The organism is Nocardia sp. NPDC051030, from assembly GCF_040683015.1.
Classification (GTDB): Bacteria; Actinomycetota; Actinomycetes; order Mycobacteriales; family Mycobacteriaceae; genus Nocardia.
Window position 1 is genome coordinate 1 of record NZ_JBFBCD010000003.1, and the last position, 112,703, is coordinate 112,703.

At 65.9% G+C, this 112,703-nt stretch carries 105 protein-coding genes and 6 pseudogenes (1 of these 111 running past the window's edge); 51 read left to right on the forward strand and 60 right to left on the reverse strand.

What is annotated here, in order from left to right:
- Together AB0N05_RS09025 and AB0N05_RS09030 are read right to left on the reverse strand one after the other, a co-directional pair.
- Positions 1-329, reverse strand: a 329-nt coding sequence (locus AB0N05_RS09025) for a cytochrome P450 (RefSeq protein ID WP_364689690.1), incomplete at its 3' end; no start/stop codon positions are given.
- Positions 330-367: 38 nt separating this feature from the next.
- Entirely contained in the window at positions 368-1,093 is a 726-nt protein-coding gene (locus AB0N05_RS09030) for a hypothetical protein (RefSeq protein WP_364689693.1), read from the reverse strand.
- 155 nt (positions 1,094-1,248) lie between these two features.
- Here AB0N05_RS09030 and AB0N05_RS09035 point away from each other — a divergent pair, with 155 nt between their 5' ends.
- The gene (locus AB0N05_RS09035; protein ID WP_364689695.1) at positions 1,249-1,860 is read left to right on the forward strand and encodes a TetR/AcrR family transcriptional regulator; all 612 of its coding nucleotides are present in this window, start codon (positions 1,249-1,251) and stop codon (positions 1,858-1,860) included.
- A 90-nt stretch (positions 1,861-1,950) separates the two neighbouring features.
- Here AB0N05_RS09035 and AB0N05_RS09040 read toward each other — a convergent pair whose 3' ends face one another.
- On the reverse strand, positions 1,951-3,702 hold the full coding sequence (locus AB0N05_RS09040; RefSeq protein WP_364689698.1) for an FAD-dependent oxidoreductase: 1,752 nt from the start codon (positions 3,700-3,702) through the stop codon (positions 1,951-1,953).
- Entirely contained in the window at positions 3,699-4,430 is a 732-nt protein-coding gene (locus AB0N05_RS09045) for a hypothetical protein (protein WP_364689701.1), read from the reverse strand. The genes AB0N05_RS09040 and AB0N05_RS09045 overlap by 4 nt, the downstream gene beginning before the upstream one ends.
- Positions 4,431-4,718: 288 nt before the next feature.
- Here AB0N05_RS09045 and AB0N05_RS09050 point away from each other — a divergent pair, with 288 nt between their 5' ends.
- From AB0N05_RS09050 to AB0N05_RS09065, 4 genes are all read left to right on the forward strand, one after another.
- Entirely contained in the window at positions 4,719-6,218 is a 1,500-nt protein-coding gene (locus tag AB0N05_RS09050) for an NAD(P)/FAD-dependent oxidoreductase (protein ID WP_364689704.1), read from the forward strand.
- Between the two features lie 127 nt (positions 6,219-6,345).
- A complete protein-coding gene (locus AB0N05_RS09055; protein ID WP_364689707.1) occupies positions 6,346-6,654 on the forward strand; it encodes an EthD family reductase in 309 nt (102 codons plus the stop codon).
- Between the two features lie 109 nt (positions 6,655-6,763).
- Positions 6,764-8,200 carry an aldehyde dehydrogenase gene (locus AB0N05_RS09060; protein ID WP_364692226.1) on the forward strand — a complete coding sequence of 479 codons (1,437 nt, stop codon included), beginning with the start codon at positions 6,764-6,766 and terminating at the stop codon, positions 8,198-8,200.
- Between the two features lie 84 nt (positions 8,201-8,284).
- Positions 8,285-9,832, forward strand: coding sequence for a long-chain-fatty-acid--CoA ligase (locus AB0N05_RS09065; protein ID WP_364689710.1), 1,548 nt, complete (start codon positions 8,285-8,287; stop codon positions 9,830-9,832).
- Positions 9,833-9,945: 113 nt separating this feature from the next.
- Here AB0N05_RS09065 and AB0N05_RS09070 read toward each other — a convergent pair whose 3' ends face one another.
- From AB0N05_RS09070 to AB0N05_RS09090, 5 genes are read right to left on the reverse strand one after another with little or no spacing between them, the layout of a single operon-like run.
- Positions 9,946-10,731 carry an enoyl-CoA hydratase/isomerase family protein gene (locus AB0N05_RS09070; RefSeq protein WP_364689713.1) on the reverse strand — a complete coding sequence of 262 codons (786 nt, stop codon included), beginning with the start codon at positions 10,729-10,731 and terminating at the stop codon, positions 9,946-9,948.
- A complete protein-coding gene (locus AB0N05_RS09075) occupies positions 10,728-11,879 on the reverse strand; it encodes an acyl-CoA dehydrogenase family protein (RefSeq protein ID WP_364689716.1) in 1,152 nt (383 codons plus the stop codon). Before AB0N05_RS09075 ends, AB0N05_RS09070 begins: the two co-directional genes overlap by 4 nt.
- The gene (locus AB0N05_RS09080) at positions 11,876-13,072 is read right to left on the reverse strand and encodes an acyl-CoA dehydrogenase family protein (protein WP_364689719.1); all 1,197 of its coding nucleotides are present in this window, start codon (positions 13,070-13,072) and stop codon (positions 11,876-11,878) included. Before AB0N05_RS09080 ends, AB0N05_RS09075 begins: the two co-directional genes overlap by 4 nt.
- A 55-nt stretch (positions 13,073-13,127) precedes the next feature.
- Complete coding sequence (locus AB0N05_RS09085) at positions 13,128-14,915, reverse strand: long-chain-acyl-CoA synthetase (RefSeq protein WP_364689722.1); 1,788 nt, start codon at positions 14,913-14,915, stop codon at positions 13,128-13,130.
- On the reverse strand, positions 14,912-15,817 hold the full coding sequence (locus AB0N05_RS09090) for an SDR family NAD(P)-dependent oxidoreductase (protein ID WP_364689725.1): 906 nt from the start codon (positions 15,815-15,817) through the stop codon (positions 14,912-14,914). Before AB0N05_RS09090 ends, AB0N05_RS09085 begins: the two co-directional genes overlap by 4 nt.
- A gap of 103 nt (positions 15,818-15,920) precedes the next feature.
- Between AB0N05_RS09090 and AB0N05_RS09095 the strand changes: the two genes are divergently transcribed.
- Positions 15,921-16,709 (forward strand): phosphohydrolase, encoded by a 789-nt coding sequence (locus AB0N05_RS09095; RefSeq protein WP_364689728.1) that lies wholly within the window; start codon positions 15,921-15,923, stop codon positions 16,707-16,709.
- Positions 16,710-16,718: 9 nt separating this feature from the next.
- The gene (locus tag AB0N05_RS09100; protein ID WP_364689731.1) at positions 16,719-17,915 is read left to right on the forward strand and encodes a serine hydrolase domain-containing protein; all 1,197 of its coding nucleotides are present in this window, start codon (positions 16,719-16,721) and stop codon (positions 17,913-17,915) included.
- 12 nt (positions 17,916-17,927) lie between these two features.
- On the opposite strand, the gene AB0N05_RS09105 is transcribed toward AB0N05_RS09100, so the two are convergent.
- Positions 17,928-18,578 (reverse strand): helix-turn-helix domain-containing protein, encoded by a 651-nt coding sequence (locus AB0N05_RS09105; RefSeq protein ID WP_364689734.1) that lies wholly within the window; start codon positions 18,576-18,578, stop codon positions 17,928-17,930.
- A gap of 287 nt (positions 18,579-18,865) precedes the next feature.
- Here AB0N05_RS09105 and AB0N05_RS09110 point away from each other — a divergent pair, with 287 nt between their 5' ends.
- Complete coding sequence (locus tag AB0N05_RS09110; protein ID WP_364689737.1) at positions 18,866-19,507, forward strand: TetR family transcriptional regulator; 642 nt, start codon at positions 18,866-18,868, stop codon at positions 19,505-19,507.
- Positions 19,508-19,603: 96 nt separating this feature from the next.
- On the opposite strand, the gene AB0N05_RS09115 is transcribed toward AB0N05_RS09110, so the two are convergent.
- Positions 19,604-21,157, reverse strand: a complete 1,554-nt coding sequence (locus AB0N05_RS09115; RefSeq protein WP_364689740.1) for an NAD(P)/FAD-dependent oxidoreductase — start codon at positions 21,155-21,157, stop codon at positions 19,604-19,606.
- A gap of 69 nt (positions 21,158-21,226) precedes the next feature.
- Here AB0N05_RS09115 and AB0N05_RS09120 point away from each other — a divergent pair, with 69 nt between their 5' ends.
- The 6 genes and pseudogenes from AB0N05_RS09120 to AB0N05_RS09145 form a co-directional block, all read left to right on the forward strand.
- Positions 21,227-22,069 (forward strand): SDR family NAD(P)-dependent oxidoreductase, encoded by an 843-nt coding sequence (locus tag AB0N05_RS09120; RefSeq protein WP_364689743.1) that lies wholly within the window; start codon positions 21,227-21,229, stop codon positions 22,067-22,069.
- Between the two features lie 150 nt (positions 22,070-22,219).
- Positions 22,220-23,125, forward strand: a pseudogene (locus AB0N05_RS09125) (alpha/beta hydrolase); the annotation flags it as partial.
- Positions 23,088-23,672 (forward strand): cytochrome P450, encoded by a 585-nt coding sequence (locus AB0N05_RS09130; protein ID WP_364692229.1) that lies wholly within the window; start codon positions 23,088-23,090, stop codon positions 23,670-23,672. The pseudogene AB0N05_RS09125 and the gene AB0N05_RS09130, both read left to right, overlap by 38 nt.
- A pseudogene (locus AB0N05_RS09135) lies at positions 23,606-24,571 on the forward strand (cytochrome P450); the annotation flags it as partial. The gene AB0N05_RS09130 and the pseudogene AB0N05_RS09135, both read left to right, overlap by 67 nt.
- Before the next feature lie 17 nt (positions 24,572-24,588).
- On the forward strand, positions 24,589-24,810 hold the full coding sequence (locus tag AB0N05_RS09140; protein ID WP_364689746.1) for a ferredoxin: 222 nt from the start codon (positions 24,589-24,591) through the stop codon (positions 24,808-24,810).
- Between the two features lie 19 nt (positions 24,811-24,829).
- Positions 24,830-25,195 (forward strand): annotated as a pseudogene (locus tag AB0N05_RS09145) (long-chain fatty acid--CoA ligase); the annotation flags it as partial.
- A 210-nt stretch (positions 25,196-25,405) separates the two neighbouring features.
- Here AB0N05_RS09145 and AB0N05_RS09150 read toward each other — a convergent pair.
- The 5 genes and pseudogenes from AB0N05_RS09150 to AB0N05_RS09170 all read right to left on the reverse strand — a co-directional run.
- Positions 25,406-25,882, reverse strand: a pseudogene (locus AB0N05_RS09150) (DUF2637 domain-containing protein); the annotation flags it as partial.
- A gap of 282 nt (positions 25,883-26,164) precedes the next feature.
- Positions 26,165-26,836 carry a hypothetical protein gene (locus tag AB0N05_RS09155; protein WP_364689748.1) on the reverse strand — a complete coding sequence of 224 codons (672 nt, stop codon included), beginning with the start codon at positions 26,834-26,836 and terminating at the stop codon, positions 26,165-26,167.
- A 539-nt stretch (positions 26,837-27,375) separates the two neighbouring features.
- Entirely contained in the window at positions 27,376-27,879 is a 504-nt protein-coding gene (locus tag AB0N05_RS09160; RefSeq protein ID WP_364689751.1) for a hypothetical protein, read from the reverse strand.
- Between the two features lie 175 nt (positions 27,880-28,054).
- Complete coding sequence (locus tag AB0N05_RS09165) at positions 28,055-28,375, reverse strand: DUF1761 domain-containing protein (protein WP_364689754.1); 321 nt, start codon at positions 28,373-28,375, stop codon at positions 28,055-28,057.
- Positions 28,376-28,498: 123 nt separating this feature from the next.
- Positions 28,499-28,903: a hypothetical protein gene (locus AB0N05_RS09170; protein ID WP_364689757.1), complete on the reverse strand. Its 405-nt coding sequence runs from the start codon at positions 28,901-28,903 to the stop codon at positions 28,499-28,501.
- Between the two features lie 461 nt (positions 28,904-29,364).
- On the opposite strand from AB0N05_RS09170, the gene AB0N05_RS09175 reads away from it, so the two are divergent.
- From AB0N05_RS09175 to zomB, 3 genes are all read left to right on the forward strand, one after another.
- Positions 29,365-29,763 carry a hypothetical protein gene (locus AB0N05_RS09175; protein ID WP_364689760.1) on the forward strand — a complete coding sequence of 133 codons (399 nt, stop codon included), beginning with the start codon at positions 29,365-29,367 and terminating at the stop codon, positions 29,761-29,763.
- 320 nt (positions 29,764-30,083) lie between these two features.
- Positions 30,084-31,433: a glycosyltransferase 87 family protein gene (locus AB0N05_RS09180; protein ID WP_364689763.1), complete on the forward strand. Its 1,350-nt coding sequence runs from the start codon at positions 30,084-30,086 to the stop codon at positions 31,431-31,433.
- Complete coding sequence (gene zomB / locus AB0N05_RS09185; RefSeq protein WP_364689766.1) at positions 31,430-33,430, forward strand: flagellar motor control protein ZomB; 2,001 nt, start codon at positions 31,430-31,432, stop codon at positions 33,428-33,430. The genes AB0N05_RS09180 and zomB overlap by 4 nt, the downstream gene beginning before the upstream one ends.
- 37 nt (positions 33,431-33,467) lie before the next feature.
- Here the strand turns inward: zomB and AB0N05_RS09190 are convergent, their stop codons facing one another.
- From AB0N05_RS09190 to AB0N05_RS09210, 5 genes are all read right to left on the reverse strand, one after another.
- The gene (locus AB0N05_RS09190) at positions 33,468-34,421 is read right to left on the reverse strand and encodes a hypothetical protein (RefSeq protein WP_364692232.1); all 954 of its coding nucleotides are present in this window, start codon (positions 34,419-34,421) and stop codon (positions 33,468-33,470) included.
- 156 nt (positions 34,422-34,577) lie between these two features.
- On the reverse strand, positions 34,578-35,084 hold the full coding sequence (locus AB0N05_RS09195; RefSeq protein ID WP_364689769.1) for a hypothetical protein: 507 nt from the start codon (positions 35,082-35,084) through the stop codon (positions 34,578-34,580).
- Between the two features lie 254 nt (positions 35,085-35,338).
- Entirely contained in the window at positions 35,339-35,503 is a 165-nt protein-coding gene (locus tag AB0N05_RS09200; RefSeq protein WP_364689772.1) for a PIN domain-containing protein, read from the reverse strand.
- A gap of 103 nt (positions 35,504-35,606) precedes the next feature.
- A complete protein-coding gene (locus AB0N05_RS09205; RefSeq protein WP_364689776.1) occupies positions 35,607-35,825 on the reverse strand; it encodes a type II toxin-antitoxin system VapB family antitoxin in 219 nt (72 codons plus the stop codon).
- Between the two features lie 25 nt (positions 35,826-35,850).
- Positions 35,851-36,777 (reverse strand): LysR family transcriptional regulator, encoded by a 927-nt coding sequence (locus AB0N05_RS09210; RefSeq protein WP_364689778.1) that lies wholly within the window; start codon positions 36,775-36,777, stop codon positions 35,851-35,853.
- Positions 36,778-36,881: 104 nt separating this feature from the next.
- Between AB0N05_RS09210 and AB0N05_RS09215 the strand changes: the two genes are divergently transcribed.
- Together AB0N05_RS09215 and AB0N05_RS09220 are read left to right on the forward strand one after the other, a co-directional pair.
- Positions 36,882-37,277 carry a hypothetical protein gene (locus AB0N05_RS09215; protein WP_364689781.1) on the forward strand — a complete coding sequence of 132 codons (396 nt, stop codon included), beginning with the start codon at positions 36,882-36,884 and terminating at the stop codon, positions 37,275-37,277.
- Positions 37,274-38,518, forward strand: a complete 1,245-nt coding sequence (locus AB0N05_RS09220; protein WP_364689784.1) for an ABC transporter permease — start codon at positions 37,274-37,276, stop codon at positions 38,516-38,518. The genes AB0N05_RS09215 and AB0N05_RS09220 overlap by 4 nt, the downstream gene beginning before the upstream one ends.
- Positions 38,519-38,523: 5 nt before the next feature.
- On the opposite strand, the gene AB0N05_RS09225 is transcribed toward AB0N05_RS09220, so the two are convergent.
- From AB0N05_RS09225 to AB0N05_RS09235, 3 genes are read right to left on the reverse strand one after another with little or no spacing between them, the layout of a single operon-like run.
- The gene (locus AB0N05_RS09225) at positions 38,524-39,180 is read right to left on the reverse strand and encodes a hemerythrin domain-containing protein (RefSeq protein WP_364689787.1); all 657 of its coding nucleotides are present in this window, start codon (positions 39,178-39,180) and stop codon (positions 38,524-38,526) included.
- 23 nt (positions 39,181-39,203) lie between these two features.
- A complete protein-coding gene (locus AB0N05_RS09230; protein WP_364689790.1) occupies positions 39,204-40,043 on the reverse strand; it encodes a glucose 1-dehydrogenase in 840 nt (279 codons plus the stop codon).
- 23 nt (positions 40,044-40,066) lie between these two features.
- Positions 40,067-40,237: a hypothetical protein gene (locus tag AB0N05_RS09235; protein ID WP_364689792.1), complete on the reverse strand. Its 171-nt coding sequence runs from the start codon at positions 40,235-40,237 to the stop codon at positions 40,067-40,069.
- Positions 40,238-40,558: 321 nt separating this feature from the next.
- On the opposite strand from AB0N05_RS09235, the gene AB0N05_RS09240 reads away from it, so the two are divergent.
- The gene (locus tag AB0N05_RS09240; RefSeq protein ID WP_364689794.1) at positions 40,559-42,766 is read left to right on the forward strand and encodes an SDR family oxidoreductase; all 2,208 of its coding nucleotides are present in this window, start codon (positions 40,559-40,561) and stop codon (positions 42,764-42,766) included.
- Between the two features lie 392 nt (positions 42,767-43,158).
- Here the strand turns inward: AB0N05_RS09240 and AB0N05_RS09245 are convergent, their stop codons facing one another.
- Together AB0N05_RS09245 and AB0N05_RS09250 are read right to left on the reverse strand one after the other, a co-directional pair.
- A complete protein-coding gene (locus AB0N05_RS09245) occupies positions 43,159-43,362 on the reverse strand; it encodes a hypothetical protein (RefSeq protein ID WP_364692359.1) in 204 nt (67 codons plus the stop codon).
- Complete coding sequence (locus tag AB0N05_RS09250) at positions 43,311-43,583, reverse strand: ATP-binding cassette domain-containing protein (RefSeq protein ID WP_364689797.1); 273 nt, start codon at positions 43,581-43,583, stop codon at positions 43,311-43,313. Before AB0N05_RS09250 ends, AB0N05_RS09245 begins: the two co-directional genes overlap by 52 nt.
- A 107-nt stretch (positions 43,584-43,690) precedes the next feature.
- Between AB0N05_RS09250 and AB0N05_RS09255 the strand changes: the two genes are divergently transcribed.
- The 7 genes from AB0N05_RS09255 (at position 43,691) to AB0N05_RS09285 (ending at position 49,840) form a co-directional block, all read left to right on the forward strand.
- Positions 43,691-44,086, forward strand: coding sequence for a YciI family protein (locus AB0N05_RS09255; RefSeq protein ID WP_364689800.1), 396 nt, complete (start codon positions 43,691-43,693; stop codon positions 44,084-44,086).
- Positions 44,087-44,100: 14 nt separating this feature from the next.
- A complete protein-coding gene (locus AB0N05_RS09260) occupies positions 44,101-45,324 on the forward strand; it encodes a sigma-70 family RNA polymerase sigma factor (protein WP_364689803.1) in 1,224 nt (407 codons plus the stop codon).
- A 23-nt stretch (positions 45,325-45,347) separates the two neighbouring features.
- Positions 45,348-46,160, forward strand: a complete 813-nt coding sequence (locus tag AB0N05_RS09265; RefSeq protein ID WP_364689806.1) for an alpha/beta hydrolase — start codon at positions 45,348-45,350, stop codon at positions 46,158-46,160.
- Between the two features lie 113 nt (positions 46,161-46,273).
- Positions 46,274-47,659: an MFS transporter gene (locus AB0N05_RS09270; RefSeq protein ID WP_364689809.1), complete on the forward strand. Its 1,386-nt coding sequence runs from the start codon at positions 46,274-46,276 to the stop codon at positions 47,657-47,659.
- Positions 47,660-47,792: 133 nt separating this feature from the next.
- Positions 47,793-48,413 carry an antibiotic biosynthesis monooxygenase gene (locus AB0N05_RS09275; RefSeq protein WP_364689812.1) on the forward strand — a complete coding sequence of 207 codons (621 nt, stop codon included), beginning with the start codon at positions 47,793-47,795 and terminating at the stop codon, positions 48,411-48,413.
- Between the two features lie 149 nt (positions 48,414-48,562).
- The gene (locus AB0N05_RS09280) at positions 48,563-49,240 is read left to right on the forward strand and encodes an alpha/beta hydrolase (protein ID WP_364689815.1); all 678 of its coding nucleotides are present in this window, start codon (positions 48,563-48,565) and stop codon (positions 49,238-49,240) included.
- A 333-nt stretch (positions 49,241-49,573) separates the two neighbouring features.
- The gene (locus tag AB0N05_RS09285) at positions 49,574-49,840 is read left to right on the forward strand and encodes a three-helix bundle dimerization domain-containing protein (RefSeq protein WP_364689818.1); all 267 of its coding nucleotides are present in this window, start codon (positions 49,574-49,576) and stop codon (positions 49,838-49,840) included.
- A gap of 22 nt (positions 49,841-49,862) precedes the next feature.
- On the opposite strand, the gene AB0N05_RS09290 is transcribed toward AB0N05_RS09285, so the two are convergent.
- On the reverse strand, positions 49,863-51,353 hold the full coding sequence (locus AB0N05_RS09290) for a carboxylesterase family protein (protein WP_364689821.1): 1,491 nt from the start codon (positions 51,351-51,353) through the stop codon (positions 49,863-49,865).
- A gap of 158 nt (positions 51,354-51,511) precedes the next feature.
- Between AB0N05_RS09290 and AB0N05_RS09295 the strand changes: the two genes are divergently transcribed.
- Positions 51,512-52,684: an AI-2E family transporter gene (locus AB0N05_RS09295; protein WP_364689824.1), complete on the forward strand. Its 1,173-nt coding sequence runs from the start codon at positions 51,512-51,514 to the stop codon at positions 52,682-52,684.
- A gap of 10 nt (positions 52,685-52,694) precedes the next feature.
- On the opposite strand, the gene AB0N05_RS09300 is transcribed toward AB0N05_RS09295, so the two are convergent.
- Positions 52,695-52,850 carry a DUF6131 family protein gene (locus AB0N05_RS09300; protein ID WP_364689827.1) on the reverse strand — a complete coding sequence of 52 codons (156 nt, stop codon included), beginning with the start codon at positions 52,848-52,850 and terminating at the stop codon, positions 52,695-52,697.
- Positions 52,851-52,963: 113 nt separating this feature from the next.
- Between AB0N05_RS09300 and AB0N05_RS09305 the strand changes: the two genes are divergently transcribed.
- Complete coding sequence (locus tag AB0N05_RS09305; protein WP_364689830.1) at positions 52,964-57,487, forward strand: cation-translocating P-type ATPase; 4,524 nt, start codon at positions 52,964-52,966, stop codon at positions 57,485-57,487.
- Here the strand turns inward: AB0N05_RS09305 and AB0N05_RS09310 are convergent.
- Together AB0N05_RS09310 and AB0N05_RS09315 are read right to left on the reverse strand one after the other, a co-directional pair.
- Positions 57,440-58,510, reverse strand: a complete 1,071-nt coding sequence (locus tag AB0N05_RS09310; RefSeq protein ID WP_364689833.1) for an acyltransferase — start codon at positions 58,508-58,510, stop codon at positions 57,440-57,442. The two genes, AB0N05_RS09305 and AB0N05_RS09310, sit on opposite strands and share 48 nt — an antisense overlap.
- 144 nt (positions 58,511-58,654) lie before the next feature.
- Entirely contained in the window at positions 58,655-60,139 is a 1,485-nt protein-coding gene (locus AB0N05_RS09315) for an FAD-dependent oxidoreductase (RefSeq protein WP_364689836.1), read from the reverse strand.
- Between the two features lie 178 nt (positions 60,140-60,317).
- On the opposite strand from AB0N05_RS09315, the gene AB0N05_RS09320 reads away from it, so the two are divergent.
- The 4 genes from AB0N05_RS09320 to AB0N05_RS09335 all read left to right on the forward strand — a co-directional run bounded on the left by AB0N05_RS09320 (position 60,318) and on the right by AB0N05_RS09335 (position 62,439).
- Positions 60,318-60,566 (forward strand): CsbD family protein, encoded by a 249-nt coding sequence (locus AB0N05_RS09320; RefSeq protein ID WP_364689839.1) that lies wholly within the window; start codon positions 60,318-60,320, stop codon positions 60,564-60,566.
- 208 nt (positions 60,567-60,774) lie between these two features.
- Complete coding sequence (locus tag AB0N05_RS09325; protein ID WP_364689842.1) at positions 60,775-61,251, forward strand: anti-sigma factor; 477 nt, start codon at positions 60,775-60,777, stop codon at positions 61,249-61,251.
- 147 nt (positions 61,252-61,398) lie between these two features.
- The gene (locus AB0N05_RS09330) at positions 61,399-62,049 is read left to right on the forward strand and encodes a PAS and ANTAR domain-containing protein (protein ID WP_364692235.1); all 651 of its coding nucleotides are present in this window, start codon (positions 61,399-61,401) and stop codon (positions 62,047-62,049) included.
- A gap of 21 nt (positions 62,050-62,070) precedes the next feature.
- On the forward strand, positions 62,071-62,439 hold the full coding sequence (locus AB0N05_RS09335; protein ID WP_364689845.1) for a low affinity iron permease family protein: 369 nt from the start codon (positions 62,071-62,073) through the stop codon (positions 62,437-62,439).
- A gap of 23 nt (positions 62,440-62,462) precedes the next feature.
- Here the strand turns inward: AB0N05_RS09335 and AB0N05_RS09340 are convergent, their stop codons facing one another.
- The 5 genes from AB0N05_RS09340 to AB0N05_RS09360 all read right to left on the reverse strand — a co-directional run bounded on the left by AB0N05_RS09340 (position 62,463) and on the right by AB0N05_RS09360 (position 68,398).
- Positions 62,463-63,707 (reverse strand): FAD-dependent oxidoreductase, encoded by a 1,245-nt coding sequence (locus AB0N05_RS09340; protein WP_364689848.1) that lies wholly within the window; start codon positions 63,705-63,707, stop codon positions 62,463-62,465.
- Between the two features lie 315 nt (positions 63,708-64,022).
- Positions 64,023-64,739: a nitroreductase family protein gene (locus AB0N05_RS09345; RefSeq protein WP_364689851.1), complete on the reverse strand. Its 717-nt coding sequence runs from the start codon at positions 64,737-64,739 to the stop codon at positions 64,023-64,025.
- 127 nt (positions 64,740-64,866) lie between these two features.
- Positions 64,867-66,048: a Rieske 2Fe-2S domain-containing protein gene (locus AB0N05_RS09350; protein WP_364689854.1), complete on the reverse strand. Its 1,182-nt coding sequence runs from the start codon at positions 66,046-66,048 to the stop codon at positions 64,867-64,869.
- A gap of 365 nt (positions 66,049-66,413) precedes the next feature.
- Positions 66,414-66,791, reverse strand: a complete 378-nt coding sequence (locus tag AB0N05_RS09355; protein ID WP_364689857.1) for a hypothetical protein — start codon at positions 66,789-66,791, stop codon at positions 66,414-66,416.
- A gap of 143 nt (positions 66,792-66,934) precedes the next feature.
- Positions 66,935-68,398, reverse strand: a complete 1,464-nt coding sequence (locus AB0N05_RS09360) for an MFS transporter (RefSeq protein ID WP_364689860.1) — start codon at positions 68,396-68,398, stop codon at positions 66,935-66,937.
- Between the two features lie 102 nt (positions 68,399-68,500).
- Between AB0N05_RS09360 and AB0N05_RS09365 the strand changes: the two genes are divergently transcribed.
- Complete coding sequence (locus AB0N05_RS09365; protein WP_364689863.1) at positions 68,501-69,400, forward strand: helix-turn-helix transcriptional regulator; 900 nt, start codon at positions 68,501-68,503, stop codon at positions 69,398-69,400.
- On the opposite strand, the gene AB0N05_RS09370 is transcribed toward AB0N05_RS09365, so the two are convergent.
- Positions 69,397-70,191, reverse strand: a complete 795-nt coding sequence (locus AB0N05_RS09370) for a PHB depolymerase family esterase (protein ID WP_364689866.1) — start codon at positions 70,189-70,191, stop codon at positions 69,397-69,399. The two genes, AB0N05_RS09365 and AB0N05_RS09370, sit on opposite strands and share 4 nt — an antisense overlap.
- Positions 70,192-70,323: 132 nt before the next feature.
- Positions 70,324-71,334: a zinc-binding dehydrogenase gene (locus AB0N05_RS09375; protein WP_364689870.1), complete on the reverse strand. Its 1,011-nt coding sequence runs from the start codon at positions 71,332-71,334 to the stop codon at positions 70,324-70,326.
- 53 nt (positions 71,335-71,387) lie between these two features.
- On the opposite strand from AB0N05_RS09375, the gene AB0N05_RS09380 reads away from it, so the two are divergent.
- The 4 genes from AB0N05_RS09380 to AB0N05_RS09395 all read left to right on the forward strand — a co-directional run bounded on the left by AB0N05_RS09380 (position 71,388) and on the right by AB0N05_RS09395 (position 75,951).
- Complete coding sequence (locus tag AB0N05_RS09380; RefSeq protein WP_364689873.1) at positions 71,388-72,203, forward strand: helix-turn-helix transcriptional regulator; 816 nt, start codon at positions 71,388-71,390, stop codon at positions 72,201-72,203.
- Positions 72,196-73,185, forward strand: a complete 990-nt coding sequence (locus AB0N05_RS09385; RefSeq protein ID WP_364689876.1) for a methyltransferase — start codon at positions 72,196-72,198, stop codon at positions 73,183-73,185. The genes AB0N05_RS09380 and AB0N05_RS09385 overlap by 8 nt, the downstream gene beginning before the upstream one ends.
- A 72-nt stretch (positions 73,186-73,257) precedes the next feature.
- Complete coding sequence (locus AB0N05_RS09390; RefSeq protein WP_364689879.1) at positions 73,258-74,256, forward strand: DUF2332 domain-containing protein; 999 nt, start codon at positions 73,258-73,260, stop codon at positions 74,254-74,256.
- 210 nt (positions 74,257-74,466) lie between these two features.
- Positions 74,467-75,951: a glyceraldehyde-3-phosphate dehydrogenase gene (locus tag AB0N05_RS09395; protein ID WP_364689882.1), complete on the forward strand. Its 1,485-nt coding sequence runs from the start codon at positions 74,467-74,469 to the stop codon at positions 75,949-75,951.
- A 349-nt stretch (positions 75,952-76,300) separates the two neighbouring features.
- On the opposite strand, the gene AB0N05_RS09400 is transcribed toward AB0N05_RS09395, so the two are convergent.
- From AB0N05_RS09400 to AB0N05_RS09425, 6 genes are all read right to left on the reverse strand, one after another.
- Positions 76,301-76,885 carry a TetR/AcrR family transcriptional regulator gene (locus tag AB0N05_RS09400; protein WP_364689885.1) on the reverse strand — a complete coding sequence of 195 codons (585 nt, stop codon included), beginning with the start codon at positions 76,883-76,885 and terminating at the stop codon, positions 76,301-76,303.
- Between the two features lie 49 nt (positions 76,886-76,934).
- A complete protein-coding gene (locus tag AB0N05_RS09405) occupies positions 76,935-79,157 on the reverse strand; it encodes an acyl-CoA dehydrogenase family protein (RefSeq protein ID WP_364689892.1) in 2,223 nt (740 codons plus the stop codon).
- Complete coding sequence (locus tag AB0N05_RS09410; protein WP_364689895.1) at positions 79,154-79,960, reverse strand: enoyl-CoA hydratase-related protein; 807 nt, start codon at positions 79,958-79,960, stop codon at positions 79,154-79,156. Before AB0N05_RS09410 ends, AB0N05_RS09405 begins: the two co-directional genes overlap by 4 nt.
- Positions 79,957-80,973, reverse strand: a complete 1,017-nt coding sequence (locus tag AB0N05_RS09415; protein ID WP_364689898.1) for a TIGR03617 family F420-dependent LLM class oxidoreductase — start codon at positions 80,971-80,973, stop codon at positions 79,957-79,959. The genes AB0N05_RS09410 and AB0N05_RS09415 overlap by 4 nt, the downstream gene beginning before the upstream one ends.
- Positions 80,970-82,220: a cytochrome P450 gene (locus tag AB0N05_RS09420; protein ID WP_364689901.1), complete on the reverse strand. Its 1,251-nt coding sequence runs from the start codon at positions 82,218-82,220 to the stop codon at positions 80,970-80,972. Before AB0N05_RS09420 ends, AB0N05_RS09415 begins: the two co-directional genes overlap by 4 nt.
- A 107-nt stretch (positions 82,221-82,327) precedes the next feature.
- Positions 82,328-82,924, reverse strand: a complete 597-nt coding sequence (locus AB0N05_RS09425; protein WP_364689904.1) for a nuclear transport factor 2 family protein — start codon at positions 82,922-82,924, stop codon at positions 82,328-82,330.
- Between the two features lie 122 nt (positions 82,925-83,046).
- Between AB0N05_RS09425 and AB0N05_RS09430 the strand changes: the two genes are divergently transcribed.
- Positions 83,047-83,931, forward strand: coding sequence for a LysR family transcriptional regulator (locus AB0N05_RS09430; RefSeq protein ID WP_364689907.1), 885 nt, complete (start codon positions 83,047-83,049; stop codon positions 83,929-83,931).
- A gap of 720 nt (positions 83,932-84,651) precedes the next feature.
- Positions 84,652-85,266: a cutinase family protein gene (locus tag AB0N05_RS09435; RefSeq protein WP_364689910.1), complete on the forward strand. Its 615-nt coding sequence runs from the start codon at positions 84,652-84,654 to the stop codon at positions 85,264-85,266.
- A gap of 18 nt (positions 85,267-85,284) precedes the next feature.
- Here the strand turns inward: AB0N05_RS09435 and AB0N05_RS09440 are convergent, their stop codons facing one another.
- Positions 85,285-85,785: a hypothetical protein gene (locus tag AB0N05_RS09440; protein ID WP_364689913.1), complete on the reverse strand. Its 501-nt coding sequence runs from the start codon at positions 85,783-85,785 to the stop codon at positions 85,285-85,287.
- Between the two features lie 161 nt (positions 85,786-85,946).
- Positions 85,947-89,234 carry an AAA family ATPase gene (locus AB0N05_RS09445; protein WP_364689916.1) on the reverse strand — a complete coding sequence of 1,096 codons (3,288 nt, stop codon included), beginning with the start codon at positions 89,232-89,234 and terminating at the stop codon, positions 85,947-85,949.
- A 141-nt stretch (positions 89,235-89,375) separates the two neighbouring features.
- Between AB0N05_RS09445 and AB0N05_RS09450 the strand changes: the two genes are divergently transcribed.
- Together AB0N05_RS09450 and AB0N05_RS09455 are read left to right on the forward strand one after the other, a co-directional pair.
- Positions 89,376-89,735 (forward strand): nuclear transport factor 2 family protein, encoded by a 360-nt coding sequence (locus tag AB0N05_RS09450; RefSeq protein ID WP_364689919.1) that lies wholly within the window; start codon positions 89,376-89,378, stop codon positions 89,733-89,735.
- Between the two features lie 11 nt (positions 89,736-89,746).
- Positions 89,747-90,100, forward strand: a complete 354-nt coding sequence (locus AB0N05_RS09455) for a cupin domain-containing protein (protein WP_364689922.1) — start codon at positions 89,747-89,749, stop codon at positions 90,098-90,100.
- Positions 90,101-90,136: 36 nt separating this feature from the next.
- On the opposite strand, the gene AB0N05_RS09460 is transcribed toward AB0N05_RS09455, so the two are convergent.
- The 5 genes from AB0N05_RS09460 to AB0N05_RS09480 all read right to left on the reverse strand — a co-directional run bounded on the left by AB0N05_RS09460 (position 90,137) and on the right by AB0N05_RS09480 (position 94,240).
- Positions 90,137-90,787, reverse strand: a complete 651-nt coding sequence (locus AB0N05_RS09460) for a response regulator transcription factor (RefSeq protein WP_364689925.1) — start codon at positions 90,785-90,787, stop codon at positions 90,137-90,139.
- Positions 90,784-93,048, reverse strand: coding sequence for a hypothetical protein (locus AB0N05_RS09465; RefSeq protein ID WP_364689928.1), 2,265 nt, complete (start codon positions 93,046-93,048; stop codon positions 90,784-90,786). Before AB0N05_RS09465 ends, AB0N05_RS09460 begins: the two co-directional genes overlap by 4 nt.
- Positions 93,049-93,303: 255 nt before the next feature.
- Entirely contained in the window at positions 93,304-93,636 is a 333-nt protein-coding gene (locus AB0N05_RS09470) for a plasmid stabilization protein (protein ID WP_364689931.1), read from the reverse strand.
- Between the two features lie 29 nt (positions 93,637-93,665).
- Positions 93,666-93,821 carry a DUF6131 family protein gene (locus AB0N05_RS09475; protein ID WP_364689934.1) on the reverse strand — a complete coding sequence of 52 codons (156 nt, stop codon included), beginning with the start codon at positions 93,819-93,821 and terminating at the stop codon, positions 93,666-93,668.
- 98 nt (positions 93,822-93,919) lie between these two features.
- Positions 93,920-94,240 carry a hypothetical protein gene (locus AB0N05_RS09480; protein WP_364689937.1) on the reverse strand — a complete coding sequence of 107 codons (321 nt, stop codon included), beginning with the start codon at positions 94,238-94,240 and terminating at the stop codon, positions 93,920-93,922.
- Between the two features lie 176 nt (positions 94,241-94,416).
- Between AB0N05_RS09480 and AB0N05_RS09485 the strand changes: the two genes are divergently transcribed.
- Together AB0N05_RS09485 and AB0N05_RS09490 are read left to right on the forward strand one after the other, a co-directional pair.
- Positions 94,417-94,767: a hypothetical protein gene (locus tag AB0N05_RS09485; protein WP_364689940.1), complete on the forward strand. Its 351-nt coding sequence runs from the start codon at positions 94,417-94,419 to the stop codon at positions 94,765-94,767.
- 9 nt (positions 94,768-94,776) lie between these two features.
- Positions 94,777-95,271, forward strand: coding sequence for a DUF6328 family protein (locus tag AB0N05_RS09490; RefSeq protein WP_364689942.1), 495 nt, complete (start codon positions 94,777-94,779; stop codon positions 95,269-95,271).
- A gap of 14 nt (positions 95,272-95,285) precedes the next feature.
- On the opposite strand, the gene AB0N05_RS09495 is transcribed toward AB0N05_RS09490, so the two are convergent.
- Positions 95,286-96,047: a M23 family metallopeptidase gene (locus tag AB0N05_RS09495; RefSeq protein ID WP_364689945.1), complete on the reverse strand. Its 762-nt coding sequence runs from the start codon at positions 96,045-96,047 to the stop codon at positions 95,286-95,288.
- A gap of 255 nt (positions 96,048-96,302) precedes the next feature.
- Here AB0N05_RS09495 and AB0N05_RS09500 point away from each other — a divergent pair, with 255 nt between their 5' ends.
- Complete coding sequence (locus tag AB0N05_RS09500) at positions 96,303-97,109, forward strand: ParA family protein (protein WP_364689948.1); 807 nt, start codon at positions 96,303-96,305, stop codon at positions 97,107-97,109.
- 25 nt (positions 97,110-97,134) lie between these two features.
- On the opposite strand, the gene AB0N05_RS09505 is transcribed toward AB0N05_RS09500, so the two are convergent.
- A complete protein-coding gene (locus AB0N05_RS09505; protein ID WP_364689951.1) occupies positions 97,135-97,626 on the reverse strand; it encodes a MarR family transcriptional regulator in 492 nt (163 codons plus the stop codon).
- A 21-nt stretch (positions 97,627-97,647) separates the two neighbouring features.
- Between AB0N05_RS09505 and AB0N05_RS09510 the strand changes: the two genes are divergently transcribed.
- Both AB0N05_RS09510 and AB0N05_RS09515 read left to right on the forward strand, forming a co-directional pair.
- Entirely contained in the window at positions 97,648-98,463 is an 816-nt protein-coding gene (locus AB0N05_RS09510; protein ID WP_364689954.1) for a CPBP family intramembrane glutamic endopeptidase, read from the forward strand.
- A 155-nt stretch (positions 98,464-98,618) separates the two neighbouring features.
- Entirely contained in the window at positions 98,619-99,689 is a 1,071-nt protein-coding gene (locus AB0N05_RS09515; protein WP_364689958.1) for an alpha/beta fold hydrolase, read from the forward strand.
- Positions 99,690-99,701: 12 nt separating this feature from the next.
- On the opposite strand, the gene AB0N05_RS09520 is transcribed toward AB0N05_RS09515, so the two are convergent.
- The 3 genes from AB0N05_RS09520 to AB0N05_RS09530 are packed head-to-tail and all read right to left on the reverse strand — an operon-like array spanning position 99,702 to position 102,624.
- Entirely contained in the window at positions 99,702-100,400 is a 699-nt protein-coding gene (locus AB0N05_RS09520; RefSeq protein ID WP_364689961.1) for a hypothetical protein, read from the reverse strand.
- A gap of 7 nt (positions 100,401-100,407) precedes the next feature.
- Positions 100,408-101,988 (reverse strand): MDR family MFS transporter, encoded by a 1,581-nt coding sequence (locus AB0N05_RS09525; protein WP_364689964.1) that lies wholly within the window; start codon positions 101,986-101,988, stop codon positions 100,408-100,410.
- Positions 101,989-102,000: 12 nt separating this feature from the next.
- Positions 102,001-102,624 (reverse strand): helix-turn-helix domain-containing protein, encoded by a 624-nt coding sequence (locus AB0N05_RS09530; protein WP_364689967.1) that lies wholly within the window; start codon positions 102,622-102,624, stop codon positions 102,001-102,003.
- Between the two features lie 196 nt (positions 102,625-102,820).
- Here AB0N05_RS09530 and AB0N05_RS09535 point away from each other — a divergent pair.
- Positions 102,821-104,058, forward strand: a pseudogene (locus tag AB0N05_RS09535) (cytochrome P450).
- A 17-nt stretch (positions 104,059-104,075) separates the two neighbouring features.
- Here the strand turns inward: AB0N05_RS09535 and AB0N05_RS09540 are convergent.
- Both AB0N05_RS09540 and AB0N05_RS09545 read right to left on the reverse strand, forming a co-directional pair.
- Positions 104,076-104,609 carry a phenolic acid decarboxylase gene (locus AB0N05_RS09540; protein WP_364689970.1) on the reverse strand — a complete coding sequence of 178 codons (534 nt, stop codon included), beginning with the start codon at positions 104,607-104,609 and terminating at the stop codon, positions 104,076-104,078.
- Positions 104,610-104,791: 182 nt separating this feature from the next.
- Complete coding sequence (locus tag AB0N05_RS09545) at positions 104,792-106,435, reverse strand: alpha/beta fold hydrolase (protein WP_364689973.1); 1,644 nt, start codon at positions 106,433-106,435, stop codon at positions 104,792-104,794.
- A gap of 436 nt (positions 106,436-106,871) precedes the next feature.
- On the opposite strand from AB0N05_RS09545, the pseudogene AB0N05_RS09550 reads away from it, so the two are divergent.
- Together AB0N05_RS09550 and AB0N05_RS09555 are read left to right on the forward strand one after the other, a co-directional pair.
- A pseudogene (locus tag AB0N05_RS09550) lies at positions 106,872-107,594 on the forward strand (M23 family metallopeptidase); the annotation flags it as partial.
- Positions 107,595-107,616: 22 nt separating this feature from the next.
- The gene (locus AB0N05_RS09555) at positions 107,617-109,218 is read left to right on the forward strand and encodes a phospholipid carrier-dependent glycosyltransferase (protein ID WP_364689976.1); all 1,602 of its coding nucleotides are present in this window, start codon (positions 107,617-107,619) and stop codon (positions 109,216-109,218) included.
- A 23-nt stretch (positions 109,219-109,241) separates the two neighbouring features.
- On the opposite strand, the gene AB0N05_RS09560 is transcribed toward AB0N05_RS09555, so the two are convergent.
- Entirely contained in the window at positions 109,242-109,907 is a 666-nt protein-coding gene (locus tag AB0N05_RS09560; RefSeq protein ID WP_364689979.1) for a respiratory nitrate reductase subunit gamma, read from the reverse strand.
- A gap of 219 nt (positions 109,908-110,126) precedes the next feature.
- Between AB0N05_RS09560 and AB0N05_RS09565 the strand changes: the two genes are divergently transcribed.
- Entirely contained in the window at positions 110,127-111,677 is a 1,551-nt protein-coding gene (locus AB0N05_RS09565; RefSeq protein ID WP_364689982.1) for an amino acid permease, read from the forward strand.
- 9 nt (positions 111,678-111,686) lie between these two features.
- On the opposite strand, the gene AB0N05_RS09570 is transcribed toward AB0N05_RS09565, so the two are convergent.
- Both AB0N05_RS09570 and AB0N05_RS09575 read right to left on the reverse strand, forming a co-directional pair.
- Positions 111,687-112,454 (reverse strand): 3-oxoacyl-ACP reductase, encoded by a 768-nt coding sequence (locus AB0N05_RS09570; protein ID WP_364689985.1) that lies wholly within the window; start codon positions 112,452-112,454, stop codon positions 111,687-111,689.
- A 37-nt stretch (positions 112,455-112,491) separates the two neighbouring features.
- Positions 112,492-112,703: the end of an aldehyde dehydrogenase family protein gene (locus AB0N05_RS09575; protein ID WP_364689988.1), read on the reverse strand. Its footprint extends 1,150 nt past the window's final position; 212 of the gene's 1,362 nt are visible here — the last part of the coding sequence; the start codon falls outside the window, past its right edge — the gene reads right to left on this strand; it ends in the stop codon at positions 112,492-112,494.

Below are 112,703 nucleotides of genomic sequence, written 5' to 3' on the forward strand. Positions count from 1 at the left end.
TGGAACACCTCGACGACCAGGTCGGGGTGGGTGATCACCACCAGATCCCACAGCGGCATCGGGACGCGGAAGATGTCACCATATTTCCGCGCACCTTCTCGCACGTAGCTGAACGGGTCGCGCATGTACTGCGGCACCACCCCGACCACCGGTAATCCCCGCGGGCCCGGCAACCGGCGATCGGGACCGCGCCGCCCCGTCAACAGGGGTGCTCTGGTCCAGCGGAACACATCGCCGCGGCCGTCGGATTCCCGGGTTCTGACGGTGGTGTCCTGGTCGCCGAGCGCGGCGCGGCCCGCCGGATGCGGGCATGCGGAAGCGGTCGTCATCTCATTCCCTTTCTGGCCGAACGGGTTTCGCAGCCGATTCAGCGCTTGGCATGCACGGTCGGGCGAACCTGCGGTCCACGGAGACCGGGAAAGACCCTCTGCAGCAAGCGCATTACGCGTTCCACGGTGCGCTGCGCGGGGGGTCGGATCGGGATCGGGAGCAGCTGGCCGAGGGCGTAGAAGAGGTCCGCGTCGGTGTCGATCCGCGCGATCAGCCAGCCGCGTTCGGGATCGCGCACCATGTTGTAGCGATCCACGCCGGTGATATCCATGGTGCGCGGGGTGAACCGGACTCGTCCGATCTGCCGCCACGGCACCGTGAGCCGGACATTGCCGTCGAGGAAGTCGTAGTAGGGCAGACCACGCGGGGTGTCGTCCTGGGGGTAGAACACCAGGTCCGGGACCAGCCGGAACATCAGGACATACAGGTCGGCCTCGATCTGGCCGGGAAACCAGTCCCGCCCACCGGTGGTCGGGTCGGCATAGGTCAAATCGTCGGCCATACAGTCCCGCAACTGAAGTATCGAGCGCTGCTCCCAGGCATGGAACCACTTGATCAGGAAGTCGGTCATCCCCTCGCATAGCAACCCGGCCGCGACGTACATGTCTTCCTGGGCGCGGACTTTCGCCATGTAGTCCTCGAGCAGCGCGATATAGCGAGTGTGCTCCTGCGAGTAATCACTCGCATCGACCGATATCTCCGGCACCGTGCTGCGGGCAACGAAGTTGCTGTCGGCCTTGGTATTACGTGTCGTTGTCGACATCGTCGCCACTCTCCTTCGAGTCCGCGGCGACGGTGTGGTCTCCGCGGAGCCACCTCTTCCGAATCAGTGAAACATTGTTGATAAAATGTAACAGGTTGAGCCGCGCCTCGGAAGACCCCGACAGCAGTTGCCCAGGCGGCCACTACGATTCGGGCATGGACTTGTCGGCACTGCTGTCGGGTGCGGCTAACCCGCCCGTCCACGGCACGGAGAAGCGGCGCATTCTCACGGCCGCGCGCACCGAGTTCATCAGCCATGGCTTCCGGCGGGCGTCCGTCGGCAATATCGCCAAACTGGCCGGAGTCTCCCGGCCGACCGTCTATCGCCACTGCGGCGACAAGGAAGCCATCTTCCAGGCGGTGGTCTTCGACGAGGTCGTGGAATTCTTCACCGGCATCGCCACCGAGATCCTCGGCCTTCCTACCCCCGCCGAGCGAGCCGTCGAGGGCTTCGTCCTCGGCGTCCGCGGAACCCGGGCGAACCAGCTGTTCACCGCCATCCGGAACTTCGAACCCGAGGCCTTCACCAACGTCTTCCTCGACCCCGACCCCGCCAACCGCGATTTCATCTGCTCGGCGATCGCCATGGGCCTGGCCACCGAAACACTCTCCTACGACCGCGCACTCGGCATCGCCGAGATCATGACCCGCGTCACCGCGTCACTGCTCGTAGCACCCACCGAGCACGTCTCGATCGAAACCGACGACGCCGCACGCGAAGTCGCCACCCGATACTTCGTCCCGATCATCACCAGCGCACTCGACTGATCCATCGAAGACTCCACGACCACTTGGGTTTCGTAAGAACAGCATTCGCCTAGTCGATATCGGCGATCAACCGCTCCTCGGCGAAGCCACTCAGACCGCGATGCGCAGTGAGGTCTCGGACTGTCGATCCGGCGCGTGGCTCGAGGCAACGTCCTGGCCTCGCTGAGCGCGTCCGCGGCGCAGGGCGTGGACCACCTTGCCCTTCGTGATTCGGCGCCTGAGGCCGAAGAGGATGTCGTCAGCGGTCGTCAGTGGTGTCAGCCAGGCCGGTTCGGCGAACTCCGGGATGTGGACGTCCTCGCCGCGCACCCCTGCTGCTGCGAGGACGCCGTTGGTGGCCCGTCGGCCGGCTTCGATCGCGCTCTCCATGAAGTCGGCGCCCATCCCCATATCGGTTCGGACGTACGCCGCGGCCAGGAACAGGTTGGGGATGGCCGTGCTGGCGTCCGGCTGGTCGTCCCGCAGGCCCGCAGTGTTCACGAACAACGGTTCGTCGTTGACGGCGGGCGGCTGACCGCATTCCCAGTGGATGTTCTCCGCAACGTGCCAGGAGTGGATCGCCGAGTCGGGAAGGATGTCATCGCCCTCGGGCAGGGAGGCACGGATCTGCCACAGGCCCTCTCGCACGACCTCCTCCGGCGTCAGCTCGGAGGCGGACTTGCCGGACAACGGACCGGGGATGTGCCAGTCCGGGATGTCGAAGGAGATGTAGTCGACGACCTCGCCGTCGCCGTACCGGTCGGCGAAGTCCCGGTTCCAGAAGCCGGTCTGCCGGATGCCGGCGATGGCCCATGGCTGGTCGACTGCCAAGAAGGCGTCGGGGAACCGCGGCACCGGCCGACGCAGATAGAGACCGAAGCCGCTCAGCCAAGTCGGCTCGATACCGCGAATCAGGTCCAGGCGTGGGTCGGCGGCGACGAGCTGCGGGTTCAGCAACTCGGCTGTGCGTTCCGGCGGCGTGCTCAGCACGTAGTAATCCGCCTCGACCACACTGGCGGCGCTGGTCGCGTCGACCACGGTCGCGCCGACGATCCTGCCGTGCCGGTAGGTCAGATCGGTGACCCGTCGTCCCAGGTGGATGCGTACGCCGAGACCGCGCAAGTGGTCGGCCCATGGGTTCCAGCAGACCTCGTTCATCGGCCCATCCGCCATCAGTCCCCACGGAAGATCCGTGTCACCGATCACGCTGCGCAGAAAGCCGACCATCACCTGGCGAGTAACCCGGGCATTGAGTCGTTCCGAGTTACCGAACCCGCCGGACGTGGCGCAGTTCAACAGGATCTTGCCGTCGGCGGAAAGCTTCGACTTCTTGAAGTAGTCGTCTGTCCCGATGTGCTCCAGCTTGGACCACTGTCGCTTCGACCCGGACACCAGCATCCTGACGAGCCGGTAAGCGAGCGCGACGTTCTTCGGGTTCGAGAGCACGCGGACCAGTTCGGGCGCAGCGTTGAAGTGTTTCGGTCCACCGGTGATCATCGAACGCAGGTCTACCCTGACGTCCGAGGAAGCCGACAGCGCGTGTCCGCGCCACCCGACGACGCCTCGCGGCAGGGTCACGAAGTGGTCGAGAACGGTGCGCCCGTCCCGGGCCGGGATTCGACGCAGCGTGTCGGGCATGCTCTCGTAGAAGCCGAAGATCAGGTGCGGTCCGACCTCGCCTGGCAGTCCGGCGCGGTCGCCGTTCGCGGTCCCGGCGATGTTGTAGGAGCGGGCCTTGCCGCCGACCTCCCGCTCGTGGCGTTCGTAGAGGTCGACCTCGAAGCCGCGCTCGGCGAGTTCGAGGGCGACCGACAGACCGCCCGGTCCTGCGCCGAAGACGGCGACCCGCCCGCGCCCGGTCACTGGTTGTCCCAGACGAGCGGCCGAATGTGGTTGCTGCGCAGCGACGGAGCGATACGGGTGGCGACCTTCACGGCGGCGTAGACCAGCGATTCGTTCAAACCGCGAATCGGGAAGAAGGGAATGAGCTGGCCGGCCATGATGCTCAGGTCGAACTCGGAGTCGATGCGCTGAACCAGCCAATTTTCGTCAGCCGCGTCTCTGACCAGGACGTAGCGGTCGACGCCGAACACCTTTACGGTGCGCGGCGTGACCCTGCCGCGGGCCACCATCAGCCACGGCAGCGTGATCCGGACGACGCCGTCAGTGAAGTCGAAGTAGCACAGGTGCTGGGCCTCTACACCGCGGGGATAGAAGGCGCAATCTGGTGCCCACTTGAACGCGATGTTGTACATGTCGAAGTCGACCTGGCGGGCGCGCGTCTCGCGGTGGCCGAACACCGGCTCGGCCCAGACGATGTCGTCGGTGACCATCTCTCGCAGTCCCTCGGCCGAGTGCTGAAGCCAGGCGTCGAACCACTCGGAAAGAAACCGGGTGATACCCGCGGCGGGGAACCCGGCAGCGACGTATATGTCTTCCTGCTCCTGGGTTTTGGCGAACCAAGGGCGCAGGATCGCGATGGAGTCCTGGTGGTGGGCCGAGTATTTGCCAGCGTCGACGTACGGTGCGAGGTCGGCCCCCCGCGCCGGGGTGTCGACGTGGTGTACCGATTTGATGTTTCGAGCGGGCATCGTTGCCCCTCCCTGCTTCTTGAAGTCTCTTCGACTCTCGGATCGTGGTTCAGCGAACCAACACCCGAACGAGTTGGTATACATATTAAGCACCAAACGTATAGGCTGTCTACATCACGCGAGTGCCTCCTGCGCAAGATTGGCGAGCACTTGCAGATGTGGACCATTCCAGAGCTGCCGTCCGGCGAGATGAACCGAGGCGAGATGCGGCGTCACGCTTGTAGGCACACGGTGCACTTGGTGCATACCCTGTGTCGGCGAGCGGGCTTTCGAGAAGGAGCTGATCACATGGCGAAGGAACCGCGGAGACCAGATTTCACGGTGGCGATCGTCGGCGCCGGTTTTGGTGGCATCGCGTCGGCGATCGAGTTACGCCGTTCCGGGATCGAGGACATCGTTCTCCTCGATCGCGCGCCGCGGGTCGGCGGGACCTGGCAGGTCAACACCTATCCCGGCGTTGCCGTAGACGTACCCTCGCTGCTCTACAGCTTCTCCCACACCACACCGCGGAAGTGGTCGAACCAATTCGCCGACGGCGCCGAGGTTCAGGACTATGCCGAACAGCTGGTCGACGAATTCGACCTGCGGTCGAAACTGCGACTCGAGACCGAAGTCGAGCGCTGCGATTGGGATCCATCGGCCAACGTATGGACAGTGATGACCAATTCGGGCGAAATCACGGCGCGGCATCTGATTGCTGCCTTCGGCTCGATCGAAACTCCCAAGCTGCCCGATATCGATGGCCTCGCGCAGTTCGGCGGCAAGATCGTGCACACCGCACGGTGGGACCACGACTACAGCTACGAGGGCAAGCGGATCGGGATCATCGGCACCGGTGCCAGCGCCCTTCAAGTCATCCCCGAAATGGCCAAGATCGCAGCACACGTCACCGTGTTTCAGCGCACCCCGATCTGGGTGATGCCCAAACTTGATTTCGCCGTCGGCCCGGGACTCAAGCGAGCGATCGACCATGTCCCCGGTTTGCGCAAGGCAGCACGGGGGATCGGCTTCGCGGCGATGGACTACGGACTCCTGAACACCGTGCTCCACTACCGCAGCTTCCCCTACCCCACACACGCTTTGGAGCGTGCGCTGCGCATCTACTACCGGACCCAGGTGCCCGACCCGGTCCTGCGCGAGAAGCTGACACCGACCTACAACTTCTTCTGCAAGCGTCCATCGATGTCCCGCGAATACCTCAAGACCTTCACCGAGGATCACGTCGACCTGGTAACAGAGCCGATCGCCAAGGTGATCGGCAACCGAGTGGTGACCGCTGACGGCGTGGAGCGGGAGGTCGACGTCCTCGTCACGGCAACCGGGTTCAAGATCATGGAGCCCGGCGCCACCCCGGCCTTTCCCGTGATGGGCAGGACGGGGCAGGGCCTGACCGAGTACTGGGCGGCCAACCGGTTCCAGGCGTACCAAGGGGTGTCAGTGCCTGGATTCCCCAATCTGTTCCTGGTTCACGGCCCGTACGGACTCGCCGGCAGTTCCGCCCTGACATCCATGGAGGACACGGCGCGGCACATGGTACGAGTGATCCGCGAGGCCGAGGACCGCGGGCACGCCGTCGCAGAGATCCGGCAGCAACCGCACGACGAGTACTTCCAAGATTGCCTCCGGAGAACCCCGGACACGGTCCTATTCAGCGGAAACTGCGCCGGCTCGAATACCTACTACATCAACTCGCACGGCGACGTGGCTCTCGTACGCCTGCAATTCTCAGGGAGAGCACGCCGGGAGCACCGAAGTTTTCCCATCGACAATTACCGCTTCAGCGACTGACTGACGGGGTTGCCGCGGATACCTATTCCCGAGCAAAGCGCATGTGTCCCGAAGTGGTACACGAAACCGGTCTTCTGGGCGACAACATCAATGGTGCCAATAGACGAACGATAGAAAGCCTTTCCAAATGTATCGACTGACTGTGCTGTACCCCCAGCCCGCCGACCCCGCTGCGTTCCGCAGCTACTACGAGTCCGTCCACTTGCCGCTTACCGCGAAACTTCCCGGCCTCCAGTCCATGCGGCATAGTTTGAATATTGCTGCCGCACAAGGTGATAGCCCCTACTTTGCGATCTGGGAGGGCGAGTTCGACTCCGCCGAGGCAATGGCCGCCGCCATGGCTTCCGAAGAAGGGCAGGCGTTGATCGCGGATTTGCCCAACTACGCCACCGGAGGTGCCGAAATCATTCACTACGAACCTCTCGAAGACGCGTAGCGACAAATCCGACTTGCAACAGTCAGGCCCCCGCGCGCAGGGACATCATCGTCCTCACACGTGGAGAGCCGACTACTCGTTGTGCAATTCCGACAGTTTGAGGAGAGTCATGGTTAGCGCCGAACAGACCGGATTGTTCATCGGCGGGGCATGGGTGACCGCTAGCGGTGACGCCCGCATCGACGTGGTGAACCCGAGTACCGAAGCCCTTCTGGGAAGCATTCCCGAAGCCACACCGCGCGACGTCGACCGGGCCGTACTCGAAGCGCAAAATGCGTTCAAGGACCCCGGCGGATGGTCCACGTGGACAGGTGCCGAACGCGCGGCCGTGCTGCGGCGCTTGGCCGATGCTCTGAACCGCCGCGGGAGCGAAACCGCCGAGATCGTCTCGAGGCAAAACGGTATGCCCATTGCGGTGTCCTCGGGGCTGGAGGCCGCGTTCCCGGCGTTGCTGCTGAACATGTACGCCGACACCATCGACGAACAACCCAAGACAACCCGGCGCCCAGGCCTGCTCGGCGGGCAGATCGACGTCGTCCGCAAGCCGATGGGCGTCGTCGCGGCCATCGTGCCCTGGAACTTTCCCCAAACCCTGGCAATGTCCAAGGTGGCGCCGGCCATCGCTGCGGGAAACACCGTGGTGCTCAAACCATCCCCGGAGACTGTGCTGGACTCGATCATTCTCGCCGAATGCATCGCCGAGGCCGGAGTGCCCAACGGTGTTATCAACATCGTCCCCGGCGGACGTGAGATCGGCGAATACCTCGTACGCCATCCCGGCATCAAGCGTGTCGCCTTCACCGGCTCCACGGCGGCCGGACGTTCGATCGCCGAAACCTGCGGCCGGCTGCTACGTCCGGTTTCACTCGAACTCGGCGGAAAATCGGCGACGATCATCCTCGACGACGGCGACATTGCCAATTCGATCGAAAGCTTTTTCGGTGCAACGCTTCTCAACAATGGGCAGACCTGTTTCCTCGGCACCCGCGTACTGGCGCCGCGGCGTCGATACAACGAGATCGTCGACACCCTGGCCGGGCTCGCACAAGCGGCAACAGTCGGCGACGCCATGGACCCCGCGACCATGATCGGCCCGATGGTCAGCGCGCGTCAGCGAGACCGCGTCGAGGGCTACATCCAGAGAGGAAGCGCCGACGGCGCCACAATCGTCGCGGGCGGCTCACGGCCCGAGCGTGCGGGCTGGTTCGTCGCGCCGACAATCTTCGCGGACGTGAACAATAGCCAAGAGCTTGCCCAAGAGGAGATTTTCGGGCCGGTCCTAGCCGTAATTTCCTACGACGACGACGACCACGCGGTGGCGATCGCCAACGATTCGGCTTATGGATTGGGCGGCACCGTGTGGTCGCAGGACCCGATCCGCGCTCGGGCCCTCGCCGAACGGATCGATACCGGAACCATCGGGATCAATGGATACACCCCCGATCCGGCCGCCCCGTTCGGTGGCGTGAAAGCCAGCGGCATCGGGCGCGAATTCGGACCCGAAGCCATCGACGACTACACGGACCTGCAAACCATCTACCTGTAGAGCTCCAGAGCATGGCGGTCGCGACGAAAGGGTCGGCCGCCATGCTGTCCCCACCTGCTTCACGAAAGAGGATCGGCGAGCGTCATGTACCTCACCCAGACCCTGCACCGCGCACTCCAGCAGAACCCGGATCGGCTGCTCACCATCGATGGCGCCCGCGAACGGACGGTAGCGCAGTCCGTCGATCGGATCGCTCGACTCGCGGGAGCACTCCGCTCGCTGGGTGTCGCCGATGGCGATCGGGTGGGCATCCTGTCGCTGAACTCGGACCGATACCACGAGTACCTGCTCGCGGTGCCATGGGCCGGCGGGGTAGTCAATCCGGTCAACATCCGCTGGAGCATCGCCGAGATCGCGTACTCGCTCGTGGACTGTGACACCCGCGTGCTGCTCGTCGACGACACGTTCGCGGCGATGATCCCCGCGCTTCGGGCCGGCGTGCCGAACCTCGACACCGTCATCTTCTGCGGCGACGGCGCCCTCCCGGACCGCGCCCTCGGCTACGAACAGCTGATCGACGAGGCGCAGCCTGCGCAGGACGCCCGACGCGGAGGAGACGATTTACTCGGTATCTTCTACACCGGCGGCACGACGGGACGCCCCAAAGGCGTCATGCTCAGCCACACCAATCTGCTGACCTCCGCGCTCGGGTCCCTGTGCACCGGCGCGTTCGCGACGCCCGGCGGCCGCCTCTTGCACGCAGCGCCGATGTTCCACATCGCCGACATCGCTTCCTGGACCGCGGGCATGCTCGCCGGATCGACGCACGTCATCGTCGGAGTATTCAGCCCAGCCGGGGTGCTGGAGGCGATCTCGACACACGCCGTCACCGACGCCCTGCTCGTGCCCACGATGATCCAGATGCTGGTCGACGCACCCGAAGCCGCCGAGTCCGACCTGACCGGCATGCGCTCGGTGACCTACGGCGCGTCGCCGATCTCCGAGGCCGTGCTCGAACGAGCCCGCAAGACTTTCCCGGCCGCCGGCCTCACGCAGGCGTACGGCATGACCGAACTGGCACCGGTCGCGACCCTGCTTTCGGCCGCCGACCACGCGGACCCAGCGCTGCGCCGCGCCGCCGGCCGCAGCGCGCCACACGCCGAGGTGAAGATCGTCGACGCCGCGGACATCGAGGTGCCACGGGGCACTGTCGGCGAGGTCCTCGTCCGAGGCGACCACGTCATGCGCGGCTATTGGAACAACCCAGACGAGACGGCTGCTGCGCTGCGTGGTGGCTGGATGCACACCGGTGACGGCGGCTACATGGACGAGCGCGGCTACGTCTTCATCGTCGACCGGCTCAAAGACATGATCATTACCGGCGGCGAGAACGTCTACTCCGCCGAGGTCGAAAACGCCCTCGCCAAGCACGAATCGGTCGCGGCCGCCGCGGTGATCGGGATCCCGGACCCGAAATGGGGCGAACGAGTGCACGCCGTCGTCGTTCTCAAGCCCGGCGCCGCCGTGACCGAGGACGAGATCCGCGACTCGTGCCGGGCGCACATCGCCAACTACAAGATCCCGCGCAGCGTTGCGTTCGTCGATGCCCTGCCCCTGTCCGGCGCCGGGAAGATCCTCAAACGCGAACTACGCGCACAGCATTGGGAGAACTCCCAGCGCAGTGTCGGCTGAAGCGGCCGGACGACGCCGGACCCGCGCCATCCCAGAAAGTGCGGCGAACGCCGCTTCGCTGATCATCGCCGGTGGGGCCAGGCCCCACCGGCGATGATCAGCTGTGCGGCTGGTCAGTGCCCCGTGTATACCGGCGGACGCTTCTGCATGAACGCCATCGCGGCTTCCACGGTGTCATCGAGCGCGAGGAGGCGGAATCGGGTGGCCAGCTCGTCCTCTCGAAGTTGTGCGCTGTACTCGAAGGCGTCGACCTTGGCGGCGAGCCGCTTGGTTTCCTGGAGATGCTGGGGAGGCAGCCTCAGCAGCTTCTCGACCCAGCGCTCCGTGGTCGCCTCCAGGTCGTCGTCCTGGACGACCTCCGTCAGGAGATGCGCTCGACCCAGTTCCTCGACCGGGATGTCATCGCCGATCGCGATTCGGAATGCCAGGCCCCTGGGCAGGAGCTCGGCGGCGCCGATCCAATAGGGACCGAGCGCACCTGTGGGCAGTTCGCGCATGCCGAAGCGCAGCGTGCTCGACGCGAGGCGCACGTCCCCGGTGCACAACAGATAGGCACCGAGCCCGAGGGCGTAGCCGCGGGCCGACGAGATCACGATCTTGCTGCTCGGCGGAAATCCGAGCTGGGTCACGGATGGGTCGTAGGCATCGAGCCATCCTTCGGCACCGGCAGCGGCTTGTTCCATCATGTCGCGCCCTGCACAGAAGTTGGGCCCGTCGGCGGACAGCACCAGAATTCTGCGGGCATCGTCGGCTTCGTACTCCTTCATCGCCGCGACGATGTCGGTATACATGGAAACGCCGACCGCATTGAGCTTCTCTGGGCGGGCAAGCACCAGCCGGGCGACCGGCCCGTCAACCTCGTAGCGAACCTGGGCCGATTCGCTGATCTCTTCCGTCATGACCCCTCCTTCGTATGTGCGGTGACACCGAGCAGTGCCATCGCACGCTGGGCATGGAACAGGTGGTTTCCCGCGGTGAGGTCGGCGCCGCGGGCAGCCTTGTAGAACAGTCCGATATCGGCTTCGTCGGTCATCCCGATCCCGCCGTGTAGTTGGATCGCATCGCCGGTCAGCCGGTTGGCGAGGTCGCCCATTCGGAACTTGGCCGCGCTCGCCGACAGGGCGGCGTCAGGATGCCCGCCATCCGTCGCGCGGACCGCGTCGTCGATCACCGAGGTGGCGACCTCGAGTTCGCAGTGCAGCCGCGCTACCCGATGTTGCAGGGCTTGGTACGTGCCGATCACCGCGCCGAACTGCTTGCGGACCTTCAGATAGTCGACGGTGATCGCGAAGGCGCGTCGCGCCAGTCCGAGCTGCCAGCTCGCCACCAGCACAGCGCCCTCGGTCAGCACCGGCAGAAATGCGTCCTCGAACGACTGCTCGCTGGTGAGCGCGGAATCGGAGCCGACACAGATTTCGTCCGCGCTCACCCACGCCACTCGGCGTCCGTCTACCAGGGCCGCCTCCCGTTCGACGGCAAGCGAGCCGGACGGGACATTCAGCCACAGAACACCATTGGCAGTACTGACCGGGATGAGCACCGAATCCGACCCCGGCAGATCGACCACTGCCGCGCGTCCTCGCAGCGTCGCCACGCCGTTGGCGAAGTCGGCGGTGAACGGCGTCGAACCGCGTTGCAGATCCGCGACCGGCGGTACGGCGACGGCCACGATTGCCGAACCGTCCGCAATCGCGGCACCCAGGGCACCTGCCGCATCATTGCCCGCAGCAACGGCACCGCGGACAACCGGAACTGCGAGCGCGACCGTGCTGAGGAACGGGTCGGGGCTCAGATTCCGCCCGCACACCTCCAACAGGCGCGCGGCGGCGGCGATGTCCAGACCGGCCCCGCCCACCACCTCGGGCAACGCCAACCCGGTCCAGCCCAGCTGCGCCTGAGCGCGCCAGCGCTCGCGATCGAAGCCGATTGTCATGTCGCCGCGCTGCACGCGGCGAGCGTTGTCGAGGGGAACGTTCCCCGACAGGTAGCGCTGCGCGGTCTCGGCAAGTGCCGCGACTTCTGCGGAATGATCCATGGTGGTCGTCATGAGGCAGGTAGTCCTAGGTCGCGCTTGCTGATGATGTTGAGTTGAATCTCTGTGGTACCGCCCGCGATCGACCACGCACGCGCGGCCAGCCAATTGCGCGTGGTGTCCAGCGACTCGGGCTCGACTTCGCCGGCCATCGAGCTGCCGTCCCACTCGCGCAGGAGGGTGAGCAACTCGGCCCGGCGCTGAGTGTGCTCCGCAAAGACCACCTTGATGACATTGGCCAGTCGTGCAGCGCCTGTCAGATCGCCCGATCGCACCATGCGGCTCATCCGCTCGATCGTGGCTTCGAGAGCGCGCTGGTCGAGCTCGTTGCGCGCCACCGCGACGGCGATCTCCGGAGAACTCACCGCGAGCTCATGGAAGGTTTCCAGCAAGGGAAAGGGCCAAGCGGCGCCCCCCAGCTCCGACATCGCGGCGCGCTCGAACATCAAGATCGTCTTCGCGACGTTCCAACCCTCGTTCTCGGCTCCCAGCATTTCGTTCGCCGGGACCCGGACGTTGTCGAAGTGGGTCTCGCAGAACTCTTCGATTCCATTGATCAGACGCATCGGCCGGATCGTGATGCCGGGCGTTGCCATGTCGACAAGGAACATGCTGATGCCCGCGCTCTGCTTCGGCGCGTCGGCTGCGGTGCGGGCCAGGCAGAACATCCAGTCCGCTACCGTGGCCTTCGATGTCCACGTCTTCTGGCCGTTGAGCACGAACTCGTCGCCGTCGCGGACGGCGCGCAGGCGCAAGGAGACAAGGTCGGAGCCGGCCTCGGGTTCACTGAAACCCTGGCACCAGCTCGTCTCCCCGCGCGCGATCGCCGGCACATGGCGTCGCTTCTGCTCCTCCGTGCCGTATATCAACAGCGCCGGCGCGATGAGCGAAACGCCACCGCCCATCAACGGTGGCCGGGCATGGATGCGCCTCATCTCCTTCGCCAGAATCGCCGCACGAGGACCGTCGAGTCCCGCGCCGCCGTACTCGACGGGGGCCATCGGCAAGGCCAGGCCGCGGCTCGCGACCCGTTCCAGCCAGATTCGGATGTCCGGGTTGCCGGCCGGGTGACCCTTCGAACCGCCGAATGGCATTTCCTCCGGACGCATCGGTGTCCGCATCGACTGCGGACAGTTTTCCGCGAGCCACTCACGGACCGCTTCGCGGAACGCATCGGCGTCCTCCGGCCACATTTTCGCCGTATTCATACTCTCTGCTCTTTCGTCGACTTCTTCACGCTGGCCGCAGGACGGCCGGCCCTGGTCAAATGCGCGTGGCACCGGCACAGATCTCGTCGTACACCTGCTGGGTCAACGGCACGTACGTCCCGGCGAGGGTGCTGCGAAAGTAGAGGGCGTCCTCGATCTTCGAGGGATCGAATCCCTGCTGCACCAGGTTCACCTTGCGATGTTTGAGCGAGCCGGTGACCTCGATTCCTGGTTGGATGCGCAGGAACAGCGGGCGCGCGTACGGGGCGAGGTCACGTTCGGTCGCCTTGTATAGCGCGCTCAGGTCGAGCGGGCCGTCCTCATGCGAGACGATGGCGGCCATTCCGGCTCGCCCGTCGGCGCCGGGCACCTCGACGCCGTAGACGTTGACCTCGTCGATGCCGGCAAGCACGGAGAGCATTTCGGCGACCTCGGTCGTGGCGACGTTCTCGCCCTTCCATCGGAAGGTGTCGCCGATCCGGTCGACGAAGTAGAAGAAGCCGTCCTCGTCCATGCGGAGCAGGTCACCGCTGCGGAAATAGGCATCGCCCGGTTTGAAGACGTCGCGGAGGATCTTGCGTTCGTTGGCTTCCGCTTCGGTATACCCCTCGAAGCGGCCGGTGGAGACACCGGTCTTGGCGGGGATCTTGCCGATCAACTCACCGGCAACGCCGGGTGCGCAGCGGATGCAGCGACCGTCCCGGCCGCGCACCGGTTGGTCGGCCTCGATGTCGTAGCGGATCAACTCGATACCCAGGGCCTTGCGCACGAAGCTGGGGTACCGGCCCACCGCGCCCCGCCTGCCTTCCACGTTGATCATCGAGACGTTGCCCTCGGTGGAGCCGTAGCCCTCGAGGATCCTTCGAATCCCGAAGCGCTCCTGGACAACTGGCCAGATGTCGGGCCGCAGCCCGTTGCCCGCGCAGCGCGTGACTTTGTGGGTCCTCTCCTCGGGGACCGGGTCCTGGTTGACCAGGTAACGGAACAGCTCGCCGACGTAATGGAACGAGGTGGCTTCGAACCGCACCAGATCCGGAAAGAACTGGCGGGCAGAGAACTTGGGCACGATGATGGCGGTCGCGCCGGCCAGGAGGGCCCCGCAAATCGACCCGCTACCCGCGGCGTGATACAGCGGAAGGCACGTGTAATGGCGGCTCCCCGGCCCCAGCTCGAGCATGATGACGAGCGCGGAAGTCATGGACAGGGCGCGCAGATGGCTCATGCTCGCGGCCTTGGGCAGCCCGGTCGTTCCCGACGTGTAAATGAGAAAGACATCGGTCCCGCCAGTGGTGATGCCCCTGCGGTGCGCATCACCCGGACGAGTGGTCGGCGCTGCGGCTAACAGTGGTTCGAGGGCCACATGCGCGCCGTCGCCGCCGAGGGTGTAAACCGGCAGGTCATCCAGCCGACCGTCGACGGTGGCGAAGGCGGTGACCCGGTCCCCGCCGAGAACCACCAGTTTGGGATCGGCCAGCTCGAGGCAGTGGGTGAGCTGCGGGCCGGACAGGTTGGTGTTGATGAGCGCGGTCGTGACTCCCAGCTTGGCCGCTCCCAGCCAGGCCGCCACGTACTCGAGCTGGTTGGGCATGTCGAGGGCGATCACGTCGCCGGTTGCGAGATCCTGCGACAGATAGAAGTGCGCGAATCGGTTGGCGAAGGCGTCCAGCTCTCGATACGACCAGGTCGCCTCGTCCGAGATGAGAGCCGGTCGATCGGGGGACCGGTCGACGACAGCCTCGATCTGTGTCGCGATCGTCTCGCGTCCCGTCGCCGAGAACCCTCGCATCGCGCGTAGCACCGGCACCATTTCCTGGAGCCACCTGATATCCCGGAGGAGCTTCATCGGGTGAGTCCTCTCGGGGCTCGATCCATCGGGTCGCACTCCACTCCGCGGATCAGCTCGTGCATGCGCCGATCGCGGGCGAACCAGCGATCGATCGCCACGTTCGCCACGCCGCGGACGAGCCCGAGCAGCTCCCACCGCGCAGGGGAGTAGGTGCGCACCGCCCGCCGCGCGATGCCGTCCGCGATCGACTTCGCCGCCTCCTGCGCGGTGGCCCTCGCGTCCAGCGGCCAGGGAAGCATCGCGGCCGCCCCGCGTGCGAACTCGTCGGCGTCGAGGGCCTGATGAGCCATCGCCGTGTCGACAACGCCGAAGTATGCGACGCCGGCGCTGGCGCCAACGGCGGCCAGCTCAACGCCCAAGGTCCGGCCGAACGCTTCGACTCCGGCCTTGCTCGTGAAATATGCGGCGTTACTCGGTCCTGGCCCGAACGCGGCGCATGAGGACACGACGACCACATGACCGCCGTTGTCGACGACGTGACGCAGTGCGGGGCGGACGGTATTGAAAACGCCCGTGAGGTTGACCGCCAGAACGCGGTCGAAATCTTCCGCGACCATGGTCCTGATCGTCGCCTTGCCGGCCATCATTGCCGCGTTCGCGACCACGATGTCGAGGCGGCCGAACCGCTCGACGGCCGCTTCGACCGCGCGCACCATGGCCGCGCGGTCGGAGACATCGGCACCCATCGCAAGGACTCGATCGCCGAACTCGGTCGCGACTTCCTGCGCTGCCGCCTCGTCGATGTCGACCGCGACGATCGACGCACCGCGCTCGGACAGAATGCGCACGACTTCCCGGCCGATGCCCTGCCCGGCACCGGTGACCAGGGCCGCGCGCCCTTGCACGTCGTAGGACGGCGCTCGGAGCAAGCCGTTCGGATTGAGCGCTGCGATCTTCATCGGTCGCCTCGCCTGCTGCAGTTCATCGGGAGTGGGGTCGCACACATCGGGCTAGTATACACTCTTCAGACAATCTGTATCATTTGTATACTTACGTCGGACGGTGTCTTCACCGGCCAAGCACGAAGGGAACGCCGTGAGCGCATCTAACGAGTTCGACTGGGAATGGGCGAAGCGGACGGGTGGAAATCTCACCCGCGCGCAGCAACTGCGGGTGGCGGGTCGCACGTTGGCGCTCATACCGTCTTCGGTTCCCGGTGCCGTCAGGTACCGGCTGGGTCGGCGCGGTGCCGGCCGGCTGAACTTCGACGACGTCCGGCTTCCGGACTCCAAGCTCGCAACAGCGGCCGAGGAGGAGGCACGCGACACACTGCCGCCGTGGCTGTTCAACCACTCGATGCGGACATACTTTTTCGCCCGCGTGCTGACCCAGATCGATGGCATCAAGGTCGATGACGAGCTCGCTTACGCTGGTTCGCTGCTGCATGATCGAGGCCTCGACCGGCCGACTCCGGGACGATGCTTCACCGTCGTCGGCGGCGAGCGCGCGGTCGCGGTCGCCGAAGCCGTCGGTGTCGATCCGAAGCGGGCGCAAGCGGTCGGTGCCGCCGCCAGTGATCATGCGAACGCGGGTATCGACCACCACCTCGACATCCCCGGCGGGTATGTCCTCGCCGGCTCTCTTGTCGATTGCATGGCGAAGCGGCTCGACGAGTTCGACCCCACATGGGTGGCAGCCCTGTTGACCCGCTACCCGCGGCTGAACCTCAAGCGCGAACTGATCACCGCCCTGCATGCCGAGGCCCGTGCCGTGCCGAACGGCCGTCTCAATGTAGTCGTCAGGTTGATGCCCGCCTCGCTGGTGATGGGCGCCGCGCCCTACTCCGACTAGCGAGCAGCGATGTCGACGTTCACTGAACCCGGCTACCCCTACGAGCTCATCGACGATCGGTTCACGAAGGTCGCTGCCAGGTTCTACTCGATGTTCGGGCCGCCCGATCCGGGCGGCGGGGCGTTGGCCGTTTACCTTGACGGTGAGCCGGTGCTGGACATCTGGGGCGGCTGGGCGGCGCCCGGTCGGCCGTGGGAGGCCGACACCTTGGCGCTGTCGTACTCGACGGGCAAGGGGGTGGCCGCAACCGTCCTGCACCGGATCGCCGAGCAGGGGATGATCGAATACCGCAACCCCGTGGCTGAGTACTGGCCGGAGTTTGCCGCGAAGGGCAAGGACGCCATCACCGTGCGCGACCTCTTGCGCCATCGAGCGGGATTGCAGCAGGTGCGGGGTCTATTGGCCAACCCCGATGCGCTGCTGGACCATGACGCCAGTGCGGAAGCGCTGGCGGCGGCGGCACCGGACCCGCGGCGACTGAAGGCCTCCGGTTATCACACCGTCACGTTCGGAACCCTGGTGGCTGAACTTGCGCAGCGCGCCAGCGGGCGGAGTTTCCAGGACCTGGTTCGCGACGAGCTCGCGAAACCATTGGGCGACAACGACTTCTACTTTGGGGTCCCCACGCAGCAGCGACACCGACTCGCCGAACTTCGTCCGCGCCACCACATTGCGAGGGTCCCTGTGGATACCCTCGCGAGGGCAGGAACACTCATCCCGCCGTTGCGCGCTCTGTTCGGCTCCGTCTACGACGGCGTCTTCGATATCCCCCACGACTCCGATGCTGCTTACGACGCCATGATGCCGGGCTGGAACGGTGTGTTCACTGCGCGTTCGCTGGCGCGGCTGTACGCCGCTGTCGCCAATGACGGTGTCGTCGGTTCCCACCGTCTGCTGCGCGCCGACACCGTGCGGACCATCACCGACATGCCCTTCAACAGCCGCTACGACTACGTTGCGGGCGTCCCGTTGAACCACTCGATGGGCTACCATCGCGCCATCGTCGGCCGCCGGTTCCGCCGAGATGCGCTGGGCCACATCGGCATCGGTGGATCGGGAGGGATCGCCATGCCGAAACTGGGCCTGTCGGTCGCCTTTGTCACCAACCGTCTCGGCGGTGCGGTCTCGAGCGTTGGCGATGCTCGTCTGCCGGTGCTTGCGGCCCTCGCGGCCCAGTCCGCTCACGCGACGCGCGAGCAGAAATAGGCGACCTATCGCTCAGCGGAGGATGGGGGCGATGGCGAGTGTTACGACGGCGTCGAGGTCGTCGTCGGTGGGCAGCATGATGAGGCTCACCAGCGTCCGCACCAGCCACTCGGCGCGTCGGCGGGAATCGCCGTTCTCCTGGATGGGCCCGGGTGCAATGAGCGGCATCATCGGTGCGAGCCGATCAGCGATGCGCTGTACGCCTTCGACGATCAGTCCGGTGGTGAACAGCGAGCCCAGGACCTCCGGCTCGTGCTCCAAGAGCCGGCGGGTGAACGGATGCTCCTGCCACCCGGAGACCCACCGGCCGCCCGACTCGAGGAGGACCTGCTCGGGGCCTTTCCCGGCCGAGAGGCTCGAGCTGACGTCGTCGAGGAACGCGTACGTCGAGCGCTCGACGACGAGCAGGATGGCCTGTTCGACCGAGGACACCTGCCGATAGAGGGTCTTCCGCGTCACGCCCAGCTCGCGCGCCAGGTCCGACATCGACGTGCGCACAAAGCCGTGAGCGGCAACCGCTCGCACGGTGGCGTCCAGCAGTGGATCGAGAGCCTCGGGTGGACGCGAGCCGGCGCCCATCTCGATCAAGGTTCGGAGTGCGCTGACCGCCCGGCCCACGCCGACAGAGCGGACGGTCGCAGGGCGGCTCTCAGTAGTCGACATCGTGCAAGTCCTAGTCCATCCCTGAGAAGGTCGATCAAAATGACGTAGACATATTAACCACCGAGTGTATATTGCCTGCGACATCAGCGTGACAATCGAGGCCTTCTTCGACGGCGGACCGCTCTCGGGAGCCGATGGGCACCGCCGTGACCGAGAAGGCCGACGCTGACTCGCTCGAGAAGCTGCGCGGCCTGCCACGCGCCGCCCGCGACGGATGATCCCACCTGACATCGTAAGCTGTCAGACACTATGCACATGCGTCAGAAGCGTCTGATCGACACTCGTAGATGAACACTCGTATACCGTCCCGCCGCGAGGGTCCGGCGCTCCAGAAGCGTCGCGCGGCGCGCCGCGCCGCGATCCTCGCCGCCGGCCTGGACCTGATCGGCACCGGCGGCACGAGCGCGCTGACGATCCGGGCGGTGTGCCAGAGCACCCGGCTGACCGAGCGCCACGTCTATGACAACTTCGCCTCACGCGACGCGCTCGTCGCTGCCGTCTTCGACGACGCCGTCGGACGCCTTGTCTCGGAGGGCCTCGTCCTCTACTACGCCGGCGAGGCACAGCATCAGGAGCCGATGTCGGTCCTGGGCCAGGCACTCACGACCATTCTGCAAGCGTTCGAACAGGACCCGCGGCTCGTCCGGCTGCTGCTCATCGAGCCCCCCGCCGAGCCGGTCCTTCGGGAGCGTTTCGACGCGTTCATGAACACCGGCGAGCAACTGATCGTCACGCACATCCTGCGACGCCTCGCCACCGTCGAGGCCGAGGATCGCGAGCTTGCATTCATTGCCCGCGCGCTGCTCGGGGCAGTGGTCTTTTCGATCAGTCGCTGGGCCACCGGCGAGGCCGACGTATCGATCGACGAGTTCGTCGAACTGGGGCTCGATCTCGTGCGCGGGATTATCGACCGGCGCCTGAGCCTCTGACCGCCTGCCGCGGCCGGGGCGTCCAACCTCGCGGCGTGATGCGCGCCGACGCTCGACACACGAAGGGTCGAAGCTCGGCGCTTCGATTCGCGGCGCCTACATCGATGCGATCCTCGGCGTCGGGCTGGAGGCGACCGCCGAGACGGTCGAATGATCGCTCGTCGCCGGCTCGCGATGGAAGAGGTAGTCCTCGAGCGGGAAGTGCCGCGCCCGCCACCATGCCTTGATCAGCGTCTGCGGCCGCAGGATCGTGATCTCACCGTTGTCGTCGACGTAGAAGCTGTTCGATCGGGCGCATGCCTCGCCGCGGAGGAAGTTGCCGTCCATCGCACGATCCACCTCGCCGAGGAAGCGGGCGGTGGCGTCCTGGGTGACCTCCACGGCCACAGCCTTCCGCCGCTCGGCCTCCTTGATGAGCCGGATGTGATGCGTGGCCTGCACCTCGACGAGGTTCGTGTAGGAACCGGGGGTATACGCGTGCGGTCCGAGGACGAACAAGAGATTCGGAAAGCCCGGCACGGTTGCTCCCTCGTAGGCCTGCGGACGATGCTCGCGCCAGTAGTCGCGCAGATCGGCACCGCCGGCGCCGCGCAGCGGGACCGGGGGCGTGTGATCAGCGAAGCCCGTGGCCATGACGATGACGTCGAACGGATGCTCGACACCGTCGCAGGTCCGGATGCCGCGCGGCGTCACCCGCTCGATCGGGGTCGTCTCGAGCGTGACGTTGTCGCGGTTGAACGTGCGCCAGTACGCGTTGGAGATTCCGAACGGCTGGCAGCCGAACCCGTACTTGGGCGTCAGCCTCCGGCGCGTCTCGGCGTCGGAGACGCACACCCGCATGTGTGCGCGCGAGATCCTCTCGACCAGCCGCGGAGGCGCGGCTCTCCACACCCGGCCGGCCACCATCTCGATGCCGCCGATCGTCGCTGCCCGCGCGGCCTCGTTGACCAGCGGCAGCCGCTTCAGCACATGGCGCATCGGGCCGAACGCCACATCGGGTCGCGGCATGACCCAGACCGGCGTGCGCTGGAACACCGTGAGGCTGCGTACCACCGGCGCGACCGTGGGCGCGACCTGCACCGCCGAGGCGCCGGTGCCGACGACGGCCACCCGGCGCCCGTCGAGCTCGACGTCGCGGTCCCACCGTGCGGTGTGCAGCAGCGCGCCGTCGAACTCGTCGAGCCCAGGGATGTCGGGCATCTTCGGCTCGGCGAACGGGCCGACGGCGATGATCAGGAACCGCGCCGCGAGCGGGCCACGCAAGGTCTCGACGTGCCAGAGGGCGTTTTCGTCGTCGTAGGTCCCCCCGGTCACCTCGACACCCAACCGGATATGCGGGCGCAGGCCCCACTTGTCGACGCAGCCGTCGAGGTAGGCCTTCACCTCGCCCCCGGTCGGGAAGACGCGCCGCCAGTCGCGCTTCATCTCGAATGAGAACTGGTAGCCGAAGCCCGGGATGTCGACCGCGACACCGGGGTAGACGTTGTCTCGCCAGGTGCCTCCGAAGTCATCGGCGCGTTCGAGGATCACGAAATCCTCGATGCCCGCCTGCTTGAGGCGGATGCCGAGGCCGATCCCCGCGATGCCCGCCCCGAGTATCACGACGCGATGGTCCGGCGCGCTCGCGCACCGTCGTTGATTGACAGTCATGTCATGCATAGTAACAATGGGCGTTGTCATTACGCGAATATTTGTTGAGCGACTGTTTGGAGAAAAGCGATGAGCCTACCCAGCCCTTCCCCCGAGTCGGTCGTGGTCGTCACCGGCGCCGCGTCCGGCATAGGCGCAGCGCTCGTCGCGGAATTCACGCGTGGGGGCTACGGCGTGATCGCTGTCGACATCGACGAGGAGAGGCTGGCCGACGTCGCCGCGAACGCCGCCCCCGCGGGAACTCCCGTTGTCACGATCGGCTGCGACCTCGCCGACGCGCAGCAGCGCAGAGCGCTGATCGAGCGCATCGCCGAGGACCCACGGCACTTGGTGGGGTTCTGCAACAACGCCGGGCTCTACACCACCGGGCGGTTCCACGAGCTGCCCTACGAACGCGAGAGCCGCGTGATGGCGGTCAACGCCGTGGCCCCCCACGAGCTCACCAGCGCAGTGCTCCCGGGAATGGTCGAGCGCGGGGAAGGCGCGATCCTCAACACGGCATCGATCGGTGCCAACTGCCCCCTCCCGCTCGCCACGTCCTACGGTGCCACCAAGGCCTTCCTGCACTCCTTCTCCCAGGCCCTGCACGTCGAGCTGTCGGGCACCGGTGTGTCGTGCACGTCGCTGCAGCCCGGCCCCACGTTGACCAAGTTGGTGACCGACACGGTCTCGAACCAGGATCGCCTCGCGCGTGCACGCCGGTCCAGGTTCTCCTCCGCCGAGGACTTCCTCTTTCTCTTCCGCGAGCCCGCGTTCGTCGCCCGCGCCGCCGTGCGCGCGATGCGACGCGGGGACCGGACAGTCGTCACCGGCCCCAAGTCCCGGTTCCTCTTCGCACCGACCATGCGCTACGCACCGCACGGGCTGTTCCTGCCCGTCGTACGCGAGGGCGTCACTCGAATCCTGCATTAGCACGCGGAGGCAACGGGAGACGCACCAGCGGCCGCGGCCGGCCGGTTCAGGACACAGGTTTCATCCAGCCATGCAGAAGGAAGTCTGAGGAACCCAGAAATGACAACAACCGCAGTTACTTACCGTTCGGAGGCTGCCGCCCCGTCATTCATGACGCCCGTCGGCAGCGCGCTGCGCCCGTTCGACCAGTCGTATCTCCTGGTGGAGAACCGCGGCCCGGCAGGACTGCGGACGAAGCTCTTGACCGAGCTCGTCGCCCTGCCTATACGCGGTGGCATCGATGCGACGGTACGAGTCGCCGAGCGACTGCCCGACGGTGTCCTGGACCGCCTGCCCTACGGTGTGGTCGATCACCTGGTCGGTGCGGCGCTGCGCACTCCCGACGACACCACCGTCGAGACCGTTGCGCTGACGCACTGTCGCGGCGAGCTCGTGAGGACGCCTTACTCCGTGCGCTCCGACGCGGCCACGCTGCTGCTGCACGGCGGTGCCTTCGTGTCCGGGGGGTTGCGCAGCCACCGCGGCGTGTCGGCGCGGCTGGCGACGACTACGTCGGCTCCGGTGCTCCAGGTGGCGTATCGCCAGTTCCCGCAGTGGTCGATCGCCGATGCCGCCGCCGACGCGGTCGAGGCCTACCGTTACCTGCTGGACCGCGGCTACGCGAGCGAAAAGATCGTCATCGCGGGCGATTCGGCCGGTGGCATGCTCGCATTGATCACCTGCCTGGCGATCGGGATGGGCGACCTTCCGCGTCCCGCGGGCGTGGTGGGGATCTCCCCCGTCGTGCACATCGACTGCGCCGGCATGGCGACACACCCCAACGCCCGCCGTGACCCGCTGCTCCCACGCAACCTCGTACCCTTCCTCGTGCACCGGTTCGTCGGTCGCCACCCGCAGCTCGATGCGCGGCTGCAGCCCGCGAACGCCGATCTCACCGCGCTGCCCCCCACCCTGCTGATCATCGGCTCCACCGAGTACGTCCTCGCCGATGTCGAGCACCTCGCGGAGCGTCTCGCCGATGCCTCGGTGCCCTGTCATCTGCAGGTCTGGGATCAGCAGCCGCACGCTGCGGAGGCTGCCGAGTGCCCTGGCCAGCGACCCGTTCTGGCCGACCCGGCGCCCACTGAGGTTCGCGCGCAGCGTCGCCGGCGGGCGCGGTCGCCCCGGCCCGCTTCCGCCCGGTCCCACCGGGCTGCCGGGCATAGGTGTCCTGCGGTCATACGCTCGGGACCCGTACGAGTACCTGCGCGAGTGCACCCGCCGCTACGGCGATGTCTTCCGGCTGCCGCTACCGGTCCACGACCTGGTCGTGGTCAACCACCCCGACCATGTCGCCCGGATCATGCTCGACCGCACCGGCGCCTACAGCATGATCGGACATCTGGGTGCGCCTGCTTCCCGCCTGGTGGGCGCGGCGGTGCCGTGGATGGAGGGCAAGGAGTTCCGCGAGCGACGCGGCTTGCTGACCCGATGTTCGGCCGACGCCACCTGGCTCAGATCGCGGATCAGATCACCGATGAGTTCGTCGCCCGGCTCGCGCGCTGGGACGCCGCCGCCGACACCGGAGAGGTGTTCGACCTGCAGCATGAGATCGCGAAGCTGACGCTACCGGCATTCCTGCGCGCGATGTACTCGACGTCCTTTTCCGACACCGAGCTCACCCAGATCAACGCCGACCTACACATGATCATCAGCACCTTCGCCACCGGGATGCTGCTCAAACCGCCGCCCAACCTGGTGCCGCGCCCCGGCCGGCGCAGCTTGCCGGGGGCTTTACGGCGCACGCAGGCACTCGCCGACCGCCTCATCGCCGAGCGCGAGGCGAATCCGATCGAAGGCACCGACCTGCTCCAACTCCTGCTCGACGCGCGCTACGAGGACGGATCCCGGCTCAGCCGCAAGGATCTGCGTGCCGAGCTGGGCGTCCTGACGACCGCCGGCTACGACACCGTGGTCGCCTCGCTCTCGTGGACCTTGGCGCTGCTGTGCCAGAACCCGGACGCGGCGCAGACGCTCTACACCGAGGTCGAAGCTCTCGGCGGTGCCGTCCCGGGGATCGATGACCTCGCTCGCCTGAGCTGGGCGAAGGCGTGCTTCGACGAGGGCCAGCGCCTTCAGGGGCATCCGTTGAACCATCGCTTCGCGATGCGCGACGACGTGATCGGCGGCTATCCGATCCCGAAGGGGACCATGGTCGGCGTCTCCCTGTACGCGCTGCAGCGCGACCCGCGCTGGTGGACAGACCCCAACAGCTACGACCCGAGCCGGTTCACCAACCCCGAAGTGGTCAACGCGCGGCCCAAACTCGCCTTCTTGCCCTTCGGCGCCGGACCGCACCACTGCATCGGCTTCGGCATGGCCTACATGAACGCCCAATTCCTGCTCGCGCTGATCTTCCAGCGCTACCGCCTCGAGACGCCTCCCGGATGGCAGCCGCGCCATGCCTGCAGCATGGTGACCACCGTGCAGGGCGGCGTCCCGGTCACCCTGACCCGGATCTGAAACGGAAGGAAGCACGCATGACGCGCGTATCGGTCGACCCGGAGATCTGCCAGGCCGCCGCCTTCTATGTGGGAACCGTCCCGGCGGTGTTCACGCTCGGACCGGACAGCATTGTCGCCCTGAACGCAGGGCAACGGCTGGATGCCGGTCCGATCGATGTCCCGCCCGAGTTGGTCGAGCTGGTTCGGACCGCGAGGGGCTACTGCCCGTCGGGCGCGATCGAAGTCAGCGAGGAGTGAGGAAACGGCACAGGCGAAGGCCATCGGAACCCCCGTCAAAGGCATCGAGATGAAACTGCTCGACCCGAGCGAGAACGGCATCGGTGAGATCGGCATCCGCGGCCACAACGTCATGAAGGGCTACTGGAACCGGCCAGACGCGACGTCCGCCGCGATCGACGACGAAGGGTGGTTCCGTACCGGCGACCTGGCCACGATCGACGAAGACGGCTATTACTTCATCGTCGACCGCAAGAAGGACATGATCATCCGCGGCGGGTACAACGTGTACCCCCGGGAAATCGAAGAAGTGCTCTACGAGCACCCGGCCGTGCGCGAAGTTGCCGTCGTCGGCATACCCGACGACATCCTCGGCGAGGAAGTCGGCGCCGCCGTCAGCCTGAAGACCGGCCAGGACGCAATCCGTCGATGGGGAACCGGCATCTGGTGTCGTCTTGTGCGCAACGCGCGCAGGATCGTTGTCGTGTGCACGCTCCGACTCGGCCTTGGTATCGATGCGAGCTTCGGGCGCGATGTTCGCGCTCACGTCGGCGGAACCAGCGTCCGTACCAATGTTCGGCTCGACCGCGGCGGACGGCTCGTGCGCACGCGACGATTCCGAACGGGCGAGAGCGAGCAGGGCGACCGTTGCCTGCGCCATGGATCCCTCGATGATGAGGGGCCACAGCCATGCTTCCTGTCCGGGGACGGTGGCCAGTTCTGCGAGATCGCGCAGGGCGGTGAAAGATAGCCGGAACGCGCCGGCGGCTATCAGTACGGTCATCAGTGTCGCAAGGAGTTGGGTAACACGAGCTCGGGCGTGCGCACGCAGCAGGATCGTGACACCGTGCACGGCGGCGAGCAGCGCGATCGGGGGCACCACGGCGACTGCTGCGGCCACGACCGGCAGCGACTGGGCATGCAGGAGAGCGTGAGTCGCATTGCCGGTGACGCTGACAGTGGCGGAGGTGGTGAGCGCGCACCAGAAGAAGATGTGCGCACGCTTGTCGTGTTTGGCGTCTGTGGCAGGGTGTGTCGTTGCGGACGAGTCGGCGCCGAACGGGATGGCGTTGATGTGGGTGGTTGGTGGCATGTTTGTCCTCAGGTGTGTCCGGAGAGCGATTCGCGGCGAACTATCGTTTTGCTGATCGATTGCTGAAGTGGCGAATTAGTTCGAGGTACGGCGTGGCGACACGCCGGATCGTCCTGGTTCTACCGATCGGTGGAGCGAGGTCGGCCGACAAGTCGCGTGGGGTGCCGCGCTTGTTCAAGGCACGGTCGAGGCTGCTGGCGGGAAAGCCGGTGAGCGTGCTGCAGGCAGCCAGAGAGTGACCGCTGAGATAGAGCTGCTCGGCTCACGCGACATCGCCTGCGGTCATGGGCTGGTATCGCCGCGGCGGCCTCCGGCGGGGCGCATGGGTGTGCCGCGCTCGCGGAGAGCGTCTCTGATCGTGCTGGCGGGAAAGCCCGTGAGCTTGCTGCAGCTGACGAGTGAGTGGCCCGCGAGGTAGAGGAGGTCGGCGTGGTCGATGTCGGCGGTAGTCATCGACTGATAGCGCCGGGGAACCTCGCGGTTGGTCAGCATGGTCAGGACTGCGGTTTTGGAGATCCCGTAGTGCGCTGCGAGCTGTGCGGTGGAGGTGCCATCCCGGTAGGCCTGGATGAGTTCCTCGACGGTCGTGGTGGTGAGGCGACGCTCGATTTTGCGTGGTTCGCGTGGGTGGTCCGCGCGTTGCTGTTTCCGGCGGCGTGGCAGTCCCGATGGCCGTCCGGCGTCGATTTTGGCGCGCGTGGTTTCGAGTTTCTGCAGGTCAGCGCGGTTTGAATAACGCCCAGCTAGGTCCACCAAGAAACGGCAGGTCAACGCATAGATTGCGATGGCCTGCCGTTTTTTGTGCGATATACGTGCAATATCGACGGCTGTCGTGGCGCTGATGAATGTCCGCGGGGGGCCGCGAAAACGGACATCGCGTTCAACATCATTCGCCGAACTCGGCTTCAGGAATGCCTCACAGGTGGCCACGACAATCAGCTGCCAACTCGGCATTTATTTCTCGGCTGTAGGTTCCCGGGATTCTGTTTCATCAGCTCGGAGGAGTTTTCGGGATGCAATTAACCACCCGGCACGCAGTGCGCACGGCAGTCGCGGGTTCGCTGATCATTGCGGCAACGGCACTCGGAAGCGGCGTTGCCCTGGCCGACCCTGCTGTGCCTGCAGCGACTCCCGCACGGGAGGTGGGGTACGGATGCCACCCGGCAATGTCCTTCGGCCTGGAATGCATCCTCGAATTGATCACCTCGGGCTCGTCGAGCGGATCATCCAAGTCCTGAGGTGGTGGTCGGCCCATTGTCAGGCGCGGGTGCTCTTGCTGTCGCGGCTGGGAGAGGTCCCCGCTACTAGCGAAAACGGCTCCGGAACCACTGGTTCCGGAGCTGACCCTGGGGCAGGCCAAGGAATCAACCAAACCAACCTCATTCTGGCGTGAGGAGAGGGCTGTGGTGCGCGCGTCGTCGCGCACCACACGCCCGGCGCGCTGTCCTGCATCGATTTTGGCGCGTGCAAATTCAAGTTTCCGCAGGCTGCGGCTACGGGGTGCTCACGTGTAGCACCGCCGACCCGTCTTTGATCGCGATGACGTTCACGACGAGGCCGTTCAGAGTGATGGTTCCCCCGGGGCCGGAGGTGGCCGTCATATTCATGGATCCCGTCGTCGCGGTGAGAGTGATCGCGTTTTCGCTGATCTGCTGCACCTGCAGGTTTTTGACCCCGGGATAGTTGACGACCGGAATGGCGGTCGGGCCGTCAACCTGAATCTCGCAGTTGCCGTCGGCGCACGCGTCGAGATTGGTCCCGTCGGTGGCCGGCGGCAAGGTGGCCGGAACAGTCACCGTGGTGGTGGTTGTCGTTGTAGTCGATGGTGTCGTCGTTCGGGCCGTCGTGACTGCCCGAGCGGTCGTCGTTTCCGCCGACACCGGGTACCCAGCTTTCTCCGAACCGCATCCGCCCGCGCCGCACACCGCAACGATCATCACCGCTCCCAGCCATGCCCTCGCCGAGGCATCCGACACCGCGGTCACTGGAACTCGCATACCGCCTCCCCACTCGCTGTCAGGCAGTGCTAGCTCGATGATGCGCGCAACCCTCGCATCCCCGCATAGAAAACAGTCGAATGCGATTGCACCGCAGTGATGTTGGTGCCACAACCGTCACCGGTGAGCCATCACTGCCACGAAATGAATAGCTGCGGTGAGTAATTCGAGGGCGTCAGCGCCATACGCCGATGAGTACCGCGATGATCAGCAGCTTCAGGAGCCAGTCGCCGGAATGAATGACGGCGAGTCGCCATGAGACGTTCTCCCAGATCACAGAGCCGGACAGCAGAATCGCCGGGAAGCCGAGCCAGAGTCCGAGGCCAAGCTTCGCCCCGTCGAACCACCCGTCGATCCCGATGGACGCCGCGAGTTCCGCCGCGACCACCGTCAACACGAGGTTGCGCAGTAGCGCGAGGCCCACCTTCCACGGTGGCGGAGTCCCGGCATCACCGGCCGCACTGCCCGCCTTGACCATCTGCTTGGTGAGGACCATGTAGTAGACCGGCGAACGGGCCGAAAATCATCGCGAAGGGCCATGTCGCATCCTTGCTGCCGGTTTCGGCGGTGTTCGTGGCGTGCGCGGAGGCCCGTTGAATCGAGGGGTTGAAAGGCGAGCTCAGACTTCGAATTGGAGCGTGTAGGCGTCGACGTATCGGACTGCCCGCTCTGGTGGGATCGGCTCTCCTGTGTCCGCATCGATGCAGCTTGCGTTGAACATCTGCTGTTCGGAGAGCGGGTGGACGACGCCCTCGTTGATGTACCAGCCGCGTACCTCTTTGATCGGGATGGATGTGCCGTTCGGCAGGGTGTGGCCGATCTCCGGAGTGAAGGTTCGCAGGATCAGGCTGGCTTCTTCTCCTCGCTCGAGTATTCGCAGAATTTCGTCTATCGCCGCTGGATGTTCGACAGAGTAGGTGCCGTCGTGAAGCTGTTCGATGGCGGTTGACCATCCGTTTCCCAAGGTCAGGATGTGTTGGGAGTTTCCGGCAGGTCGAATCAGCATGGTCAGGAAATCCGTCATTGCCTGTTGTCCTTTGCGATTGCTTGCCCAGGTTGTGAGTGGCGATGCTGCCGAACCGGCAGGTTGAGTCAAGGCATCCGGCGGTTTATGTTGCGTCAGAGGCCAATTCGTGGAGTTGCGAAGTCATTCGTGGCGCAGGTCGACGTGGATGCCTATCGCGGACCATGGCGGCGGGTCACACCTCGTTCGGTCAGCAACGCCAGGACCGCGGTCTTTGACACTCCGAACTGCTTGCCCCGTACTTCGGGGGCTGGCATCGTCCGGCGTCGCGCGCGATGCTGGAATGCGAAAGCTGTTGCTGCGAGCCTGAACACGGGGGCGTGATGTCGGGGCGAAGCTGGTTTGCCGTTGTCGCGGTTACTGCGGTGGCGTTGGTCGGGGGGTGCGGGACTTCGCAGGACTCGAGCAGGTCCGCGCCGACGACTGCACGAACCAGCCAGGTCGCGACCACGACGACGACCATGACCACGACTACGGCGCCACCACCACCGGTGTTGAACCGTCGCGGGGAGGATGGCCGGGTTGTTCAGCAGAGCGGCCTTGTGGGTTCGGGGAACCTGCACATCATCAACGACAACAGCGCGGACTGCGCGATAGTGGTGACGAACGGCAACCCTTCGACACCACAGGCGACGATCTATGTATGGGGCAATTCCGAGGCGACGCTCAGTGGAATCGCAGGCACCTACTTCGTCTACATGAAGACCGGTACGGACTGGGACGAGGGCACGCTCGAATTCACCCGCAATCGCAGATTCGAGAAGTTCGATGACCCGTTCGACGAGCAAACCGACTGGGACCTCTCCCTGAAACCGTCGGTCACCGGCAACGCCACCACAAGCGACGTTCCCGCATTCTGATCCGAGCGTGCGAGCTCACGTGGAAGGGCGCTGCGGGACCTTCATCGGCGATGTTTCGAAAATCGGCAATGAAAGTTGGTCTGATATGCCGATTTTGGGTGTTTCGCGGCACAAACCAGGACGGAAGTGCCGCTACTATTCAGCCTCGGTTGAGATCTTTCATTGGTTTGCCAGGTCGATTCCCGGCCTCGGCCGAACACTTTGCGTGCGGCTTTTCGAACACGAGGTGAAGCGAGCGCGCGGATCGGAATCCGATGTGCTCTCCTGTACGGCCCGCTCCACGAAGAGTCTCTTCGAACAGGACCATCGACCGGTTCGCGGTGACGACCCCGATGATGACGGTCTGCGCGATCGCCGCGGTCGCGGTCCTGGTGTGGCATGTCTTCGCGCTGCCGATGAGCAACCCGTACTACGGAATCTTCAGCTGCGACCTCGACCTCCAGGTCTACCGGGCGGGAGGGCAGGCGCTGCTGGAGCGGACTCCGCTGTATGGCGGGCCGATCGTGTGGGAGATGGAGTTCACCTACACCCCGTTCGCGGCGCTGGTGTTCGTACCGCTCGCGCTGGTCGGTGTGATGACGGCCAAGGTGCTCTGGTGGATCGCGATCATGGTCGCCCTGATCGCCTTGGTCGCCCGCTGCTTGCTGGTGCTGCGTTATGAGAACACCGCGCGCACCTGGGTTTTCGCGGCGGTACTCGCCGTGGTGTGCACCGCGCTGGAGCCGGTGCGCTCGACCATCTGGCTGGGTCAGATCAATGTCCTTCTAGTGCTGTTGATCGTGTGGGATCTGACCCGCCCGGCAGATGCCCGGCTGCGCGGGATCGGTGTCGGACTCGCGGCGGGTATCAAGCTGACGCCCGCGTTCTTTCTGCTGTACCTGGCCTGCACCCGGCAGTGGCGCACGCTCGGCATCGCGGCCGCGACCTTCGCGGCGACCATCGGGATCGGATTTCTGACCCGGCCGCGTGACGCCTGGGCCTACTGGGGTGCGCAGGTCACGTCCTCCGGGCGGGTGGGGGCGGTCGATTCGCCCGGCAATCAATCGATCAATGGCTCTGTCGCACAACTACTTCGGTTCTTCGACGCCGACGGATTCATGGTCGGGACGGTGTATACGCCGCCGATGTGGATGTGGCTGGCGGCCGCGATACCGGTTATCGCGCTCGGGCTGTACTCCGCCACACTGGCCTATCGGTCGGGCCGGGTGCTGCTGGCGATCACGGTGGCCGGTATGACGTCGGCGTGTGCGTCGCCGTTCTCATGGGGGCATCACTGGGTGTGGTTCATGCCGCTGTTCATTCTCGCGATTCACCATGCGTGCACCACCATCGATCGCACGCGCTGGGTGGCGCTGGCGGTCGTGCTGGCGGTGAGCTTCTGCTGGTGGTGGAACTACCCCGACCGGCCGCCACTGGCCGAGTCGCCGCACCCGATCGGCATCGGTCTGTTCATGTTGCCGCGCGACGACATTCCGGACTGGTGGTCCTATCTCGCGGTGCCCGTGTACGCGGGGTGCTATCCGATGCTGCTCATTGCGACCGCGATCTATGTGATCGTGCGGCGTCGTGACCTCCTCTCACCTCCGGACGCCGAGCCCGGAGCGCATGTCGATTTCGGCACAGTCGATCTCGAATCTCACGAACCTCTCCTTGATCGGAGCTATCAGTGACACTGTCCATTTCGCTCGACGTCGCGCGGGAATGGACCCCGGCGGAAGACGCCACTACCGCGGAATCATCGGCACCTCGGCTCGCCGGATCGACATCCAGGTTCTCGCGCTTTGTTCTACTCGGCGGCATCGTCCTGACCGCGGCACTCTTCGCCTCCGGTGCGTGGCAACGCCGCTGGATCGCGGACGACGGACTGATCGTGCTGCGCACGGTGCGAAATCTGTTGGCGGGCAACGGACCCGTCTTCAATATGAACGAGCGGGTCGAGACCAACACCAGTACGGCCTGGACCTATGTCGTGTGGTTCTTCAGCTGGCTGACGGGGCTGCGGCTCGAATACGTGGTGCTCGGTATCTCGCTCACCCTGTCGGTAGTGGCGATCGTCATCGCCATGGTGGGTGCGGCACGGCTATGGGGCGGAACGCGATCAGCGCTGCTGATTCCGGCCGGGGCGCTCGTCTATATCGCCCTGCCGCCGGCGCGCGATTACGCCAGCTCCGGATTGGAGAGCTGTCTGGTCCTGTTCTGGTTGGCGGTGCTGTGGTGGTCGATGATTCGATGGTCACAAGCGCAAATAGTGCGGCCCACAGCGTTTTTCGCGCTGGCGTGCTGGGCCGGGCTGGCTCCGCTCATTCGCCCGGAGTTGGCCATGGTGGGAGCGCTCGCCCTGCTGATGCTGGTGTGTGCTCCGGTTCCCTCGACTCGATTGCGGCCGTGGGTGTTTCGCGGAGCGGCGGTTGCGGTCGCGGGGCTCGTGCCCGGCTCGTATCAGATCTGGCGGATGGGCTACTACGGTCTGCCCTATCCCAATACCGCGGTCGCCAAGGAAGCCAGCGGCGCCAAATGGAAGCAGGGGTTCCTCTACCTCCAGGATCTGGCCGGGCCCTACTGGCTGTGGGTGCCGCTCGTGGTGCTCGCGATGTGGGCCGGTGTGGTGCTGTGGGAGCAACGGACACCCGGTTCGGCTGCCGATCCCGCAGTCGTGGGTTCGGTGGTGACAGACCGGAAAAGGCTACTGCTCAATAAGATTCACCAATTCAGTCGATGGTTGCACAGTCCGGCCGCCGTGGTGACCCTCATGGTCGGCTCCGGAGTGCTGCTCACCGTCTATGAGCTCCGGGTCGGCGGGGACTTCATGCACGGCCGCATGCTCCTGCCACAGCTGTTCTGCCTCCTGATGCCGGTGATGGTCCTGCCCATCCGATTGGTCGCTGAGGCGGCGAGTCACGAACGGCCCAGTCTCGATTGGCCTTTCGCGATTGTCCTGGTCGCATTCCTCGGCACGATCGGCTGGGCGTGGTTCGCGGCCGAGACCACCGCCATCACCTCCGGCACCACGATCCGGGCCAGCGGCATTGTGGACGAGCGCATCTACTACGTGCTCTATAGCGGTCACGACCATCCCATCCGCGCCGAGGACTACCTGGACTTCCCGCGCATGCGGCCCCTGGTTCGCGATATCGCGCAAACCCCGAACGGTGGGCTCGTGATCAACCTGCCCGACCAAACCTATTGGTATGTCATCCCCCCGCCGGAGCCCGTACCCGCAGGCGGCATCGGCCACACCGTCTTCTTCCTGAACCTCGGCATGTCGAGCATGAACGTGCCCCTGAACGTACGAGTCCTCGACCCGGTCGGTCTGGCGTATCCGATTGCGGCGCACACCGATCGGCTCACCGACGGCCGCATCGGCCATGACAAGAACCTTGACGCGAGCTGGGTGGTAGCCGACACCGGCGTCGTCGCCCTGCACCCGTGGATGGCCGCCCATATCAGGGAGGCCCAGGTCGAGCAGGCCCGAACCGCCCTGTCCTGCCCCGCCACCCAGGACCTCATCGCCTCCACCCGAGCCCCCCTGACCTTTAGCCGCTTCCGTCACAACATCGTCCAGGCCTTCGGATTCGCGAGCACCCGCATCGAGCGCATAGCCAAATACGACCTGCGACGCTGCGGACTCCCCGAACCCCTCCCACCCGCTCCGGTCGAACCGCGATGAGGGCCGGTAATTGATGTGGGTATGGATGGATTGGGCGTCATGGCTCACCTGGTGCCGTGAGACGGGTGGCCACGAATCCGATGTGGTGGCTGGTACCGATGGCTCGCCAGGTCGATGCATTACCCGGCCCGGGTTCCGTGGGGAAGGGATGTAAGTCCTCACGGCGGCCTCGTGCCTCGATTTCCTCGTCTCCCCAGGTCAGTCCGGGGGTGAACTCGGGCTGGTCGGCGATCACTCCACAGATGTCGAAAAATCGGGCATGACGTTCGTTCTTGCCGTATTTCATGACCAGCCAGGCATTGTCGGCGGTGTAGCGAAGTTGCGGTGGAGGACTGAATCCTCCGCCTGATGCCTGTCGCGGGAAGGCTATGGCATAGTCGCCGAAAGATAGAGTCCTGCTGAACTTTTCGTCCAGCCGCCTTAGTACGGTGCGCCAGAGGGTCACTTCACTGCGCTCTATTCGCGTGATCACCTTGGGTGGGATGCGCCGGAGATCCTGTGGAAATCCGCCTCCCGCAACCGTTATCGATTTCCACCCATCAATGTGCGGGAGGTGCAGGAGTGCCCGCCGGGCTATTCTGGCCTCGAGTAGGGCGTCGTCCTCGTCGGCGACGGTACCGAGATCGACAACGAGGTGAATGGAGTCCGGCGATTTCCCCAGGGCGTGAACTGCACGCTCGACTCGCCACGGCAGGCTGGATGCGTCATCGCCGGAGAGGTCCGCTTCGGTGAGACGAAGACAGATCGGTTGATGACAAGCTCGTCGCACAGCCGCCCCAACCTCGTTCAGCACCTGTTCGGGATCCGACAGTCGTATCGCGGGTATCACCGCCATCTGTGCATCGGCGCAGTCGTCGACCAGATACGCAGTGGGATCCCAGCTTTCAGTGCCAGGCAGGCCATGTGCGTCGACCATGAGATCGAATCGGGGCCTCCAGTGGCGTCGTAAACGATCCAACGACTCTTCGAATCTCCGCCTGACGCATGGGATCCTTCAGTCCAACGAATTGGACATTGGCCATATTTGTCACAAACAAGGCACTCTGGGTCGGCGGCTTCGTCATGTTCGAACCCGACATTCCGCACCCGTTCACCATCGAAGCTGGCCCGGTACTACGGGCAGTGGTGATTGCCGAGCCGAGTGTGACTACGGGGTACTCACGTGAAGCACCGCCGACCCGTCTTTGATCGCGATGACCTTCACGACGAGGCCGTTCAGAGTGATGGTTCCCCCGGGGCCGGAGGTGGCCGTCATGTTCATGGATCCTGTCGTCGCGGTGAGAGTGATCGCGTTTTCGCTGATCTGCTGCACCTGCAGGTTTTTGACCCCGGGATAGTTGACGACCGGAATGGCGGTCGGGCCGTCAACTCGAATCTCGCAGTTGCCGTCGGCGCACGCATCGAGATCGGTCCCGTCGGCAGCCGGCGGCAAGGTGGCCGGAACAGTCTCCGTGGTGGTGGTTGTCGTTGTAGTCGGCGGTGTCGTCGTTCGGACCGTCGTGACTGTCCGAGCGGTCGTCGTTTCCGCCGACACCGGGTACCCGGCCTTCTCCGAACCGCATCCGCCCGCGCCGCACACCGCAACGATCATCACCGCCGCTCCCAGCCATGCCCTTGCCGAGGCATCCGACACCGCGGTCACTGGAACTCGCATACCGCCTCTCCACTCGTTGTCAGGCAGTGCTAGCTCGATGATGCGCGCAACCCTCGCATCCCCGCATAGAAAACAGCCGAACGTGATTGCGCCGCAGTGATGTTGGTGCCGCAACCGTCACCGGTGAGCCATCACCGTTCTGGTCGTGTTGCGTGCTCGCTGAGTGTATGAGGGCTGGCGGTGCGAACTGATTGGTGCAGTGCCTCGATGATCACCGTGGCTGCGGTGTGGGTCATCATCGAGCAGGCAGGGTTTCAGGCGATGTCGTGAATGTTGTGCTGCCGCAACTCGGGTGCGTGGCGTGCGACGGTTGCGAAGTCGTTGTCGTCGTGCAGCACAGTCAATCCGTGGTGCGCGGCGGTCGCGGCGATGATGAGATCGATCGCTGAGGCGCTGCGGTGTTCGCCTGCCCGCGACATCCGGTACTGCGTCGTTGCGACCCATCGATCGCGTCGAACCACGTGTGCTGCAATTTCTCGTTCGGCAGCAGTCGAACCAGGGCCGAGGTGTCGAGCAGGTAGATCACCGGGCCTTCTCCTCCTCGTGCCGACGAGCAGCTTCGTCGATCGCCCCCCAGTTCCGTGCTCGCTCGAAGTGCTGGGCGATGCGAGTGGCACGCTCCTGCTTCTCCGCGTAGAACCGCAGGGCCAGGTTCACCGCGTCCTTTTTCGTTTTCGCTTTCGATAGAGCCATCACGCGCTGTAGAGCGTCGTCGTCGAGGTCGATCTGCGTGACTGTCATGGCAAGCCTCCACCTATGATCCGGCCTATGAGGGAGTGCTGCGCGTAGCGGGTGTGGATGCGGCGGCGAGGTCTTTGATGAGGTCGGTTTCGGCGGAGCGGCGCCAGATCAGGGCCCAGCGGGCGGGCGGGACTTCGGGCATGGGGATGTAGGTGACGTCGGGTCTGGAGTAGTAGCGGGCGGCGTGGGCGTGGACCGGGGTGATGGCCTTGCCTGCGGCTACGAGCAGGATGAGGTCTTGGAAGTTGGCTGCTTGGGCTACGCGGGGGATGCGGCGGCCGCTGGGGGTGAAGTAGGGGACGGCGGCGGCGGTCCAGTAGTCGGGGGGCGAGTTCACCGGGTCTATCGGGGGTACTCCGAAGACGCCGTAGTCGGCCAGATCCTCGTAGGAGGCCGATTCTCGTTGTGCCAGTGGATGATCCGCGCCGACGAGCAGCATGAACGGTTCTTCGTGCAGGGTCGGGCCCACCACCAGATCGGGTTCCTCGATGGGCAGCCAGCTCACCAGTGCGTCGATGTCGTCGCCGCGCAACGCGCCGAAGGGGTTGCCGAAATGGACGTGTTCGACGTGCACGGTGCAGTCGGGATGCCGGGACTGGAAGGTGTTCAACAGCGGGCGGATATCGTCGAGGTTGCTGCTGGTGATTCCCAGCCGCAGTATGCCTGCCTCGCCGTAGCGGGCGGCGCGGGCCGCGCGGCCCAGGCTGGCCCGCAGGTCGCGATAGTTGGCCTGGAGGTCGTCCCGCAGCCGTAGCCCGATCGGTGTCAAAGTCACGGTGCGACTGGTTCGTTCGAAGAGTTTGCCGCCGATACGGCGTTCCAGTTTCCCGATCACCTGGCTGACTCGCGCCTGCGAGAGGTGCAATCGTTCGGCGGTCCGACCGAAATGCAGCTCCGCGGACAACATCAGGAAGATCTCGATGTCGCGCAAATCCAGATCGCGCAGGTCCATGCGGTCTTCCTATCAATCACGGTGGCTTAACGCATCATACGCAGTTCCTCGTTGATCAATTCGGGCCGCGAACCGAGGCTGAGAACATGCCAACGATTCCATGGATGACGGTTCGCACTCCCACCACCCCCGAGGTGCAATGCATGGCCTCCCGCCTCGAGGTGAACTCGTGGCGCCACGCTCCCGGGTTCCTGCTCGCATCGCTGTCGTTGTGGTGGCAGGCCCGCCGCTCGCCGGGAGTGCTCGGGCTGACCCTGAAGGCGGAAATGCTGAAAGGCGTCTTCTGGACCTACTCGGTATGGGACGACAAAGCGGCGATCTACACCTACGCGCGTTCCGAGCCGCACCGCTCGACCGTGGTCCGCAAGCGAAAAGTCATGCGGGACGCGACTTTCGTGTTCTTCACCGCACCGGCGGATGAGTTGCGCCTGTCCTGGGACGAGATCAGCCGCCGACTCGCCGAGCAACGCGGCTCGGCCACACCCGATCGCGCGGCATGAAAAGCACCCGTGACTTCGCCCGCCATCCCGGCACCTGGCTCCCAGCCCTGCTCGTCACGCTGATCCTGGCGGTCGCGCTGCCCGCGGTCTACCTCGGCGGCACCCTCGATCCGAGCGGGAACCTGCGCGGGCTGCCGGTCGCCATGGTCGTTGAGCCGCAGACCACCGACGGTGTGGGTGTCGCCGACAAAGTCGGTGCGGCCATCATCTGGGGCGTCGACCATGAGGCAATCGAGCTCATTCCGATGTCCGCCGAACGAGAACGCGAGCAGATGGAGAGCGGCAAGCTCTTCGGAGCCGTTCGCATACCCGCCGATTTCAATGCCGAGGTCGCCCGGCTCGCCGGGGGAGCGCCGGGTCCCGCCACGCACGCGGTGATCCATCTCGACACCAATCCGGCTGCCGGGACCATGAGCGCCGGGTTGTTCACCGGATACCTGACGCCCGTAATCAGCGCGGTGGCAGCGGGATTGGGTGCCGAGTTGCCGCAGCAGGTGCCGAACGCGGCCGCCGCTACCGCATTGGCCAACCCCTTCTCGGTCGTGACCGCACCGCTGACCGCACTACCCGCGCATACCGGGTTGGGAACCGGTGTCTTCTACTATGCGATGGTCTTGGTTCTCCTCGGATTCGTCGGCGCCTCGGTGATCCATCCGGTGGTGGACTCCGCCAGCGGGTTTCAGCCCACCGAGTTCGGGCCGAGGGTGCGACGCCGCGACTACACCCCTCTGTCCCGCCTGCACATGATGATCGTCAAATGGTGTGTCGCGCTGATCGCGGTGCCCCCGAGCGCCGGACTGGTCCAGTGGGTGGCGACCCGGGTCCTGGACATGCCGGTCGCCTCCCCGCGGCAGCTGTATCTGTTCTCCGCCACCACGATTGCCGCCGTCGTCCTCGGCGCCCTCACGGTCTTCGCAATCTTCGGTTCGCTCGCTCCGCTGATCAACATGTTCTTCTTCGTCGCCATGGCCATGACATCCTCGGCGGGCACGATTCCGATCGAAGCGACCCCCGCGTTCTTTCACATCCTCGCGAAATTCGAACCGATGCGGCCGATCGTGACAGGGCTGCGCTCGATCCTCTATTTCCATTCGGCACCGAGTTCGGGATTGCATGCGGCGTGGCTCCAGGTATCGATCGGTAGCGTGGTCGCCGTCCTCGCCGGTGCGGCGATCACCGCCCTCTACGACCGAAATCCCTCTTTCAGCCGACACGCCCCGAAACAGCTGCCGCCCGGGTGACCGGCCTATGCGCCGTGAGGTTTGGTGATGGCGTCGCGTGCCCGGTCGAGCATGGCGGCGAATGGACCGGCGATCAGGTTCGCACCCACGGATTCGACACCCGCGTGCGGGCGGGTGGGCGCCAACGCTTCGGCGATCTCGACCGCGCGGCGCATGGCGTGCAACTGGCTGGGCGCCAGCTCGGTCCGCAATCGCGAGAACTCGTCGTTCTCTTCGTGTTCCGCATGGTCGAGGACATCGTCGCGCAGCTGGGTCAGCTTCTTCTCGAATTCCGCGGAGTCGACATCGAGGGACTCGAGTTCGGCCAGTGCGGTTTTGGCCTCGTTCTCTTCGTGCAAGCGGGCGTCGATCACGGCGGCGCCATTGTCGAGCTCGCGGCGGGCGCGGGGATGGATGATTTCCTCTTCGGCGGTTTCGTGGACCGCGAGCAGACGGCGCAGCGTGTAGAACTTGGCTTCCCGCTCGCCGGTGTCGGCCGCTTCGAGGGTTTCGGCGAATAACGTACGGATCTGCTGGTGTTGCTCGGCCAGTAGCCCGACCGCATCGCCGATGCTCGCGAGCTCCGTGGTGGCGTGGCCGTGGCTGGCCAGCCCGCCCTTGCGGGCCTGTTCCACGGTGTCCTCACGGTTTCCGAATTGTCCGGGATTATTGGGATCTGGCATCAGGACTCACTCCTTGATCGTTGTCACAGGATCGGTCGTCCACCGGTCACGGCCACGCGGGCTCCGGTGATATAGCTGGCTTCGTCGCTGGCGAGCAGGACGTACGCGGGTGCGAGTTCGGCGGGTTGACCCGCACGTCCCAGGGGCGTGTCCTCACCGAAGGAGGTGACCTTCTCGGTTGGCATGGTCGTCGGGATCAGCGGAGTCCAGATAGGGCCCGGGGCAACGCTGTTCACGCGAATCCCACGCGGGCCCAGTAGCTGAGCGAGACTGGCGGAAAGATTGGCAATGGCGGCCTTGGTCGCGGCATAGGGAGCCAGGGTCGGTGAGGGCATGTCGGAGTTGACCGAGGAGCTACCGATGATGGAACCGCCCGCGCTCATGTGCGGCAGCGCGGCTTTCACCAATGTGAAGTACGCGCCGACATTCAGCTTGAAGGTGTAGTCGAATTCCTCGTCGGAGATCTCATCCAGATCGGTGTGGGTCATTTGATAGGCGGCATTGCTGACCAGAACATCTATGCGGCCGAATTCCTCGACCGCGGTGTCGATCAGGGCATAGCAGCGCACCGGGTCGGAGAGATCGCCCGGAACGAGCACCGCCGTGCGCCCCGCGTCCTCCACCAGTTTCTGAACCTCGGCGGCATCCTCGTGTTCATTGAGGTAGGCCAGAACCACATCGGCGCCTTCACGGGCGAAGGCGATAGCAACCGCACGCCCGATACCGCTGTCCGCGCCGGTGATCACCGCGACCTTGCCGGTAAGCCTGCCGCAGCCTTCGTAACTGTCCTCGCCGCAATCGGGCACCGGATCCATCAATCGCTGTGAACCGGGCGGGGTTTGAGGTTGGTCGGCAAATCCCATGATTGTCCTCCTTTTCGATTGCTCTACCAGCGATACCAGCGCCCTCGAGTGCCCGCTGAATCGGCACTACGGAAGACGAAGCCAAGGATCCAGATCACCAGCACGACGATCGCGACCCACCACAGCACTTTCACGACGAATCCCAGCCCTGCGAAGAGGAGAGCCAGCAGCAGGACGAGCAGCAATACAGCCATATCAATCCACCTCCTTTTTCGCGGCTTACCCGTATCTGCGGATCTATAACGGGCCGGTCCCACCGGAGCCCCACGCACGGCCAGCTGCTTGCGCGGCACAATTAGCTCGCCATTCTCGAACCCCGTAGGTCGATTGCTGTCGGATTGCTGTAGCCGGATCCCGGCTGGCGCGCACTCAGCGGGTTGACTTCTGATCTGATGAGGCCGGTTCCGTGCTGGATTTGGTGTGATGGCGGTTACATCGGTACTGTCGGCTCGCTCGAGTGGGTGGCCGGGTCCGGGCTGATGAGGGGTGCGGGAATGCGTTGTGCGATAACGGGAGTGACCGGCTTTCTGGGTGTCCATCTACTTCGGGAACTGCTCGGCGGTGAGGGGGAGTTCGTCCTGCTGTCGCGCCGGGATCCGGAGGCGACCCTGGTCGCATTGACTGAATCACTCACCGCGATCGACACACCCGCCGGGTTGGTGGCACAGCTGCGCGAGCGGTGTTCGGTGGTTCGTATCGACTTGACGGCTGCGCGGTTCGGGTTGAGCGACAAGCACTTTCAGCGACTCGCTGACACCGTCGACACGGTGTGGCACTTGGCGGCCTCGACGGAGTTGGCCTCCGATCTCGAGGATATGCGCGCGGTCAATGTCGGCGGCACCGCGCGAGTGCTGGAATTCGTCGCGGCAAGCCGACGGTGCCGGGACCTGTTCCATGTCAGCACCGCGTTCGTGGCCGGGCGCCGGGGGTTACACGGCAGGGTCTTCGAGGACGAACTCGACGACAGCGCCGGGTTCGAAACCACCTATGAGCATTCGAAATACGAGGCCGAAATGCTCGTGCGCGACTTCGCGCGAACCTCTGGCAGGCGGGTGGCGGTGATGCGCCCGAGCATCCTGATCACCGACCGCACCCCACACCCGGCGATCCCCGTGCACACGCTGCTGCAATTGAACAACAGCACCGAGGCCGGTAAGCGGCTGCGCGGGTTGTCGGGCAGGCGATCTCGCGCGGGCTTGCCGCCACTGCGGATGGTGGGTGATCGGACCGGGCATCTGAACTTCATGCCCGTCGAGGCCGCCGCGGCCACCATGGTGCGGCTGCGTGCCACCGCCCCGCCCGGGCTGTCCACCTACAACGTGGTCCATCATCACGATGTCCCCGTACCGGTGGTGCTGGAGCTGCTGCAGCACCTGTCACCGCTGCCGCTGACCCTCGTACCCGAACCGCCGTCGGACCCGAATCTGTACGAGCGCAGCGTAATACGCAGTCCCGCCCGCGTGGTCATTCCCTACCTGGTGCACCGCCGCATCTTCGACGACACTCACACCCGCCGGCTGATCGGCCCGCCGACCAGCGCCACCACAGTCGACCTGAACTACATGCTCGCCGGCATCGGATATCGCGGCGAGACCGAGCCCGCCGACCATCCGACCGGCGCGGTTCCCATGCGCGTCCGCGCAACCCCTGCACCGCAACCGATTTCGACCCCCGCACTGACATGCACCGGCACGGGGGTGCGCGGGCTGGCCTTCGTTGTCACCACCGGCCGCGCCGGATCCACCGCCGTGTCCCGCATTCTGCGAGCGCATCCGGATGTATTGAGCCTCAACGAATTCTTCCTGTCGGTGCGAACCTCGACCACGCCCGACACCGTCCTGGCCGCCGAGAAATTCTGGCAGCTGCTGGCCGACCCGCACCCGCTGTTCGACCCGATGATCCGCGGCGGCTCCGGCATACCCGAGCTGCTCTACCCCGCACTGGCCGGCACCCGCTACGACGCGCACACCACCGGCATCCCCGCGATCAGCCTGATGACCCTGCCCCATCTGTCCGGCACCCCCGACCTTGTCTTCGACGAACTCGCGGCCGAAATCTCGCGATGGCCGGATCAGTGTGCCGCACAACATTTCCGATCCCTGTTCGCCTGGCTGGCCGCGCGTTTCGGCGGATCCGTGGTGATCGAACGCTCCGGTATGTCGCTGGGATGGGTCACCTGGCTGCGGGAGAGCTTCCCTGATGCGCGGTTCGTCCACCTCTACCGCAACGGCCCCGATACCGCGCTGTCGATGAGCCGCCAAACCGGATTCCGCATGATGGCCCTCATTCAGGACGGCCTCGACCTCCTCGACCCGGATACCGCCAACCGCTACTGGCAATTCGATCCCGCCGCCATCCCCGCCGAAACCGCCGAGCTGCTGGCCGACCGAATCGACCGCGACTATCTCGCCGATCTCGATCTGCCCCTGGCCAGGTTCGGCCGAATGTGGTCACAACTCATCCACACCGGGACCGCCGCCCTGGCTGACCTGCCGCCCGATCGACACCTGCCCCTGGCCTTCGAACACCTCCTCACCAACCCCCACACAGAACTGACCCGATTGGCCGAATTCCTCGATATCGACCCCGACCCCACCTGGCTCGCCCACAGTTCCGCCACCCTCGACCGCAGTCGCATCGGCACAGCCCGCACCCTCCCACCCGCCGAACACCGCGCATTGATCGAATCATGTTCGCCCGGAACGCAACTTCTGCCCCGATAGCTCAAATCAGGGCTTTCCCGAGCGAGGGTGATCCTTCGTCTGTCAGCGGGATTCGCATCCGGTTCCGGGTTAGGCGATTCGGACGCCTCTGGGTAGGTTGCGGGCGGGCACGGTCAGGCGGCGGGCGGCGATGGTTGTGCCGATTGTTCCGAGGGCGAGGTTGGCTAGGAGGCCTAGGTACCAGCTGTTTCCTAGTTGGGAGTCGCGGTGCTCTCGCGTACGGGGGTAGTCGGAGTCGGAGTCGTCGCGCGGGGGTTCGTTGCATGTTGAGTTTGTGGGGTAGGTAGGGCCGGAGCGGGCTTCGGAGAGTAGGCGTGCGATTTCGGTTGAGATCGTGGGGGAATGGGGTTGGGGGTTGGGGGTGGGTTGCGCGGTGAGTCGGGTTGCCATCATCAGGTCCTGTCCGCGTCGAGGGAGATGTAGGCGTCTTCGAGTCCCGATGTCACCCTGGAGAATTCGGCGATGCGGGCGCCCCCGGCAATGATCTCGGCCAGATGCTCGGCCGCGCGTTCCTCATCGGGGAAGGACAGGGTCGGCGAGCTGCTCACCGGTTGGCCGACCTCGCGGACCCGCCACAGCATCCCCTGCTCGGCCACGGGCTCACGGGTCCGCCCGCCGGTGTTCTCAATTGGTTGCGCAGGTCGATTCGCGACCGGGGGTCCATGCCGGATGCGGGCTCATCGAGCAGCAGCACGCGAGGGTGATGGACCAGCGCCCGGGCGAACCCGAGGCGTTGCTTCTGACCGCGGGAGAGCTCCTGGGCCGGACGGTCGGCGAACTCCGCCAGATGCACCAACTCGAGCAACGATAGTTGCATCCTCGGAAAACCGGCGCGAGCCGATGATGTCGAAGATCAGCCGTCGGCTCCGACCTTTGATATGAAGGCGAATTCCGCGCCGGTACTCAGGTCGAAAGGACCCGCACATGAAGTACATGATTCTGATCTACGGCAACACCCTCAACTGGGGGCATCCGATGTTCCTGCGGACCCCCGAGGCACTGGCCGCGTCGCCGGAGCAGCGCAAGGAGTGGGAACGGCAGTTCGTGGAACTGATCACCGAGATCGATGAGTCCGGTGAGATGGTGGGCACGGAAGCGTTGGCCGATCCGGTGAACACGAAGACCGTGCGGGTGCGCAATGGAATGCCGGCGACCACGGATGGCCCGTATGGCGAGTCGAAAGAGCAGCTCGCGGGGTATTTCATCGTCGATTGCGAGAGTCTCGAACGAGTGGAGGAGATCGCTTCGCGATTCCCGGACGCGCTCTTCGGTGCCATAGAGATCCGCCCGGTCATGGACAAGTGCGGCTTGGAGCCGTGACTACCGCCGGTGACGTGGAGACCCTGCTGCGCCCCTTGGCGCCGCGGGTCCTCGCCGCGCTGCTCCGGCGGCACGGCAGCCTCGAGGCCTGTGAGGACGCGGTGCAGGAGGCGATGCTGGCGGCGGCGAGACAATGGCCGGAACAGGGTGCGCCCGACAGCCCGGAGCGCTGGTTGATCGCGGTGGCCGACCGCCGGATGACCGACCACCTGCGCAGTGAGCTCGCGAGCAAGCGGCGCGAGGAGAAGGTCGCCGCGCAGGCCCTCCCGGAGGAACTGCTGTCTCCCGCCGCGGACCAGGAACCGGTCGGCGAGGACGACACCCTGATGCTGCTGATGCTGTGCTGCCACCCGAGCCTGACCCCGGCCTCACAGATCGCGATCACCCTGCGTGCCGTCGGCGGACTGACGACGGCCGAGATCGCCCGGGCCTTCCTGGTGCCGGAAAAGACGATGGCCCAACGCATCAGCCGCGCCAAGCAGAGCATCAAAGCCGCGGGCGGCCAGTTCCATATGCCGCCCGTCGCCGAGCAGGCGGACCGGCTCCGCGTCGTCCTGCACGTGCTGTACCTGATCTTCAACGAGGGCTACAAGGCCACCGGCGGCCCCGATCTGACGCGCGGTGACCTGACGCGCGAGGCGATCCGGCTCACCCGCACCATCGGGCGAGTGCTGCCCGAGGATGGCGAGATCACCGGACTCCTCGCGCTCATGCTGCTGACCGATGCGCGCCGCCCCGCGCGCACCCGCCCCGACGGCGGACTGGTGCCGCTGGCGGAGCAGGACCGCAGCCTCTGGAATCGGGAACTCATCGACGAGGGCGTCGCCCTGATCAGTCGAGCGCTGGCGACGAGTCGACTCGGCCCCTATCAGGTGCAAGCGGCCATCGCCGCGGTCCATGCCGAAGCGGCCCGGGCCGAGGACACCGATTGGCGGCAGATCGTCGCGCTGTATGAGCTGGCCGAACAGCTCGATCCCAATCCCATTGTCACGCTCAATCATGCTGTCGCGGTGGGCATGTCGGAGGGGCCGCGGGCCGGGCTCGCCATGCTCGTTGCGCTGCAGGAAGACCCGCGAATGGCCTTGAACCACAACCTGTTTGCCGTCCGAGCACACCTGTTGGAAATGGCGGGCGATACCTCGGCGGCCCGTGACAGCTACGACACGGCGGCTCGTCTCACGACCAGCCTCCCCGAACAGCAATACCTGCAGGACCGTGCACTGCGGCTTCGACCATGAACACCAGCTATTCGGAGGAAACAATGAACCCCGTCACCACGCACACGCTCGAGGCACCCGGCGCCCGCCTGCACTACGAGCTGCGCGGATCCGGACCCCTCATCGCCTTGGTCGGCGCACCGATGGCCGCCCCCGCGTTCGCGCCGCTCGCCGAGCTGCTCGCGAGCGACCACACGGTGCTCACCACCGACCCTCGCGGCCATTACAACAGCACCCTGGAAGATCCTGAACAGGACTCGACGCCGGAGATTCGCGCCGACGATCTGGCCCGGCTCATCACCCACCTCGACGCGGGCCCCGCCGTGGTGCTCGGATCCAGCGGAGGCGCGATCACCGTGCTGGCGTTCGCGCAGGCGCACCCCGAACTCGTCACCGCGGTGATCGCCCACGAACCCCCGGTGACCGAGCTGCTCGACGACCGGAGCGCGCTGCATGCGGGAAACGAGGACATCATCGCCACTCACCTAGGCGGCGATCAGCTCGGCGCGTGGCGAAAGTTCCTCGCCCAAGCCGATATTGCGATGCCGGAGCCGGTCATCGAGATGGTGTTCGGCAATGACCGCGACCCGCGCCAGCTCGCGAGCGAGAGCTACTGGTTCGCGCACGAGCTGCGCGGCACCGCCTTGTTCCGGCCCGATATCGAGAAGTTGCGGTCGGTGCGCATTGTCGTGGGCATCGGCGAGGGCTCCACCGGACAGATCTGCGACCGCACCTCACGCGCACTCGCCACCGCCCTCGAGGTCGACCCCGTGCTGTTCCCCGGCGATCACACCGGGTTCGTCTCGGAGCCGGTGGCTTTCGAGGAGCGCCTGCGCAAGGTCTTGCAGACGCTCTGACCGCATCTCGATGATCCGGACGGCCCCTCGGCGCCGTCCGGGTCGACGCCCGTCGCGACATCTCGAGGTGCAGCATGGAAACACCGAATATCGCTCGTACAACACAATGTTGGGTGCTCGCCCTGGGAGCGGTCGCATCGATAATGGCCGCGCTGGACACCTTGGTCGTATCGACGGCCCTCGCCACCATCCGCCGCGAACTCGACGCCTCGATCGACGCACTCGAATGGACCGTCAACGCCTATAACCTCAGCTTCGCGGTCTTGCTCATGACCGCCTCCGCACTCGGCGATCGATTCGGCCGAAGGCGCATGTTCGGACTCGGTTTGGCGGTATTCACGGCGGGGTCGGCACTGTGCGCGCTGTCGCCCTCGGTCGCCGTGCTGATCGTCGCCCGCGCCGTGCAGGGCGTCGGCGCGGCCCTGATGATGAGTCTGGCGCTGGCGCTGGTCAGCGCGGCATTCCCGGCCGAACGACGCGGGGTCGCGATGGGCATCGTGCAAGGCCTGACCGGAATCGCCACCGCCTGCGGCCCGCTGGTCGGCGGCGCGGTGGCGGAGGGGCTCGCCTGGCAATGGATCTTCTGGGTGAACGTGCCGATCGGGTTGATCGCGATTCCCTTGGCACTCACCAGGATTCCGGAGAGTTTCGGCTCCGATGACGCCCTCGACCTATTCGGTCTCGTCCTCGTGACCGGTGGCGCGCTGGGTGTCGTGTGGGCGCTGATGCGAGGCAATCCCGTGGGCTGGGCCAGCGGCCAGGTCGTGCTGAGCGCCCTCGCCGGAGTCGCCCTGATCGGGGTATTCACGGTGTGGGAGAGGCGGATCGAACAGCCGATGCTACCGATGACGCTCTTCGCCTCGCGTGGCTTCTCGGCAGGCAATGCGGCGATTTTCCTGACCTTCGCCACGCTGTTCAGCGCCGTCTTCTTCTACGCCCAGCTGCTGCAAACCGTCCTGCACTACGGCCCACTCGGCGCTGGATTACGGCTGCTGCCATGGACTCTCATGTTGTTCTTCTGCGCGCCGATCGCGGGTGCCCTGGCCGACCGCATCGGTGCGCGGCCGATCATGGTGGGCGGATTGTGTCTGATGGCGGCCGGTATGTTCTGGACCGGTTCGATCGCGGATCCCGCAATGTCCTACAGCGCGTTGGTGATCCCGTTCATCCTCTCCGGAGTCGGCACGTCGATTACCGTCCCGGCCGCCCAGTCGGCCGTCGTCAGCGCCGTCCGCCACGAAGCACTGGGCAAGGCCGCCGGTGCCAACAGCATGATGCGCGAACTCGGTGGCGTATTCGGAATCGCGGTGGTGGTAGCGGTATTCGCCTCCCACGGCAGCTACGACTCGGCAGCCGAGTTCGCCACGGGATTCCGCCCCGCCATGACCGTCGGTGCGAGCCTGGCATTCCTCGGCGCACTCGTCGCGATCACCCTGCCCGGTCGGCGCACCGCCTCCGAGAACAGCCCCTCACCCGCAGAACAGATAACGCCGGTATGACCGAAGGTCGGTCTGCGGGGCGCCGACGCCCGCCCCCTCTGCATTGCTCTTGCCACGGTGCCCACCCAGGAGCAGTGTGAGTGTCACCGGTGGCGTCGCCGGGGCGCTGCCCTGAGCACCGAGGAGGCGGATCGTGTTCGCACGCTCTACCACTATTCATGCGCGACTGGCCGCAATAGATGCCGGGATCGCGCACGTTCGCGATGAGGTCCTTCCCACGGTGGAAGACATCCCCGGGTGTATCGGGCTCTCGCTGCTGGTCGACCGGCAGTCGGGTCGCTGCATCCTCACGACCGCGTGGGAATCCGAGGAGGCGATGCGCGACAGCGCGGACCGGGTTCGCCCGATGCGCGAGCACGCGGCCGAGTTGTTCGGCGGCAGCGCCCAGGTCGAGGAATGGGATATCGCGGTCCTGCATCGCGATCACCACACGGCACCGGGCGCCTGCGCACGCGCGGTGTGGTTCAAGACCGATCCGGGGCGGCTCGATGCCGCGATCGAGGGTTACAAGTCCCAGTCACTGCCCGGAATGGAAGCCCTGGAGGGCTTCTGCAGCGCGAGCCTGCTGGTCGACCGGGAATCCGGCTACGGCGTCTCGTGCAGCACCTTTGACAGTGCCGAGGCAATGGCCCGCAACCGCGCACAGGCCCTCGCCCTACGCGACCAGACCGCCCGCCAAATCGGTGTCGAGGTCATCGACGTCTGTGAATTCGAATTGGCGCTCGCGCACCTGCGAGTACCCGAATCGGTGTGAATCGAGGCTGTCCACTCTGAGAAGAGCCGCAGGTCAGTGACCTGCGGCTCATCGCTGAGCGAGTATTGCCGCTACAGTCGCGAGTGACCGGCGGCGACCCGCCGATCAGATCGGACCTTGCGACCACCTACAGCTTCAGGAGGTTTTCCATGGTCAACATCCTGCTCGTACACGGCGCGATCGCCGATGGCTCGTCCTGGTCGGCCGTCATCCCCACCCTTCAGGACGCCGGACATCATGTGGTGGCCGCACAGCAGCCGCTGTCTTCGATTCCCGACGATGTCACGAAAGTCCGTCAGGCACTGGACATCCTGGAGGGCCCCACCGTCGTGGTGGGCCACTCGTTCGGCGGCTGCGTCATCACCAATGCCGCGCACGGTGCGAAGAATGTGAAATCACTCGTCTATGTCGCGGCCTTCGCCCCCGATGAGGGTGAAACGGTGGCACAGCTCGGCACCCAGTTCCCCCCGCCGCCCTCGGCGTCGCACTTCGCGCTGGATCCGCAGGGACGCGTCACCCTGCCGCAGGACAAGTTCGTCGAATACTTCGCCCCCGACGTGGACCCGGTCCAAGCCCGCATCATGGCGGCCGTCCAAGGCCCCAGCGACGCCGCCCGCTTCGAGTTCATCTCCGGCCCGCCCGCCTGGCGTGAATTCCCCACCTGGTACGTCGTCGCCGGAAACGACCAGATCATCAGCCCCCAGCTCGAGGAGCTGCTCGCCGACCGCATGGGTGCCAAGACCACCAAGGTCGAGGGCTCGAGCCACTCCGTCATGGTCTCGCACCCCGATATCGTCGCCGACATCATCCTGGAGGCCGCGGCCTGAACCGCGCGCTGACAATCCGCACGATCGGCGCTGGGCGGAAATTCGATTTCGTCAATCGTCTCGCTTCCGTCCAGCGCCGATCGGGTGCGCCAAATGTGTTTGCAGTTGGGGTTTCATTTGCTGTTTGCATTCGTCGCTGTCGACGACTTGCTGTGCCTTCGTTCGGACGTGGTGTGCCAGAAAAGGATTCGGGCGAGTAAAGTTCCACTGTCGAGATGACACTTTGAGCGCGGTTCGAAGATGAAATATCTACGGGCCGTTGTCCATTCCGCCGTCCGCCGTCGAAGGGGCGGGCCGGATTCAGCTGTATGCACATGGAGGCGAGACCAGAGCATGACGGCGCCCGAAGAGGAGCGGCAGATCACCGAGCTCGTGGCCCGGTTGACCGCTCGATTCCCCCACCTTGCCCCGCGGGTGGTCAGCGAGGAAGTGCGCGGAATCCACCGTGAGTTCGAGGATCACCGGGTGCGGGAGTTCATCCCCTTGCTGGTGGAGCGGATCGCCGAACGGCAGCTGAGCAAGCGAGTGTCCTACCGTCCCTCGACAGTCTGCGACCCGCTACGAAAGCGGGACCAGCCGCCGTCTCCGGCCTATCTCTGATCCAGAGATCGCGGACGGGTGCTCAGGCGCGTGAGCGGCGTAGGGCGCGGCGCTCGTCGGCTCGGGGGTCGGCGACCTCGTGGGAGGCGGGGGAATCGAAGATTTGGACTATTCGGGTGGTGGGGTCGAAGGGGGACCAGCCGGGGTCACCGTGGGTTGCGAAGCGGGTCCATGCTCGGTGGATCTCGTCGGCCAGGGGCTGGGGTGAGTTGGGGCCGGTCAGGGTGTGGGCGGCGGCGAGCTGGTCGAAGACGAAGGGGACCTCCATGACGTGGGAGGCGCCGAGGTTCTCGATGCTCGAGCGCCATGCGAATTCGTAGACGTAGGCCGGGTTTCCGGCCGCGGCGGTGGATTCCGCGATGCGCATGGCGTCGTCGCGGAAGACGAGGTCGGTGATGATCGCGGAGAACACGTCGGCGGCGGACGCGTTCGGTCGGTTGGCGGTATAGCGCTCGGCGACAGCGGGATCGAGGCCGTAACGTGGCAGGACGAGGGGGAGAGTCTGGTCGGTGATGCCCGCGGCGGCACCACTCGGATAGGTGAAGAACCGGAATTCCTCGGCGGTCCAGCCGACTATGAGGGGAACGGTTCGATCCGCTTGGGCGGTAAGGATATCCACCGGACGATCCGGGATCAGCTCACCGTCCACGACCGGGAGGTAGCTCATGATGCCGAGCCCGTTGGTGATGATCGAGGCACCCCATCGGGCCGGATCCGGATCGGTGATCAGGGCGAGTGCGACCGAATCCTGTGCTCTGCGTAGCTCATCCGGTCCGCATGCGCCGAACTCCGCGGCATTCGGCGCGATTCCGAGTGCGGTAGCCAGATTCTCCGCAACCTTGAGAGCGTCGTCCGCCGTGGCGACCGCGGATCCATTGGCGCTCTGCGCGATCGCACGCCGGAACAGCCCGCGCGCCAGGGGAGAAGCGATCAGGTCGATGACGCTCATGCCGCCCGCCGATTCTCCGAATATGGTGACATTGCCGGGATCACCGCCGAAGGCCACGACGTTCTCCTGCACCCACTGCAGTGCGAAGATCTGGTCGCGCAGACCGCGATTGAGCGGTGCGCCCGGCACCGCGGCGAATCCGGAGATGCCGAGGCGGTAGTTGATCGACACCACCACGACACCGTCGCGCGCGAAGGCGCTGCCGTCATAGATCTTCCGCGCGTTCGAGCCGCGAACGAATGCGCCGCCGTGAATCCAGACCAGCACCGGAAGCCCGGATCCTCCGGCATCGGGTGTCCACACATTGACATTCAGGTACTCGTCGCCGGGAATGCCGTCGCTGCCGATGAGCGAGTGGATCGGCGGCGGATACGGTGACTGCACACAGGTCGGCCCGAGCTCGACCGCGTCGCGCACCCCGGCCCAGTCCGCCACCGGCTTGGGGACTTCGAACCGCGCGGGGCCGACAGGTGCTGCGGCATAGGGTATCCCGAGGAACCTGCTGATGCCGCCGTCGGTCAGGCCTCGAACCTTGCCGCCGGTCACAGACACGATCGTTTCCATACGGACTCCTTCGTCGTACCCATCACTCTCGCACGGACGCCGCGGACGGAGGCGGCATTGGATATCGCCCAGCGAGCGGCGATCTGTGTGGTGACGAGGTTTCGCTCTTGATTCCCGGGTAATGCGGCAGCAGTGGGACCGGAGTGAGGGTGGAAGTCATGGGTGAGCAGGCGGATTCGCGGGACAGCGATTGGGTGGGGCAGCCGCGGCCCGGTGATGAGCCCGAGCCCATGAAGGCGGCGGAGGTCGATGCCGCTGAGCTCGCCAGTGCGCGATATCCACTCGGTCGGCCGGGGCGTCCGTTCGATCGGCGTTCGCCGTTCATGACCGGGTTGAGTGCTGCGGCGGGTGTGCTTGTCGTGTTGGCGGTGGTGCGCGTCGTGCTCGCCGCCCGTGAGGCATTGCTGCTCGTGGTGGCGGCGATGTTCCTGGCGATCGGTATCGAACCCGCGGTCTCGTGGCTGGTGCGGCATGGGTTTCGGCGCGGGCTGGCGGTGGCGGTGGTGTATGTCTTCGTGCTGGCCGGTCTCGCCGGATTCCTGGCCGCGGCGATCACGCCGCTGATCGCTCAGGGGCAGGGGCTGATCGAGCATGCGCCGGATAGCCTGCGCCATCTGGAGGAGAAGTACCCGGTGGTGCGGTCGGCGGCCGCGCGCTTCGAACTCGATGAGAAGCTCCGCCACGGATTGGACGGCGATCTGGGCGGGCTTTCCCGCGGTGTCGTCGGTGCGGGGCGAATCGTGTTCGGCGCCCTGACGAGCACGGTCATCGTCGCGGTGCTGACAGCGTATTTCTCGGCGAATCTGCCCAGCCTGCGCACGAATCTCTATCGTTTGTTCCCGCATTCGCGCCGTCCGCGCGCAATCCTCATCGGGGACGCCATTTTCGCGAAAGTCGGCGGGTATGTTCTCGGAAACCTATTGATCTCGTTCATCACCGGCGGTCTGACCTTCGTCTGGCTGGCGGTGTTCGATGTGCCGTTTCCGCTCGTACTGGCGGTGCTCGTGGCGGTTCTCGATCTGATCCCCATGATCGGCTCCACTCTCGCCGGACTGGTGATCGCGATTGTCGCTTTGACGGTCTCGCTACCGGTGTGCGTGGCCACGGTCGGCTTCTTCATCGTTCTCCGGCTGCTCGAGGACTATCTCCTCGCGCCCCGGATCATGGGCCGCACCGTGCAGGTCCCCGCCGTCGTGACCGTTGTCGCGGTCCTGATCGGCGGGGCTCTGCTCGGCGTTCTCGGTGCCCTGCTGGCCATTCCGCTGGCCGCGGCGATCCTGCTCTTGGTGCAGGAAATCCTCTACCCGCGGCTGGACGAGCCGGATCAGTAATAGTGCTGGATCAGTAATAGTGACTACGTCCCCCGATCGGCCGCCCGGTAGCGCCGAGCAGCATCAGTACCGCACCCGCGATGAGGACGATGACGCCCACGGTGGTGAGGATGGGGATTCCGAACAAAATGCCTGCGATGAGCAGGATCAGGCCGAGCACGATCATGACTGTTTCCTTATCGGATAGTTGAATATCGCACTCTCGCAATGCCCGGCATTCCAGCGGTCAAACGCGCCCACGGCCGGTTTGCGCCCGCGCGACCTGGGTAGCTGCGAAGCATGATTCGTTCTCTGTGCGTAGCAATTTCGGCGCGGTTGGTGGAGCCGCCCGTGGCGCTGGCCGCAGGAGCGGTGCGCGCCGGTCTCGATCTCGGTCTGAAGATCGTCACCGAGGCGGTACCCGCGGAATCCGCGCGGCGGTTACGGGATGATCTTGTGACGCTGGCGGATCCACATTCGGAGCGGAGCCAGCGCCGGGTCGCGCTGGGGCCGGATCGTGCCGCGATGGAAGTCCGCGGGCTCTCGACCGAACGGAATCCGCACGTGCTGGCCGCGCTGGAGGATCGGCTGGACGAGCTCGGCGCCGTCCGCTGGTGGCGGGTCAATGCGGTCACCGGCCGACTGGTCGCGGGCCTCGCTGACCTCGACTCGCAGCTCCCGGCATTACTGGACGCCGTCGATGCGGTCGAGGCGGATGCCGCGGTGGCGGAGCAGACCTGGGATCGGTCGGTCGAACATCCAGCGGATCGGGAACCCGTGCTGGCGGCCGGAATTCAGCTGACCGCCGATGTGCTCGCCATCGGACTGGCCGCCTCCGGCGCGCTCCTGCCGTTCGGCGGCCCGGCCCGGCTGCTGCGCGGAGTCGCGCTGCTGGCCGACAATCAGCCGCGCCTGCGTGCGCGGATCGACGACCTGCTCGGCCGCACCCGCACCGACGTGGTGCTCACGCTCGCGACGGCCATCGGCGGCGCGGCAACCGAGAGCGTGGCCAAACTGGCTGTCGACGCGGCACAACGCGGCTTCACCTTCCTCGAGGCGAACAGCACGTATACCCGCTGGGGTGACTGGGAGGCCGAGGTCGCGCGGCACGCCCAGTCGCCGGTCCACGAGCCCTTGCCACCGCGCGAGCGTCCCGTCGCTCTACCGCAGGGACCGGTGGAACGGGTGGCCGATGAGACCGCGAGCGGAAGTCTGCTCGGCACACTGGCTTTCGCGGGCGGCAATCGATTCTCCGAGGCCTTGGACGCCCTCGAACTCGGTGCGCCCAAGGCGGCCCGGGTCAGTCGGGAGGCCTACGCGGCGACGGTATCGACCAAGCTCTCGCGCGCTGGAATCCTCACCCTGCACCCGGGGGTGTGGCGGCGGTTGGATCGGCTCACCGCGATCGTGATCGATGGCGAAGCCCTGGTCACCGATCATCGCGTGGTACTCGACGCCGAACCCGCCGACGATCGATCGCCCGCCGAGATCTGGGCCGCGGCACAACGCCTGCTACACGACGCCGAAGACCGGACCACCTCGAACCGCGACGGGGCCACGACATTACGACTGGTGCATCCCGGGAGCGGGACGCCCGATCGCGGCCTCACCCGCAGGCCGGTATGGCGCGAGCTCCGCGACGGAGACCGTGTCCTCGGCCGGGTTCTCCTCGGCCGTGAACTCCACCGCAGGGCGCAGCCGATTCTGGAGGCGGCCCGGTCCGCCGGACTGCGCGTCATTCTTTCCGCCCACCAGGATCTGCGCGAATTGCGGTCGCTGGCTGATGAATTCGTGCCCGCCGAGGTGTCGCGCAGCAAGCTGGTCGACGACCTGCAACGGGACGGGCATGTGGTCGCGATGCTGAGCGCACGCTCCTTCAAGGCGCTCGACTGGGCCGACGTGGCCATCGGGATGGTGGATCGCGAGCACGGCGAGGTGCGTGTCCCGTGGAGCGCGGACGCGGTCTGCCGCGACCTGAGCCAGGTGCAGCGCATTCTGGCTGTGGTCGGGCCCGCCCGCGAGGTCAGTGAACGCGCGCGCGTGCTCGCCCTGTCGGGGTCGGCACTGGGCGGCCTGCTGCTGGCCGCGACGCCCAACCGCGGCCCGACGTACTCGCCATTGGTGGTCGCCACCGTCGCCGGACTGTGCACCGGCGCGCTGACCGGCTGGCGGGCGACGAACGGCGCACCCGGCGGCACACTCGCGCCGCTACTGCCCTGGCACGCTCTCGAACCGCGCGAGGTACTCGATCGGCTACCCGCGCAATCCCGGGATCGGACGGAAGCCGAGAAGCCCCAGCGCACAACACCGTTCGCACGATTGGCGACGGTGACGGAGTTCGCGGGCCACCTCCGGCACGAGCTCGCCGACCCATTGACGCCGCTGCTCGGAGTGGGTGCGGTGGCGACGGCGATTCTCGGCTCACCCGCGGACGCGGTGTTGCTGTCCTCGGTGCTCACGGTGAATGCGATGGTGTCGGCCTATCAGCGGCAGCGAGCCGAACGCGCGCTGCACAGCTTGATCGAGCACGAGCGGACGATCGCGCGACTGGTGGAGCGAAGCGATCTCGATGATCCGGATCCGGCCGAAACGGAGTTGCCCGCCGAGCGGCTCGCGCTCGGCGACATCATCGCGCTGCACGCCGGTGATGTGGTCCCGGCGGACGCCCGCCTCCTGTGGGCCGATGATCTCGAACTGGACGAATCGGGCCTCACGGGAGAGTCGGTGACGGTCGAGAAGCAGACCGCCGCCACACCCGGTGTGGTGTTGGGCGACCGCGCCTGCATGGTTTTCGAAGGCTCGACGGTGGTCAATGGCGACGGTCGCGCAGTGGTGGTCGCCACGGGTAGCGATACCCAGGCCGGCCGCGCCGCCGCCGGTGCGCAACCGCCCGAAAAGGCCGGTGTGCAGGCCCAATTGCGGGAACTCACCGATCGTGCGCTGCCGCTGACCCTGGCGGGCGGCTCGGTGGTCGCCCTCCTCGGCGGCCTGCGCGGGCAGGTATTGCGCCAGGCCGTCGCCGATGGCGTGGCCGTCTCGGTGGCCGCGGTTCCCGAGGGACTGCCCTTGGTCGCGACCGTCGCGCAACTCGCCGCCGCGCGACGCCTGTCCCACTTCGGCCTGCTGGTGCGCGCGAGCCGCACCGTGGAAGCGCTGGGCCGGGTCGACACCCTGTGTTTCGACAAGACCGGCACCCTGACCGACGGCCGCCTGCGGCTCACCGCCCTTGCCGATATGCGGCAACAGTGGTCGCCCGACGCCGATTCCGCCGACGTGCGCAGACTCCTGCGCGCTGCCGCCCGCGCCTGCCCGGATCCGGCCGAGGGCCCCGTGCATCACGCGACGGATCGGGCGGTCCTGGACGCCGCCGACGCCAATCTGACCACCGATGCGCACCAATGGGACCCCATCGACGAGGTGCCCTTCGAATCGAATCGCGGCTATGCCGCCGCGCTGGGCAATACCCGTCGTCGGCTCCGCCTGTTCGTCAAGGGCGCACCCGAGGTGGTCATCCAGCGCTGCAACAGATTCCGGGATGCGGATGGCAGCGTCCGTGCGTTCGATGAGCCGCAGCGCGAGCGGGTGCGGCAGGCCGTGCTCGAGCTCGCCGAACAAGGTCTGCGCGTGTTGGTTGTCGCGCGGCGCGATTTCTCCACGGCCCCCGACGATGTCGAGAACGCGGTCGGCGAACTCACGCTGCTCGGCTTCCTCGGGCTGGCCGACACCCCGCGCCCGCACAGCGTCACGCTGGTGAAGGCCCTGCAGGACAACGCGATCCAGGTGCGCATGATCACCGGCGATCATCCGGTGACGGCCGCGGCCGTCGCGGACCAACTCGGTATCGCGGCCGATCGGGTCACCACGGGCGCGGATCTGGATCGCCTGGATGAGTCCGGGCAGGCCGAACTCATCGAGCGCAGCACCGTCTTCGCCCGCGTGAATCCGGAACACAAGGTGCGCATCGTGGCCGCCCTGCGCCGCAAGGGTCACGTGGTGGGCATGACCGGCGACGGCAGCAATGACGCGGCGGCCATTCGCACCGCTGACGTCGGAATCGGTTTGGCCGCACGCGGTTCCGTGGCCGCGCGCAATGCCGCGGATCTGGTGCTGACTCGCCCTGAACCGCTCGCGCTGCTGGATGCGCTGGTGGAGGGGCGCGGGATGTGGCAGCGAGTGACCGACGCCGTGGGTGTGCTGGTCGGCGGCAATGCCGGGGAGGTCGGCTTCACGCTGTACGGCACGGCCCTGAGCGGTCAAGCCCCCTTGGGGACACGGCAATTCCTGCTGGTGAACATGCTCACCGATATGTTCCCCGCGCTCGCCCTGGCGTTGTCGCGCGGCGGTACCGGTCCCGGCGACGATCCCGGCATCGATGTGGAAACCCGTGCCGCGCACCGCGCCCGAGAACTCGCCGCGATCCCACCGGCGCGGCTCGGCACGGACCTGGCCCGCACCCTGGCGGTGCGTGGAATCGCCACGGCCGCAGGAGCTTCGGTCGCGTGGACGGTGGGCCGCTACACCGGCACCCAACGCCGCGCCGCCACCATCGGCCTGATCGCGCTGATCGGATCCCAGCTCGGCCAGACCCTGCTCGCGGCCCGCACCAGCCCGTTGATCTGGCTGACCACCGTGGCCAGCGGCGCGGTGCTCGGGGCGGTCGTGATGACGCCCGGGCTGTGTACCTACTTCGGTTGCAGGCCGCTCGGCCCGGTCGGCTGGACCATCGCCCTCGGGTCGGCGGCCGGAGCCACCGTCGGTGCGGTGTGGCTGGGCAGATCAGCAGACGCGCGGTGGCATGTCCGCCCTGCCGAACTTCTCGCCTAGAACGAAGGTGCGGATCACAGCGACATTGCGGAAGAGCAGTTGGAACACGATGGGTGCGGTGATACCCATCAGCAAGCCCAGGAGGAACAACTCCCAATGCAGGTGGACGCCGAGATGTTCGAGCACGATGCGGGTGCCCGCCGTGGCGAGATCGTGCAGGAGATAGATTCCGAACGAGAAGCCGCCGATCCAGGCCAGCAGCTTGGCGTTCATGTAGTCGCGGGCCGAGTAGATCAGGACCAATGCGGTCGCGCCGACGGCCAGGGTGATGGTCCGGTCCTCGAACCCGTCCGGGTGGAAGATGCCGTCGATCGACAGCATCCGGACGGTATAGCACCCGGCGAAAGTCGCAATGGCCAGCAGCGCGGGCGTACCGCGCAGGTCGAGCAGCGAATGTCTGCGCAGGCCATAGCCGATGAGGAAGAACGGGAGCAGCCGCACCGCACCGCTGGCGGTGAAGACATCGATCCGGGTCGGTATCTGCACGACGACGTATCCCACGGCCGCGATCGAGGTGGCAATGGCCCAACCGCGGCGCGAGTCGAGAATGCCGACGCCGTCCAGGATTCCGACGGTGAGGAAGATGAGGAAGATCGACTGCAGGAACCAGAGATGTTCGAACCCGAACACGTAGATGCGCCAGATGGGCAGACCGTGCGGGTTGTAGTTGGCGCCCGGGATATTGGATGCCAGCACGTATTGCAGCGTGCCGACCGTGACCAGCGGGAAGAGCAGACGCCGGGATTTGCCGGTGAGGAGTCGCGGGAACTGATGCCAGCCCTCGACCGGAACCATGGCATAGACATAGCCGGAGAGCAGCGTGAACAGTGGCATCCGAATATCGGCCAAGGCCAAATACGAATAGTGCCAGGCCGAATGGTCTCCGACGTGCAGGCCATGATTGCCGATGCCGATGACGTGCCCGGCCACCATGAGGATCACCGCGACCCCGCGGAGCGCCTGAATCGAAGGGTCCTGCTTACGGGTCCGAGGAGGACCTGGTGCGGCCGCGATGTGAGCCATCGGCTTCCGATCGGATAATGCCCTCAACCACACGTCAAGAAACTGCGCAGTAACTGTATGTGGTGGCGGCCCACCCCGCATCCCATTCGGCCAACTGTTCATGCCGGGTGTCGGTCCGAACAGCTGCAGCGTTGCTCGATCGGGTCAGCGCGGCAAGGGCTTCGTCGCGGGGCCCTCGATCAGGGTGCCGTCCGGGGCGAAGCGCGAACCGTGCAGTGGGCAGTCCCAGGACTTCTCCGCCGAGTTCCAGCGCACTATGCCGTAGAGATGCGGGCATACGGCCGAGACCTCGGTGGTGACGCCGTCCACGGTCGAGGTGGCCGTGGGCATGAGCATGCGCCGATTCACGCGCCCGCATCCTTCGGCGGGCGGGTTCGGATCGTCGCCGGAGCGTGCGCCTCGCAGCCATCCCGTGGAGAGCTGTTGGGCGACAGCGGCATTCGCGGCCAGACCCGCCGGGAGCGAGGTCACGTCCGACGCCCGCCAGCTGGCCAGGACGTCGGCCCATTCCGGCGGCTTGCCGGTGATCCGGCCCGCGAGCGCGAACGCCGCGGCCACGGCATTGGTCATTCCCCACTTGGCGTATCCGGTGCCGATCAGGATTCGCTCATTGCCCGGGAGCAGCGGGCCGACGTAGGGGAGCTCGCCGATCGGCTTGTAGTCCTGCGCCGACCAGCTGGTCAGCGGTTCCGCCGTGGGGAACCAGCGCCGGGTCCATTCGATCAGGTCGGTGACGCATTCCTCGGTACGGTCCGCGCGGCCGACTATATGGCCGTTCCCGCCGACGAGCAGGATGTCCCCGTCCGGGTCGGGCACCCGTCGCAGGGATCGTGTGGGTTCCCCGGCGCTGAGGAACATGCCGTCCGGCAGGGGATCGGTGGTCCGGAAGGCGGCGAGATAGGACCGTTGCGGCACGAGCCGGGCGAAGAAGCCGCCGCGATCGAGAATCGGAGTGCCGGTGGCCAATACGAGGGTTCCCGCGTGCACGGGTCCGTGCTCGGTGTCGATGGTGTGATCGCCCGACCGGTTGAAACTGGCCCCCTGCACCCGGCTGGATTCGAAGATCTGCACGCCGTGCGACTCGACGTCGGCGGCCAGCACCGACAGCAGCGTCATCGGATTGACCTGCGCCTGCCCGGCCAGCCGCACCGCCCCGCGAGCGGGGAACGGGGTATCGATGAGTTCGACGAACTCGGCGGGCAGCCCGGCCGCGTGCAGCGCCCGGTGTTCGGCATACACCGCCGCGACCTCGTGATCGGACTGGGCGTAGGTGAAGGCGTCGGCGTGCTGAATGGGCACGCCGGAGGACTCGCAATAGGTCTGAATCCATTGCTGAGCAGCGCTGTTCGCCTCCAGATAGGACCGCAGCACCTCCGCGGAATGCCGTCGCCGGATCTGTTGTCCCCGGACCCCTTGCAGCAGACTCACTTTCGCGGTGCTGGCCCCGGTGGTTCCGTCGCCGATTCGCCGGGCCTCCACGACGGCGACCTCGACCCCGCTCTGCGCCAGCAGCAGTGCCGTGGCCAGGCCCGTCAAGCCGCCGCCGACCACGACAACGTCGAATCGGAGCCCGGGCGTCACCCGCAGCCGGGCCGGTGTCGGATGATCGATCAACCACAGTGGTGTCATAACGAGGCCATAGCCATCGCGGCGGAGATGAAACAGCCATCGCGGCGGAGATGAAACAGCCATCACGGCGGAGATGAAACCGTAGAGCCGAATTACTTTGTGGGTGACCGTGTTTCGGGTCTGAATTGACGGGTAGAGCCCGAATGTCCTTGCTATCCGATATTTGGAGGAACATCCCATGTCCGAACACGACAAGAGTGGTACGCGAGAAGGCGCCGAAGGCGTCGCCGAGGGGCTGAAGGGCCGTGCCAAGGAGGTCGCGGGCACCGTCTTCGGCAATGAGGATTTGCGCGAGGAAGGCCGCACGCAGCAGGACAAGGCGGAATCCCAGCGTGAAGCCGCGAAGAAGGAGGCGCAGGCCGAGAAGGACCGCGGTCAGGCCGAGTTCGACGAACAGCGCCAGCGCTCACACCAGGACCGGCGGTAACGGCACGCGTCGGAACGCCTGAGGTCTGCGAGTCCGGTGCCAATGGCGCCACCGGACTCACCCGCGGTCTCTTCACTTCCGTTTTCCGGCCGCCCCATGGGGTATGCAACCAAGGAGTGGGATAGAGAGCGGAATTGATACCGATGGGTGATGCAGTATGGACGGAGCACACGGATCACCGCGAAGTAATGGAGCCGGCAAACTCGGGATGTCGTACACCGCCCTGTTGCACGGCGGGAAGGCGGAGATGGTCGTCGACCGATCGGACGCGGAGCCGCAGCCGCGTGCCGGGGAGATCGGATTGCGTTTACCTGCGGAAGTGGAGCAGCTGGCAATGCTGCGGGCCGTCGCTGAAACCGTATTATTGACAGCGGATTTCACGGTCGATGTGGTGACCGATCTACGCGTCGCCATCGACGAGGTGGCGACCGCGCTCATCGTATCGGCCATAGAGGGCGCGACGATCGACTGCGAATTCAACTATGACGCCCGGGAGGTCAGCATTCGAGTGGCCTCTATCGCCGAAGTCGAGGGCGCCCTGGGCGAAAACAGCGTCGGCTGGCACGTACTGGACACATTGACCGATTCGATCGAAACCACCCGTGACGAGTTCGACGCCGTATGCGGTGGGTACCCCATAGTCGTGCACTTCCGCAGACTGCGGAGTGAGGACGATGACGGGTGATAGTTACGACGTGAAGCGCGGTGCCAGCTTGATCCCGACCGCACCGGGTTGGTGCAGCGTCACGCCGGGGACGATGTTGATACGAAAGAGTCGGCCGGGGGGCATACTTGGGCGGTGACCGACATAGGGGACGCGACCGCGAGTCCGGTGGCTGCCATCGAGTCGGTGATCGGTGCGGGGCGACCGTTGATCACCGGTGCCTTCCGATTCTGGTATGCGGATCAGCGCTGGGAATGGTCGGACGAAGTCGCGGCGATCCACGGCTATGGTCCCGGTGAGGCGCACCCGACCACCGAACTGCTGCTCTCGCACAAGCATCAGGACGACCGCGAACAGGTGGCCGGCGTCATCGCCGATGCGATCACCAATGCCCAGCCGTTCTCCAGCCGCCATCGGATCATCGATACCGCGGGGAAGGTTCACCAGGTCATCGTGGTCGCCGATCATATGCTCGACGACACCGGCGACGTTATCGGTACCGCGGGGTTCTATATCGACGTCACGGTGGCACTCGACGAGCAACGCAATGAGATTCTGGACCAGACGATTCCTGAGCTCTATCAGGCCCGAGCCGGGATCGAGCAGGCCAAAGGCGTTCTGATGCTGGTCTATCGCATCAGTCCCGACCAGGCGTTCGCCGTGCTGAAATGGCGGTCTCAGCAGACCAACGTCAAATTACGGGCCCTCGCGGATCAACTCCTCACCGACATACGAACTCTGCCGTCGGCCTCGGCCCGTCTGCAAACGCAATTCGATCACCTGCTGCTCACCGTGCATGAACGGGTGAAGCAGGACTGAACGCAGCGCATAATTGTCACCATGGGCGGACTCTCGGTTTTCGATCGTTTTGCCACGGCCGCGAGCACCATCGCGTCGAAGGCAGTGTTCTTCGTCTTCTGTGTGCTCCTGGTCTTGCTCTGGGCGCCGAGCTTTTTCTTGATGCCGAGCGTCGATACCTGGCAATTGGTCATCAATACCGCGACCACGATCATCACCTTCCTGCTCGTGGCCTTGTTGCAGAACACCCAGCGCCGGTCCGACGAGGCAGTACAGGACAAGCTCAATGCGATAGCCAGCGCCTTGGCCGATTTCATGGGCGAGCTCAGCACCGAGCACCCCGAATTGGCCCGGCATCGTGACGAACTCGCCGAGTCGGTCGGGCTGGAGCGCCGCGAACGCTCCGACTAGCCGTGCGGCTGCGCCGAACCCGCTCAGGCGTGGGTGCCGATCAGGTGCGTCCCGCTCGGTTCCGTTCGGACAGAAGCGATCACGGCGGGCCGGTCGACGGAGAAGGCGGCGATGTCGACCTCTTCCGTGTGGCCCGCGAGTGCGGAGGTCAGCAGGTGCGCGGTGCCGATCGACAGGCCGATCCCCGCGCCCTCGTGTCCGGTCGCATGCCAGAGACCGGCCAGCCTCGGGTCCGGGCCGATCACCGGGAGGTGGTCGGCGAACCAGGGGCGGAAGCCGCCGTACGCGCGCATGATCGCCACGTCCGCGAGCACGGGGTAGAGCCGTAGCGCCCGGCGGGCGATGGCGGCCAGGCTGTCCGGCCGCAGGCGGTTGTCGAAACCGCATTCTCGGCGTGAGGAACCGAGCAGGATCGGGCCGCCGCGAGTGGATTCGACCACCGCCGAGGATTGCAACTCCGTTTCCGAACTACCGACCGCGCCAACGTAATCCGCGTCGTAGACCTTGTGGAATACGGTGGGCGGCATGGGTGCGGTGATCAGGACGTCGCCCCGGCGGGTTCTGACCGCGATCGGTGCGCCGAGCCGCTCGGAGACCAGGCCCGACCACGGGCCCGCCGCATTGATGACGACATCGGCATAGCGCGCGCCCTTGTTGGTCCGCACGCCGATGATCCGTCCATCGCGGACGATGGATCCCGTGACGGCGCACTGCGTTTCGATGATCGCGCCCGCCGCGACGGCGGACCCGATCAGGGCCGCCGCCGCGCCGACGGCCTGGACCTGAGCGTCGTCGGGGTAAAGGACGCTCGCGGTCACATCCCGGGTCAACGCGGGCTCGGCCTTCGCCAGTCGATCCGCGTCGAGGTCTTCGCAGTGCAATCCGGTCGCGCGCTGGCCGCGGGCGAACTCGCCGAGGGCGGCGGCCCCGGCCGCGTCGGTGGCGACGACGATGCCGCCCTTGGGATCCCACTCGACCGCCGCGACCTCCTCGGGGAGTCGTTCGGCAATCCGGGTGAGGACCTCGGGCCACAGCCTGCGTGACAACCGCGAGAGTTCCAGCTCGGGTCCGGGGCCCTTGTCCGAGACGAGGACATTGCCCTCGCCGTGCGCGGTGGTTCCGGAGGCCGGACCACCCGCCTCGCAGAGCCGCACCGATGCGCCCGCGAAGGCGAGCCGATCGGCCAGCGCGCTTCCGATAATGCCCGCGCCGATGATCAGCACGCCGAGCCCGTCCAGGGATTCCGCGCCGGAAGAGTCGAGAGTCATTGCGCGCGTGCCCCATTCATCGATCGTGGTAGGCCGGGTGGGGCGGAGACCGGCACCCGCCCCAGACCTACAGTGCGGTGTGACATTGCACAGACGGTATCGGATCTCGCGGAGCCCGCGCAAGCATTTGCATGAGCGTGATCACTTCCCTAGGTGCTGCGAGCACAGTCCGGGTCGCCGCCGCGGTTTCTGGGCTAGTCGGCCGCAGGCCGGTGTGCCGCTGGGCAATGTGCTGGTGAGCGTCGTGATGCCGATGCTGTCGGCTCTCCGCGCACACATCGCGCAGGCCCGTGGCCGGTGGGCCAAGCCCGAGGACTAGCGGTTCGGAAAGTGTTCGAGGGCCTCGGTCAGGGGTTTGCGGTGCAGGTCGGGGACCTCGCAGTCGGGGGTGGGGTAGCCGATCGGGAACAGGATGTAGGGGCGCTCGGTGGCGGGGCGGCCGAGGATATCGGTCAGGAAAGCCATCGGGTTGGGGGTGTGGGTCAGAGTTGCCAGGCCCATGGTGTGCAGTGCGGTGATGAACAGGCCGCAGGCTATGCCGACACTTTCGTTGACGTAGTAGTTCTTTCGCAGTGAGCCGTCCGCGAGCGGTGTGCTCTTCTCCGCGAAGACCACCACGATCCACGGCACGATGTCGAGATAGGACTTGTCGGCGTTCGTCTCGAGCGGGGCCAGCGCGGAGCGCCAGGCATCGGGCAGGCGGCCGCCGTCATAGTTGATGCGTTCCTCATGCTCGGCGGCCTCCCGGATGCGGTGCTTGATCGCGGGATCGCTGATCGCCACGAACTTCCAGGGCTGGTGATGAGCACCGGAAGGCGCGGTATTGGCGGTGGCGACGGCCAGCTCGATCAGCTCGCCCGGAACCGGATCGGCCGCGAAAGATCGCACGCTGCGGCGGGTTTCGAGCAATTCCAGGAACTGTCGTCCTCGCGCGATGGCTTCGGTCTGCTCGACGCGGGACGGACGATACGGCACGAACGGATGGGTACGCGCCTGCGCCGCCCCACCCCGGTCGGTTGTCTGGTCGGTCATGGCAGTCAGGGTAGGCGGAAGTCGCCCGCGTCGTCTTTTGCCCACTGCGCGAAGGTATTCCGACATTTCCACTGGCCCCGAAAAACGACTGTCGTCATAATCTCAGCGTAACTTCGGGGCTCGCGGGTCAGTGGGTGGTGGTGGGCTGTTCGGTTTCGATGGCGCGCTGGGCGAGGTTGTCGGCGACCTCGGCCTCCCAGGCCTCGTTGGCCTTGGTGGTGTCGACCTCGAATTCCAAGCGCTGCACCGACTTCGGGTCGACGTCGGCGACGTCCACGTAGAACTGTTCGTACCAGCGGCGGAGGTGGTAGACGGGGCCGTCGTCTTCGCACAGGAGAGGATTGTCGATCTTGGACTTGTGTTTCCAGATCTCCACGTCCTGGAGGAAGCCGACGCTGATGCCCTCTTCCATCTTGGCCACCAGCATTTCGGCCGCATCGTCGGGCAGGCCCGCGGGCTTGTGCAGGGTCATGCCCCACTGCAGGACGAACGAGTCGTGACTGACCGGGTAGTGGCAGTTGATCAGCACACTCTCGATCTCGAAGCCGCCGAAGCTGTTTCGCAGCGGATTGATCATGTACGACGGCCCGAAATAGGAGGCCTCGGAGGTGAGCAGGGTGTCGCCGTAGTCGGCGGCGAAGCCGATATCGGTGCGCGGCTTGGTCTTCAGGTACTGCGTGGCGACATGGCCTTCGAAGACATTCTTGAAGTGGATCGGGAAGGCGTAGTGGATATAGAAGAAATGCGCCATATCCACGACATTGTCGATGATCTCGCGGCAGTGCGCGCCCTCGATGAGCAGTGAGTTCCACGTCCACGGGGTCCATTCGGCATTGTGGCTGCCGTCCTCGTCGAACGGGCCCTCGATCCGGGGAATGGTGACCTCCGGCGGCGGCTGATTGCCTTCGTGGTCATGCCAGACGAACAGTTGGCCATTGCGCTCGAGGGTGGTCCAGGCGCGGGTGCGGGCCAGCGGGGGAACCCTTCGCGCATACGGGATATCGGCGCATTTGCCCGCGCCGTTCCAGCGCCAATCGTGGAACGGGCACGCGATATTGCCGTCCTTGATCGAGCCTCGGGACAGGTCGCCGCCGAGATGACGGCAGTAGGCGTCGAGCACCCGCAACTCGCCGTCGCCGTCGGCCCAGACGACGAGCTTGGTGCCGAAGGCATCGATGGAGTGCGGCTTGCCATCGCGGAACGATGCGGCCAAGCCCAGGCAGTGCCAACCTCGCGCGAAGCGATCGGGCGTTGCGCCCACATCGATTTCGCGGACCCGGTGGGGTTGCATCGGGGGAGTCGCGGCCATGGTTGTCTTCCTCCCTGGTGCTACAACTTCAGAACCAGAACAGCTTTGTCGGAAGGCCACCCTCCAGCAAATTGGCGAAAACGTCTGGGGCACAACTCTCGATGAACATCAGGTGCCGCCGTCGATGCGGCATGGAACCATCACGGGTACGACCTGACCCCGGAACAGGCGTCCCAACAGGCAATTTGTGGGCAAGCGCCCGCGCCGGTCTCGAATCCGCGTCCAAGCGACAGGTATTCGCGGACCGCTTCCGAAGAGTGAGAGATCACACCTTGAAAGGGTTTAACCCGAGTACCGCACGGGTCACCCGCGGCAGGCCGCTCCTCGTCGAGGGAGTGCGGGCGTGCCGCTCGGATTACTTTCGATCACAAGCGATTACGGCCCGGTAGCTGTGGCGAGACGCCACGGCGTTCTTGCCAGGAACTGATCAGCCCCGGACGCCATTCACCGGATACCAAGGGGTTGTGTCCATGTCGTCCGGCGCGCTGCTCCTTCCGAAATTCACGAAAATACTCGAACCGGATCATCAGGAGACCCGAGATGAAAAGCACCGCGCTCACGATCGCGCCCAGTATCGCCCAGCCGTGAAATCCGGATGCGGCAGCCACAATCGTCATGCCGAGTGCGGCGACGCCGAGCAGGCACAGTATCAGGGCTGGTTCTTCGCCCGGATCCTCGACCGCGTCGCCGGGATGCGGATGCCAATGCTCTCCGTTCGGCTCCCTTGCTGTCACCCTTACCATTTCTTCCTCCCTCGAATTGCGAGGATTTGTTGTCCGTATTCCAGGGTGCACCCAGGGCGCGAGCTACCACCGGGTAACTTCCGAATTTTCGAGATAGTCCCCGGTGGGCGTTTCAAGACGTCGAGACAAAACGTGGCGACTGCTCAGGATTGGCTGGTGCGTGGCAGCAACAGCGCTGCGAGCATTGCGACCAGGGCTCCGATTGCCACGAACAGTGCGGTGTGGTGGATGGCGTCGGCAGAGAGGCCGGGGGTGACCGGCTGTCCGGCGTTCGACAGGTACACGCTGCCATAGACCGCGATGCCGAGGACCTGTGCGATTTGGGACGAGGTGGTCATGACGCCGCTGGCGTCGGCGGCGTCGGCGGGGTTCACCCGGGCCAGCGCGACGGTCAGCAAGGGGCTGGTGAGGTATCCCATCCCGAGCCCGCAAGCCAGCTGGAGTGCCGGCAGTGCGATGCCGCCGGACCCGCCCGAGCGCATCTCGAGTCCGATGCCGAAGTAGGCGAGGGCCGTGACCGCGCAGGCGGCGGCGATCATCGAGCGATGCCATCGGGCCGGAACCCGCTGCCAGGTGAGGCTTCCGGCCGCCACGCCGATCGCCAGCGGCGCGAAGGTCAGGCCGGTGCGGGTCGCCGACTCGCCGAGCCCGGACTGGAGGTGCTGGGAGAACGAGAACAGGAACCCCGCGTAACCGGCCATGGCGAAAAACATTGCGGTCGCACCGAATACGAGGCCCGGTGCCCGCAATACCCGGCCCGGCACCAGCGGTGAGCCGCCTCGGCGCGCGACGGCCCGTTCGACCAGAATGAACACGCCGAACATCGGGATCGAGGCGACGAGGGAAATCTTCGACCAGGCCGGCCACTGCTGGTCGTGCCCCAGGACCAGCGGGATCACCAGCAGCAGCAGCGCCGCGGTCGACGTGATCAGGCCGCCGAGGTCCAGGCTCTTGGCCGTCGAGGCCTTGCCCTGCGGCAGCAGCCGGACCCCGGCGATCGCCAGCAGCACCCCGATCGGCACATTGAGCAGGAACACCGGACGCCATCCGGCGCCGAACAGGTCCGCGCTGACCAAGAGGCCACCGGCAACCTGACCGACCACGACGCCGAGCCCGATCACCGCCGCGTAGAGACTGAGCGCCCGGGCCCGGGCCGCGCCTTCGAACTTCAGCTGGATCAGGCTGTAGATCTGCGGCATCATCATCGCCGCGCCGACGCCTTGAAGCACCCGGGCGACGATCAGCAGACCCGCGCCCGGTGCGAGGCCGCAGGCGAGCGAGGCCGCCGTGAAGGTGACCAGCCCGAACAGGAACATGGTCCGGAAACCGAGGCGGGCTCCGAGGCGTGCGCCCGAAACCAGTAGTGCGGCATAGGCAATCGTGTAACCGGAGACGATCCATTGCAGCGCCGAACCGCTCGTATGCAGATCGGTCCGGATCGTCGGGGTGGCGACATTGACGATGGTCGAGTCGAGCAGGGCCATGAAGACCGCGCACAGCAGGACCGTGAGCATGCGATTGTCGCGGCGCTTCAAGGCGATCGGATCCGGTTCCGCGGTACCGGCGGGGTGCTCGGCATCGACCCGGAGCAGTGGTGTGTGGCTCATGGTTGCCGATGATTGTGGAAGTCTTAGAGGGGTACCAGATACCCGTTATCCTGTTACCTCGGGTATTTGGTAATACCTTCGCGGGTGCTACAGGATGGTCCGGTGACGGTCCTCGATCCCAATGCCCCACGGCGTGCCGAACTGGCCGCCTTCCTGCGGGCACGACGTGAACAGATCACTCCAGAGGACGTCGGCCTGCCCGCCCGGCAGCGCCGTCGAACGCCCGGACTGCGTCGCGAGGAGGTCGCGGAACTCGCTGGGGTAGGCGTGGTTTGGTACACCTGGCTGGAGCAGGGACGGCCGATCAACCCGAGTGTTCAGGTGCTGGACGCGATCGCGCGAACGTTGCAGCTCGACGTCACCGAGCACAACCATCTCTATCGTCTGGTCGACGCACCCAGCGCGCCATTGAGTGCTTCCACATACACGCAGCCCGAACACAGCCAGGTCATCCTGGACGCCCTCAACCCGCTCCCGGCCACCATCACGACCGCCCGGTACGACGTGCTCGCGTTCAACGACGCCTACGGGGCGCTCGACCCGTCGATCGCGCTGTTACCGCAGTCCGAGCGAAATGTGCTCTGGCACTTGTTCACCGCGGCCGAGCAGGTGCAACCGCTGGTCCACTGGGAGCGGGATGTCTCCTTCATGCTCGCGCAACTGCGGGCCGAATTCGGCCGCCGCCTCAACGACCCGCACTGGACCGAGTTCATCCGGGAACTCTCCGCGCGGAGCCCGCGCTTCGCCGAGATGTGGGCCAGGCAGGAAGTCGCCGCATCGGATGCCCGCAGCAAGTCGTTCTGGAGCGTCGACGGTGACGAGATCACGGTGACCGCCTCCGGTTTCGCGGCGGCCTCCGCGCCCGACACCAAACTGTGGATCTACACGCCGGACAATCCGGACACCGCGCGGCTGATCGACGATCTCATCGACCGCTACCGGCAGCACGGCCCCGCCGAGCTGCTGGCAACGGGACTGCGAACTGGTGGGATCGGGCGCTAGGGGCGGGCGTGCGCGTCGAGGAACTGCCAGATGTGGTCGCGGAGGTCTTGGCCGGTGTCGCCGCCGGGCCAGATGTGGGTGACGTTCTTGTAGGTGCGCCAGCAGATTGATGCGCCGGACTTGCCTGGTTCGTACTTTTTCAGGGTGGCGTAGGTGTCGGTGGAGGTTTGCGGGGTGGAGTCGATGCCCGCGCGGGCGATCCACTTCTCGACATTGCCCTGACCGACGGTCGCGGTGGAACTGAAGTCGTTCTCGCCCTGGAAGAGTCCGATGGCGATCGGGCGGCTGGGCGTGCAGGGGGTGGGCTGGGGGCCCGAGCCGACATTCGGGTCCGTGGGGTCGAAGCCCGCCCAGGAGGTGGCGGCGGCGAACACCTCCGGGGCATCGCAGGCCATGCGCTGGGACATGATCGCGCCGCTGGAGAATCCATCGCTGAACACTCGGTGGGGGTCGACGCACCAGGCGGATTCGACATCGGCGACGACCTCGCGCAAGTACGCGACATCAGGGGAGTTCTGGTCGAAATTCCAGTAGGTGGTGGGTGATTCGGGATAGGCGACGATGAAATGATGTTCGGTCGCATAGGGCGTCCATCCCGTCACCGCCTCATGGATCGCCGCCGTGTTTCCGCCGCCGTGGTTACTGATCAGCAGCGGAGCCTGACGGGCCGTGAGCCCGGGTGGGACGTAGAGGTGATACGACCGTGCGCCCACGCTTCGGGTGATCGTTCCGGCCGTCGGATCCAGTCCGCAGGTCGCTGGAACTTGCGAGGTGGAAGTGGGTGAAGCCACGCTGACCAAGGTCAGCATGGCAATTCCCGCGAGTCCTGTGCAGATACACCGCAAAGCCATCGGAGCCGTACTCCTTCGGGAGCGTCAATCCAGGCGACAAAGGGGACGGCACACGATACAGCGATCATTGGGCTACCGAACGGCAGGCGCGAGGACGAGCTTGCCGGTGGCCTGGTTGTCCTCCATATAGCGGTGGGCCGCGGCGACGTCGGCCAGCTCGAAGACTCGATCGACATTGGGGCGATAGACACCCGCCTCCACCTCGCCGATGACGCGCTGCAGGACGGTCGCGCCCGCGCTGCCCTTGAGGTTGTCGCTATGGAAGGCGGTGAGCTTGGTTCCGGACGGGATCATCGCGATCGGCTCGAAGTCCGGGATCAGCCAGCCGCTGAGCGAACCGGATACGCAGACCGTTCCGCCGCGGCGGACCAGGCGCAGCGAGTCCACGGCGGTGCTGGTCCCGACGAGATCCAGAATGTAGTCCGGGCCCTCGGGCCAGATCGTGCGCACGCTCTCCGCCAGCGACTCGCCATTATCGAGGAGTGCGTGGTCTGCGCCCGCCGCCTTCAAGGCGTCCACCTTGCTGTTTCGCCGGGTGGTGGCCGCGATCTCGAGTCCGTGGCCGGAGGCGATCGACGCGGCCGCCATGCCCACCGAGGAGGTTCCGCCGCGAATCAGCAAGCGCGCCTTGTTATCCGGTGTGATGCCCAGGGCGTCCAGCGAGCCCTGCGCGGTCAGGTATGTCTCGGGTAGTGCGGCCAGGGTTTCCCAGGGCAATGTGGTGGTGATCGGCATCAGCAGGGAGTTCGGCAGCAAGGCGTACTCGGCGTAGCCGCCGTCGAAGTCGCGGCCCATCTCGCCCATTACCGCTGCGACGGTCGTCCCCTCCGGCAAGTGAGGATCGGTCGAGACGGCCACGGTTCCCACGCATTCGATGCCGAGTACGCGCGGGAACTTCACAGTCGGGGAATGTCCTTGGCGCGTCCGCAATTCCGATCGGTTCAGGCCCGTGCCCCGCACCTGCACCAGGCTCCAGCCCTCCCGCACCGCAGGGATCGGCATCTCGCGGATCTCCAGTACTTCCGGGCCGCCCGGGCCGGTGCAGATCGCGGCTCGCATTGTTGTGCTTGTGTTTTCGCTCATGAGTTCACTGTCGTCGACCGGCGGGTGGCAGGCTACCGATAGAATGCCAACTTATGCTCGTTGGCCGCCAACTCAGCCAGCCGGATCCGGTGTCGCGTCTCTGGGCGTCCGGTGGGGTGCATCTCTGGTCGTCCGGGGGAACCAGTTCGGCGCATGCGCATCCGCGCGGGCATGTGGTGTACGCGGCCAGCGGGGTGCTCTCGGTGCACACCGAAGCGGGCACGTCGATCGTGCCCGCCAATCGCGCCGCGTGGACTCCCGCCGGATTCATGCACTACCACCGCGCGCACGGGAACACCGATATGCGGATCCTGTTCCTGCCGCCATCTTTGGCCCGGCTCATACCGGCTCACCCCGCTGTCCTCACGGTTTCCGGACTCGCCCGGGAAGCCCTGCTCTCCCTCACCGGCCCAAGCAATTACGAGCGGCCCGCCAGCGCGCATGACCGCGCTGCCCGCGATCGTCTGCGCCGGGTTCTCGTCGATGAACTGCACGAAGCTCGAGAGCAGCCCCTGCAACTGCCCGAACCCCGCGATGACCGTCTGCAAGCCATCGCGAGACGGCTGTACGCGGACCCCGCCGACAACACCCCGCTCGCCGGGCTGGGCCAGCGCATCGGAGCCAGCGGCCGCACGCTGAGCCGTCTGTTCCACGACGAACTGGGCATGACCTTCTACGAGTGGCGCACCCAGGTCCGCGTCTTCCACGCCCTCATCCTGCTCGCCGACGGCCACGACACCACCCGCGTCGCCCTCGCCTGCGGCTGGTCCAACCCGAGCAGCTTCATCACCGCCTTCACCAACCTCATCGGCACCACCCCGGGCCGCTACCAAGCAAACCGACGTAATAACAAGGGCCCCAATGAATGACAATGTCGCCGCGATCCGCGCCATGGCCGGGCTGGCCACACCGATGACCCTGCGCGTCGCGGTAACGCTCGGCCTGCCCGACCGCCTCCGCGGCGACGGCACCACCCTCGAGCACCTCGCGACCGAGCTCGAACTGTCACCCACGGCCCTCGAACTCCTACTGAATCACCTTGTGACACTGCAGATCATCGAACACACCCCCGACGGCTACCGAACCACCGACTTCGGCGCAACCCTGTGCACCGACGCCGACAATGGCCTCACCAACTTCCTGCACCTCGAAATGGCAGGCGGCCGAGCCGAACTCGCCTTCGCCGACCTCCTCCACAGCATCACCACCGGCCAAGCCGCCTACCCCCGCCACTACGGCCAGGATTTCTGGGCCGACCTGACCCAACACCCCCACCTCCGTGAGTCCTTCAACCACCAGATGACCCACCGGTTCCGCGACCAAATCCCCCAAATAATCACCAATTACGACTGGTCCCGCTTCTCCACCATCGTCGACGTAGGCGGCGGCCACGGCACCCTCCTGGCCGCAATCCTCGCTGCCCACCCCCAAACCCACGGCCACCTGATCGATTTGGCCCCCACCGCCACTCAAGCCCACCACACCTTCACCGCCCACCAGGTCGAGTCCCGCGCCCAAATCACTCCCCAAAGCTTTTTCGACCCCCTTCCCAAGGGCGCAGACGCCTACCTACTCTGCGACATCCTCCACGACTGGCCCGACCCCCAAGCCCACCAAATCCTCACCCGCTGCACCGAAGCCGCCCACCCCACCACCCGAATCCTCATCATCGAACCCATAGGCGGCCGCCACGCCGCCACAGAATTCGACCTCGCCATGCTCACAATCTTCGGCAGCCGAGAACGCCCCCTGAAAGCCTTCCAATCCCTGACCGCCCCCCACGGCCTAACCCTGGAATCCATCACCGACCTGACCCCCCAACGCGCCCTCCTCGAATTCCGCCCGATCTGAGCGGCTGGGTGTGGCGGATCACGCTGATTCTGGGGGTGGTCAGCGGCGTGGGAGGCCGGTAGGAACAGTGGTGTGTACGGGGAGACGACGAGTGAGTGGTATCGGTGGTTCGGTGAGTTCGAGGCTCGGGGTAATTCCTCGCGTTATGAGCTGTGGGCGTTGGGAATTGCCTCGGATCCGGAACTGCTGTCGTTGATCGATCGGCTCCCGCCGGAGAAGCGGCAGCCGAATCTTGTTCTCACGGCCGCACGTTTCCTCGGGGTGGGCGAGGTGTCGTTCGCCGAGTTCCGGGCGTGGGTGCTGGCGCATTGGGATGCGCTGGCACAGGTGATTCTGACGCACAGGACCCAAACCAACGAGGTCGGCCGCACGGCGGTACTGCTGCCGCTGCTAGCACAACTACCCGGCCCGCTGGCGTTGATCGAGGTCGGCGCATCGGCCGGTTTATGTCTGTATCCAGATCGTTTCAGCTATCGCTACGACGAGCGCACCGCGCTCGATCCGGCCGACGGTGTCTCCGATGTAACCGTGCGATGCGTAACCACGGGTAAGCCCCCAATTCCGGACCGCCTGCCCGAGGTGGTGTGGCGAGCAGGAGTCGACCTGAACCCCCTCGACGTCACCAACGACGACCAAATGCGATGGCTCGAATCCCTGATCTGGCCCGGCCAACCCGACCGCCTGCAACGCCTACGCGCAGCGATCGAGATCGCAAAACGCGAGCCCCCGAACATCACAATCGGCGACCTGAACGAGACCGTGGCACACCTAGTCTCATCCGCACCGACCGATGCAACGGTAGTGGTCTTCCACAGCGCCGTACTGGCATATCTGACCAACGAAGACCGCGCCCACTTCGAACAAACAATCCGCAGCTTGCCCTGCCACTGGATCTCCAACGAGGCCTGCACTGTCATCGCCTCAGTAGCAGACCAACTCCCGACACCGCCCGCGGAAACCCCCGGCCGATTCGCAGTCGCGTTGGACGGCGTTCCACTGGCGTACGCCACCCCCCACGGCCAACATCTGGATTGGTTCCGCCATCAGCCTCCGAGGACGACTACACGGTGAGCCAAAGGCGAGGTGCAGACCACGCCCTTCGATATATGACCCTGCTCATTTCGCCTGGCGGCGCATCGACCCGGCTGGCTATCGGTGGCCGCCCGGGAGGCTCACGCACATGGCGTAGATCTCACCGGTGGGTGGCCGGTCTCGGTGATATTCCGGTGCTGACTAGCATCGATGGGTCGAACACAATTCGAGGAACCCGAGGAACGCGCGTTGACTACCGAACACCTTGACCGCTGGAACGCTCAGGAAGCTGCCGCGGAGGCGATGATTCCCATCATCGGGACGCTGTATCGTGGGAAGGGCGTGACGATCCTGCTGCACAGCCGGTCGCTGGTGAACAAGTCGGTGATCAGCATTTTGCGGACCCATCGGTTCGCGCGGCAGATCGAGGGTGAAGAGCTTTCGGTGGATCAGACGCTGCCGTTCCTGCAGGCGCTGAGCGAGCTGGATCTGGGGCCTTGCAAGATCGATCTGGGTCTGCTGGTGCGGGCTTTCAATGCCGATGAGCGCGGGCTGTCGATTCGTGAGTTCGCCGCGGACGTCCTCGCCGACGTGACCAATGGCAATAAGGCCGAGCCGCAGGGGCCGCGGGATGTCGTGCTCTACGGTTTCGGGCGGATCGGTCGCCTGGTCGCTCGCCTGCTGATCGAGAAGGCCGGATCGGGCAATGGGCTGAATGTGCGCGCGGTGGTGGTGCGCAGCGGTGGCGATGACGATCTGGTCAAGCGGGCCTCGCTGCTGCGCCGGGATTCGGTGCACGGTCAGTTCAACGGCACGATCAAGGTCGACACCGAGAACAACACGATCATCGCCAATGGCAACGTCATCAAGTTCATTTACAGCAATGATCCGACCACGATCGACTACACCGAGTACGGCATCAATAACGCCATCCTGATCGACAACACCGGCAAGTGGCGGGACCGCGAAGGCCTCGAACAGCATCTGCGCCCCGGCATCGCGAAGGTGCTGCTCACCGCGCCCGGCAAGGGCGACGTCCCGAATATCGTGCACGGCGTCAACCACCTGAGCCTGGACCTGTCGCAGCAGATCTTCTCCTGCGCCTCGTGCACCACCAATGCGATCGTGCCGCCGCTCAAGGCCATGGACGACGAGTTCGGCATCGTCCGCGGTCACGTGGAGACGGTGCACTCGTTCACCAATGACCAGAACCTGCTGGACAACTACCACAAGGCCGATCGCCGCGGCCGTTCCGCGCCGTTCAACCTGGTGCTCACCGAAACCGGTGCGGCGTCCGCGGTCGCGAAGGCGATGCCGGACTTCAAGGCCAAGATCACCGGTAACTCGATCCGCGTCCCCACCCCCGACGTCTCGGTCGCGATCCTGAACCTGCAACTCGAGCAGGAGACCACCAAGCAGGATGTCCTGGACTACCTGCGTCAGGTGTCGCTGTCGGGCCCGTTGAGCCGCAATCTCGACTACACCGCCGCCACCGACGCGGTCTCGAGCGACTTCATCGGCTCGCGCGCGGCCTCGATCATCGACGCCAATGCCACCATCGTCGAGGGCGACACCGCCATCCTCTACGTCTGGTACGACAATGAATTCGGCTACTCCTGCCAGGTTGTCCGTACGGTGCAATACATTTCGGGCATCGAGTACCCGACCTACCCCCAGCTCGCCCCACAAGCCGTGGCCGAAGCTCGCGAGCTGACCACGATCAACGCGGGATAAACAGCCTCATACGGTCCCGGCCTCGCTCCGGCGCGCCATGACGCGCCGGAGCGAGTCGTCTCGATCGTGGAAACTGCTGTGTCGCTGTGCTTATAGCAGTAGTTTGCCGGGATATGTCTGTGTCCCCATGGAATCCGCACGACGCGTACTTCCGCAAAGTGCTGGGCCGTCCCGAGGACGCGGCGTCCGAGTTGCGAGCCGTCCTTCCGGAACCGCTTACCACCGCCGAACGACTCCGGGCTGAGGGTCGCGCTGCGTGATCTCGAGCAGCTCATGGCTCTCGGCATCGAGAACTTGCCCGGCTGACCGGCGGGGTCGAATCCTGTCGGTCGTTGCGGTGCGGGATTGCTCAGGTCGGATGGACCGCCATGGTGTAGAGGGCCGCGCTTAGTTTCTCGGCGAAGCCGTCGGTGTCGTTGCCGCCGAGGGCGAGGGCGTGGAAGGTTGTTGTGCCGGAGAGGATTTCGAAGAGGACTTCGGGGTCTGCGCCGGGTGGGATTTGGGCGGTGTCGACGGCGTGGCCGAGGAGTTCGGCGAAGGCCTTGCGGACCGGGGCGCCGATGGCGAGGAGGCGGTGGCGGGCTTCGTCGGTTTGGGAGTCGGCCAGGAGGCCGGGGACGCCCGCGCGGGCGGCGGGGCTGGCGGCGCGGGCTAGGAAGATGTGGACCCAGGTGCGGAGGTCTGCGCGGAGGTCGCCGGTGGGGTCGGGGAGGGTGTGGCCGCCGGGACCGTGGACGGCTTCCTCGAGCAACGCCTCGCGAGTCGGCCAGCGGCGGTAGATCGCGGCGGTGTTGACACCGGCTCGGCGGGCGATGCCTACGACCGTGGTCTGCTGGTAGCCGACCTCTGCGAGGAGTTTGCGGGTGGCGATGAGAACCGCGAGGTCCTTGTCGGTGTCGCGGGGGCGTCCGGGACGGCGCGGTTCGGGATTCACCCTGACATCGTATGGCGCGGGGGACTTCTCCTTTCGTGGCTGCTCGGGGTTAGCGGGGCAGGCCGAGCACACGCTGGGCGATCACATTCAGCTGGATCTCGATGGTGCCGCCGCCGATGAGCACGGCGGGGACGCCCAGATAGTCGTTCGCATAGGGCTCTTCGGGGGTGTCGACGCAGCCCAACGGTCCCAGAACCGACAGGACCGCGCGGGAGCTGTCGCGCTGGGCGAGGGCGTGGAAGGCCTTGCGAATACCGGCCGCGCCGTGGTGGCCTTCGTCGATGCCGTTCATCTTCGCGAGCGCGGCACGGAGATTGAGTGCGGCGACCGAGAGTTCCCGCGCGGCATTGCGCCCGAGCACGCGCACCGCCTCGCCGCGCGAGCAGGCGTGATCGCCGCGGTCGAGAAGCCTGCGCACCAGATCGGCCGCGCCGTGCCCGAAGGCCGCGCTGCCCATGGCGAGTCGCTCATTGGACAGGGTCGTGACGGCCAGCTTCCACCCGTCGCCGGGGTTCGCGATCACGCAGTCGTCGGGCACGAACGCGTCATCGAGAAAGACCTCATTGAATTCCCAGACGCCGGTGGCCTGCTGGAGCGGGCGCACGGTGACGCCGGGGGAGCGCATATCCACCAGGAAGTAGGTCAGTCCAGCGTGTTTGGGCGCGTCGGTATCGGTGCGGGCCAGGCACATTCCCCAATCCGCTTCCACCGCTTGCGAATTCCACACCTTCTGACCGGTCAGTCGCCAGCCGCCCGCGACGCGGCGGGCTCGCGTGGTGAGTCCGGCGAGGTCCGATCCCGCTCCGGGCTCGGAGAACAGCTGGCACCAGATGATCTTCCCTCGCAGCGTGGGCGCGACGAATCGCTCCTTCTGCGCCTCGGTGCCGTGCACGAGCACCGTGGGCAATGCCCACCCGCCGATGCCCAGCTCGGGCTGAGGCAGGCCGCGGCGGAGGAATTCGTCACGGATCACAGCTTGTTCGCGCGGGCCCGCGTCGAGCCCGTAGGGGTGTGGGTAGTGCGGTGCGGTGAGCCCGGCCTCGGCCAGCAGCTCACGGCGCGCTCCACCACGCGGGGGAGCCCAGCCCGCAGACGGCTGGTCGTCATCGGGCATCGCCGCCGCGGCATCGAGGGTGACGCCGATCTGGCTGCGGAGCTGCGGCAAGGTGTCCGCGTCGATAAAGGAGAAGTCGCGCTCCGCGCTCAGCGCCGCTTCGCCGAGCCGGGTCGCCCAGGTCTCCTCCGCGCCCGCCTGCGAACAGATGCTGATCGCGCGCCGCCAATACAACTGGGCATCATGCTCGTAGCTGAAGCCGATGCCACCGAGCAGTGTGATGCAATCGAGCGCCTGGTCCACTGCCCCGGGGAGTGCTGTAAGCGCGGCATGCGCGGCGGCCAATCGCTGCTGATCGGTGGGTTGCCCGGCGGCCCGCGCGGCGTCCCACGCTGCGGCAGAGGCGACTTCGGCCCGAATGAGCATCAAGGCGGCCTTGTGCTGCACTGCCTGAAAACTGCCCACGGGCCGATCGAACTGCCGTCGAGTCTTGATGTGGTCGACGGCCGTGTCGAGACACCAGGCGGCGATGCCGCTCGCCTCCGCCGCTAGCAGCGCGGTCGTGATCAGATCGGCTCGCGCGGTGTCGATTCCGGCCAGGACTGCTCCGGAGGGAATCCGATAGCCGCTGAACTCGATCCGGCCGACCGACCGTGTCGGATCCAGTGCATCGCAGGCATGCACAGCCACGGTCGGGTCATCGGTATCGGGCTGGTCGAGCCAGAACCACACCGGCGCGGATCGGTCCTGAACCGAGATCAGAATCTTCTCCGCGCCGACCAGACCCACTGTGGGATCGGAGATTCCGGTGATCGTCCAACGGTCACCGTCCTCATACACGCGCAATGCCTCGCCCGCCGCGACGGCTCCGGTCGCACCGCCGCCGAAGGCCTCGAGGAGGGATTCGTTCCCGGCCACCGCCGCGATCGCACTGGCGGCCACCGTCGGCAGGTACGGGCCGGGCAACAGGGCCTTGCCGAATTGCTCGATCACGACCGCCAGGGTGGTCAGGTCGCAGTCCGAACCACCGAACTGTGTCGGCAGGTGAATACTGTGAAGTCCCTGCGCGACTACAGATTTCCACACCCGCTCGAATCCCGCACCGCGCCGCAGTTCGTCCAGTGCGGCCCGGGTCTCGCCGATGGGCGCATGCCGGTTCGCGAAGGCGGCGACCGATTCGGCCAGCAGGAGTTGATCATTATCGATTGCCAGGGTCATCGGATCGGTTTCCATTCTTCGGAGACCCGCGCGCTCCACCGGGGAGTCCGGCGCTCGAGCATGGCGCGCACACCTTCGGCGGCGTCGGCGGTGCCCATCACCCGGTGGTGCAGGTCGGTTTCCAATTGTGCTGTCTGCGCGGCATCGAGCCCGCCGCTCACGCCCTCCCAGAGAAGGCGTTTGCATAATGCGGCCGACATCGGGGCCACATTGGTGGCGATATCTCGCGCCATCTCCAGGGCCGCGGGCAGTACCTCCGCGGCGGGCAAGGACTGGCTCGCGATACCCAGCCGGATGGCCTCTGGACCGCGAAATCGTCTCCCGGTCAACATGATTTCGGCGGCGGCGGCCATTCCGGCAATGCGGGGCAAGGTCCAATGCGATGCCGCGTCGGGAATGACACCGAGTCGCACCTGCGGCACGGAGTACGCCCCCTCGTCGGCGACGATGCGGATATCGGCCTGCAATGCCAAAGTCAGGCCGATGCCGATCGCATGTCCATTGACCGCGGCAATGACCGGCTTGCGCAGCTCGTACGCCGGTGGAAACACCGGCGACGCACTGAATTCCGGTGCGTCGGGGGAGTCGAAGGTGCTCGCCCCACCACCGAGATCCGCTCCGGCGCAGAACGCCGGTGCGGTCCCGGTCAACACGATCGCACGGATCGAGTCATCGGCGTCGAACGCCCGATAGTGTTCTCCCAGTGCGATTCCCATGTCCCGGGTGAACGCATTGTGCTTGCCGGGCCGATGCAGGGTCAGCACCGCGACCCCGCCGTCGACCTTGACCCGGATCGGGCTCATCGGCCGCCCGCCTCGAGAGCCGCGATGAGCTCGCCGATATGCCGATCCCGCACCGGATATCCGGGGAAGTAGCAGCACACTCGATCGGCGTGGTCGCCGAATCGCGAAAGTATCTCCCAGGCACAGTGTTCCGGCGTTCCATGCACGGCCAGGGTGTGCAGCATGGTGTCGTCGATCAGCTCGCCCATCTCGGTTCGCGCGCCGCGTCTGGACAGCGCGCGCAGCTCGGTATGCAGATCCGTCCATCCCTCGGCGTCGAGCACCGCCTGGTAGGCCGGTGTCGAACCGTAGAAGCCGAGCAGTTCGCGAACACCGCGCGCGGCGGCGTCAAGCTCCTGCTCGGTCCGGCCCACACCGACGATGACCTGCGGGTAGATCCGCAGCTCGGCCGGTGACCGCCCGGCGCGATCGAGACCCTCACGCACCGCGGGCAGGGTCCGCTCGCGAAAATGCCGGGCGCTGTTGAACGGCATGACCAGCAGCCCGTCCGCCACTTCAGCGGCGGCCCGAGTCATGCGCGGCCCGAGTGCACCCAGGCAGATCTCCGGCGGCCCATACGGATTGGGACCGGGATCGAAGGTCGGCGGCATGAGCGTGTGGCTGGTGTAGCGGCCCTCGAATCGCAATGCCGACCGGCCTTCCCAGGCGTCGAAGATGGCCTTGATCGCCAGCACGGTCTCCCGCATCTGCGCGACGGGATCCACCCAGGAAGCGCCATAACGCTTTTCGATATGAGCGCGGACCTGTGAACCCAGGCCGAGCCGGAAGCGCCCCCCGCTGAGCGTGTGCAGGTCATACGCGGTATGCGCGAGATGAATCGGGCTACGCGGCAGCGCGACAGCGATATTCGTCATGATGTCCGCCCGCACCTGCCCGGCGGCCAATGCCAAGGGCAGGAAAACATCATGCGCGCCTTCGAAAGTGAATAGCCCGGCGGCTCCCAGCCCCACCAGTTCCGCCGCCCGCGCCGCACTCGATTCGATGGGCGCGTCCAGCCGTAGATCGACCTTCACTTGCGCGCGGTCCCATAGTCGACCGGGAACCGGGTGATCCCATTGAGCCAGGCCGACCGCAGCCGTTCCGGATCGCCGAGCGCGCTGATGTCGGGCAGATGATCGGCAATGGCATTGAAGATCAGGTCGACCTCCAGCCGGGCCAGATTCGCGCCGATGCAGAAGTGTGCGCCGGTCCCGCCGAATGACAAGTGCGGGTTCGGGTCTCGCAGAATATCGAACGAGTCCGGATTGTCGAATACATCCTCGTCGAAGTTGGCCGAGCGATACATCAGCACCACCCGATCGCCCTTGGCAATGCGCACCCCCGAGAGTTCGGTGTCCTCGAGCGCGGTGCGCTGGAACGAGGTCACCGGGGTGGCCCATCGAATGATCTCGTCGGCGGCGGTCCTGGGCCGCTCCCGCTTGTACAACTCCCACTGTTCGGGGTTGTCCAGGAAGGCGATCATGCCGTGCGTGGTGGCATTACGGGTGGTCTCATTACCGGCCACCGCCAGCAGAATCACGAAGAACCCGAACTCTTCCGAGGTCAGCGCCTCGCCGTCGAGTCCCGCATGTACGAGCTCGGTGACAATGTCCTCGGCGGGAGAGTTCTTGCGCGCTTCCGCCATTGCGTAGGCGTAGCCGAGGATTTCGATGGAGGCCGCAATGGGATCGGCGGTGGAGTCGGGATCGTCGTAGGCCAGCATGTCATTGGACCACTGGAAGATCTTCATCCGATCCTCTTGCGGCACACCGATGAGTTCGGCAATGGCCTGCAAAGGCAGCTCACACGCGACCTGCTCGACGAAGTCCCCACCCCCCGCCTCCGCCGCGGCGCGCACGATCGTCTCCGCGCGGGCAGACAGCGCCCCTCGCAGGCTATTGATCGCGCGCGGAGTGAATCCCCGGGAAACCAGTCTGCGAATCCGAGTGTGGTCCGGCGCATCCATATTCAGCATCGACACGCGCTGCATCTCGATCTGATCCCGCGACATATCGTCGGCGTATCTGGGTATCGCAGTGTTCTCGAAACTGGAGAACACCTCACTACGTCGCGAAACCTCCTTCACGTCAGCATGTTTGGTGACCACCCAGAACCCGGTGTCTTGGAATCCGCCCACCCCCGCAGGCTGCGGGTTCCACCAGATCGGAGCACTGCGACGAAGCCGCCCCAGCTCCTCCGCAGGCACCCGCCGCGCCCACAACCCCGGATCGGTGAGATCGAAACCCTCGGGCATCTCAGGCCCGCGCTGCTCCCTGTGCATCGGCACTCCTTCATGGCTCAACGCGCGGGGTTCTCGGCCCAATAGGCTCTCTACCCGCACGGAAATACATTACAGAGTGATACGTAATAGTTTGTCCACCCCGAATCTCACCCAGTGCGCAGCCAGTCGGCCAGGTCCTCGTAAAACGTCGCCACGGGCTCGGGGCGGTCATCGCCGTAGAGGTTGTGGTCGACGGGGTAGCCGAGGTGGCCGACCACGTGGGCGAGCAGGGGATATGAGGCGCGGAAGCCGGTGAGGGCCTCGGGGTCGACGGTCCATGCCGTGCCCGGGTGAACCGGGGTAATGGTGTCGCGCTCGTAGATCGCGTCCAGCGAAACGATGATCCACCGATCGGCTCGATGCTCGAGTCGATAGATCAGCCGGGCATACGAGGTCAGATCCAGTGGGACACTATCGAGTACGAGCCGGATCTCGATAGCGGTGGGCAGTTCAGCGACCGCACGGTCGCCCACCACTTCGACCAACGGTGGACTGGTCCGATGCTGCGAGCGCGTGCCGTGTTCGGCCATCGCGCGCGACTGCTCCACGAAATCCGTTCCGCTGCCATCGAACCAGCTCAACCGGACTGTCGAATCCGGTGCGAAGTAGTCCTGCATGCGGGTCCACCATCCGCGATCCCGCGCCTGACGTTCTCGCAATACCACCTGTGCGACTTCGGTAATCGTGGTCGCGGTGTCGTCCATGCGCGGAATGTGAGCCTCCTCGGCTGGTGTGTCGATCCGGATGACCGGCCTCGATTCACCTTCGCCGGTCAGGTGCGAATGAATCCAATGCATAACGATGACGTCTGCCATTATCTGTGTTTATGGCAACGCTGCGTCAGCTGGAGTACCTGGTCGAGGTGATCGACCGCGGATCCTTCACCCGTGCCGCCGAGGCGCTGTTCGTCACGCAACCGGCTCTGTCCCACCAGATTCGAGCTCTGGAACGACAGACCGGCGGCCCGCTGATCGAACGACTGCCGCACGGGGTGCGGGCCACCCCGATGGGCCGGGCGATGTTGCCGCACGCACGTGCTGCTCTGGCCGCGGCTTGCCGGGCCACCGCCGTGGCCCGGCAAGCAGGCGAGCTGGACGCCGGAGAGCTCGAAATCGCGGCCGTGCAGTCGGTCAGCTTCGGCGTTCTGCCCCGGGTGCTGCGGCAGTGGCGAAAACACCACCCTGGTATCCGGATTCGAGTCTTTGAGCACCGGCACGCCAACGAACTGGCCGCCGCGATGGCGGCAGGTCGAGCCGATGTCGCGATCGGTCCGCAGCCGGTCGGCTGGCGTGGCCCGGTCCGTCACGTGTGCAGCATGGACTTCGTGGTGGTCACCGCGGGCGACGATCCGTTGTCGGCAGTCGGCGATCGGCTACGTCTGGCCGACCTCGCCGAACGTGACTGGGTGCACTACTCTCCCGACAACGGACTGTCAGAGGTACTCGATACCTCGTGTGCAGCAGCCGGATTCAACCCCCGTATCGCCATGCAAACAGATCAAACCGCTGCTGTACCGATGATGTCGGCCGCGGGTATCGGCGTGGGGCTGGTGCCGGTCGAGGCGCTCGCACCCCATTACGACGGCCGGATCCTGTGGCCGCAGCCTCCTATTCGGAGAGACCTCTACGTCTACGCGCGTGCCGAACCCGATCCGATGGTCACCGCCTTCATGGATTCCTGTGCGACCGCACTCGCCGATCCTGCGCAATGATCGAGCCCGGCCCGAGGCCGTATGAGAGCTGTTGTTACAGTTGCAATCTCATTCGGGTTCGACGGTTTACGATGTGCCGACGAGTAGTGCCAACTCCGCGACGTGCCGTGCCATGTGGGGCTGCCGGGGAGGCGCGGAGTCCCCGCTGGCGTGAGACTCGTTGTGATCGGCGGAGGTGCACGGGCAGTGCGCATCGATGCCGATCTGCTACGGGCACGGTGTGGCGGACCGGGAGTTCGCGTCATCCAGGGCGTAAGCCCCTCGTGGCCGCGTCGGCTTCAGACTCCGGGCGCGGTCGCAGGACCAGTGGATGGCGCCGGCGGGCCGCTGGACACACACCAGCCTTGAAGCACCTAGACGGCCCGGAAGCCCGAGCGCTTCCGGGCCGTTGTCCAATTCTTCTGCCACTGATCGGTGGGTGGCTGCCCTTGCTCCCACACGGCCGGTCACGGTGGGACAACGAGCCTGCGAATCTTTGGTTATGCGGGTTTTCCTATGGGGGAGAGGGTTTCGAGACAAACCGTTGCGGGGGTCGTTCAGGGTCCGCGCTGGGCAAGCGCGGGCCCTTTGCGAGTGTGGGTCTGCAACATTGCGTTACGGCCTACAAAATTGGCGTCCAGGTCACTGTTTCGACAGCAAACAGAAACGCCAGCAATTTCTGGGTACATAGGGGTCAAGCCGGGCCGGACCCGGAAGCACTATAAAGATTGAAGTACGACCATGCGTAGAGCAACGGCGCTCTTCGCCGCATTACTGCTGGCCCTCCTCTTCTCCGTCACATTCGCGACCAGCCCCCAAGCTCGAGCGGATGTCTGTAATGGTGACTGGGCCATAGGTATCGGTGGCCTAGGCGATAACTCCTCCTCGGTTTTCTCGGCCTTTGTCGATCAGCCTGTCGGATACAACTCCGCCGACCCGATGTCGGGGTTGAATGAAGTCAACCGGCTGTTCTGGTCGCATCGCGACCAATGCCCGGGTGACCACATCAGGTTGATCGGGCACAGCGAAGGTGCGGGCCTCGTGCATGCCTGGGTCACCGCACACCAGGATGCCGACAATGCCAATGCCATTCTCCTGGCGGACCCCAAGCGGGCCGCAGGTCCCGGCGGTCCCGGTTTGTCCGCGACCCCGGGCAGCGGGATCGTCGGTTATCCCCTTGCGGGCGTCGATGATTGGTTCGGCGGCTTCCCGGTGCTGAGCGTGTGCAATAGTGACGACCAGATCTGCGACACCAACGCTGGTTGGTGGGGGTACCTGTTCGCGGGTGCGCATAGTCGCTACGATTTCAACGTCTGGGACTACGGCGACTGGGATTCCGGCGTCTGGTACCGGTAAACGGTGAATCATTGGGGATCAGTAGCCATTCGGCACTGGTCCCCTTTGCATGAACCCGTGCCCCATCGAGGTGCACACCGCGGAGTCGTTGAAGGTGATTTGACAGGTCGCTCCGGCATGGGTGACCGAATACTGCGGGTCGTGATAGTTCACGGCCGTGAGGCGCTCCAGGACCGGATTACCGCCGGGCAGAGTGTGACTGCCGTTCGAGCTCCACTCGGGATGCGCCGGCAGGGCGGCCGAATCGATGATGATGGCGGGGACATTCGGCAGCGACACCTGTGTTCCGAACGTCAGCACGTTCATGGACGCAGCCGGGACCACGAGGTCGCAACCCACCGTGCCGCCCGCATCGATCGAACAGTTCCAGTCGCCCAGGGCGAAATATGCCGTGCCATCGACCACTGCGGGGCCGGATCTCTCCTCGGCGTGCGCGGTGCCGACGACCGGCAGGCACGCGACAAACCCGAGAATTACTCCGCAAACCCGTGCGGCGGAAACTTTTACGGCTCTGGACATGGCATCTCCTTAGATGCGCAGCTAGCATAGGTCTAGTCGACCACAGATGAAAAATATCACTTTACGGCGCAAAGACAAGGGATTCGTCAAGGGGCCTTTCGCGATATTGCGCTGTTTTGGATCGATATTGCACGGCGTCGGCTGCTTTCACCTCCGCGGATTCAGCGATAGGACAGCCAATTTCGTTCGCTCAGCGAACGGTCGCGTGAGAACTCGAGGCATTCCAGTTCGGTCAGGACGATCTCCAGTTCCCGTTCGGGATCGATGTCCGCAGATAGTGGCGGTCGGCCGAGATCGACAATGGTGGCGGCATATTGGTCGCCGGTACGGCTTCCGGCCTCGACTCGTCCGCGCCACGTTCCGGCGGCCTCTCGCAGCCGCGTGAGAGCCAGTGCGCGATCCCCGCGCGCGTTCGCGATAAGTCCCTGAATGAACTGCGTTCCGGCGACCAGCGTGTCGGGAAAATCGCTGGGGGACAAGGGTTCGAGGGTCACCGCGCGAAGTTCGGCCTCGGCTCGCGGGAGATCGCCGTCGCGGGCCAGTATCTCGGCGCGGTGCAGTCTGGTGCGGGCACGGTTCACCGGTGCGCCGAGTTCCAATGCGAGACGGAGGTTTTCGGCCGCCTCGGGCAGATTGCCGGAGGCCAGGGCCAGCAGCCCACGGTCGTGCCACACCAAACCGTCCAGGTCCGCACTACCCAGCCGGTCGGCGGCGGACGCGGCGGCGGTCACCGCGGCACGGGCCTCGGTCAGGCGGCCGAGGCGGCGGAGGATGGCGCCGCGGCCGGACTGGACGTAGACGACCAGGCGGAGTAGTCCATTCGGAACCACCAGTGCCAGACAGCGATCGGCGAAATCCAAGGCCCTATCGACATCCCCGGCACAGGCCGCCGCGCTGGCCGCATTGATGAGGCAGCCGTAGGCCAGGTCCGGCCGTCCCGCCCGCTCCGCGGCGGCCGCGGCGGCGATGAGCGGTCCGTAGCTTTCGGTGAACCGGCCCGCACGCAGTAGAGCGTGCGCCCGGGCGACGCCGACATCGTGGGTGAGCAGGTCATTCATGGGGCGGGCGTGCGTGAGAACGCTGACCCTGCGCAGCAATTCGTCGACCACACCGGGATCACCGGCCACCGATTCGGCCCAGGCCAGACCGGCCAGGATCTCGGCCTCGGTCGCCGGATCGACCCCCGGCTCGCGATCCAGCAGATCCAGCGCGGCCCGATAGGAGCGCCGCGATTCCCGGGGATGGCAGATGCCGCCGCGCAACCACATGCCGCGCCGCAGCCACGCGGTGATCAGGGCCCCGGTGTCGCGCGGCGAGATCAATTCCAATGCCCGATCGAAGGCGGCGTCGGAGGCCTCCGCACGGCCGCGCCACGCTTCCACCTCGCCCAGTTCGATCAGCACGTCCGGGCGGTCCGGCGCTACACGCAGGGCAGCGCGCAGGAACCCGGCGGCCTCGGCGGGCGCGGCCACCGCGCGGGCATCGGCGGCGGCCTGGATCAGCTGTCCGACGGCAAGTTCGTGATGACCGGCCAGCAGGAGGTGGTTGGCGATCTCAGCGGCGGGCCTGGTGCCCGGGCCGCGTGTGCGCAGCTCCTCGGCCAGCGCCTCATGCAGCCGGGCTCGCATCGGATCGGCGATATCCGCGTAGACGGCGGTCCGCAGCAGCTCATGCCGGAACCCGATCATGCCCTCGCGCACCCGCAACAGGCCCGAACCCAGCGCCTCGGTGGCCGCGCGGCCCGGATCGGCGAGCAAGGGCAGGTGTACGACATCGGCCCGGCCCAGATCGCGACCGGCCACCGCGGCCAGTTCGACGAAGAGCCGCGCCGGACCGGTCAGTCGGCCCAATTCGGCCCGGGTAGCGGCCCTCAGATCCTCGACCGGCTCATCACGGCCGAGAGCCAATTGCCGGGCGGCCGCCACCGTGATGAGCGGACTCCCGCCCGCTGCCGCCACAATCTTCTCCACCTGCGGTGCGGTCAGTTCCGCGGTGAGCCGGGACAAGGTCCGCACCGCCGCGGCATCCAATGGCCCCAGCTCCAACTCGGCCGCAAGAGTCCCCCTCGCCCGCAGCGCGGCCAGCACGGCATCAGCACGCGAACTAGGTGGCAGCCGACGTCGAGTCAACACGAAAAGTATTGGTAGCCGCGTGATCCGCCGCCCCGCATAGCCGATCAAATCCAAACTGGTCGGATCGGCCAGATGCAAATCCTCCAGCGCGAGCACCAACGGCCCCCGCGCGGCCAGTACCCCGAGCAACTGCACCACAGCCTCGAACAGCCGTATCCGATCATGCTCAGGATGCGCAGCCGACCGAACCCGCGGCGCCACACCAGGCACCAGCCGAGCCAAATCCGCCACCCACGGCGCATCCCCCGGCAGCGCCCCGGCCCCACCAGTCAAGTCCGCCAGCACCTCCGACCACAATCCGAGCGGAGTATCCCCGGGTCCTCCCGCCGCGCCACTCGCGGTCCGCGCCGCCTGCCGACCCGCAATATCCAACAACTCCTCAGCGAGCGCGGTCTTCCCGATCCCGCCCTCACCACTGATCATGACAACCGCGCCGTTCCCGCTTCCGACGCGCTCCAAGCACTCACACAACCGCCGAAGTTCCAACGCCCGCCCGACGAATTGCCGACCGGGCGTGCCCTTCCCGCGAAACGGCTCGGGAGAAGGGGACCGGTGGGACGAGGAGTCGGGCTCCGCCGCGGCTGCCGAGCCGGGTTCGGTCCATGGCCGGAGCGTCCCTTTCGGGGAATCGGCCGGGCGCAGCCCGTGGATGAGGGCGGTGGTCTCCGGTGCGGGGGACAGGCCCAGTTCGGTCTGGAGGGTTTGGTTCAAGCGGTCGTATGCGGATACTGCGGCCGCTGTGTCGCCGGTGGTGGCGAGTAGCTCGATCAGGGTTCGCCAGGCGTTCTCGTCCAGGGAGTTCAGGGCTGCTCGTCGGCGCGCACAGTCGAGGGCCGTGTTCAGATCGCCGGTGGTCTCGGCCTGCTCGATGAGGATGGCCAGGACCTGCGAGTGGCGTCGTGCGTGGTCTTCGCGGGCTCGTAGCGCCCATTCCTCATCGAGCCCGGCAAGGAGTTCACCTCGGCACAGGTTCGCGGCGGCGGTGACGTCGCCTGCGGCCGCGAGGCTGTTGAACTCGGCTAGGTCGACCCATAGGTCGCCGCCGAGTTCTACTGTGTCACGGTAGGTTTCGAGGCATCCATTGGCCGGGCCCAGCGTGGTGCGTAGTGCCCAGACCGCGCTGCGGAGGTTGGCGCGGGCATTGGCTTCGGGGACTTCCGGCCAGAATTCGGCGGCCAGGCGGGAGCGGGGGTGGGGGCCGGGGTGGGTGGCCAGCCAGGCGAGGAGGGCGCAGACTCGCAGCCGCCTATGCGGTAGCTCGAGCGGGTTACCGTCCAATTCTGCTTCGAGGGGGCCGAAAACCCGTATCCGCAACATCTGGCTTCTCTCCGTGGCCTACCAGTCTCGGCGTCGGGTGCACCCCTGGCAACCATGCGATCGACGGCGTTGACGATCGATTGACACACTCCCGCGCAGACTGCCCGTCATCAGCCGAAATACATCAGGAAGGCAATTGCCATGAGTACCGCCACCGGATTCGATCTGGAGACGTTCCGCCGGGGTATCGAGGAGCGCGACGCCGCCGCCCTGCGCACCCTCTACGCCGAGGACGCCGAGATCAGCCTCGTCGATCACCTCCACCCGCCGAGCAACCCGCTCGTCCTGCACGGCCGCGACCAGATCGGCGCTTATCTGGACGATGTCTGTGCCCGCGATATGACCCACGAACTGCATCATGTGGTCGCCGACGGCACCACCGTCAACTTCCTCGAGTCCTGCCTCTACGCCGACGGCACCCGCGTATTGTGCGCCGCCACACTGGATCTGGCCGACGGCCGCATCGTACGCGAGCTCGGCGTCCAGGCCTGGGATCAGTAAGGGGTGCCGAAATGACCGTCGAACAGCGCGATTTCGCCGCACCGGACGAGGTGCGGGAATTCGGCCTGGGCAAGGCCGAGATCGTGAAGATGGCCGGTAGCGATATCGGTCGCCTGGTCCTGCACCCCGGCTGGCGCTGGTCCGAGCACGTGAAGCCGATCGCGGGCACCGAATGGTGCGAGGCCCCGCATTTCCAGTACCACGTGGCAGGCACCCTGCACATCCAGATGACCGACGGCACCGAAGTCGAAGCCACCCCGGGCCAAGTCACCTCCGTGCCAGCAGGCCACGACGCCTGGGTGGTCGGCGATGAGGATGTAATCCTCATCGACTGGTGGGGCGCAAGCCATTACGCCAAACCCTGACCGCGCCGGACTTTCCCGGCGACCCAGTGCTCGCGGCTAGAGTTCGTCGGCGGTGATGAGGCCGTCGCGGATGGCGCGGGCCACCAAGGCCGCCTTGGTGGGGGCCGGGCGGCCGATGGCGGCGTACTTCGCGCGGATGCGTTCCAGGTAGGTGTTCACCGTGCCGACCGTGATGTAGAGCTGTTGGGCGACCAGGGCTTTGGATTCGGTCTGGAACCAGGAGAGCAGGACTTCGCGCTCGCGCTGGGAGAGTTGGGGGCGGTCGTCGCCCGCGTCGGCGCTCATGGCCCGGGCCATGGTGGGGCCGAGGTAGGGGCGGACCTCGGCCGCGGCGTGCAGGGCGGTGATGAGGTGTTCGCGGCCTTCGGTTTTCGAGAGGTAGGTGACCGCGCCGAGGTCGAGGCAGTCGCGGACCAGGCGGGGTTCGGTGTGCTGGGAGTAGACGACCACGCGGTGCCCGCGTTCGCAGATGGCGGACAGGGCGGTGAGATCGGGTGCGCGCTGGTCGAATTGGAGATCCAGGACGATGGCGTCGAGGTCACCGCGGTCGGGGCCGGTCGCGGACAGGAACGCGGCCGGGTCTGGGTGGTCGGCGGTCACGGTGATGGCGGGTTCGGCGGCGGCGCACCAGCCGCGCACGCCGTCGCGGATCAGGGGGTGGTCGTCGACAATCGCGATGCGGATCATAGGGCACTGCCTTTCATCGTGCTGCCCGCGGGATCGAAGCGGTGATGCAGTCGCGCCCAGAGCAATTCACCGGCGGCGACCACCTCGGTGTCGACCGTACTGCCGGAGATGTCGGCGAGCCGGTCGCGAGTCTCGGGCGGGCAGTCGCCGAGCGCGCTGACGGTGTACCCGGACGCATCGGTGGTCACCACCACGCGAGCGCGGGAGCGGCTGGCGTCCAACATCATTCGGGCCGCCATCACCAGGTGGCCGCGTACCTCGTCGGGCAGTTCGCGGTCGATGGGCGCGGACTCCACCGTCACCGCCACCCCGCGCCGCTCGGCCTCGTCGATGCCCGATCGCAGATCCTCCAGCAGCGGATCCCCGACGCCGTCGGCCTGAGCCAGCAGTCGACGCAGCCGGGCGTACTCGGTGCGGGCGGCCGTGCGTACGGCCGGATCGTCCGGCGAGAGCGCGCCTTCGGCGAGTCCGCGCAACAGCGGGGTGAGCTGGGCCAGCAGCGCCTCATAGCGGCGGCGGCATTCCTGTTCGAGGGTGCGGGCCACCGCATCGGCGGTGCGATGACGTGATCGTTCGCGGTGATGCGTGGCGGCCTGCCGGGTGGCGCGGTCCAGCGTCGCGGCGAACCACGCCGTGAGCACCTGGAGGAAAAAGATTGCCGCCGTGTGATATCCGAGCACGGTCGCCGAATCCGCGGTGGGATCGCGCACGAGCACCATGGCGCATACCAGCACCCACCAGCCGGTCAGCGCCGAGAGCGAAAGCATCGGCCGCAGCCGGAATCCCAGCGCGACCACCACCCAGCCGGTCGCGCCGATGGACCAATTCGCCCCCGCCAGCACATCGGTGGACGGAAGCAGCGCGGTCAGGGCAAGCGAGGCCGCGATGGCCGCCACCATCAGTGCCAGCGTGAGGTTTTCGCGCCGCCGGGGAATCAGGGCGGCCGCCGCGCACCCGATGGTCACCACGGCGAGAACCGCGTCGAGCCAGCCGGGCGGTGTCGCCGCGGACGGGGTCAACACGGATTGCAATAGGGTGTCGGCCACGGCGATGCCCACCATGCCGTATCCGAAACTATTGCCGAGCCGTTCGATTCCCGCCGCCGTGACCGGCTCATCCGCCGAATCGGGCTCGGCGGCAGGGGATTCGCCGACCGGCCAGCGCAGCCGGATCTCGGTGCCCCGCCCTGGCGCACTGTCGATCTCGGCGTCACCCCCGGCCGCCCGCATGCGGGCGACGATCGAATTGCGAATGCCATACCGGTCGTCCCACGCCCGCAGATCGAATCCGATCCCGTCATCGGTAATGATCATCCGCCCCGGTCCGGCCACGACGACAGCCGATGTCGCCCGGGCATGCCGGTCGATATTGGTCAGCGCCTCCCGCGCGGCGGCCGTCACCGTCCACGCCAGCCCGCGAAGGGTGGGCATGTCCCCCTCGCCGCGGAATTCGACCGGAGTAGCGCATTCCCGCACCACCCCGCGCAGCAATTCCGCCAGTTCGACACGGGAACAATCGCCGGGCGGCGGAATTCCCGCCTCCAGCACACTGAGATCCCGGGCCGCCTGCCGCGCGATTCGCTCCGGATCGGCGGCCACGCCCTGACCCACCATGAGCAGGGTGGCCGCCGCCGTGTCATGCATGACCGCCCACTGCTCATGCTCGTAACGTCGTCGCGCGGCAGCCACCTCGCCCGCGACCCGCGCATCGGTCGCCGCGTCGACGGTCCGATCATGCACTCCCGCCGCGCGCAATACCGTGCGCCGCACCAAGACCGCGAGCACCCACTCGACCAGCAGATAGGCGATCGCCAAATCGCTGAGGAATTGCACCGGCGTCAACCCGGGCGTATTCCGATTGGCGTAATACAGCAGCATCAGAACCAATGCGGTGGCCCCCGCCGACACCCGCACCCGCTCCGCGATGCCGAACGAGATCACGGTGGCCGCAACGATTTTCACGTCAATGAGATTCTTCGTGGCCACACCGGACGCCGCCACGCTGACCGTCCCCAGCAGATACACCGACACCACGGCCAGATCCGCGCCGGTCCACCCCGCCCCGATCTGCCGTCCCCACAGCCGCCACGCCGCCCACGCCGTCAACAGCACGGTCAGCGCCGTCCCGCCCGCCGGATCCGCCGCGCCACTCGCCACATGAACGACCCCGAGCACAAACCACCCGGCATGCCGGAATCTGACGGCGAGCCACATCGCCTCCTGTGCGACGGCGGCACGGGTCGGATCGGGGTCGCGCAACACGCGGCCACCGTACCTAACAAATCCCCGGCCCTAACGGGTACGACCCATCACCGGTCCCACACCCGGCACCGTCCCACCCTCGCACGCCCCCTCCCGCGCCCGCTGTCCGTCGAACAACGGGCAGACACGCCACCCCCCGATCCGGCATCGTCATACGCGCAGGAGGGCGTGTTTCCTATCCATCCCCGACCCTGCACCGCGGCCGTTGGCAAGGCGGGGAGCCAACGGCCGCCCACTGCCTGGAATGATGCGGCCTCACGTCTCCTTACCGAGCGCCTTGGCGAGCTGCGCCTTCGACATCCGGGAGCGTCCCTTGATGTTCCGCTTCTTCGCCTCGTTGTACAGCTGCTCCAATGTCAGGCCCTTGGGCCCCTTCTTCCCCGACCGCTGCCCGCCGCGCTGCTGCGGCGATTTGTCCTCGACCGAACTCCGACTCGCGGTCTTGGTCTTACCGGCTTGCGCACGATTCTTGTTCACCGTGCGTGCCCCGATCTCCTTGGCCCGCTTCGGTTTCGCTCCCCGCTTCTGCGCGGATTCCTTGACGTGCTCGTACTGACGTTCCTCTTTGTCGGTCCATTCCTCTGGCATGTCGCACCTCCGGTGACGCTCGATCGGAATCAGTAGTAGTGCCTGCGCCCGCCAACGGCCCGCCCGGTCGCGCCCAGCACCGCCAAAATCGCTCCCACGATCACCAGAATGATTCCGATGGTCGTGAGTGCCGGGATGCCGAGCAGAATTCCCACGATGAGCAGGATGATTCCCAGGATGATCATGTCGTTTCCTTCATAAAGCCGACGGTGATACCTGGGCAGTGCCCAGCGCACCCGCGCTCAAACGAAAAGCGTGTTCCCCAAACGAAAGCGTGTTCTCTCTACTTCTTCGGTACCAGGACGCCGGTGAGGTCGGCGTCGCGGATCGGGGTGTCCTGGTTGGCCTGGGCCTTGCACATCAGGGTGATCGCGCCGATCGAGGCGTCCACGGTGTCGGGGCTCGGGCTCGTCGTGACCTTGGTGTCCTGTTCGAGATACTTGCGCACGGTGATTCGCTGTTTGTCCCGGTCCTGGGCGGTGAATTCGCTGCACGGGGTGCTGCCGCCCTTGTTGACGGCCTCCTTCGCCGTATCGCAGGCGCCGAGGAACAGGGGTGCGCACAGGGCCGCGGCCAGGACGCCGATTCGGTATCTGCCGATCATGATGACACTCCTCAGTTCGGGTCTTTCCCGGCTCCCGAATGCCCGGCGCTGCCGCCGCGAAACCGGGCCGGACCTGTTTCGGGGACGAGGTCGCGGGTAGATCCCGGATGTCCGGGCAAACAGTCGGCCAGAGCGGCGACGCCTGACGATCAGCGCGAATGTATGGGAGGTAGGTCATGACGAGAAGTGAGCCGGGCGTGCGGCGGTGGCGAGTATCCCCCCAGGCCATCTGGGCCAAACGAACCCAGGCACCGCTGAAGGACCCCGATTCGGTCATCGCGCGCAGGCACGAGGGCGAGGGCATCGAGGACGGCTTCAATGTCCTGGGAATCGTCCTGATCGGTCTCGGCATAGTGGCGCTGGCGCTCACGCTGGTCGCCGGTGGCTATGGATTCGATGGCTGGCTGGCGATCGCCGGTAGCGTCTGCGTCCTGCTCTTGCTGGCGGGCACCGGCGTACTGCTCACCGAGTGGCGGCGGCGTCGCACGCGCAAGGGAATGACACCCGATACGCGGCAAGGACATTGAGGCACCGAGGTGTCGGCAGACCGGTCCGGACCGCCGGGACCGGACGGGCGGCATGAGACGGATGCCGAACGGCTGGACCGCAATTGGAGCAGCCTCATTCAGGAGCTGCGTGTGGTGCAGACCGGCGTCCAGGTGCTGACCGGCTTTCTGCTCACCCTGCCTTTCCAGAATCGGTTCGCGGAGTTGCCCGCTGCCATGCGCTGGCTGTATCTCGGGATCGTCGCGGCCTCGATCACCGCCACGGTATGCCTGATCGCACCGGTGGCCGCGCATCGAATGCTGTTCCGGCGGCATCGGATCGAGAATGTGGTCACCGCCGCGCACCGCTATGCCATTGCCGGTCTGGGCCTGCTCGGCATTGCCCTCACCGGTGTGGCGATCCTGATCTTCCACACGGTCGCGGGGGTATGGGCCGCGGTCGTCGCCGGAGTGATATTCGCGGCGCTTTTCGCGGCGGTGTGGGTGCTACATCCTTGGCATCAGCGGCGCGGCCACAGCGCCTGACGCCGGAGGTCGCGTCAGTCCGCGCCCCAATGCTGTTCCATGAGAATGCCTTTGCCCGCGAGCCAGGCGACGGGGTCTATCTTGCTGCCGTCGACGTCCCAGATTTCGAAATGCAGGTGGGGGCCGGTGGATTGGCCGCGGTTGCCCACCGACGCGATCGTGTCGCCCGCTTCCACATGCTGACCGGCCGTGACGTACATGTCGTTGACGTGGCCGTAGACGGCGATGGTGCCGTCCTCCTGCTGGACTCGAACCCATTGCCCGAAGCCCGAAGCCGGTCCGGCATCCAGGACGGTGCCGCTCATGGCCGAGCGGATGGGGGTGCCGATGGGGTCGGCAATGTCCACGCCGTAATGGAATTGGCCCCAGCGGCTGCCGAAGCCCGAGCTGATCTGGCCCAGCACGGGGAGCACGGTGGTGTCCACCTGGGGTGCGGCGGGGGCGGCGGGCACGGCCTGAATCGCCTGCTGCTGAAGGTCTTTGATGAGTTGTTCGGCCTGTGCGAGCGGGGTGGCGATCTCCGCAGGCAGGCCGACCAGGCCGAAGGGGGTGCTGGCGGGCGCGGCCACGGGGGCTTCGACCGGGGCGGCGGCCGGTTCGACGGCCTTCTCGTCGTCGGCGGGGGCCAGGGGTGTGGCGGTGGCGACCGCCGGGTTCAGGTGCGCGCCGGTGGTCAGCAGCGCCCCGGCCGCCACGGCGGCGCCCGCGACCGCCATGAAGCGTCCGGTGACGGGGGAGTCCGCGCGATGACTGTGGGAATTACCAGTGTCTGCCACGCCGAGCAGATCTGTGACGGATAGGGAACCGGAAGATACACGGTGATTCGGCAAGGCCCGTCCTCAATTCGATCGCAGAGGTGTGACGGAAACTGTACCGACCCGTAATCACCCTGTGTTTGAAATCGGATTTACCGGGCAAAGGGGCACCCGAGTGAGCAACGACTCACCGGGGGTTTCGGCCGGTGCCAGGGACCTGGGCTAGCCTGGCGACATCTTGGCAAATCATCTGTGGAACAGGAGCGTCGGCGGATCGTGACTGCACTCGGGGAGGCGCCGGCCCGGTCCGGCGACGCACAGATCATCGCTCTCTGCAATCAGAAGGGCGGCGTCGGAAAGACCACCTCGACCGTCAATCTGGGTGCCGCACTTGCCGAATCGGGGCGCAGGGTACTGCTGGTCGACCTGGATCCGCAGGGCGCATTGTCCGCGGGTCTGGGTGTGCCGCTCTATGACCTGACCGCGACGATCTACAACCTGCTGGGCCGCTCCGCCCCGCCGATCGATGACGTACTGACCAAAACCGGTGTCGAGAACATGGATCTGCTGCCCAGCAATATCGACCTGTCCGCGGCAGAGATCCAGCTGGTCAACGAATTCGGCCGCGAGCAGACGCTGAGTCGCGTTCTGGCTCAGGTCCGCGACCGCTACGACTACATCCTCATCGATTGCCAGCCCGCCCTCAGCCTCCTCACCGTGAACGCCCTGGCCTGCGCGGATGGCGTGATCATCCCGATGGAATGCGAATTCTTCTCCCTGCGCGGCCTGGCGCTGCTCACCGACACCATGGAAAAGGTTCGGGACCGCCTGAATCCGCGCCTGAACCTGCTCGGCATTGTGGTGACAATGTTCGACCGCCGCCTACTCCATTCCCGGCAAGTCCTGGCCCGAGTGGCCGAAACCTTCGGCGACCGCCTCTACAACACGGTCATCTCCCGGACGGTGCGTTTCCCCGATTCCAGCATCGCGGGCGAACCCATCACCACGTGGGCACCGAAATCCAGTGGCGCGGAACAGTATCGGGCCCTGGCCCAAGAGGTCATCCAGCAGTCCGCTCGATGAATCACCTCCGTGACCGGTCGCCGCGCTAACCGGACAGATCGGGCCGGTCACGCAGTTCGGCGCTGAATTGTTCGTGGTTCGTGCGTGTTCCGGCGAGGAACTCGCGAATCAGGGTGAGTTCGGCGCTGTCATAACCTGCCAGCCGTTCGCGCCCGCGGGCGATCCGCCTCGCGAGCAGTGGGGTGATCAGCTCCACGATGCGATCGGTGGGGTGCACGAGAATGCGTTTGCCGTGTGCGGGATCGGGCCTGCGCACGGCATAACCCTTGGCTTCGAGCCGCCCGAGCAATGCGGTCACCGAACCGGGCGTGAGGTGTAGTCGCTGCGCGATGCGCCCGGCCGACTGCGGTCCCTCGCGCATGATGACGTCCAGACAGCGCAGGTCATTGCGCCCGATGCCGAGGTAGTCGGCGAGCGCGCGGTCGCTGTCGTCGTGGGCGGCCTGCAATGCCGCCAACTCATTCGCGACCTGTGCTTCGAGCTGGGCCTTCGATTCTTGTGTTTGACGATCAAACATAATTGCAGGATACTATGTTTGATGATCAAACATCCTGAGCGACGTGAACGCTGGATTCTGATCGGCGTTTTCCTCGCTGTCGTGCTCCCCGCGATGATCGGATTCGGCCTCACCGGCGCACCGATCCTGGTCGTGTTCGCCATGCCCTCGGTGGTCGCGCTCGCACTGACGGCCGTTTCCCCGCACCGTCGCGCGATCGCGGCCGGGCTCGGGATTCGCCGCACGTCGCCTGGGTCTGTCGGGGTGGCGGTCGCCGCGGCAATCGTGCCGATCGCGGTCGGCGTCCTCGTGCTCGTCGCCTGCCGCCTCGATCACCTGCCGCCGGTCACCCAGTGGCTATTGCCGATCGGCGCCTGGCATGTGCTCAGTGGAATCCGGCAGGGCGTGTTCGAGGAGATCGGCTGGCGCGGGTTCCTGCAACCACAGCTGAGTGCCCTGCTGGACGTCCGGAAGGCCGTCGTATTCACCGGATTGGCGTGGGCTGTCTTCCATTACGGCTTGATCATCGGTGACGGCCCGCCCAATGGGCTGTCACTATGGTTGTACCTGCCGATATTCACGGCCACCCTGGTCGCGGTCAGCGTGTATGCGGGATACCTGCGGCAGCTCACCGGAAGCGTAGGGCCCGCAGTGGCATTGCACGCGGCGAACAATATCGCCGGGGGCTACGCGGATCAGCTGCTGATCTCGGTGACCCATCCCGCCATGGCCGAATTGCTGGGCGACACGGTGGGATTGGCATGCTGGCTGGTCCCGGCACTGTGGGCGTGGCCGAGGCTCCGCCGAATCGATTCGTCGAATCCGGGCAAGACCGTTGAAAGGACCGGGAATTCATGAGGAAACGTTCCTTCGCGGCCGTTCTCGGTGCGTTGGCACTGCTGTGTGGATCCACCGCTTGCGGATCAGACACGAATCACCCCACGACGAGTACGCCGACCTCCGCGCCGCAATCCACACGCGGCGAGATCGTTTCCACGACTCCGGTGTCGCAAATGTCGACGGAGGAAACTGCGGCGTATCTGAGCCAAGGCAAGTTCGATACCCCGGTCCGCAATGGCGTGGACGCCTACCGCGTCGTGTACCGAACCATAGCCCCGGATGGTTCGCCGACCACCGCCAGCGGGCTGGTCGTACTGCCGCGCACCGATTCTCCTCGATTGCGCGTGGTGACCTATGAGCACGGCACCCTGGTATTGAAGACCGACGCGCCCTCGGTGAATAGTCGGACCCGCCCGGATCAGGCGCGCACGATCATGTTCGCTGCCACGGGCTATGCGGCGCTCGCGCCGGACTATCTGGGCCTCGGCGAAGGACCCGGCACGCATCCCTACACGCACGCCCCGTCGGAGGTCAGCGCCTCCCTCGACTTGCTCCGTGCCGCAAACACATTCGCGGCACAGCAGCACCGCGAGTTCGATCCCGGCATCCTCGTGACCGGCTTCTCGCAGGGCGGTCACGCCGCGACGGCGTTCGCCAAGGCGCTGCAAGGCGGCGACGCTCCCGGCTTCGGGCTCGCGGACCTGGCCCCGATCAGCGGTCCCTACGACATACAGAACGTCGAAACGCCTGCCGGTCTCGACGGCCGGGTCAGCGGGCGAATTGCCGTGGTGTACTTCGCCTATTGGATCACCTCGATGAACCGCATCTACCACCTCTACGATAATCCGGCCGACGCCTTCCAGCAGCCTTATGCCGCCCAGGTGGAGCAACTCTTCGACGGCACCCACAATGAAGTCGCGATCGCCCTCGCCCTTCCGGACACTCCCCAAAAGTTGCTGACCCCGCAGTTCATCCAACTGGCGGTGAATCCCAGTGGCGTGGTCCTGAAGTCGATCACCGACAGCGATGGCACGTGCGCCTGGACCCCGCGTATCCCCGTCCACCTCTTCGCCGCCACCGGCGACCACAATGTCCCCTACGCCAATGCGGAACACTGCCTGCAAGCCCTGCACTCCGACAAGGCGACCCTCACCGATCTCGGCGATATCGACCACGGCGCCAGCGTCCAGGTGGCCCTGCCCCAGATCCTCGACCTCTTCCAACAGGAAGTACCGGCCACGTGAAGATCAGGGAACTCAGCTCAGGCCCGCGGTGAGGTGGAGGTAGGCGGTGTCCAGGGGGAGGTCGACGGCGAACCAGCTGGCGGCGCGATCGTCGTCGCGGGGGCACCATGCGGTGGCGACGCACATGCGGACTGCTTCGCCGGTCGCCAGGGCGGGGAGGTGCCAGGCGATTCGGGCCGGATCCCGGTACTGGACACCGTATTCGGAGGTGGCCTCATCCTCGTAGGTCGGCAGCACGTGCGCCCAGCTCGCGGGGAGCAGCCGGGCGTCCACGGCCTGCATGGCCAGCAGTTCGGAGTCCGGGCCGCCGATCGACACCATGAAGTGGTCGTTCTGGACGGTCACGGCCGCGAGGCATTCCCCGGAGTCCGGGCCGCCGTCCGCGTCGGCGGGTAGATCGGTCAGTTCGGCCGACAGGACCAGTCCCGGTATCCCCGACTGGGCCGCCACCTGCCAGATGGCGGCCCAGACCGGGACCGGTGCGCCGCCGTCCCATGCCGGAATGTCGATGCTTCCGATCAGCAGATCCACCGTCGCGCCCGACTGCCGCCACCGGTGCAGATGCGAGCCATTCGGCAAGCGCCACACGGTATTCGGTCCCGCCGGTAGTACCTCCGAGCCGAGCGTGACGGAGAATCCGACAATGCCGAGTGGCGTGTCGATCACGGCCGGACGACGGTCTACCTGAGCCAGATGGTCGGTGGGAAGCATGTGCCCATCATGCAGGTTCGGTTTTCAGGTCCTCCTCCAGCACCGCTTCACCGCGGGCCACCATGCCCGCCTCGTCGGAGAGCTTCAGCTGCGGAATGAACAGTGCCAGCAGGAAGGCAATGGCCACACCGGGAATCAGGTACCAGAAGCCGGGCACCAGAGCGTCGACATACGCCCCGACGATCGCATTGTGCAATTCCTCGGGCAGGTGCTTGACCACCGACGGCACCAGCGCGCCCGGGTCGACCCCGGCGGCCTGTCCCATATTCGACCGGAACGCGTCGGTGAGTCCCTCGGTGAGCCGGTTGGTGAAGATCGACCCGAAGACGGCCACGCCGATCGCGCCGCCCATTTCGCGGAAGTAGTTATTGGCGCTGGTCGCGGTGCCGATCTGGTCGGGCGTCACCGCGTTCTGCACCACCAGCACGATGATCTGCATGATCAGGCCCAGGCCCGCGCCCATGACGAACAGCATGGCCGACACCACGAACATGGAGGTGTGCGCGCTGAGCGTGGTCAGCCACAGCATGCCGCCGCCCATGATGATCGTCCCGAGCGGCGGATACACGCGGTAGCGGCCGGTCTTGGTGATGGCGGCCATGGAGGTGACCAGGGTCGCCATCATGCCGACCATCATCGGAATGAGCAGCAGCCCCGACACCGAAGCCGAAGCGCCGGTGGCCATCTGGAGATAGGTCGGAATGAAAGCGAGCGCCGCGAACATGACCAGGCCCACCACCAGGCCGATGGCCGAGGTCAGCACGAAGGTGCGATTGCGGAACAGCCACAGCGGCAACATGGGCTCTTCGGCCCGAGACTCGACGTAGATGAACGTGCCGACCACGAGCACCAGGGTCGCGATCATCACCATGATGACCGAGGAATCCCACGCGTAGCGCTTACCGCCCCAATCGGTAATGAGAATGAGCAGCGTGGTCGCCGACGACATGAGCGCCACGCCCAGGTAATCCGGCCGGGACTTGGGTCGATGGCTGGGAATGCTCAGGTACCGGAACGCGATGACCATGGCCGCGATGCCGATCGGCACATTGAGCCAGAAGCACCAGCGCCATCCGACGTGATCGGCGAAGAAGCCGCCCAGCAGCGGCCCGGCCACCGAGGTGATGCCGAAGATCGCGCCCATCGGGGCCATGTACTTGCCGCGATCCTTGGCGGGCACCACATCGGCGATGATGGCCTGCGCCAGGATCATCAGACCGCCGCCGCCGACGCCTTGCAGGCCGCGGAAGGCGATGAACTCCCAGAAACTCGTCGACAGCCCCGCGCCGATCGAGGCCGCGGTGAAGACCGCGATGGCGAACAAGAACAGCCACCGCCGTCCGAACAGATCGCCGAACTTGCCATAGATCGGCATCACGATGGTGGTGGCCAAGAGGTAAGACGTTGCGGTCCAAGCCATTTGGGAGACACCGCCGAGCTCACCGACAATGGTCGGCATGGCGGTGCCCACAATGGTCTGATCGAGGCTGGCCAGGAACATGCCCGCGATCAGCGCGGAGAAAATGAGCCAAATCCGCTTCTGGGTGAGGACGATCGGGGTCGGCGGCGCAGCAGCCGTCGTGGTCATCGGCACATCTCCTTATCGGTTTTCGGGTCTGTGGAACAGCTCGGTCGCCACCCCGCATACCTCGCGCAAGGCATCGGCCAGAGATCGAGAAGGATTGGTGGCCAGCGACATCGCGGCCCGGGTGGCGAGGGTCGACATGAGTCCCGCGGTGATTCCGGCGAATTCGGCCGTCACCTCCGAGCCCTTGCGTCCGGAGAGCAGTTCGCGCAGGGCCGCCTCATGCTGTGCTCCGGCAGCCATGAAGCCCGCGAGCACCCGCAGGTCGGTCTTGATGATCTCCGCGACCAGCGAAATGCTTTCGCGCACTTCGTCTTCGGGTTCATAGCCCGAGGCGTACAGCCAGATCACGTCATCGATGAGGACTCCAGTCGGCCCGCCCGCAACGAATTCCTCACGCGCCACTGGCGTTCCGATCTCGGTGACCGGTCCGACCACCGCGTCGAGCTTGGTGTCGTAGTAGTTGAAGAATGTCCGAGGCGAGACGCCGACTTCCTTCGCGATGTCCTCGGTCGTCGTGGCGTCCAGCCCGCGCTCGAGAGTGAGCCGCCGGGCCGCCATGCACAGGTCGAGCCGGGTCTGCCGCTTCTTGCGTTCCCGCAGCCCGATCTCCTGGTCCGCGTGCTTCGCTTCAGCCATGCCTCAAAATTTAGCAGAAACTGCAATTTTGCGGAAACTGCAAATTTTGGCGAGATGTGGATGTGTGGTCTGACCAGTCGGAATCGTTCTGATAGCCGCCCGCAGCCGGGCCCGGCTCGGTAGGGTGAGGCGTTCGTCCGGGATGTGCGGTGTTCTGTGGCGGTGAGAGTGTTGTTCACCGCGTGGAGCTCGTTCGATGTCAGATCCAGTCCACTCCGCCCGGGGCACGGCCACGCCATTCGATCCCGCCGGTCCACGTGTGCCCATGTACACCCCCGAATTCGCCGCCGACCCGCAGCGGGCCTACCGGGAGATGCGCGAGAAGTACGGGGCGCTGGCTCCGGTGGAGCTCGCGCCCGGAGTGCCCGCCACGCTGGTGCTCGGATATCGCACGGCCGTGCGCATTTTCAATGATCCCGAGCGGTTTCCGGCCGACCCGCGGGCCTGGCAGGAGGGGGTGCCCGCCGACTGCCCCGTGCTGCCCATGATGCAGTGGCGGCCCAATGCGCTACGGAATTCCGGCGCTGAACACGCGCGCTATCGGCAGACCAATACGGCGGGCCTGACCGGGATCGATCAATACGGTTTGCAGGGCACCGTGGAACGCATCGCGATACCGCTGATCAATACATTCTGCGCGGCCGGATCGGCGGATCTGGTGCGCGACTACGCCTTTCCGCTGGCCTTCAATGTGCTCAATCAGCTGCTCGGCTGCCCGACGGAGATCGCCGGGCAGGCGGCGGAGGGCTTCGCCGCCATCTTCGAGGGCGTCGGCGCGGAACGCGGCAATAAACTGCTCATCGACGCGCTGCTCTGCGACTGACCCTGCACAAGCGCGCCCACCCTGGCGATGACGTGACCACCCGAATGCTCTCGCACTCGGCCGAGCTCACCGATACCGAGATGATCCATCAGCTCGCCACGCTCTACGGCGCGGGCATCGAGCCGCAACAGAACCTGATAGTCAACACCCTGCTGGTCCTGCTGGCCGACGACCGCTTCGGCGGCAGCGTGCTCGGCGGCAGCCTGTCCACTCGCGATGCGCTGGACGAGGTGCTCTTCGACGACCCGCCGATGGCCAACGTCTGCATCAGCTTTCCCCGCCAATCGATCCTGCTGGACGACTACTGGCTGCCCGCGCACCAGCCGGTCGTCATCAGCATGGCCGCCTGCAATACCGATCCGGCCATCCGCACCGGCCAGCTCTCGGGCAATCGCTCCCATCTGGCCTGGGGCGCGGGGCCGCACACCTGCCCCGCCAGCTCACTGGCGTACCTGATCGCCAAGGAGTCCATCGACCAGCTTCTGGACGCTCTCCCCGAAATCCGCCTGGCGGTCCCGATCGGCGAATTGACTTGGCGGCCCGGCCCATTCCACCGCGCCCTGACCGCCCTCCCGGTCACCTTCCCGCCCTCACCGCCGTTGCCGGAGTAAACCCGCACACTTCGCGGTCAGTTGTTCCGATCGGCGTAATCGCGGGGGAGTTTGGCCGGTGGGCGGTCGATGACGGCGTCGTCCTCGGGATCCCGGGTATCGAGGAAGGTGATCACGCCCGTGGAGGCCACGAGGGTTTGGGGGTAGGTCGGTCCCTTATCGCGTTCGGCGATGATCTCGCTGAGGTTGTCCTCGTAGCGGCCGAGCGTGCTCTCCGGGAAATCCAGCATCCACTGGGGATAGCAAATGGTGGTGTGCACCCGGCGTTCGCGCAGCCACGCGATGAGCACAGTGGTTGTCCCGGTCGGCTCCACCCAGGCCAGCTTGTACATATCGCCGTCCAGCTGAATCATTTTCGCCGCTTGATTCGTCGACCACCGGCCGAACATCGGGCCCATCAGGCAGCGGAATGCGACCGTCTGCGAATCACGCACGTAGAGTTCGTATTTCCAGCCGTTGTCGTAGACGTAAATCAGATGTTTGCCGACGATGCCGGACAGATCGCCGGCAATTGCCGGTGTCGATGCGGTGGCGGCGTTTTCCACGCTCATCGGAAACGTCCTCTCGGCTGAACCATGTCAGGACCCGGGGTGTCGTCGCCAGCTTATCGATCAGGGTGGGCGATGTGCTTCGTTTGCCGTCGAATTGCCGTCGCGTCGTTGTTCGCCGAAACCGATGCGGCAGGTCATTGCCGGGAATGGCGATGACCTGCCTTTCGATCAGTCCTTTTCGATCAGTACGTCATCGGTATGTCGATGTAGGCCTGACCATGTTCATTGGACAGGATGACCGTGCCGCCGGGTGCGGGGTCGTCCTCGTCGTACATGTAGAAGTGGTCCTTGGTATCGATGATCATGGCCAGTTTGTGGCCGATGGGGACTTGGTACTCGATGGCGCGCAGCGGGAGCTGGATGGCCGTCGCCTGGTTCGGTTGCATGTTCTTCACCGTGGTGGCGGCATGGGTGATGATTCGCATGGAGCCGGTGAACGGGTTGTGGTCGAAGAGGTAGGCGATGAGGGTGACCGCTTCGGTGGAGGGCTTCACGGTCGCGTGGACTTCGGGGGTACCCGCGATGTGCTGGGGTTTGAGGAATCCGAAGCGGGTGGTCCAGACTCCGGCGGCCTCGCGGTCGACCGTGGCCAGCTTCTGACGTTTGGGCATCAGGAGGCGCTCCGCGAAGCCATCCATGACGAGTGCCTCCGCGGCTCGGACCTGTTGGGTGCCCACCTGAATCAGCTTGGTGAAGGACTGCGGCGGTTCCTTTGCGAGCAGGCCGTCCGATGATTCGGTACCTGGCGACTGGAAATGGTAGCGGCGCATCGGATTCGACCAGGCTGCCAGATTCGGCGCTGTCGACTGGCCGAAGGTGTACATGCCTTCGGTGTGCACTATGCCGTCGCGGTCGATGCCATTGTCCACGTCCAGCAAGTAGTGGTCGAACCAGTCGTAAGCGGCCTCGGTGGTGCGAGTGTAGACGCCGAGCAGGACGCCTGGAATCTCCACTGCCCCATGGTCGCCCACTGCTAGATCCAGGCGCTTGGGCCCGGGGAAGCGTTCGAAGTAGGCGAGCAGTTGATTCTGCGGAAATATGGTTTCGTGCCAGAAGCTGGTGAAGAACGTCGGTACGGGTCTGATGGTTTCCATCAGGGCGGGGGATCGTTCGGCCGCATAGGCGAGGACGGGTTTCATATTGTTCGCGCGGAACTCGCCGAGCACGATTTCCAGGTCCGCACTATTGGTGTGGCCGATCGTGGCGAGCTGTTCCGCGGCCCGCACGTGCCGGGTCTGGTTGTCGTACAGCGCTTCACCCAGGTCGGCCCAGGTGCTCAGGGCGACAACCGCTTTCACCCGTTCATCGGCATTGGCGACCAGCTGACTGATGCCGGAGCCATAGGAGATGCCGGTCATCCCGATCTTGTCCGGATCGGCTCGGAGTTCGCTGTTGTTCAGCGCCCAATCGATCACCGCGCGTCCGTCCGCGACGTCTTCGGGCCCGGCGACGGTGAGCGCACCGCCGGATTCGGCGAGGCCGCGTTCGGAATAGGCGACGACCGCGTAACCGCGCATGAGCAGCCGGACGATGGATCCGGCATACATTCTCCAGCCCGTCTTATCCAGTCCGGCGGGCATGACGATCAGCGGATGCGGACCGTCGGTGAGCGGCCAGGACGCGCTGGCATCGAGCAGTATTCCATTGCCGACGTCGATCTTCTCCACTCCGAGCCGGGATTGCGCTCGCACCGCCTCGATATCGTCGACCAGGAATTCCGGTACGCCGGTGTAATCACCGGTGAACAGGGCTCGTATCACCGCCTGAAGGAGGTTGTCCTGGTCGGGAGTCAGCAACCGCAACTGCTCTGGGCGTGCGTCGGACATGACACTATCCTTTCGATCCTTGTTCATTCGGAATGGCGCTTTTCGTGAAATGCGTCATCGACCTCCTGAATGCATGCGCAGGTAGGTGTTGGAGTGTGTTGCGGCAGAACGAGATTCGTCACTGAATAGCGGTGAGGAGAATCACTCACCGGTCGCTGCCTGCCCTTGATGCTAGGCCGTTCACCGCGTACGCATGGCCGAATCGGCAACCGCATTGCCGTTGTCCGCCAATGTATTTGATGAATTCGGACCGACGATTATCAACGAGACCGGTCGGTGACTGAGGTCCGATTCACACCGACTTCACAGGTCCGAGCACTCACAGCTTCGGCTGGTATGGTCTCGCATCCGAACGAGGATGAGGAACTAACCGGTGTTGTGAGGGATGGGATCTCGGGTGCATGAAGACAGGTCGGAGTGGAGTGGCGAGCAGCGCCGTGGCGGTACCCATCGCAAGCTCTCCCCGCTGCCCGCGCTGAAGGGCCGGGCCGTGGTCGTGGCGGTCGCCGCGGGTGCGGCGGTGGCGGCAGTGCAGGCGGGCATGCAGGATGCCCCCGCGCACGAGTTGGGTGAAATCGATTCCGCGGCACAGGAGGTCGCAGCGCTGCCGCAATCCGATATCGGCGGCACCGATGCGCATTTCCCCGAGATCCTGGACGCCGCCCCGATCGAGGACCTGAGCCAGTACCAGGACATTCTCCAGAATGGCGAGCATTTCGCCGCCGATGCCGCGATCCGGGCATCGGCCGGATTGCGCCCGCTGTTCATCAAGTTCGCCCAGGGCACATTCACCTCCGGATTCGGTGCACGCTGGGGTGTAGAGCATTTGGGCGTGGACGTGGCCGCACCAATCGGCACCCCCATCTATGCGGTCGAGGACGGCCAGGTGATCAGCGCGGGCCCGGCCTCCGGATTCGGCATGTGGGTGCGCCTATTACACGACGACGGCACCATCACGGTGTACGGCCACGTCGACACCGCCACGGTTTCGGTAGGCCAGCGAGTCCTCGCGGGCGACCAAATCGCAACAGTCGGCAACCGCGGTTTCTCCACCGGCCCGCACTGCCATTTCGAAGTCTGGCTGAATGGCGCGAACAAGGTCGATCCACTGCCCTGGCTGGCCAGTCGCGGCATTTCCCTTGGGCCCGAGCGCGACTGAGGCTGCGCATACCATCGGACTCGTGACCAAGCCGACCTACCAGCCACCGCTGCTCGGTGTGGACGCGGCCGCGTCCAGTCCGGCCCCGCTGCGCCCGGCCCCGGATTTCGGCCCCGGCGATCGGTTGCGCGGATGGCTGGTCACCTTGCTCCTCACCGGAATCGCCGCGATCACCCGCTTCGTGAATCTGGACCGGCCCACCGATGGCGGCACGCCCACATTCGACGAGAAGTACTACGCGCATCAGGCGTGGGAGATGGTCGGCAATGGCGGGGTCGAGGACAACCCGGCTTACGGATTGATCGTGCATCCACCGGTCGGGAAGCAGTTGATCGCGCTGGGTGAGCTGATCTATGGCTACACCCCGGTGGGCTGGCGGTTCTCCGCGGCGATCGCCGGAACCGTGCTGGTGCTGCTGGTGATTCGGATTACCCGCCGGATGACCCGCTCCACCATGATCGGCGCGTTCGCGGGCCTGCTGCTGATCTGCGATGGCACCACCTTCGTGGCCTCGCGGCACGGGATGCTCGATATCTTCCAGGCCTTGTTCGTCACCGCCGCGTTCGGCTGCCTGATCGTCGATCGTGACGAGGTGCGCTATCGGCTGGCCCGCGCCGACCTCGAGGGCCGCATCGCGCGCAGCCCGTACGGTCCGCGCCTGGGTGTGCGCTGGTGGCGGTTCGGCGCGGGCGTGCTGCTCGGATTGGCTTGCGGCACCAAATGGTCCGGGATCTACTTCGTCGTCGCCTTCGGGCTGCTGTCGGTCTGCTTCGATATCGCCGCCCGCCGCGCCTACCGAATGCCGCGACCGTGGGTGGGGACCGCCGTGCGTGACATCGGCCCGGCGCTCTACGCCATCGTTCTCATCCCGGTGCTCGTCTACCTGGCGAGTTATGGGGCCTGGTTCGCCAGCGAGGACGGGTACGACCGCTATGCGGCGGGCAATCTCTACGCCGGAGCTAATCCGATCGGACGCGGCGGCTTCTGGTCCTGGATGCCCGACGCCCTGCGTGCGCTGTGGCACAACCAGGGTCAATCACTGAGTTTCCATAAGGGACTGACGAATTCGGCGGGTAACCATCATCCCTGGGAATCCAAGCCGTGGTCCTGGCCGATGAGCTTGCGGCCCATGCTGTACCACTACGCCGAGACCGGTGTCACCGGTTGCGGACGCCCGCAGTGCGTGCAGGCGGTCATGCTGATCGGCACCCCGGCGCTATGGTGGCTCTCGCTGCCCATGCTGGCCTGGGCGAGCTGGCGTTCGGCGACCCGTCGCGACTGGCGCTACGCCGCGCTGCTCGTCGGCTACTGCGCCGGATTCCTGCCCTGGTTCCTGGATCTGGACCGGCAGATGTACTACTTCTACGCGGTCCCGATGGCCCCATTCCTGGTGATGGGCATAGCGCTGGTGCTCGCCGGTATCCTCGGCCCCGCGCCATACCTCGACGCTGACGGCCGGTTGTTCCTGGTGCCCAGCAAGCGGCAGGATTTGAAACTGGCTCTGGTATGCCTGTATTCGGGCTTGGTGGTCGCCAATTTCATCTGGCTATGGCCGATTCTGACCGGACACCCGATCACCGTCGACAACTGGCACGACCACCTCTGGTTACCCAGCTGGCGCTGATCCGGTGCTGAACCGGACTGTGGCTAGCCGGGAATCGGGTAGTGGCGGAAGGAGCGGGGGATCTGGCGGAGCAGGCGCACCGCGGGGACGGCGAAGATACCGGCCAGCCGGGTGTAGGGCCAGATGGAGATGAGCGCCATGAGGATCAGGCCGCGGGCCTGGTAGACGAGCGGGGCGTGTTGCATGACCGCGGGGTCGGGATGCAGGGTGAGCAGGGAGCGGACCCAGGCGAAAAGGGTTTCGGCGGTGCGGTATCGGTCGTCTGTGGAGTAGGGGTCGAAGCGGACCAGCACCGCGGAGATCAGGGCGGCGACCATGAGCGGGAGGGTGATCCGGTCCAGCGGGGTTACCCGGACCCGGACATCGGCGGCGATCAGCGGCGGGACCAGCAGGAGACCCGCGCCGATCACGGCGAGCGGGCAGCCGATGAGCTGGAATACGGTGAGCACGGTCTTGATGCTGCCCTCGGGGCGCGAATGCGGTCCGGAGGCAAACACTTCGGTGACGCGCGCGAAGAAGAGCATGGGCAGGCCGATGCGGAAGGCGCGCATCCCGACCCGTTGGGTGGCATCGGTGTGCGGGCCGTAGAGCACGCTGCCGAACCGGTCGTGACGGTAGCGCCAGACATGGCCGATGAGGCAGGAGAGAACGGCGAGACCGGGTAGGACGACCCATAGTGCATACATCATGATTCGACTTCCTCGTCCGCTCCCGACCCACGGGTCGCACTACCTTCGCACGCGGATCGCCGGTGCGAGAGGGAATGAGGTTTCGGATTTGCGAGGTTGTGGCCGTAGGCGCTTCCGGCGGGCCGAGTTTGCTCGTTGGCCTGCGGTTGACGCGTGATTACTTCACACTGATCTTCTGCAAACGCTGTGTGAGGGCGGCGTTTTCATCCGGGAGCAAGCATGACCGAAATACAGCCCCAATCCGACGATGAACGCCGTCTCGCCGAACTCGGCTATAAACAGGATCTGGCCCGATCGTGGTCGGGATTCTCCAATTTCGCCATCAGTTTCACCATCGTCTCCATCCTGACCGGCGGACTCGCGAGTTATGGGATCGGGCTGGCCAATGGCGGGCCCATCACCATGGCGTGGGGGTGGCCGCTGGTCTCGGTGATGGTGCTGTTCGTCGGGCTGGCCATGGCCGAATTGGCCTCGGCCTACCCGACTTCCGGCGGGCTCTACTGGTGGGCCTCGGAGTTGGGCGGGCCGATCTGGGGCTGGTTCACCGGATGGTTCAACCTGATAGGGCAGATCGCCGTCACCGCCGCGATCGATTATGGCGCAGCCATTTTCACCACGGTGGTGCTGAATGTGCTCGGCATCGACATCGGAACCGACCGCACCGCAATATTTTTGGTGTTCGCCGCGATTCTGGTGTTGCACGCGGTGCTGAACGCCATCGGGCCGCATCTGTCCGCGGTCATCAATAATATTTCCGCCTGGTGGCATGTGGGCGGTGTGGCGCTGTTCGTGCTGGTGCTCGGGATCGGCGCGGAACACCATCAGAGCGTGAAGTTCGTCTTCACCGAGACGGTCGACAATAGTGCGGTCGGGTTCGGCGGGGTGGCGTTCAGCTTCCTGCTCGGGCTGCTGCACGCGCAGTACACGTTCACCGGGTTCGATGCCTCGGCGCACATGTCGGAGGAGACGCACGATGCCTCCCGGATGGCGGCCAAGGGCATTGTCAACACGATCATCGTGTCGGCGATCGCGGGCTATCTGCTGATCATGGCGGTGACCTTCGCGATTCCCAATCTGGATGACTCGCTGGACCCGGCCAAGAACAGCGGCTATCCGGTGATCTACATCCTGGAGAACTCGCTCAACTCGTTCTGGTCCGGCTTCCTGCTCATCATCGCGGCCGTCGCGCAATTGTTCTGCGGCTACGCCTCGGTCACCTCGGCGTCGAGAATGCTGTTCGCGTTCTCCCGCGATGGCGCCGTGCCGGGTTCGGCGCTGTGGTCGAAGCTGTCGGTGCGCAAGGTGCCGGTCAATGCGGTCTGGTTCATCTCGGTGTTCGCGTTCATTCTGCTGATTCCGTCGATGCTGGTGCCGGAGGCCAACGCGCCCACCGCCTATGCGGCCGCGACCTCGGTCGCCACCATCGGGCTCTACATCGCCTACGGCATTCCGATCCTGCTGCGGCAGATGCACGGCGGCCGATTCCGGACCGGGCCTTGGCAACTCGGGCGCTGGTATCGGCCGATCGGGGTCATCGCGCTGATCTGGATTGTCTTCATCAGCCTGCTGTTCATCCTGCCGACGGATGATCGCGGCTACCCATGGAATGACGAATTCACCTGGAACACAGTCAACTACGCCCCGATCACCTTGGTGGGAGTCGTGGGTGCGATCGCCATCTGGTGGTTCGCCTCGGCCCGGCGCTGGTTCACCGGGCCGAGGCGCAATGTCGCGGAACCGCCGGGAGCCGAAGCGCCCGTTGGTCATTGAACCGGGCTGCTACAGCGGAGTCACGTACGCGCCGGAGATCCCGCCGTCGACCAGGAACTGTGACGCCGTGATGAAGGAGGAATCGTCGCTGGCCAGGAAGGCCACGGCCGCGGCGATTTCCTCCGGCTCGGCGAACCGGCCCGTGGGAATGTGCACCAGACGCCGGGCGGCGCGCTCGGGATCCTTGGCGAACAGTTCCTGGAGCAGGGGAGTGTTCACCGGACCGGGGCACAGCGCGTTCACGCGAATCCCCTGGCGGGCGAACTGAACTCCGAGTTCGCGGCTCATGGCGAGCACACCGCCCTTGGATGCGGTGTAGGAGATCTGCGAGGTGGCCGCACCCATGACCGCCACGAAGGACGCGGTATTGATCACCGAGCCCTTGCCGCGCTCGAGCATGTGCTGAATCGCGTACTTGCTGCACAGGTAGACCGAGGTCAGATTGACCTCCTGCACGCGTTTCCAGGCCTCGATACCGGTGGTGAGGATCGAATCATCCTCGGGCGGGGAGATTCCCGCATTATTGAAGGCGATGTCCAGGCCGCCGTAGGTGTCGACCGCCGTCTGGAACAGCGCCTCGACCTGAGCCTCGTCGGTGACGTCGACCTTCACGTACAGGCCGCCGACCTCCGCCGCCGCGGCCTCGCCGGAGGCGGCATCGATATCGGCGACAATGACTTTCGCCCCCTCCTGCGCGAAACGCCGGACGGTGGCCAGGCCGATCCCGCTGCCGCCGCCGGTGACGACCGCTACTCGATCCTGTAAGCGCTGCAACATGACTCCTTGTGTCTGATGGGGGATGGGCGTCTCGGCCTCAGTCGGTGGCGATGAAGACGTTCTTGGTCTCGGTGAACGCGCGGGCCGCGTCGGGGCCGAGTTCACGGCCGAGGCCGGACTGCTTGTAGCCGCCGAAGGGGGTCCAATACCGCACGGAGGAATGCGAATTCACCGACAGGTTTCCGGCCTCGACGCCGCGGGCGACGCGGAGGGCGCGGCCCACATCGGAGGTCCAGATGGAGCCGGACA

Coding starts and splice junctions, on each gene's coding strand:
- AB0N05_RS09075 (WP_364689716.1), bottom strand. CDS start 11,879: ATGACGACCACCATGGATCATTCCGCAGAAGTCGCGGCACTTGCCGAG.
- AB0N05_RS09485 (WP_364689940.1), top strand. CDS start 94,417: ATGACGAGAAGTGAGCCGGGCGTGCGGCGGTGGCGAGTATCCCCCCAG.
- AB0N05_RS09430 (WP_364689907.1), top strand. CDS start 83,047: ATGGCAACGCTGCGTCAGCTGGAGTACCTGGTCGAGGTGATCGACCGC.
- AB0N05_RS09105 (WP_364689734.1), bottom strand. CDS start 18,578: ATGTCGACTACTGAGAGCCGCCCTGCGACCGTCCGCTCTGTCGGCGTG.
- AB0N05_RS09120 (WP_364689743.1), top strand. CDS start 21,227: ATGAGCCTACCCAGCCCTTCCCCCGAGTCGGTCGTGGTCGTCACCGGC.
- AB0N05_RS09530 (WP_364689967.1), bottom strand. CDS start 102,624: ATGGCTGAAGCGAAGCACGCGGACCAGGAGATCGGGCTGCGGGAACGC.
- AB0N05_RS09170 (WP_364689757.1), bottom strand. CDS start 28,903: ATGACGGATTTCCTGACCATGCTGATTCGACCTGCCGGAAACTCCCAA.
- AB0N05_RS09160 (WP_364689751.1), bottom strand. CDS start 27,879: ATGCGAGTTCCAGTGACCGCGGTGTCGGATGCCTCGGCGAGGGCATGG.
- AB0N05_RS09440 (WP_364689913.1), bottom strand. CDS start 85,785: ATGTCCAGAGCCGTAAAAGTTTCCGCCGCACGGGTTTGCGGAGTAATT.
- AB0N05_RS09325 (WP_364689842.1), top strand. CDS start 60,775: ATGTCGTACACCGCCCTGTTGCACGGCGGGAAGGCGGAGATGGTCGTC.
- AB0N05_RS09455 (WP_364689922.1), top strand. CDS start 89,747: ATGACCGTCGAACAGCGCGATTTCGCCGCACCGGACGAGGTGCGGGAA.
- AB0N05_RS09510 (WP_364689954.1), top strand. CDS start 97,648: ATGATCAAACATCCTGAGCGACGTGAACGCTGGATTCTGATCGGCGTT.
- AB0N05_RS09340 (WP_364689848.1), bottom strand. CDS start 63,707: ATGACTCTCGACTCTTCCGGCGCGGAATCCCTGGACGGGCTCGGCGTG.
- AB0N05_RS09290 (WP_364689821.1), bottom strand. CDS start 51,353: ATGGAAACGATCGTGTCTGTGACCGGCGGCAAGGTTCGAGGCCTGACC.
- AB0N05_RS09280 (WP_364689815.1), top strand. CDS start 48,563: ATGGTCAACATCCTGCTCGTACACGGCGCGATCGCCGATGGCTCGTCC.
- AB0N05_RS09250 (WP_364689797.1), bottom strand. CDS start 43,583: ATGCAACTATCGTTGCTCGAGTTGGTGCATCTGGCGGAGTTCGCCGAC.
- AB0N05_RS09305 (WP_364689830.1), top strand. CDS start 52,964: ATGATTCGTTCTCTGTGCGTAGCAATTTCGGCGCGGTTGGTGGAGCCG.
- AB0N05_RS09205 (WP_364689776.1), bottom strand. CDS start 35,825: ATGACAGTCACGCAGATCGACCTCGACGACGACGCTCTACAGCGCGTG.
- AB0N05_RS09070 (WP_364689713.1), bottom strand. CDS start 10,731: ATGACGGAAGAGATCAGCGAATCGGCCCAGGTTCGCTACGAGGTTGAC.
- AB0N05_RS09355 (WP_364689857.1), bottom strand. CDS start 66,791: ATGGTAAGGGTGACAGCAAGGGAGCCGAACGGAGAGCATTGGCATCCG.
- AB0N05_RS09295 (WP_364689824.1), top strand. CDS start 51,512: ATGGGTGAGCAGGCGGATTCGCGGGACAGCGATTGGGTGGGGCAGCCG.
- AB0N05_RS09565 (WP_364689982.1), top strand. CDS start 110,127: ATGACCGAAATACAGCCCCAATCCGACGATGAACGCCGTCTCGCCGAA.
- AB0N05_RS09175 (WP_364689760.1), top strand. CDS start 29,365: ATGACCACGACTACGGCGCCACCACCACCGGTGTTGAACCGTCGCGGG.
- AB0N05_RS09165 (WP_364689754.1), bottom strand. CDS start 28,375: ATGGTCCTCACCAAGCAGATGGTCAAGGCGGGCAGTGCGGCCGGTGAT.
- AB0N05_RS09435 (WP_364689910.1), top strand. CDS start 84,652: ATGCGTAGAGCAACGGCGCTCTTCGCCGCATTACTGCTGGCCCTCCTC.
- AB0N05_RS09450 (WP_364689919.1), top strand. CDS start 89,376: ATGAGTACCGCCACCGGATTCGATCTGGAGACGTTCCGCCGGGGTATC.
- AB0N05_RS09255 (WP_364689800.1), top strand. CDS start 43,691: ATGAAGTACATGATTCTGATCTACGGCAACACCCTCAACTGGGGGCAT.
- AB0N05_RS09235 (WP_364689792.1), bottom strand. CDS start 40,237: ATGGCTGTATTGCTGCTCGTCCTGCTGCTGGCTCTCCTCTTCGCAGGG.
- AB0N05_RS09480 (WP_364689937.1), bottom strand. CDS start 94,240: ATGATCGGCAGATACCGAATCGGCGTCCTGGCCGCGGCCCTGTGCGCA.
- AB0N05_RS09065 (WP_364689710.1), top strand. CDS start 8,285: ATGTACCTCACCCAGACCCTGCACCGCGCACTCCAGCAGAACCCGGAT.
- AB0N05_RS09225 (WP_364689787.1), bottom strand. CDS start 39,180: ATGCCAGATCCCAATAATCCCGGACAATTCGGAAACCGTGAGGACACC.
- AB0N05_RS09405 (WP_364689892.1), bottom strand. CDS start 79,157: ATGACCCTGGCAATCGATAATGATCAACTCCTGCTGGCCGAATCGGTC.
- AB0N05_RS09060 (WP_364692226.1), top strand. CDS start 6,764: ATGGTTAGCGCCGAACAGACCGGATTGTTCATCGGCGGGGCATGGGTG.
- AB0N05_RS09310 (WP_364689833.1), bottom strand. CDS start 58,510: ATGGCTCACATCGCGGCCGCACCAGGTCCTCCTCGGACCCGTAAGCAG.
- AB0N05_RS09570 (WP_364689985.1), bottom strand. CDS start 112,454: ATGTTGCAGCGCTTACAGGATCGAGTAGCGGTCGTCACCGGCGGCGGC.
- AB0N05_RS09215 (WP_364689781.1), top strand. CDS start 36,882: ATGACGGTTCGCACTCCCACCACCCCCGAGGTGCAATGCATGGCCTCC.
- AB0N05_RS09385 (WP_364689876.1), top strand. CDS start 72,196: ATGAATGACAATGTCGCCGCGATCCGCGCCATGGCCGGGCTGGCCACA.
- AB0N05_RS09115 (WP_364689740.1), bottom strand. CDS start 21,157: ATGACTGTCAATCAACGACGGTGCGCGAGCGCGCCGGACCATCGCGTC.
- AB0N05_RS09080 (WP_364689719.1), bottom strand. CDS start 13,072: ATGAATACGGCGAAAATGTGGCCGGAGGACGCCGATGCGTTCCGCGAA.
- AB0N05_RS09545 (WP_364689973.1), bottom strand. CDS start 106,435: ATGTCCGACGCACGCCCAGAGCAGTTGCGGTTGCTGACTCCCGACCAG.
- AB0N05_RS09155 (WP_364689748.1), bottom strand. CDS start 26,836: ATGCCGAGTTGGCAGCTGATTGTCGTGGCCACCTGTGAGGCATTCCTG.
- AB0N05_RS09100 (WP_364689731.1), top strand. CDS start 16,719: ATGTCGACGTTCACTGAACCCGGCTACCCCTACGAGCTCATCGACGAT.
- AB0N05_RS09285 (WP_364689818.1), top strand. CDS start 49,574: ATGACGGCGCCCGAAGAGGAGCGGCAGATCACCGAGCTCGTGGCCCGG.
- AB0N05_RS09475 (WP_364689934.1), bottom strand. CDS start 93,821: ATGATCATCCTGGGAATCATCCTGCTCATCGTGGGAATTCTGCTCGGC.
- AB0N05_RS09420 (WP_364689901.1), bottom strand. CDS start 82,220: ATGCACAGGGAGCAGCGCGGGCCTGAGATGCCCGAGGGTTTCGATCTC.
- AB0N05_RS09130 (WP_364692229.1), top strand. CDS start 23,088: ATGCCTCGGTGCCCTGTCATCTGCAGGTCTGGGATCAGCAGCCGCACG.
- AB0N05_RS09045 (WP_364689701.1), bottom strand. CDS start 4,430: ATGCCCGCTCGAAACATCAAATCGGTACACCACGTCGACACCCCGGCG.
- AB0N05_RS09470 (WP_364689931.1), bottom strand. CDS start 93,636: ATGCCAGAGGAATGGACCGACAAAGAGGAACGTCAGTACGAGCACGTC.
- AB0N05_RS09505 (WP_364689951.1), bottom strand. CDS start 97,626: ATGTTTGATCGTCAAACACAAGAATCGAAGGCCCAGCTCGAAGCACAG.
- AB0N05_RS09375 (WP_364689870.1), bottom strand. CDS start 71,334: ATGAGCGAAAACACAAGCACAACAATGCGAGCCGCGATCTGCACCGGC.
- AB0N05_RS09200 (WP_364689772.1), bottom strand. CDS start 35,503: ATGTCGCGGGCAGGCGAACACCGCAGCGCCTCAGCGATCGATCTCATC.
- AB0N05_RS09055 (WP_364689707.1), top strand. CDS start 6,346: ATGTATCGACTGACTGTGCTGTACCCCCAGCCCGCCGACCCCGCTGCG.
- AB0N05_RS09035 (WP_364689695.1), top strand. CDS start 1,249: ATGGACTTGTCGGCACTGCTGTCGGGTGCGGCTAACCCGCCCGTCCAC.
- AB0N05_RS09030 (WP_364689693.1), bottom strand. CDS start 1,093: ATGTCGACAACGACACGTAATACCAAGGCCGACAGCAACTTCGTTGCC.
- AB0N05_RS09110 (WP_364689737.1), top strand. CDS start 18,866: ATGAACACTCGTATACCGTCCCGCCGCGAGGGTCCGGCGCTCCAGAAG.
- AB0N05_RS09085 (WP_364689722.1), bottom strand. CDS start 14,915: ATGAAGCTCCTCCGGGATATCAGGTGGCTCCAGGAAATGGTGCCGGTG.
- AB0N05_RS09300 (WP_364689827.1), bottom strand. CDS start 52,850: ATGATCGTGCTCGGCCTGATCCTGCTCATCGCAGGCATTTTGTTCGGA.
- AB0N05_RS09445 (WP_364689916.1), bottom strand. CDS start 89,234: ATGTTGCGGATACGGGTTTTCGGCCCCCTCGAAGCAGAATTGGACGGT.
- AB0N05_RS09265 (WP_364689806.1), top strand. CDS start 45,348: ATGAACCCCGTCACCACGCACACGCTCGAGGCACCCGGCGCCCGCCTG.
- AB0N05_RS09220 (WP_364689784.1), top strand. CDS start 37,274: ATGAAAAGCACCCGTGACTTCGCCCGCCATCCCGGCACCTGGCTCCCA.
- AB0N05_RS09345 (WP_364689851.1), bottom strand. CDS start 64,739: ATGACCGACCAGACAACCGACCGGGGTGGGGCGGCGCAGGCGCGTACC.
- AB0N05_RS09360 (WP_364689860.1), bottom strand. CDS start 68,398: ATGAGCCACACACCACTGCTCCGGGTCGATGCCGAGCACCCCGCCGGT.
- AB0N05_RS09520 (WP_364689961.1), bottom strand. CDS start 100,400: ATGCTTCCCACCGACCATCTGGCTCAGGTAGACCGTCGTCCGGCCGTG.
- AB0N05_RS09460 (WP_364689925.1), bottom strand. CDS start 90,787: ATGATCCGCATCGCGATTGTCGACGACCACCCCCTGATCCGCGACGGC.
- AB0N05_RS09540 (WP_364689970.1), bottom strand. CDS start 104,609: ATGAGCGTGGAAAACGCCGCCACCGCATCGACACCGGCAATTGCCGGC.
- AB0N05_RS09195 (WP_364689769.1), bottom strand. CDS start 35,084: ATGCGAGTTCCAGTGACCGCGGTGTCGGATGCCTCGGCAAGGGCATGG.
- AB0N05_RS09315 (WP_364689836.1), bottom strand. CDS start 60,139: ATGACACCACTGTGGTTGATCGATCATCCGACACCGGCCCGGCTGCGG.
- AB0N05_RS09320 (WP_364689839.1), top strand. CDS start 60,318: ATGTCCGAACACGACAAGAGTGGTACGCGAGAAGGCGCCGAAGGCGTC.
- AB0N05_RS09410 (WP_364689895.1), bottom strand. CDS start 79,960: ATGAGCCCGATCCGGGTCAAGGTCGACGGCGGGGTCGCGGTGCTGACC.
- AB0N05_RS09335 (WP_364689845.1), top strand. CDS start 62,071: ATGGGCGGACTCTCGGTTTTCGATCGTTTTGCCACGGCCGCGAGCACC.
- AB0N05_RS09140 (WP_364689746.1), top strand. CDS start 24,589: ATGACGCGCGTATCGGTCGACCCGGAGATCTGCCAGGCCGCCGCCTTC.
- AB0N05_RS09210 (WP_364689778.1), bottom strand. CDS start 36,777: ATGGACCTGCGCGATCTGGATTTGCGCGACATCGAGATCTTCCTGATG.
- AB0N05_RS09380 (WP_364689873.1), top strand. CDS start 71,388: ATGCTCGTTGGCCGCCAACTCAGCCAGCCGGATCCGGTGTCGCGTCTC.
- AB0N05_RS09230 (WP_364689790.1), bottom strand. CDS start 40,043: ATGGGATTTGCCGACCAACCTCAAACCCCGCCCGGTTCACAGCGATTG.
- AB0N05_RS09350 (WP_364689854.1), bottom strand. CDS start 66,048: ATGGCCGCGACTCCCCCGATGCAACCCCACCGGGTCCGCGAAATCGAT.
- AB0N05_RS09560 (WP_364689979.1), bottom strand. CDS start 109,907: ATGATGTATGCACTATGGGTCGTCCTACCCGGTCTCGCCGTTCTCTCC.
- AB0N05_RS09525 (WP_364689964.1), bottom strand. CDS start 101,988: ATGACCACGACGGCTGCTGCGCCGCCGACCCCGATCGTCCTCACCCAG.
- AB0N05_RS09515 (WP_364689958.1), top strand. CDS start 98,619: ATGTCGACGGAGGAAACTGCGGCGTATCTGAGCCAAGGCAAGTTCGAT.
- AB0N05_RS09425 (WP_364689904.1), bottom strand. CDS start 82,924: ATGGACGACACCGCGACCACGATTACCGAAGTCGCACAGGTGGTATTG.
- AB0N05_RS09090 (WP_364689725.1), bottom strand. CDS start 15,817: ATGAAGATCGCAGCGCTCAATCCGAACGGCTTGCTCCGAGCGCCGTCC.
- AB0N05_RS09050 (WP_364689704.1), top strand. CDS start 4,719: ATGGCGAAGGAACCGCGGAGACCAGATTTCACGGTGGCGATCGTCGGC.